We start from the raw sequence: 114,042 nt of genomic DNA, 5'->3' as shown, positions 1-114,042 counted from the left end.
CGGCTCCCACAGCCGGAACAGCAGCGGCTTGCCGCACTCGACCACCACCGGCAGCGCGATCGAAGCGCCCGCCGCGCGCAGGCGGCGCACCAGCGGAGCGGTCGGGATTTCCGAACCGATGGCGGCGAAGACCGAGACGACCTCGCCGCTTACCTCGCCCAGCCAGTCCAGCGCGTTGGCGGCTGCCATCTCTGCCGCCGCCTCGCGCGCGGCCGACGGCATCGCCGCCCGGCGTGCTAGGGCGATGGATCGGAGGCTGGCCTTGTCGGGTGCGAGGTCGGACTTGCGGGACATGATGCGATGAGTGCGGAGCCGCGATGGCCGTTGGAGGATCGATCCCGGGAACCTACAACGTAGGTGGGCGCCGTGTGTCCGGACCCACGGGTCCGGTCAGGGACAGCTCCCTTTGAGATCGATAAGGCCCCGGGGAATATGTTCTCCGGACGAACCTCACAGCCCCGCGTGACAAATCTAGGACGACCGGGTCCGAATTGCCAGAGGGGTGATGCCGAAGGTGAACAGCTTTCCGCGAGCAGGAGCGGAAGCCAGGCGATTCGGCGGAAGAATTCGGTGCTGGATTCGGGATCGACCTTCCGCCTGCGCCGTTACATGTCCGGGAGACGTCGACACCCTGTCTCCCGGACCAGCGTAGCCGAAGCCGTCGCGCGCGGAGAGCGGGACCCCGCGCGAGACGGTTGCACCGAGTCCAACTCGTCCCCCGAACTCAACGCTTCGGCCGAATCCCTCAGCCCACCTTCAGCATGATCTTGCCGATATGGGCGCTGGTTTCCATCAGCGCGTGGGCGGCGCTGGCCTGCGCGAGCGGGAAGGAGCGGTCCAGCACCGGCTTCACCGTGCCGGCCTCGATCAGCGGCCAGACCTTCTCGCGCAGCGACGCCGCGATGGCGGCCTTTTCCGCCTTGGGGCGCGAGCGCAGCGTCGAGCCCATGTGCGAGAGGCGCTTCAGCATCAGCCGCATGAAATCCATCTGCAGCTTCGAGCCTTCCATGAAGGCGATCTGCACGATGCGCCCCTGCGGCGAGGCGGCCTCGTAATTGCGCGGGATATAGGAGCCGCCGACCATGTCGAGAATGACGTTGACGCCCTTGCCCCCGGTCTTCTCCTTGATCACCGCGACGAAGTCCTCGGTCTTGTAGTCGATGGCGACATCCGCGCCGAGCGCGCGGCAGACCTCGCATTTCTCCGCGCTGCCGGCGGTGGCGAACACCCGCGCGCCGAACGCCTTGGCCAGCTGGATCGCCGTGGTGCCGATGCCGGACGTGCCGCCATGGACAAGGAAGTTCTCGCCCGCCTTCAGCCCGGCGAGGTCGAACACATTGGTCCACACGGTGAAGAAGGTCTCGGGCAGCGCCGCCGCCTCGATGAGCGAGAGCCCGGCGGGAACCGGCAGCGCCGAGGCCGCGTCGGCCAGGCAGTATTCGGCATAGCCGCCGCCCGACACCAGCGCGCACACCTTGTCGCCGAGCGTCCAGCCGGTCGCGCCCTCGCCGAGCGCCACCACCTCGCCGGCAATTTCCAGGCCGGGAATGTCCGAGGCGCCGGGCGGCGGCGGGTAGAGCCCCTTGCGCTGCATCACGTCCGGACGGTTCACGCCGGCGGCGGCGACCTTGACCAGGATTTCGCCCGGACCGGGCCGGGGCACCGGGCGCTGCTCGGGAACCAGAGCCTCCGGGCCGCCGGGGGTCGGCAGGCCGATGGCGGTCATGGTGGGCTCGGTCATGGCGGGCTCGGTCATGGCGTTTCCCATCCTTCTCGGTTGACCCCGGTGTCCTAGGTGAAGCCGCCGGCACTGGCAACCGGCCGGGCTGCGCCATAGATACTACGCGGCGGAGTGGCGAGACGGTCCACGCAGAAAATGGGGAGAAGGCACATGGCCCTGGACGATGATCCCTTCGCGGTGCCGCCGCTGAGGAAGGCCGCCGGTCTCGATGTCGGCGGTGATCTTTCGACGCTGTCGGAAACCGAAATCGAGGAGCGGATCGGCCGGCTCGAAGTGGAGATCGGACGGCTGAGGCAGACCCTCGCGACCAAGCGGGCCTCGCGCGAGGCGGCGGAGAACGTTTTCAAGCGATAGGCCCGGAACGGGCCTGTTAACCATGCGTTAAGCTTTCTGAACTATTACTGGGGTCGGTCCATTTTTGACCGTGAGTGGCCCTGTCCACTCTGTTTGACGCATCCCTGTCTATGACTTTCGAGCCGCCTCCGGGCGGCTCTTTTTTTGTTTATCCCGTCCGTCCTGCGTCGTCAGGCGCTGCCAATGGTCGGCGGCTACGCTATCTTGTAGCCGAGACCCCGGCCGGCGCGGAGCGGCGGCGGAACGGGAACGGCGCCCCGGCAAGGGGCGTATAGAGGGCAGGCGATGGCATCGGCGGGCAAGAAGGACGAGCACCAGCACGGCGTGCCGATCAACCTTGCCGAGCGCCGCATCGCCTCCCAGGCCTTCGGCGAACTGTTCCGGCAGGGCATGGAACTGGTGGACGAGGCTGCCGCCTATCTCGATGGCGACGGCCGCCGCGAGAGCCGCACCCTCGCGCGCGCCGCGCTCACCGCCTACGCGCAGCAGAGCATGCGCCTGTCGACACGGCTGATGCACCTCGCCTCCTGGCTGTTGCTGCAGCGCGCCGTGGCGGAGGGGGACCTGTCGGCCCAGACCGCCGAGCGCGAGCGCGGCCGGATCGACCTCAAGGGCCCGGCGCGGGAGACCGAGCCGGAGGCGCTGCTGCCCGAGCCGCTGCGCGATCTCATCGCCCGCAGCTACGATCTGCAGCGGCAGATCGACCAGCTCGACGCGGCGCTCCGGCCCGGCGCCGACATCGCCACCGAATCACTCCCGAACGCCGTCGCCGGCCAGATCGGCCGGCTGCGCACTGCCTTCGAGCGGCGCTGACACCCGGCCGGACCGTCCCACCACGCGCCCGTCGCGGCGGCTGGCTCGCGCGTTCTCTCGCGCGCCCGGAGGCACGTCGATGCAACGCCCCCCACCGATCGTCGGCCCGCATACCTCGCCGGACGGCAGACATGCAAAAACCCTCGCGCAGGGCGGTGAACCGCGCGCGAGGGTTTGCTGATTCGTCAGGCGATCCTCGTCCGCCGTCCCGATGCGCGGCAGCAGGCAGAACCCGCAAAACCGCTCATGCTATCGGCAGAAGGCCCACGACCGGGACAGACCCGGCCGAAACCCCGCGCGTTTCAGCATGCTGCGACGTCGGAAACCTTGGGCCGAGAAGCCTCAGGCCGAGACGCCTCAGGCCTTGAGGAAGCCCGCGAACTTCTTCTGGAAGCGGGACACGCGGCCGCCACGATCGAGCAGCTGCGTCGAACCGCCGGTCCACGCCGGGTGAACCTTGGGATCGATATCGAGCTGGAGGACATCGCCCTCCTTGCCCCAGGTCGTGCGGGTCGTGTACTCGGTGCCGTCCGTCATCACCACTTTGACGAAGTGGTAGTTGGGATGGATGTTGCTCTTCATGGGGTGCATCCTCAGTCGCCGCACGGCCGGCCCCTTGCGGGAGCCACGCGGCGATCTACAAAACGATCCTGCCGGAAATCCGAGCGGCTCTATAACCGAGACAAGAGTGTGACACAAGCCGCCCCACGCCGATCCTCCACCCGTGCCGACATCGCTTCCCCCGGCGGCCTGCCGGACGCACCGGCCCCCCGCCGCTCGCGCATCACCCCGCTGAAGGCGCTCTGGCCGCTTATCCGCCGCTATCGCGGCCGGGCGAGCGCGGCATTCGTCGCGCTCGTCGTCGCCGCGCTCGCCACGCTGGTAGTGCCGATCGCGGTGCGGCGCATGATCGATTTCGGCTTCGATGTCGAGCATGCCGGCTTCATCGACCGCTATTTCGGGGTGATGATCGGCGTGGTGGCGGTGCTGGCGGTGGCATCCGCCGCGCGCTACTTCCTTGTCATGACGCTCGGCGAGCGCATCGTGGCGGACCTGCGCGCCCAGGTCTTCGCGCATCTGCTCACCCTCGATGGCGGCTTCTACGACCAGGCCAAATCGGGTGAGCTGATCTCGCGCCTCACCGCCGACACGACGCAGATCAAGTCCGCGGTCGGCGCGTCCGCCTCCATCGCGCTGCGCAACATCGTGCTGTTCATCGGCGCGGCGGTGATGATGGTGATCACCAGCCCCTGGCTCTCGGCCACGCTGTTCGTCGCCATTCCCGTCATCGTCGCGCTGCTCATCGGCGCCGGGCGCGGTGTGCGCAAACGTTCGCGCGAGGCGCAGGACACGCTGGCGGAAGCTTCCGCCTACGCCGCCGAAGCCATCGGCGCGGTGCGCAGCCTGCAGGCCAACACGGCGGAGACCGCCGCCGCCCGGCGCTTCGACGGCGAGGTGGAGCACGCCTTCACCGCGGCGAGCGATGCGGTGCGGGCCCGCGCCCTGCTCACCGGCGTCGCCATCTTCCTCATCTTCGCCAGCGTGGTGGCGATCCTGTGGGCCGGCGCCAATGCCGTGCTCGCCGGCTCCATGACCGCCGGCACGCTCGGCCAGTTCGTGCTCTACGCCGTGCTGGCGGCCAGTGGACTGGGCCAGCTTGGCGAGGTCTGGGGTGAGATCGCGCAGGCCGCCGGCGCCACCGAGCGCATCGCCGAACTGCTGGACGAGACGCCGCGCGTCACGCGCCCGGCCACCCCGCTCGCGCTGCCGACGCCGCCGCGCGGCGAGGTGCGATTCGAGAATGTCGCCTTCGCCTACCCCACCCGCCCGGACCTGCCCGCGCTCACCGGCGTGAGCCTCACGGTGAAGCCGGGCGAGCGCGTCGCCATTGTCGGCCCCTCGGGCGCCGGCAAGAGCACGCTGTTCCAGCTGCTGCTGCGCTATTACGACCCGGTCGACGGCCGCGTCGAGGTGGACGGCGTCGACATTGCCAGGGCCGATCCGCAAGCGGTGCGCGCGTGCATCGCCCTGGTGCCGCAGGACGTGGCGATCTTCGCCACCTCGATTCGCGAGAACATCCGGCTCGGCCGGCCGGAAGCGAGCGACGCGGAAGTGGAGGAAGCCGGCCGGCTGGCACGCGCCGACGAATTCGTCACGCGGCTGCCGGATGGCTGGGAGACCCCGGTCGGCGAGCGCGGCGTGACGCTCTCGGGCGGCCAGCGCCAGCGCCTCGCCATCGCCCGCGCCATCCTGCGGCGCGCGCCGATCCTGCTGCTCGACGAGGCGACCTCCGCGCTCGACGCCGAGAGCGAGACGCTGGTGCAGCAGGCACTGGACCGCTCCATGCAGGGGCGCACGACGCTGGTCATCGCCCACCGCCTCGCCACCGTCCTCTCGGCCGACCGCATCATCGTCATGGAGCACGGCCGGGTGGTGGAGGAAGGCACCCATGCCGATCTGGTCGCGCAGGGCGGGCTCTATGCCCGGCTGGCCGCGCTGCAATTCGGCGACGCCGGGTGAACCCGCGCACGGCGCGATAACCGACGGGAGCGCGCATGCCGTCCCTGCGCAAAACCTTCGACCTGCGCACGACGTTCGACCTGCGCGACGAAAGCGGCGTGCTGCGCATCTCCATCGCCATCACCGTGTCCATCGCGGTATTCGGCATCGCCTTCGGCCTGCTGTCGGGCTCGTTCTCGATCCTGTTCGACGGCATCTACTCGCTGGTGGACGCCAGCATGAGCCTGCTGGCGCTCGCCGTCGTGCGGCTCATCCACACCTACACGCATGAGGCCTCCTCAGCCGGGCGGCGGCTGCGGGAGCGGTTCACCGTCGGCTTCTGGCATCTGGAGCCCATGGTGCTGGGCCTCAACGGCATCCTGCTGATGGGGGTCTCGGCCTATGCCTTCTTCAATGCGGTGACGCTGCTGCTGGATGGCGGGCGCGAACTCGAATTCGGCTTCGCGATCGCCTATGCCGTGGTGACGGTGATCGCCTGCGCCATCGCGGCGCTGCTGGAATGGCGTGCCAACCGGCGCATCCGCTCGGACTTCATCCGGCTGGACGTGCATTCCTGGCTGATGTCCGGCGGCATCACCACGGCGCTGCTGGTGGCGTTCTGCATCGGCTATGGTGTGGAAGGCACCCGCCACGCCTGGCTGGCGCCCTATGTCGATCCGGCAGTGCTGGCGCTGGTATGCCTCGTCATCATCCCGCTGCCGATCGGCACGGTGAAGCAGGCGCTTGCCGATATCCTGCTGGTCACGCCCGCCGGCCTGAAGGCGCATGTGGACAGCGTCGCCATCGCCGCCGTGGCGCGCCATGGCCTGCTGTCCTTTCGCGCCTATGTCGCGAAGGTCGGCCGGGCGCAGCAGATCGAGCTCTATTTCATCGTGCCGGCCGAGGCGCCGGCCCGGCGCATCGGCGAATGGGACGCCATTCGCGACGAGATCGGCCAGGCTATCGGCCCGGACAGCCCGGACCGCTGGCTCACCATCATTTTCACCGGCGATCGGGAATGGGCCGACTGAGCCCGCCTCACACGGGCGCGGCGCGCCGCTCCATCTTCAGCGTCGGCCGGCCGGAGGTCGGGTTGACGCCATGGGCGATGACGACGAAGCCCGCCTTCTCATAGAAGCGCACCGCCCGGCCGTTCTGCTCGTTCACGTCGAGCTGCAAGGGGTGGCGGGTGTGCGAGGCCGCGGCCTCGACCAGATCGCGCGCGATGCCGCCGCCCCACTGGTCGGGATGCACCACCAGTTGGTCGACATAGCCGGTGCGCGGATTGATGCAGGCAAAGCCCAGCAGCGTCGAGGGATTGCCCGCGCTCACCGCCAGCACGAACAGCGCGCCCTCGCCAATCAACTCGCCGACGCGGTGGCACAGCCAGCCGCGCCGGGTCTCGAAATCGATCTCCGGAATCGCTTCCTGCCAGGCTTCCACCCAGAGGTCCGCCATGGCCGGCATTCGGCCCCACTCGAAGCTGACGAGCTCGGCGGGCGCGGGGGGGGTCATCGCGGGCGGATCATCTCTCGGTGAGCTTGAGTTCGATGCGGCGGTTGCGGGCGCGCGCCTCGTCGGTATCGGCGGGGTCGAGCGGCTGGTACTCGCCGAATCCGGCGGCGACAAGGTGCTTGGGCGAAATTCCCTTGCTCGCCAGATATTGCACGACCGCGATGGACCGCGCGGCGGAGAGTTCCCAGTTAGAAGGGAATTGCGGCGTCTGGATCGGCCGGTTGTCGGTATGGCCGTCGACGCGCAGCACCCAGGCGATATCCGGCGGAATCTCGCGCTCGAGATCGGCCAGCGCCTTGGCGATGTCATCCAGCGCGGAAGCCGCCTCGGGCCGCATCTGCGACGAGGCGAGGTCGAAGAAGATTTCCGACTGGAACACGAAGCGGTCGCCCACCTGGCGAATGCCCGGCCGGTTGCCGAGAATGGCGCTGAGCCGGCCGAAGAATTCGGAGCGGTAGCGCGTCAGTTCCTGCACCCGCTGGGCCAGCGCCACATTGAGCCGGCGCCCGAGATCGGCAAGGCGCGACTGGCTTTCCTTGTCCTTCTGCTCGGAGATGGACAGCGCTTCCTCCAGCGCCGCGATCTGCCGGCGCAGCGCGGAAATCTGCTCGTTGAGGATGGCGATCTGCGCCGCCGCCTGCGCGACGGAGTCCTGCTCGTTGCCGAGCTTGCGGGCCAGTTCGACGGCGCGGGTCTCGGCCGCCGCGATCTCCTCGGGGGTCGCGATGGCGGCGGCGGCCTCGCGCAGCAGGTCGCGCTCCTGCTCCAGCTTGCTCAGGCTCGCCCGGAGCGCGCCAATCTCGCTATCCGTGTCGGATGTGCTGGCGCGCTCCAGTGCCAGCTGGTCGGTGAGCTGGCGGATCTGCGCCTGCAGCCGCGCCATGGCATCGTCCTTGGTGCCGATTTCCTGCGTCAGCACGAACTGTGCGAGGACGAAGACCGACAGCAGGAAGACGAAGACCAGCAGCAGGGTCGACAGCGCGTCGACGAAGCCGGGCCAGTAGTCGATGGTGCGTTCGCCGCGGCGGCTGCGTCCCAGGGCCATATCAGACGCGCTCGCGATCGCTCTTGGCCTCGGCGAGGCGTTCCAGCAGCTTCTTGATGTCCTTCTGCTGCTCGGCCTGCGCCTCCACCCAGTCGCGCACCATCTGCTGCTCGCCGCGCATGTGCTGCACCAGCCCCTGCAGGCTCTCGGCCAGATGCGCCATCGCGGTGGTCACGCGCTGCGAGCCCGCCTCGGTCATGGTGCGGTCCAGCCGCGCGATGGCCTCGGTGAGCGGAGCGAAATCGGGCGGCGGCGGCAGCGCGGCGGCGGGCCGCGCGGGCGGGGTTGCCGAGGGCACATAGGTGGTGGGCACCGGCACCACGCGCTTCAGCTGCCCTTCGAGGCTCAGATCCTCCACCGTGGTGGAAAGCCAGTCCTCAAGGTCGGTGTAGAAGCGGTTCTGCGCCTGGCCGGCCTGGAGATCGAGGAAGCCAAGCACCAGCGAGCCGGCCAGACCAAACAGCGAGGACGAGAACGCGAGGCCCATGCCGCCGAGCGGCGCGGCGAGGCCGGACTTCATCGTGTCCAGAACCGAGGCCGATTCCGGCCCGACATTCAGCGAGCTGATGACACGGGCGATCGAGCCCACCGTGTCGAGCAGGCCCCAGAAGGTGCCGAGCAGGCCGAGGAAGATCAAGAGGCCGGTGAGATAGCGCAGCAGGTCGCGCGCCTCGTCGAGGCGGGTGCCGATCGATTCCAGGATCCCGCGCATGGTGGCCTGCGAGATCGCCATGCGCCCGACCCGGTCGCCCAGCAGCGACGCCATCGGCGCCAGCAGCCGCGGCCCGCGCCGAACCTCGAGGCCAGGATCGGCCACGCGGAAGCTGTTGACCCACTCCACCTCGGGCAGGAGGCGCACCACCTGGCGGAAGGCGAATACCGTGCCGATGAACAGCACGCCGAAGATCACCCCGTTGAGGCCGGGATTGTTGAGAAAGGCGCGCCAGATCTGTTCGTGCAGAACGGATGCGAGCGCGATGCACAGCAACAGGAACACGAACATCCGCACCAGAAAGATGCGCGGCGAAGAAAGTTTATGAAAGGGATCCGTCGCGTCCATGCCCCAAGCCGTCTCTCATATCGGCGGCCGTCCCGCCCCGAGACAACCCTGTTCGGGACTATGCCACAGACGGGGGGAAATGAAATGCTGCGGATTTGCTTAATCTTACAGGATGTTTACCGGCAGAAGCTCAGACCCCGCGCAGCACGCCGAGCAGGTCGCGGCGGATGGTCTCGTTGCCGACGATGATGTCGCCCTTGGCGAGCATCTTGTCGCCATCGTCGAGATCGCTGACATAGCCGCCCGCCTCGCGCACCAGCACGATTCCGGCCGCCATGTCCCACGGCTTCAGCCCGCGTTCCCAGAAGCCGTCGAACCGCCCCGCCGCCACCCAGGCGAGGTCCAGCGCCGCTGCGCCGGTGCGGCGCAGGCCGGAAACCTTCGGGCCCAGCGCGCCATATTCGCGCCCGAACCGCGCGAAATCGCCGCGGCCCATATGCGGCAGGCCGCAGGAAATGACGCTGTCGGCGAGGTTGCGGCGCGCGGCGACGCGGATGCGCCGGTCGTTCATGAAGGCGCCCGCGCCCTTCTCGGCGATGAACAATTCGTCGGTCGCCGGATTATGGATGACGCCGGCGATCGGCACGCCGTCGCGCGCCAGCCCCAGCGAGACGGCGAAGAGCGGGATGCCGTGCAGGAAATTGGTCGTGCCGTCGAGCGGATCGATGATCCAGCGGTGGCTGGCATCGCTGCCCTCGACCTCGCCGCTCTCCTCCATGAGGAAGCCGAAGCTCGGCCGAGCCCTGGCAAGTTCGTCATGCAGGATGCGCTCGGCCTTGCGATCGGCATTGGACACGAAGTCGCCCGGCCCCTTGAGCGAGACCTGCAGGTTCTCAACCTCGCCGAAATCGCGGATGAGGGAACGACCGGCCTTGCGGACGGCCTGGACCATGACGGTCATCAAAGGGGTGCGGATCATGGCGGCGGTTCCGGCGCGGGACGGACAGGAGAAGGCTGCACCCTCTGCCGCCCGACGGCGCCAGCGTCAAGTGATAAACCATCGCCCCGGTTCGTCCCGCGTCACGACGCGCCCATCACCTTGAGCGTCACGTCGTCGAAGATCTTCACCGATGAGCCCGCCACCATGGACCTCAGTCGCTGCTCGTCGTGAAAGTCGTCCAGCGTCACGGTCGCAACGGTCGGCTGGGAATAGGACGACCTGATCTGGCTCGCGATTGCGGGCGCCTCTCGACTGACCTGCCTCACGAATTCGGCCAGTTCGTCGCGGCTTGAGAAACGTAGCAGCAATTCCACCTCCGAACGTCCGGGACGCACCCCACAACCCATGCGTGAGCAGAATATATAGGCACCATCCGCGCCTTCGCCAGCGCCAATCGCGCCCTTGCCACGCGACGCCCATCACGCGATGCGCAAATCCCACATGGCTTTGTGGACCGCGGCCTCACAGTTGATCATGCCCCGGCCGACGCAGTTTGCCCCCTCGGGCAAGGCCGTGCAAGTGTCCCGGATGGTAGCCGCGACCTGGGCCGGCGACGCCTGCGGAGCGACGGACAGCACGAGCGCCGCCAATCCGGCGACTTGAGGACACGCGCCCGAGGTTCCCCACCAAGGCATGTCCTCATAACGGTCCCCCCACGGCACGATGCCATAGGTCGGCGCGACGCAATCCGGCTTGGGATGGTGCTTCGCCCATTCGCCCGGACCACGGCTGGAATTGGCATGAGGCGTCAGGGAATCGCGGTTGCTGAGCGCCCGGTTGACCGTGCCCACGCTGACGACCATGTCGTGCGAATTCGGGCCCCAGATCGAGTTGGGGCCGCACTGGTCCGGCTCGTAGCGACACACGTCGTCGTAGTGGTTGTTGCCGGCGGCGAAGCACACGAAGACGCCTGCGGCGATGGCGGATTCGATGACGTTCATGAAGGGATGGTCCTTCGGCATGACGCCGGGCGAATCGCAGAGGTAGAGACCATAGGAATTCGTCGCCACCACCCGCCCCTGCAAATCGCCATTGTCGAGGGAGCGCAACAGATTGTCGTAGATGCGGAAGAGATCGACCGATCTGAGGTTGCTGCGCGCGGACAGCACGCGAGCTTCCGGCGCCACGCCGTCATAGGCCCCGGTAGTCGATGATCCCGCGGCAATGGCCGCGCACATCGAGCCATGCCCCACCTCATCCGCCCAGATCTGTCCGCGGAAAGCATCGCTCAGGTCGACGGCGGAACGCCGATGCATAGGCAGTTCGCGCAGATTCTGCACGATGCCCGTGTCGACGACGGCGATGGTGACACCCTGTCCGCGCGCGTTCTCCCAGGCCGAAGGCGCGCCGATCTGCGCGACCACCTCACGGAGATTGCCGGCGACCGCTCCCCCGGCCGGAAAAAGGCGACTGTCGGCGGGCCCGCTCTCGTGGGCGCCGCGCCGGCCGTCCTCCCCGCCGGAAAATCCGGGCAGCACGTCGAACTGTACGTCGCTGAAGACCTGCGCGCCGAGCATGAGCAGGCGATGACGCTCGTCATCATCGACATCCATCAGCAGCGTGTCGGATTGCGAGAAGGAGGCGACCGGCCGACGGCCCTTCAGTTCCAGAGCGGCACCCGTCAGAAGATCCAGTCTCAGGTCTTGCGACGGCACGCGAATGAAGATGCGGTCCATACCTTCCCCCGAACTACCTTTTCGGGAAACGATAGATAATACAACCTTTGCGCGCAACACTATTCTGACGTTTACTCAGCCCATGCCGACCCGGCCGGACGGGCTGGGGCCCAGCTCGCGGGCCAGGTCTTCCAGCCGCTCGGCGGCGGTGACGATGGTGCCGGCGATCTCCGCCTCGGCCTCGATCATCTGCCGCACCGCCTGGTCGCGCGCGCCGCGCTCGGCCGCGCTGTCGCGTTCCAGCGCCTGGATCCGCCGGCGCGCCTCGCTCAGTTCGTCGGCAAGGGTGATCGCCGCCATGACGCTGAGGCGCTGGTCGCCGATCTCGCCGAAAGCGATGCGCAACTGGTCGATCCGCTCGTCCACCTGCTCGCCGAGCCGGGCGAGGTGGTCCTCCTGCCCGTCGTCGCAGGCCATGCGATAGGCGCGCCCGCCAATGGTGACGGTGACATGGGCCATGGCCGACCTCTCAGCGCTGATGCGCGGCAAGCACCGCGCGGATGGTTTCCATCGCGCTGCCGAGCCGGCGCGAGACCTCCTCATTGGCCCCTTCCAGCCGCTCGGCCCGGGCCTGTGCGCCGTCCAGTTCGTCGGCCAGCCGCGAACGGTCGGCTCCGAAGACGTGCAGCTGCTGCGCCAGCGCGGCCTCCTGGCGCTCCACCTCCAGCCGGCGCTGGATCGCCACGCCGAGCGTCTCGACAGCATCGTCGAAGCGTTTGAGCGCGGCCTGGAGCGCGGTGGGCTCACCGGCGGGATCGATCGCCGACGGGCTCGCCGAAGGATGATGGTTCGCCGAAGGATTCATGGCATCGACGCTCCGGTCTGGGATCGGGCGGCCCCGGAAGAGGCCGCTTTCCCGCGATCTCGCAGGGGATTTTGGCGCTATTGAGCCTTCCATTGGGTCAGGCGTCAACCGATGCGCCATTCCGCGGCCTGGTATTCAAACGCTGTCATACGCTTGTAGCGCCCGGCGCGTTTGACAGAGACCGGCGTGGTGCTATCACTCGACCCGGCCTCCCGCACCGCGGCAGACCCAATCAGCCGGTGTCGCATCGAAGCGACCCGCGATGCACGCACGCCTAAGAGACAACGCGTTCCCCCTCGGAGACATCAGCCCTCATGTCGAACCGCGAAAAGCATGATCGCATGGCCAACGCCATCCGCGCGCTGGCCATGGATGCCGTCGAAGCCGCCAAGTCGGGCCACCCCGGCATGCCCATGGGCATGGCGGATGTCGCGACGGTGCTGTTCGGCAAGGTGCTGAAATTCGATCCGACCGACCCGCACTGGCCGGACCGTGACCGTTTCATCCTCTCCGCCGGCCACGGCTCGATGCTCATCTACGCGCTGCTGTACCTCACCGGCTATGAGGGGATGACGCTCGACGACCTCAAGAATTTCCGTCAGCTCGGCTCGCGTACGCCCGGCCACCCGGAATATGGCCACACGGTCGGCATCGAGACCACCACCGGCCCGCTCGGCCAGGGCCTCGCCAACTCGGTCGGCTTCGCGCTGGCGGAGCGCATGCTAGCGGCGCAGTTCGGCGGCGACCTCGTCGACCACCACACCTATGTCATCTGCGGCGACGGCTGTCTGATGGAAGGCCTCTCGGAGGAGGCGATCGAGATCGCCGGCCGCCAGAAGCTGAACAAGCTGATCGTCTTCTGGGACGACAACCACATCACCATCGACGGCTCGACCGCGCTCTCGGTCGCCACCGACCAGCTCGCCCGCTTCGAGGCCTCCGGCTGGGACGCCACCCGCGTCGACGGCCATGACCCGGACGCCATCCTCGCCGCCATCGAGCGCGCCAAGACCTCCGACAAGCCTTCGCTCATCGCCTGCCGCACCACCATCGGCTATGGCGCGCCCAACAAGGGCGGCACCAATGGCGTGCATGGCGCCCCGCTCGGTGCTGCGGAAATCGCCGCCGCCCGTGCCTTCCTCAACTGGGAATACGAGCCCTTCGTGATCCCCAGCGACGTTCTGGACGCCTGGCGCCTCGCCGGCCTGCGCTCGCGCCAGGCGCACAAGGCGTGGCTGGAGCGGCTCAAGGCCGCCGATCTCGAGAAGCGCGGCGAGTTCGAGCGTCGCGTGCGCGGCGACCTGCCCTCCCGCACCTCCGATGTGGTTGCCGGCGTGATCGCCAAGGCGCGCGCCGATGGCGGCGCCGTCGCCACCCGCAAGTCGTCGGAAATCGTCCTGGAGGCGCTCACCGCCGCGCTGCCGGAAATGCTCGGCGGCTCGGCCGATCTCACCCATTCCAACAACACCAAGACCAAGGCCACCTCGGTCTATGTCGAGCCGCCGAAATATGACGGCCGCTATATGAACTGGGGCATCCGCGAGCACGGCATGGCGGCGGCGATGAACGGCATCGCCCTGCATGGCGGCTTCATCCCCTATGGCGGCACCTTCCTGGTGTTCTCCGATTATTGCCGCCCCTCCATCCGCCTCGCGGCGCTGATGGGCGTGCGCGTCGTCTATGTCTTCACCCATGATTCCATCGGCGTCGGCGAGGACGGTCCCACCCACCAGCCGGTGGAGCAGATCGCCGCGCTGCGCGCCATTCCCAACCTCCTCGTCTTCCGCCCGTGCGACACGGTGGAGACGGCCGAGGCCTGGAAGCTGGCGCTGGAACACAAGACCGGCCCGAGCGTTCTGGCGCTCACCCGCCAGAACCTGCCGCTGCTGCGCACCGACGCGGGCACCGAGCGCTGTCTCACCGCGCGCGGCGCCTATGAGCTGGTGGCGGCCTCGGGCGAGGCGAAGGTCTCGCTGTTCGCCTCCGGCTCCGAGGTCTCGCTCGCCATGGCTGCGCGCGAGCAGCTGCAGGCGCAGGGCGTGCCGACCCGCGTGGTCTCCGTGCCCAGCTTCGAACTGTTCCTCAACCAGCCGGACGAGAGCCGCAAGCAGGTAGTGGGCAAGGCGCCGGTGAAGATCGCCATCGAAGCGGCGATCCGCCAGGGCTGGGATGCCATTGTCGGCTCGGATGCCGCCTTCGTCGGCATGCACGGCTTCGGCGCCTCGGGCCCGGCGCCGGAAGTCTTCGCGCATTTCGGCATCACGGTGGAAGGCGTGGTCGCGACCGCGCTGAGCCGCCTGAAGTCCTGACATCACCGGTAAAAAGGGCTGAAATTACAAGCAATGAACGCCCTAGCCATGCAGCTGACGCATAAAGGCTGCGTCAGCTGCGCACAGGGCAAGCATCAGCCCTAAGAGCGACTGGTGTCGTAACGGCGACCGCGCTATGAGGCCCATGGCGCGGCTGGTTTCGACAGATAAGCTTACTTGGGGATAGACGCATGACGCTCAAGGTTGCCATCAACGGTTTCGGACGCATCGGCCGGAACGTGCTCCGCGCCATCATCGAATCGGGCCGCACCGACATTGAGGTCGTTGCCATCAACGATCTCGGCCCGGTCGAGACCAATGCCCACCTGTTCCGCTTCGACAGCGTGCACGGCCGCTTTCCCGGCGAGGTGAAGGTCGACGGCGACACCATCGACGTGGGCCGTGGCCCGATCAAGGTGACGGCGGTGCGCAATCCCGCCGAACTGCCGCACACGGCGCTGGGCGTCGACATCGCGCTGGAATGCACCGGCATCTTCACCGCCCGCGACAAGGCCGCCCTTCATCTGGAGGCCGGCGCCAAGCGCGTGGTGGTCTCCGCCCCCGCCGACGGCGCGGATCTGACGGTGGTGTTCGGCGTGAACCACGACAAGCTGACCAAGGATCACCTGGTCATCTCCAACGCCTCCTGCACCACCAATTGCCTGGCGCCGGTGGCCAAGGTGCTGAACGACGCGTTCGGCATCGACCACGGCTTCATGACGACCATCCACTCCTATACCGGCGACCAGCCCACGCTGGACACCATGCACAAGGATCTCTACCGCGCCCGCGCCGCGGCGCTGTCGATGATCCCGACCACCACCGGCGCCGCCAAGGCGGTCGGCCTCGTGCTTCCCGAACTCGCCGGCAAGCTCGACGGCACCTCGCTGCGCGTGCCGACGCCGAACGTCTCGGTCGTCGATTTCAAGTTCGTCGCCAAGAAGAACGTGACGAAGGACGAGATCAACGCCGCGATCAAGGCCGCCGCCGATGGTCCGCTCAAGGGCATTCTCGGCTACACGACGCAGCCGAACGTGTCCTCCGACTTCAACCACGATCCCCATTCCTCGATCTTCCATTTCGACCAGACCAAGGTGCTGGAAGGCAATTTCGTCCGGGTACTGTCCTGGTACGACAATGAATGGGGCTTCTCGAACCGCATGTCGGATACGGCGGTCGCCCTCGGCAAGCTGATCTGAACGAGTTCCGGCCGGGCCCTCCGCCAAGAGGCCCGGCCGTTTCGCATCAAGATCAACAAAACCCGAGGAGGAATCCATGAGTGAGGCATCTAGTGGCGCTGCCGGCGAGGCTTCGGCCTTCCGCACGCTCGACGACGCCGATGTCGCCGGCAAACGCGTGCTCGTGCGCGTGGACCTGAACGTGCCGGTCGATGCCGGCCGCGTCACCGACGACACCCGCATCCAGGCCGTGCTGCCGACCATCCGCGAAATCGCCGACAAGGGCGGCAAGGTCATTCTGCTCGCCCATTTCGGCCGGCCCAAGGGTGAGGACCCGGCGCTGTCGCTGGCGCCCATCGCCGGCGAAGTCGCCTCCCGGCTCGGCCGGCCGGTCGCCTTCGCCCCCGCCACGATCGGCGAGGTGGCCCGGGCGGCGGTGGAAAAGCTGCAGCCCGGCGCGGTGCTGCTGCTGGAGAATACCCGCTTCGACAAGCGGGAAGAGAAGAACGACCCCGACTTCGTCGCCGCGCTGGCCGCGCTCGGCGATCTCTATGTCAACGACGCCTTCGCCACCGCGCACCGCGCCCACGCCTCCACCGAGGGACTGGCGCACAAGCTGCCGGCTTTTGCCGGACGCTGCATGCAGGTGGAAATCGAGGCGCTGGCCAAGGCGCTGGAGAAGCCGCGGCGCCCCGTGCTCGCCGTGGTCGGCGGCGCCAAGGTTTCCTCCAAGCTGGAACTGCTCGGCAATCTCGTCGCCAAGGTCGACATCCTGGTCATCGGCGGCGGCATGGCCAACACGTTCCTTGCGGCGCAGGGCAAGGATGTCGGCAAGTCGCTGTGCGAGCATGACCTCGCGCCAACGGCGCTGGAAATCGTCGACAAGGCCAAGGCGGCGGGCTGCGAGATCGTGCTGCCGGTCGACGCGCTGGCGGCTACCGCGTTCAAGGCCCATGCGCCGCACCGGGTGGCCACGGTCGACGATATCGGGCCGGACGAAATGATCCTCGATGCCGGCCCGGCCTCGATCGCGCAGGTCATCGAGAAGTTGCACGGCGCGAAGACCGTGGTGTGGAACGGCCCGTTCGGCGCCTTCGAACTGCCGCCCTTCGACACCGCGACGGTCGCGGTGGCGAAGGCGGCGGCCGAGCTGACCGATGCGGGCAAGCTGCTCTCGGTCGCCGGTGGCGGCGACACGGTGGCGGCGCTCAACCATGCGGGTGTGGCGGAACGCTTCACCTATGTATCGACGGCGGGCGGTGCCTTCCTCGAATGGCTGGAGGGCAAGGCCCTGCCGGGCGTCGAGGCGCTGCGCCGCTGAACGATCCTCCGGCCCGGTGGAGAAGCCCGCCAATCGGGACAGGTCCGGGCCGGATGCTATTGATGTAACCGGCCCGGTCGCGTGGGTTAAACATGCCGCGTGGCCGGGACTATCTGTTTCGCGCGGGAGAGAGATATGACGGCGAGCCTCGAAGAGGTTGCGTACAAGCTGGCGGCGGGCGGCAAGGGCATTCTGGCCGCCGACGAGAGCACGAGCACGATCAAGAAGCGTTTCGATGCCATCGGCGTCGAATCCACCTTCGACAACCGCCGCGATTATCGCGAGCTGCTGTTCCGGTCGACCGAGGCGATGACCGATTATATCTCGGGCGTCATCCTGTACGACGAGACCATCCGCCAGAAGGCCAAGGACGGCACGCCGCTGGTCGAGCTGATCGCCCAGGCCGGCTCGATCCCCGGCATCAAGGTCGATCTCGGCGCGAAGCCGCAGCCGGGCTGCCCCGGCGAGACCATCACCGAGGGCCTCGACGGCCTCGGCGAGCGCTTCAAGGAATATTACGACCTCGGCGCCCGCTTCGCGAAATGGCGCGCGGTGATCGATATCGGCGCCGATATCCCGAGCTACACCTCCATCCTCGCCAATGCCCAGGCGCTGGCCCGCTACGCCGCGCTGGCGCAGGCCGCCGGCATCGTGCCGATCGTCGAGCCGGAAGTGCTGATGGACGGCGACCACGACATCGACCGCTGCTACGAAGTCACGGAGTGGGTGCTGAAGGAAGTGTTCCAGCAGCTATTCTATGGCCGCGTGAAGCTCGAAGGCATGGTGCTGAAGCCGAACATGGCCATTGCCGGCAAGAAGTCGGCGAAGCAGGCCTCGGTCGCCGAGGTTGCCGAGAAGACCGTGAAGCTGCTCAAGAACTGCGTGCCGCCGGCGGTGCCGAGCGTCGCCTTCCTCTCCGGCGGCCAGTCGGATGAGGAAGCCACCGCCCATCTCGACGCGATGATCCGCGCCGGCGCCCTGCCGTGGAACCTCACCTTCTCCTATGGCCGCGCGCTGCAGGCGGCGCCGCAGAAGGCGTGGTCGGGCAAGCCGGAGAACTGGGCGGCCGGACAGGCCGCCTTCACCCACCGCGCCCGGATGAACTACCTCGCGGCGCTGGGGCAGTGGACGCCGGAAATCGAGCACAAGAGCGCTGCCTGAGAGCTGGCGCGGCCTGAGAGCTGGCGCGGCCTGAGAGCTCTCGGCCCGTTCCTGGAAGACCAGAGGCGCCGCCCCCCGGGCGGCGCCTTCATTTTGGCCGGGCGGCAGCCGCATTCGTGGCGCCGGCGCATCCGGGGTGAGGCAGGCTCGCGCCACAAAGAAAATCCCCGGGCGCAGGCCCGGGGATTTGGCATCGTCAACATATACGGACAACAGCCCAGGCCGGCGCCTCAGCGGCGGAAACCGCCGCCGAAGCCGCCGCCGAAATCGCCGCCACCGAAATGGTCGGCATTGAAATCGCCGCCGCCATAACCGCCGCCACGGGCGAAATTCTCCACGCGCTGGTCGCCGTAGCTCTGGAACTGGCGCTGCTGGTCGAGCCGGTCGGTCTGCGCCGCGTCGGTGTCGTGCTGCCAGCCGTCAATGGTCTGGTGCTGCCAGCCATTATTGGCGTCGTACTGGTGGATCGACCCGTCATGGTCGGTGTAGACGTTGCCATTGTTCCACGCCACGGCATTGCCGGTACGCGCATTGCCGGCGACGCCACGGCTGTCGACGCTGACATGGCCGTTGGTGTCGGTGACGCCGGTCTCGGAGGCATGGCCGACGCCCGTGGTGGGGTTATAGGCTTCCGACTGCCGGCCGGCGGCGAAATTGCCGGTATAGGCATTGCCGGTGACACCCGCGCGCGCCGCGCCTTCGGCACCCGTCGCCGGGTTGAAGAAGGAGCCCTCGCGCCCGCCGGCATAATTGCCGGTCCACGGGTTGAAGGCAGCGGCCGAACGGCCCTGGAACGCGGTGCCGTTGGCGGTGACGCCGCTCGCCGCGCGGCCGGCCCATTCATTGCCGGTCCAGGGGTTGTAGCCCCAGGCATGGGCATAGGCGGCATTGGCGCCCCACTGGCCGTAGATGTTGGTGGCGTTGACATTCACGCCCGCCCACGGCCCGCCCCACGGGCCAGGCCCCCAATAGGGCCCCCAGGCCGGGCCCCAGGCACCCCAGGGATAGCCCGCCGCGAAGCCGAAGGCGAAGCCGTCGGTCCAGCCGAAGGCGGCATTGGCGCCGTAGGAGGCCGGGCAGCCATACCAGTAGGCGCCGATATAGCCGACGCAGTCATAGCCGGTGCCGTAGACCACCGTGCCGCCCGGTTCGAGCATCACGCCGAGATAGCCGGGCGTGTACCCGACCGTCACCGCGTCGGCGGTCGAGGCGTAGACGCGCACATAGGTGACATAGTGCAGCGGCGAGGAACTTGGGATGGTGTAGATCGCCGACGGCACCGTGTCGGTCACGAACCACGGCCCGGTCGGCGCGTTGGCCACGAACCATGCGGCCTGCACCAGGGCATAGTAGCGCGTCGCGTCGAGCTTGATCACCGGGGTGCGGGTGTTCACCGCATAGGACAGGATCGTGCCCTTGATCGGCTCGAAACGCGGCGTGCCGCCATCATACTGGATGGTGAGCTGGGTATCGCGCTTGATGGTCGCGGTCTGCGGCACGGTCGCGGCGATGGCGGCTTCCTTCGCCTGCGGCGTGCCAGGCACGGCCACCAGCGCGTTGGCGACCGGATCGGTCGGCGAGATCTTCTTGAAATCCGCCGGCAGGCTGGCGCCCGGCACGAAGGCCCACGGCCCGCTGAGGCCGGGGCCGCGGAACCAGCGGCCGGAAATCAGCACGTAATACTGGTTGTTCGACGGGTCGAGGATGATCGCGTGGTCGGCATTGCCGACGCGCAGCAGCGAGGTGCCGCTCACCGGCACCATCTGCGCGGCGCCGTCGGTGATGACCAGTTCGGCCGGGCCGGTGGAGACCACCACGGCCGGCGGCGTCGCCGGCTTCTGGCCGTTTGCCGGCAGCAGCGAGACCGCCGCCGATTCATAGTTCGCGGTGCTGCCGGCCGCCTCGAGCGAAGGATCGGGCGCGCGCTGCAACGTCCACGGCCCCTCGATCGCCTTGGCCTGATACCAGCTGCCGGCCGCCTGCAGGTGATAGCCGCCGGAGGCATCCACGAGGATCAGCGGATGGGTGTTGACGACGCGCTGGAACCCGGTCACGCCGTCGATCGGCTTGGCCACCGGCGTGCCGGCCACCAGCACCAGGATGGTCGCCTTGTCGGCGAAGATGATCTTGGGCGGGGTGTTGTCGACCGGCTGCGTCTCCGCCTTGGTCAGTTCCTTGGAGGCGGCATAGCTGGTCAGCAGATGATCGAGGGCGACCGTGATGCCACCGGCGGGAATGTGCGACTGCAGCGCGCTCATCAGCGCCATGTCCTGCGTCGGGTCGGTCGGCACATCGACCTTGGTGATCTGGATCGGGCCGAGCTGGGCGAGCTTGGAGGGCTTGTCGACCGCGACGCGCGCGGTGAAACGGGCGATGCCATAGGTCGGCGTGCCGGTCTTGGGGCCGATGGCGATGGCGGCGCGGCCGGCCAGTTGGTCGCCGTTCCACTGCTCGATCAGCGGCTGGTAGATTTGCAGCACCTTGTCGCCGAGATCGAAGCTGCGCGGCCAGGCGAGGCCGGGCGGAATCGCGGACGGCGCGGCGCTGGTGGCCGCCGGCGCGGCGGGCGCGGCCGGCTGCTGCGCCAGGGCCGGCGCGGTGAGGAATGTCGCGGCGGCCAGCAGGGCCGCGAAGCGATAGGCGGGTCGAAGGACCATGTTTCCCCCAGGGAGCGGACAGCCGGCAGCAGGCCGGCCGATTGGCGTCAGCCAAGGTCTAGCATTCTCGTGCGACGACCGTGAAGTGAGGGAGATCGCTGAGGCGCACAGCTTGCCGACAGCCCGAAGGAAACCTTACCATGCCACCTCATCGTGGTAAGTGTCGCCGGGAGCACCGGCCGCGCCGCCTCGCAACAGGCGGAGGCGCAGATCGCCCCGGATGCGCGATACCGGACCAACCCCGGCGCCCCGCCACGATCGGCTGTTTCCAACGGGCCGGCAAATGCTCTAGACAGCAGGGAAACATCATCCCCCTGGACGCGCGGGCAATGCCGCGCTTTCGCCGCCATCCTCCGGCATGGCTTTCAGAAGTTCATCAGACATTCCCATGGCCCGCTCCGCACCCGCTCCGACCGCTCCCCGCCTCTATGTTCTCGTGCCCGCCCCGCTGGTGGCCGATGCCGCCCGGGTGGCGGATGGGCTGCGCCGCGCCGGTGGCGAGGTCGACATCGCGGCGGTGCTGCTGCGGGCCGTCCCCGGCCAGCCCGCGGCCGACGCTCTGCGCCCGCTCGTCGCCGCCAGCCAGGATATCGGCGCCGCCTGCCTGATCGAGGCGGATACCGCGCTCGGCGCGGCACTCGGGGCGGATGGCGCGCATCTCGATGGCCATGAGGCGCTCAAGGCCGCGCTTCCGGCCCTGCGCCCGGACGGCATTGCCGGCGCCGGCGGCCTGCGCAGCAAGCATGACGCGATGACCGCAGCCGAGGCCGGCGCCGATTACGTGATGTTCGGCGAGCCCGACGCCCAGGGCCGCCGGCCGGCCTTCGAGACGACGCTGGAGCGCGCCGAATGGTGGGTGCAGCTGTTCGAGCCGCCCTGCGTCGCCTATGCCCGCACGCTGGAGGAAGTTGTCGCGCTGGTCGCGATCGGCGCCGATTTCATCGCGGTGGATGCCGACCTGCTGGACGACCCGGGCGCGCCGGCGCTGGCGGGCGCGCTGGCGGCCGGGGGAGCCGGCTGATGCGCCTGCCGTCCGCTGCGGCCCTCCTGGGATGCCTCGCGGCACTGCTCGCCGCAGGCGCGGGCTCGCCCGTGGCCGCCGAGGACAAGGACACCACCCCGCCGGGGGTGACGGCGCTGCCACCCGGCACGGGCGCCACGCCGACCAAGGCGCCGGCCCGGATCCAGCTCGACGCCGGCCCGGCGCCGGCCACCCCCTCCCCGCAGGATGCCGCCTATGGCGCCTATCAGCGCGGTCAGTTCAAGACCGCGCTGGGTCTCGCGGTCGAGCGCGCCAGGGCGCAGGACGATCCCATCGCCATGGTGCTGGCGGGCGAACTCCTCTCGCAGGGCTACGGCGTGCGGCAGGACAGCACGGCCGCGCGTGAATGGTTCGAAGCCGCCGCCGCCAAGGGCAATGCCGACGCGCTGTTCACGCTGGGCTCGATGAAGCTCATATCGGGCGAGGGCGCGGAAAAGACCGAAGCGATCGACCTGCTGCGGCAGGCCGGCGAGAAGGGCAATGTCGCCGCCGCCTATAATCTCGGCCTCGTCTATCTGCAGGGCGAGCTGGCGCCGCGCGAGCCGGCCATTGCCGCCGACTGGTTCCGCCGCGCCGCCGACAAGGACCAGCCGGACGCGATCTATGCCCTCGCCACGCTCTATCGCGACGGCAACGGCGTGCCCAAGGACCCGCGCGAGGCCGCGCGCCTGCTGATGCGCGCGGACCAGCTCGGCAATGTGGTCGCCACCACCGAGCTTGCCATCATGGTGTTCAACGGCGACGGCGTGCCCAAGGACGAAGCCCGCGCCGCCACACTTTTCCACAAGGCCGCGCTGGCGGGCAACCCGATCGCGCAGAACCGCTATGCCCGCATTCTCTCCGCCGGGCGCGGCGTGCCGGTGGACAAGGTTTCCGCCGCCGCCTGGTACCTCGCGGCCAAGGCGCAGAAGCTCGATGATCTCATGCTCGGCCAGATGGTCAGCGAATTGACGCCGGAGGAGCGCGCGAGCCTGGAGACCCGCATCAAGACCTGGACGGTGCCGGAGACGCAGCCGCAGGCGCCGTAGCCGGCCGCCCGCGGGCACGGGGCTTGCGCGGCTCCAGCGGCATCGGGCCGTCGCGGGCACAGGGCCCGAAGCGGAGGCACCAGCCGCGGGACGGACCTTGCCGACGGAATGTCCGCGCATCACCACCGGCCACGCCTTGCTCCCGCCGCGCGTCGCCGCTACTCATCGCAGGGCGTCACCGAGGGAAGCGGGCAACGCAGGAACGACCACCCGGCCACGCCACCGGATGTCGTTCCGACTATCGGCATGAATTTCGGCATGAAACTCGTCTTGGCCTTCGACCGGACCCAACGCCAGAACCAGAGGTAGCCGTTTGGCCTTCTTCCGTCGTTTCCCGCTGCGTATGTCGATGCGCCGGCCAGCCCTCGGGCAGCTGGCATTCGCCGCGCTCGCGCTGGTGCTGGCCAGCGCGTTCCCCGCGTCGGTCGCCCGCGCGCTGGACGCGGTGGCGATCCGCCTTGACGCGCTGGTGGTCGATCTCGCCCCGGCGATCGAGCGGCATACGAGCGAGACCGACCGCATCCAGGTCTCGACCGTGCCGGGCGCCGACGGCATCGTCCGCCGCATCGAGGTGCGCTCGGTCGCGCCGGGGCCGGATGGCAGCAAATGGGCGGTGTTCGCCCTCGCCAACAATACCGACGAGCAGGTCGACCGGCTGATCGTGGCGCCGCACTACCGCATGGTGGGATCCGGCGTGTTCTGGCCGGACCTCGGCAACCGGCGCATCCTCAACATCACCGCCAGCCAGGGCTTCCGCCCCGAGCGGCAGAACGCGCCGGACGCCGACGTCTACCTCATCACCCTCGATCCCGGCGCGACGGTGACGCTGGTGGCGGAACTTGCCGACGGCAACCTGCCGCAGCTCTATCTCTGGGAGCCGGAGGCCTACAAGGACAAGGTCAACAGCTTCACGCTGTATAATGGCATCGTCATTGGCATTGCCGGCCTGCTGGCGCTGTTCCTCACCATCCTGTTCGTGGTGAAGGGCAGCGCGATGTTCCCCGCCGCGGCACTTCTGGCCTGGGCCGTGCTGGGCTATATCGGCCTCGATTTCGGCTTCTGGTCGAAAGTGTTCGGCATCTCGCCGCTGGCGCAGCAATTCTGGCGCGCGGCCGGCGAGGCGATCCTCGCCGCCACGCTGGTCGTGTTCCTGTTCGCCTATCTCAACCTCAACCGCTGGCACGTGCGCTATGCGCACATCACCGCCGGCTGGCTGGTCTTCCTCGCCGCGCTGGTGGGCCTCGCGCTGCTCGACCCCTCGGCGGCGGCCGGCATCGCCCGGCCCTCGCTGCTGGTGGTGTCGATCATGGGCTTCGCCGTGGTGCTGTGGCTCGCCCTGCACCGCTATGACCGCGCCGTTCTCATCATCCCGACCCTCCTGCTTCTGGTCGTATGGGTCGTCACCGCCGGCATGGCGGTGTCGGGGCGCATCGGCAACGACCTCGTCGCCCCGGCCCTGCTCGGCGGGCTGGTGCTGATCGTCATGCTGATCGGCTTCACGGTGATGCAGCACGCCTTCGCCGGCACCGGCTCGGTGGCCGGCAGCACGCAGGAACTGGAGCGCCGCGCGCTCGCCGTGGCGGGCTCGGGCGATATCGTCTGGGACTGGGACGTCGACACCGATCGCATCCATGTGAGCCCGGAAGCCGAGCACATGCTCGGCCTCAAGCACGGCACGCTGGAGACCGAGGCCGCCGGCTGGCTGGACATCATCCATCCGATGGACCGCGACCGTTTCCGCGCCACGCTGGACGGGCTGCTGGACCAGCGGCGCGGGCGCATCGACCAGGATTTCCGCCTGCGCGCGCATGACGGCCATTACATGTGGTTCAACCTGCGCGCGCGGCCGGTGGTCGGCACCGATGGCGAGGTGGTGCGCTGCATCGGCACGCTGTCCGACGTCACCGACATGCGCACCGCCGAGGAGCGGATGCTGCACGACGCGGTGCACGACAATTTGACCGGCCTGCCCAACCGCGAACTGTTTCTCGACCGCCTCGCCTCCGCCAACGGCTTCGCCCGCGCCGACGAGACGCTGAAGCCGACCATCATGCTGATCGACATCGACCGATTCCAGCAGGTCAATGCCAGCCTCGGCATGCCGGCGGGCGATTCCATCCTGCTCACCGTCGCGCGCCGGCTGATGCGCCTCACCAAGCAGCAGGACACGCTGGCGCGGCTCGGCAGCGATCATTTCGCGCTCATCCTCATGTCCGAGCGCGATCCCGAGCGCATCACCGCCTTCGCCGACACGCTGCGCCGCACGCTGCGCGCGCCCATCACCTTCGGCGACCGCGAGATCTTCATCACCGCCTCGATCGGCCTTCTGCTGGCGGACGGGCAACGGCGGACGCCGGACGAGATGATGAAGGATTCGGAGCTGGCGATGTATTTCGCCAAGCGCGTGGGCGGCGACCGCATCGAGGTGTTCCGGCCCTCGATGCGCACTCACAAGCTCGACCGGCTCACCATGGAAGCGGATCTGCGCCAGGCGCTGGAGCGCTCGGAGATCAGCATCGTCTACCAGCCGGTGGTCGATCTTTCGACCCGCGCCATTGCCGGCTTCGAGGCCATGGTGCGGTGGCAGCATCCCACACTGGGCACGTTGGCGCCGGCCGATTTTTTCGGCATTGCCGAGGATTCCGGCCTCATCGTCGATATCGGCCTGTTCATGCTCGATGGTGCCGCACGCCAGCTGGGCAGCTGGCAGCGCATCCTGCGTGGCGAGCCGATCTTCGTCTCGGTGAACATCTCCTCCCGGCAGATGCTGCGCCACGACCTGCTGCAGGACATCAAGGCGATCCTCGCCCGCAACGTGGTGGCCCCCGGCACGCTGAAGCTGGAACTGGCCGAATCGCTGGCGATGGAAAACCCGGAATATTCCGCGCAGATCCTCTTGCGCATGCGCGAGCTTGGCGCGGGCCTCTCACTGGACGATTTCGGCACGGGCTATTCCTCGCTGGCCTATCTCCAGCGCTTCCCGTTCGACACGATCAAGGTCGACCGCACCTTCATGAAGGCGCTGGGGCGCAACGGCAACAAGGCCCAGCGCCCGGTCATCCTGCGCACCATCATCAACATGGCCCATGACCTGGGCATGGACATCGTCGCCGAGGGAATCGAGAGCGAGCAGGCCGCTTCCGCGCTGGCCCGCCTCGGCTGCCGCTACGGACAGGGTCACCTGTTCGGCGAGCCCATGTCGGCGGAGGATGCACGCCGGCAGCTTCAGCCCGATTCCGCCCCGGCCTCGCTTCTGGAACGCAGCCGCCTGCTCTCACGCGGCGGCAAGCCCGCCCCGAGGCCCGCGCCGGCCAGGCCGGTGGACGGCAAGGCGCCGGACACGAAGGTTGCCGACGCCAGGGTTTCCGATGCCAGGGTTTCCGATGCCAGGGTTTCCGATGCCAGGGTTTCCGATGCCAGGGTTTCCGACGCCAGGGCGCCGGATGCCAAGGCGCCGGATGCCAGGACGCCGGATGCCCGGCCCGCGCCCTTGAGGCCCGCACCCCTGAGGCCGCCCGCGCCAAGGTCCCCTGCGGCTAATTCTGCCCCGGCGTCGGCCGCAATTGCGACCGGCAGCGCGACGGCCAGCCTGCAACAGCTGGCGAACGTGCTCGGCGGCGCCCCGGCAACCACAGCCCCGCCGAGCCCGGCACCGCGGCCCACCACCTCACCCGCCGAGGCCGGCACCCGCGGTGCCCCCGCCCCGTCCGCGGCACCGAGGCCTGCTGCGGCCAAGCCTCCGGCGGTGACCAAGCCGGCCCAGCAGGGGTAAGGCCCCGCCTCTTGCCAGGCAGGCGCGCTTTTTGCCAGGCAGGCGGGCTTTTCAGCGGCGCGCTTGCAAAACGCAGGGCTTGCAAAACGCAGGGCTTGCAAAATGCAGGGCTTGCAAAATGCAGGGTACGTCTGCGGAGCGGGCAACGCGCGGCGTTCACGCGCAAAGTCGCTGCCAAGCCGAACAGCCACTGCCAAGCTGAACAGACGAAAAGAATCGTTCGGAAAGGGCGCGACACGGCATCCGCCGCTGCCGGCATCCGCCCGCGGCTTCTCGCCCGCGCGGTCCCGCAGGCGGGCGGCCCGGCCTCAGGCGTGCCCGGCGTCGGGGGAGAGCATGCCGGGATCGATGCCGATCTTGCGCAGGGCGAGGTCGTATTTCACGCTCGCTTCGGCCTCGAACACCAGCGTCTGGTCCGCCGGGCAGTGCAGCCAGCCATTCTGCTGAATCTCGTTCTCCAGCTGTCCCGGCGCCCATCCGGCATAGCCGAGAGCGAGCAGCGCGCTCGCGGGGCCTCCACCGGCGGCAATGGCCTTCAGGATATCGAGCGTGGCGGTGAGGCAGATGCCATCATCGATCGGCAGCGTCGAATCCTCGATGAAGAAATCGGAGCTGTGCAGCACGAAGCCGCGCCCGGTCTCGACCGGCCCGCCCTTCAGTACCTTCACGCCGCCGGCGCGCTGCGGCAGGTGAATGCGATCCTCCTGCGGAATGACATCCAGCTGCACAAGGAGATCGGAAAACTTGATGTTGGGCGCGGGCTGGTTGACGATGATGCCCATCGCCCCCTCGGGTGAATGCGCGCACAGATAGATCACCGCACGGGCAAAACGCTCGTCGCGCATGCCCGGCATGGCAACCAGCATCTGTCCCTCAAGATAGGCCCCGTCAGAACCGCCGCCGGACCTGTCGCGGCTTTCTCGTCCAATCCACATGGGTAAAAGCCTAATCCTCGCGGGGTCATTTGCAAGAGCCGCGTGCGTCCCAAGATTTCGCTGCGGGAAGGGCCTCACATGAAAGTGCGCTGGCGAGACTTTCCGGCGGCGGCGCGAGAGGCTATCGCCAGAGCATGGTTTCGCGCGCACGCCTCGCCCTTGCTCCCGCCGCCCTCATGGTAGCCCTCATGACCGCGCTCCCCGGCGCCGTACCCGCTCGGGCGGACAGCGCGCCGGTGGTTGGCTCCGGGGACATAAGTTCCCCCTGGACGGCGCCGAACGGTACGGCGGTGCGGCTTCTCGCCGGCCCCCGCGACGGCGAGATCGTCACCGGCGGCGTGCAGATCCGGCTCGGTGCCGGCTGGAAAACCTACTGGCGCTATCCCGGCGACAGCGGCGTTCCGCCGCATTTTGACTGGTCGGGCTCCGACAATGTCGCGCGGGTGGATATCCTCTGGCCGGCGCCGGTCCGCTTCGACGACGGCGGCAGCTTCTCCATCGGCTACAAGAAGGACGTCACCCTGCCCTTCCGGGTGACGCCGCGCGATCCCGGCAAGCCGGTCGACCTGCGCCTCACCCTCGATTTCGCGGTATGCGCGAAGATCTGCCAGCCGGCCACCGCCGAAGTGGCCCTGGCGCTCCCGGCGGATGGCGCACCATCAACGCCGCCGGATCTGGCCGCCGCGCTTTCCACCGTGCCGCAGCTGGCCGCCTTCGGTAATGGCGGCGCCACCGCGCTGGAGACGGCCGACCTCGGCCCCGCCGCCGGCCAGCCCGGCCAGACCATCCGCGTCGTGGCCCGCGTGGCCAATCCCGATACCGCCGACCTGTTCGTCGAGGGGCCGAGCGAGGATTGGGCGCTGCCGCTGCCCGCCCGCGAGCCCGGCCCGGACGGACAGACCGTGTTCCTCCTGCCGGTCGACGGCGTGCCCAAGGGGGCGGACATCGCGGCCACGCGGCTACGCTTCACGCTGGTCGACGGCCCGCGCGCCGTCGAGGTGGACGCCCTCCTTTCCGCACGCTGAAAACGCTTCCCGATCAATGGGAAACGGTTATTCTACCGGCCGACCGGGCCGACGGGTCGCGCGCGACACAGGCGCGGCGCCGGCTGGCGGCCCGGCGACCGCCCGCATATCCAGCGCTTGAAAGGAAACACCCAATGACGATCAAGGTCGGCGACCAGCTGCCGAGCGTCACCTTCCGCGTCGCCACCGAGGACGGCCCGGTGCCGAAATCCACCGACGAGATCTTCAAGAACAAGAAGGTCGTCCTGTTCGCCGTTCCCGGCGCCTTCACGCCCACCTGCCACAAGAACCACCTGCCGAGCTTCATCGCCCGCGCCGACGATTTCTTCGCCAAGGGCGTCGACGCCATCGCGGTGACGGCGGTCAACGATCCGTTCGTGCTCGCCGCGTGGGAAAAGGCCTCCAATGCCGGCGGCAAGATCATCTTCCTGTCGGACGGCAATGGCGAGTTCGCCAAGGCGATCGGCCTTGATTTCGACGCGTCGGCCGCCGGCCTCGGCGTGCGCTCCAAGCGCTATTCCGCGGTGGTGGACGATGGCGAAGTGCTGATCCTCAATGTCGAGGACGTGCCGAGCAAGGCCGACAAGACCAATGCCGACGTGCTGCTGACGCAGTTCTGAGACGTGCCGGCCGTCCTCGCCGCTGGCAGGGGACGGCCGCCGCAATCGCCCGCCTTCCGCCGACGCCACGAAGGCTGGCCGTCTGGCCACGCCAAACCGCTCCCGTCCGAAAACGCGGCGAACGCGCGCCCCGAGGCGCGCGACGGGAGCCCTCCGCGCTCAGGCGATGATGTCAGGGCACATCTGGTCTTCGATATAGCCGATGCGATCCTTGATCAGCAGCTTGCGCTTCTTGAATCGCGCCAGCTGCAGCTGGTCGCTGCCCGGCATCTCCTGCAACGCGGCGATCGCCACGTCGAGATCGCGATGCTCCTGCCGCAGGCGCTCGAGGAGAGCCCTCTGCTCCCGTTCCTCATCCGCCGCCGTCATCTGTTCTGCCAAACACCTGATCCGCAAACTCAGTCGCCCCTCCAGCCGGGGCGTGGCGGATAGTATCACCGGCCACGGGCCCGCTCGCAACAGCTTCCGCAACCACCGGCGCAGGCCGCGAGCCCCCTCGCCATGGACCGTTGCGCGGTCCCGCATGCTGCAGCGCAGCGCATCGTGTCGTCGACAGCGCGAAACTCTCGTGACAGACTGATGACGTCCGCATCTGACGACAGGAGATAATGTCCATGTCCATGCAGGCGCATGTCACGGAACTTGAGCGGCGCCATCAGGCACTCGAGCGCGAACTGAAGGAAGAGATAAACCGCCCGGCGTCGAATGACGCCCGTGTCGCCGATCTGAAACGGCGGAAACTTCTGCTGAAGGACGAAATCACGCGGCTCAAGGGAGCAACCCTCCACTAACGGGCCCCGGCGCAACATTTCCATGCATTTCCATGCATTCGCATTAACCCGGACGGCTCCAGCGGCTTGAGGCATTCTGCCCGGCGGCGGACACATCGGGCAGACAGAGCGCCTTTCCGCTGCGCGCCATCCGCGAAGACATCCGCCGCCGGCTCCTCAGGGCCGGCGGTTCGCGTTGAAGGACCATGCGCCCACGGCGGCAGCGGCGGCGTGCCACCGCGATGGTGCGGCAGGCACCTCCGGACGCGATGACCCTGACGCGATGACCCTGGGGCACGACCAAGGTCGTAAGCATTTGAGCGTTCTTGAATTGCCGGTCATGAGCCGTGAAATTCAGTTCAAGCAAGAAAATGTCGCTCCAGGAGAACGCCCATGTCGATGCCCGTCTCGACGCCTATCTCGATGCCTGCCCCGCAGGAGAGCCGCTACCCCGCCGCCTACGCGCAGTCGATCGAACATCCGGACATGTTCTGGGGCGAGGCGGCGCGTGCCATCGACTGGTATGTCGAGCCCCGGACCATTTTCGACCCCGCCGCCGGGGTCTATGGCCGCTGGTTTGTCGATGGCGTCACCAATGTCTGTCACAACGCGGTGGACCGCCACGTCGCGGCCGGCCGCGGCGCGGTGGCGGCGATCCACTATGACAGCCCCGTCACCGGCGCCAGACGCACCATCACCTATGCCGAGTTGCTCACCGAAGTGAGCGCGCTGGCCGGCGTGCTGCGCGAACTCGGCGTCGAGAAGGGCGACCGCGTCGTCATCTACATGCCGATGATTCCCGAGGCGGTGTTCGCCATGCTGGCCTGCGCCCGCATCGGCGCGGTGCATTCGGTGGTGTTCGGCGGCTTTGCCGCGGCCGAACTCGCCAGCCGCATCGACGACGCCCAGCCGAGGCTGGTGCTCTCCGCCTCCTGCGGCATCGAGCCGAGCCGCCTCATTGCCTACAAGCCGCTGCTCGACCTCGCGCTGACCATGGCGACGCACAAGCCGGAAGCCTGCCTCGTGTTCCAGCGCCCGCAGGCGCAGGCCCAGCTCCTGCCCGGCCGCGACCATGACTGGGCGAGCCTGCGCGCCAGCGCGATGGCCGAGGGGCGCGGCGCCGAGCCGGTTCCGCTCGCCGCCACCGATCCGCTGTACATCCTCTATACCTCGGGCACGACCGGCAAGCCGAAAGGCGTCGTGCGCGACACCGGCGGCTACATGGTGGCGCTGCGCTGGTCGATGTCGGGGCTCTACGGCGTCGAGCCGGGCGAGGTGTTCTGGTCCGCCTCGGATATTGGCTGGGTGGTCGGCCATTCCTACATCATCTACGCCCCGCTGCTGGCCGGCTGCACCACGGTGCTCTACGAGGGCAAGCCGGTGGGCACGCCCGATGCCGGCGTGTTCTGGCGCGTCATCGAGGAATACCGGGTGAGCGCGCTGTTCACCGCGCCGACCGCGCTGCGGGCCATCAAGAAGGAAGACCCCGAAGGGCTGCTGATGCACCGCTATGACCGCTCGTCGCTGCGCGCCCTGTTCCTCGCCGGCGAGCGGGCCGACCCCGACACGGTGGAATGGGCGCAGGCGAAGCTCGGGGTGCCGGTGGTCGATCACTGGTGGCAGACCGAAACCGGCTGGGCCATCGCCGGCAATCCGGTGGGGCTCGGCGCGCTGCCGATCAAGATCGGCTCCACCGGCGTGCCGATGCCGGGCTACCAGGTCGACATTCTCGACGAGGGCGGGCACCCCCTCGGTGCCAACCGCATGGGCTCGATCGCCATCAGGCTGCCGCTGCCGCCGGGCTGCCTGCCCACGCTCTGGCGGCAGGATTTCCGCTTCACCGAAGGCTATCTCGCCGAGTTTCCCGGCTACTACAAGACCGCCGATGCCGGCTTCTGCGACGAGGACGGCCAGCTCTTCATCATGGGCCGCACCGACGACATCATCAACGTGGCCGGCCATCGCCTCTCCACCGGTGGCATGGAGGAAGTGCTCGCCGCCCATCCGGCCGTCGCCGAATGCGCCGTCATCGGCATCCATGACGAACTCAAGGGCGAGGTGCCGTGCGGCTTTCTCGTGCTGAAATCCGGCGTCGACCGCTCGCCGGCGCTGATCGAGGCGGAGATCGTCGCGCTGGTGCGCGAGCGCATCGGTCCGGTGGCCGCCTTCCGCATCGCCATCACGGTGAACCGCCTGCCGAAGACCCGCTCGGGCAAGATCCTGCGCGGCACGATGAAGAAGATTGCCGATGCGCAGGCGTGGAACATGCCCGCCACGATCGATGATCCGACCTCGCTGGAGGAGATTGCGCACGCGCTGCAGACGCGCGGCCTCACCAGGGTCTCCGCCGCCTGAGCCGGCTCCACTGCCTCATGAAAAAGGGGGCCGCGAGGCCCCCTTTGCATGCCGGCCGGCGGAGAAGGATCACTCCTCCTCGGCAGCGGTCTTGCGCGAGCCGCCAAGCTTGGCGAATACGGTCTCGAGGTCGATGGGCTCCTCGCGCGGCTTGCGCTGGGGCACGAAAGGCTCCTCCATGGCGCCGGGACCGGTGGTGACGTCGGCGGGGAGCAGCGTCGAGCCCTCCGCAGTGACCATTGTCGCCGGGCGATCCTTCGAGGAGCGCTGCACCTCGATGTCGAGATCGATCTGCGAGCACAGGCCGAGCGTCACCGGGTCCATCGGCGTCAGGTTCTGCGCGTTCCAGTGGGTGCGCTCCTTGATCGATTCGATGGTGTGCTTGGTGGTGCCGACAAGCCGCATGATCTGGCTGTCCTTCAGTTCCGGATGGCTGCGCAGCAGCCAGAGGATGGCGTTCGGCCGATCCTGCCGCTTCGATACCGGGGTATAGCGGGGGCCGCGCCGGCGCTTGGGCTCGGGCAGGCGCACCTTCGATTCCAGAAGCCGGAGGTGATAGGCGGCATTCTTCTCGCCCCGCTCGATCTCGTCGCGCGAGAGCTGGCCGGTCGTGACAGGATCGCTGCCCTTGATGCCCTGCGCCACTTCGCCGTCGGCGATGCCCTTCACCTCGAGCACGTGGAGCTTACAGAAATCGGCGATCTGGTCGAAGGTCAGCGCGGTATTCTCCACCAGCCATACGGCGGTGGCCTTCGGCATGAGCGGTGCGTTGGCCATGGGGCGCGTCTCCATCCAATGTGCTTCATACGGCCGCGCAAACTCTCTCACGCGCTCCACCGCCTTGTCGGGGCGAAGCCTCGGACCGTCTCGCGATGACCGGGATAAGGCGAATATAGGCCCGTGCGCGCCGTCCTGCAAATCCAAAGAAATACGGTCCTGTCACCGCGTCCGATGCGCCCTTCCGGCCCCCGCGCTTGACAGGGCGGGGATCGCCAACCATGACGATGAGAGGCCGCTGCGGCGGGCCGCGGAGGAACGCAACCGCCATGAACCGCTCGATGACGGATCCCCGATGACGAATCCTTCGATGACGGATCGCTCGATGACGGATCGGGCCGGCGGCAAACCCGCCCTGCGCGTGCTGCTCTGCGCCCCGCGCGGCTTCTGCGCCGGCGTGGTGCGGGCCATCGACGCGGTCGAGCGGGCGCTGGCGATCCACGGCGCGCCGGTCTATGTCCGCCACGAGATCGTGCACAACAAATACGTCGTCGAGGGCCTGAAGGCGAAGGGCGCGATCTTCGTCGAGGAACTCGACGAGGTGCCCGCCGGCACCCGCGCACCGGTGATCTTCTCCGCCCATGGCGTTGCCAAATCGGTGCCCGAGGACGCGGCCGCGCGCCATTTCTACGCCATCGACGCCACCTGCCCGCTTGTCACCAAGGTACATCGCGAGGCGACGGTGCATCACAAGCGCGGGCGTGAAGTGGTGCTGATCGGCCATGCCGGCCATCCCGAGGTGATCGGCACCATGGGCCAGCTGCCCGCCGGCGCCGTCTCGCTGGTCGAAACCGCCGAGCAGGCCCGCCTGTTCGTGCCGCGCGACCCGGACAATCTCGCCTTCACGACCCAGACCACCCTGTCGATCGACGACACCGCCGGCATCGTGGCGATCCTGCGCGAGCGCTTTCCCAACATGGTGGCGCCGCACAAGGAAGACATCTGCTACGCCACCACCAACCGGCAGGAAGCGGTCAAGCGCGTGGCGCCCGAGGTCGACGCGCTGATCGTGGTGGGCGCGCCCAATTCATCGAACTCGCAGCGCCTGCGCGAAGCGGCCGAGCGCGCCGGCTGCCGGGTCGCGGTGCTGGTGCAGCGGGCCAGCGAGATCGACTGGAGCCTGTTCGGCGACATTTCCTCGCTCGCGGTCACGGCCGGCGCCTCCGCCCCCGAGATCCTCGTCGAGGAAGTCATCGATGCCTTTGCCGAGCGCTTCGCGGTGAAGGTGGAAACCGTGCACACCGCGCACGAAGACGTGTTCTTCCCCCTGCCCCGGCAGCTGCGCGCCGACGCCGCGGAATAGTCCCCGCGGATCGCCCCGCGCCACACCAGCGAGTTGCCCAACCATCCCATGGCCGTCTACACCGACGTCACCCCGGAAGAGCTCGAGGCTTTTCTCTCCACCTATGAGCTTGGCCGCCTGCGCGCCTTCAAGGGCATTGCCGAGGGCGTGGAGAATTCCAACTACCTGCTGCAGACCGAGGCCGGCAGCTTCATCCTCACCCTCTACGAGAAGCGGGTGAACCCGGCCGACCTGCCCTTCTTCATCGGCCTGATGGAACATCTGGCGACGCGCGGCATCGATTGCCCGCAGCCGGTGCGCAACCGCGACGGCGTGGCGCTGGGCACCCTCGCCGGGCGCCCCGCGCTGATCGCCACCTTCCTCATCGGCACCTCGGTGCGCCGGCCGAGCGCCGCCCATTGCGCCGCGCTGGGCGCCGCGCTGGCCGGGCTGCACAAGGCGGGAGCCGACTTCACCGCGCAGGCCCGCGTCAACGCGCTCTCGGTGGCCGGCTGGCGGCCGCTATTCGATCAGGCCGGCGCGCGCGCCGACACGGTGGCGCCCGGCCTCGCCGCGCTCATCGCCGATGAACTTGCCGTGCTGGAGCCGAACTGGCCGAAGGGCCTTCCCACCGGCGTCATCCATGCGGATCTCTTCCCCGACAACGTGTTCTTTACCGATGGCCGGCTCTCGGGGCTGATCGACTTCTATTTCGCCTGCAACGACCTCCTCGCCTATGACGTCGCCATCTGCCTCAATGCCTGGTGCTTCGAGCCGGACGGCGCCTACAACCTCACCAAGGGGCGGGCCCTGCTCGCCGGCTATCAGGCCGAGCGGGCGCTGGACGAGGCGGAAATCGCCGCGCTGCCGCTGCTGGCGCGCGGGGCGGCGCTGCGCTTCCTGCTCACCCGGCTGGTCGACTGGCTCAACGTGCCGCCCGGCGCGCTGGTGCGCCCGCACGACCCGCTGGAATATCTGCGCAAGCTGCGCTTCCACCGCGCGGCGCAGAGCCCGCGCGACTACGGAGTGGGCGCATGAAAAGCGCACCGGGAACGGCCCGCGTGTTCTCCGACGATGCATCGAAGGAGGAGCCCAATCAGGCGCCCAAGGGGATCGTGGCGATCTGGACCGACGGTGCCTGTTCGGGCAATCCCGGCCCCGGCGGCTGGGGGGCGATCCTGCGCTATGCCGGCACGGCGAAGGAACTGTGCGGGGGCGAATCGCCGACCACCAATAACCGCATGGAGCTGATGGCGGCGATCTCCGCGCTGGAGGCGCTGAAGCGTCCCTGCACGGTCGATCTGCACACGGACAGCGAATATATGCGCAACGGCATCACCAAATGGATCGCCGGCTGGAAGCGCAATGGCTGGCGCACCGCCGACAAGAAGCCGGTCAAGAATGTCGACCTGTGGGAGCGGCTGGAAGCGGCCATCGCGCGCCATGAGATTCGCTGGCACTGGGTGAAGGGCCATGCGGGCGACGAGATGAACGAACGCGCCGATGAGCTCGCCCGCGCCGGCATGGCACCCTACAAGCGCTGAAAGCGCCGATCGCGGCCGGCACGGATCGGCCCCGATCGGGGAAAAACCCGCACTGCAATTGACAAGGGCCCCTGCCCTCCGCTATCAGCCGGCCTCTAATTTGACGCTCGCGGATCGGGGCGCGGCCTTGGAGCCGCCGTCTCGTGCGCAAGCACCACCGATCCGAAGGTTACGTGTCATGAAGATCCGCAATTCGCTCAAGTCGCTGCTCGGCCGCCACCGCGACAACCGCCTGGTGCGTCGCAAGGGCCGCGTCTACATCATCAACAAGACCCAGAAGCGCTTCAAGGCGCGTCAGGGCTGATCGGCCGCACGGCGGGTCCTGCACGGTTCTTCCGGTCGCGATCACGTTTTCGCGGCCTGCGGAGCGCGCGATTGACGAGGGCGCCATCGCTCCTAGACTGGGAGCCATGCGCGCCCTCTTTGCTGTTCTCCTCCTCGCCGCGACACCTGCCGTCGCCCTGACCCCGCCGAGCGATTCGACGGCGCCGGCGCCGCGCGCGCCGCTTCAGGTCGAAGTCCCCAAGCTGAAGACGGACGCCGACAGGGCGCTCGAGAAATCCCCCGACGCCGCCGGCAAGGATGGCGCCCGCCCGCTGGACACCGGCCGCGCCGAGCCCGACCCAGGCAAACGACTCGATGCCCTGTTCGCCGCGCTCAAGGTCGCGCCGACCAAGGAATCCGCCAAGAGCATCGCCGACCGCATCGACATCGCCCTCACCCAGTCGGGCAGCGATACCGCGGATCTCTTGATGGCCCGCGCCACGCAGGCGCTGCAGACCAAGGATTTCGATCTCACCATCCAGTTGCTCGACAGCGTGCTGCGCGTCGCGCCCGACCATCTCGACGCCTGGAACAAGCGCGCCACCGTCTTCTACCTGAAGGAGGATTTCGCCGACGCGCTGGTCGACCTTCGCCAGGTCGTGGCCCGCGAGCCGCGCCATTATGGCGCCTGGGCCGGCATCGCCATCATCTGCAAGGAGATCGGCGACGACAAGCACGCGCTGGAAGCGGCGCGCCAGGCGCTCGCCATCTATCCCCACCTCGAATCGGTCGAGGACATGGAGAAGACGCTGTCGCTCAGCGTCGAGGGCCGGCCGATCTGAGCGCCCCGCTCACACCCGCTCGTAATCGACATAGCTGAACGGATGTTCGTCTTTCTCGCCCTGAAAAGGGCCTTCGTGGCTTGCCTCGCGCCACTCGCCCGCGTCGAAGCGCGGGAAATGCACATCGCCTTCCGGGCGGGCATGCACCCGCGTCAGGCGTAGCCGCTGCGCCCGCGGGAAGGCGAGCGCATAGATCTGCGCGCCACCGATCACCGCCATCTCGTCGACGCCCAGCTCCCGCGCCGCCCGCGCGCCGGCCTCCAGCGCGGCATCCAGCGAGCTTTCCACCCTCACGCCCGCCGGCGGCAGAAAACCCGCGTCGCGGCTGATGACGATGCTGGTGCGCCCTGGCAGCGGCTTGCCGATCGACTCGAAGGTGCGCCGCCCCATCAGGATCGGCTTGCCCCAGGTCATGGCCCGAAAGCGCTTCAGGTCGCTGGAAATGTGCCATGGCAGATCGGCACCGCGCCCGATCACGCCATTTTCCGCTACCGCCGCGACCAGCGTCAGCACGCTCACGCCGCCCGCCCTCCGAGCCATGCGAGAGCGGCATCCGCGGCGGCGAGGCCGGTGAGATAGGCGCCATGGGCGGTCGAATAGGCATGCGGCGACACCGCTTCGCCCGCGAACCGCACGCGCTCGCCCAGCGTCTGCGCGAGGCGCGCGCGCATATGGGCGAAGCCGGGCAGCGCGCAGCTATAGGCGCCGCCGATGAACGGATCCGTCACCCAGGACGTGGTGGCGACGCCGGTGACATGGCGGGCAATCTCCGCGCCGAAGGCATCCGTGAGCGCGGCGAGGCCGAAATCCTCCATCGCCCCGGGACCCGCCTCCACCAGCCGCGCCGCGTTGTCGCCGCCGAGCTGGCCGATCGCCATCGGCGCGCCGAACGGGTTGAGCACGAAGTTGATCGGCCGCCGCGCGGGATCGCGCAGGTCGATCGTGTCGACATAGCTGGTCGCCGCGACGCCGAACACGTCGCGGTCGAAATGGAAGGCCACCTTTTCCGCCGCGCCCAGCGGCAGCGCCGCGAAGGCCTCCGCGAGATCCGCCGGCAGCAGCGGCGCGAAGGCCAGCCCGCCGCGCGCGATCACGCTGGTCGGCACCGCGACGATGACCTGGCTCGCGGTCAGCCGGCCGAGCGGCGTCTCCAGCGCGACGTCCCGGCCCGACCAGTCGATACGCGTCACCGGGCAGCCGGTGGTGACGGCAAGGGCCGGCGCCATGCGCTGCGCCACCGACTGCACCAGCGCGCCATAGCCCTTCTCGACAGGGTAATTCTCGCCCGTGTCGGCATAAGCGACATAGTCCAGCGTCGACAGCCGCTCCGGCTCGGTCGCCGACATCAGGTTGATCCAGTGGCGCGCCAGCCGCGTCCACGGCTCCGGCACCTCCAGCACCTCGCTGGCGGCAATGTCGCGCCCCGCCTCACCCGCCCGCTTGATGGCGGCAAAGGCGCTGTCGATCCCCCGCCAGGCGGCCTCGCGCTCGCTCTCATCCGCCCAGCGTTCGCCCAGATGGGTGGCGCGCGCCTGCCGCGAGCCGCGCGACAGATAGGCGAGGCCCAGATCATCGGCCGCCGCGCGCAGCGGATTGACCGAGGCCGAATGCAGCCAGTGGCAGCCGCGATCCCATGCCACGCCGAATGTCCCGGTGTCGGTGAAGGCCCGTCCGCCGATGCGGGTTGCCGCTTCCAGCACCCGCACGTCGACCCCGGCGCGATGGAGCCGCGCGCCCGCGGCAAGGCCGGCGGCGCCGGCGCCGACGACGATCACGTCATGATGATGGCTCACGAGGCACTCTTTCTTCGGGCGTGGTCCCGCCCGGCGCGAATGCCCGCCGCTGTGTTCCAGCGACAAGCCATGGCGGGGGCGATGGCTCCGGCGACGCGGCGCGCGGTGGCTTATTTCTTGCGGAAGGCGTCGAGACGCACGACCTGCGCGCCGGATCGCGGCCCATCCTTGCCATCCCCGTCCTCATCGGAGGGAAAGGTGCCGGACGGGCCGGAACCCGATTTGCCGGAACCGGACCTGACCGAGCCCGACTTCCCCGAATCGGCCTTGCCGGACTCAGACTTGCCCGCTTCTGACTTGCCGGAAGCGGATTTCCCAGGCTCCGGCTTGTCCGTTGCCGCCGCACCGGTCTCGGTCTTGGGTTTGTCGGACTTCGCCGCCGCCTCGGGCTTCGCCTTGTCCGCCCCGGCGGGCGACAGCTTGGCGGGGAAAGGTTTGGCACCGGCCGTCTCGGGTCGCGACTCGGAATTCGTCTCCGACTTGATCTCGGATCTGGCCTCCCCGCGCCCGGCCTTGCCGCCCGACACATCGGCGACAGCGGGACGCGTCGAGGGAACGGAGGTGCCCGGAACCGACAGGCTGGGAACGGATGTGGGGCGCAACGCCGTCGGGGCGGACGGCTCCTGCTCGTCCTCGGCCGCCGCTGTGGTCGGCTCGAATTGCAGGCCGAACTTCACGGAAGGATCGAAGAAGCCCTTCAGGGCCGCGAAGGGCACGTGCAGCCGCTCGGGGATGCCGTTGAACGACAGGCCCACCTCGAGAAAAATATCCGTCACCACCAGATCCCAGAACTGATGCTGGAGGATGATGGTCATCTCCTCGGGATACCGCTCCTTGAGCCGCGGCGACAGGCGAACGCCCGGCGCCTTGGTATCGAAGGAGATGAAGAGGTGATGGTCGCCGGGCAGGCCTTCACGGGCGACATCGGTGAGGACGCGGCGCACCACGGCGCGCAGCGCGTCCTGAACTAGCAGGTCATATCGGATAAGGTCGACGCTCATGGCGGCAATGAACCCGATTCCGGCCGCGACCGCCAGCCGGTCGAAGGAAGTAAGTGCAGGCTTCTGTTGCCAGGTGCCTGCGAACCCCGCCTTACGGTGCTACCCGCTTGGACTTATTTCCCAGAGATCAAACCGCTCACGCGGCCTGAGCAACCGGAGCATAGTTGTCGTTGGCAACTATATGTTTGGTCCGATGACGGCGGTACCATGCCGGGCGAAAGAAGACCCTTTACGCTCTCGTCGATCCTGTTTCGCCCCCGCCGCAGCCCGCCCCGGACGGGCTCTGGTGGAGGCGCCGGGTACTGCCCCCGGGTCCGAAGAGTTTATTCCGATTTCCGTTTATCGCCATATCCGGCTTGCGCCGGCAAATCGAATATAGGGCCTCATACGTCCGGTTGGAAGGGGGCGCGCGGCCCCCTCCCGCACAAGCTTGCCTCACGCCTCGGTCTGGTCGCCATATTGCAGGCGCTCGATCGGCAGATTGCCGCCTCCCGTGCCGGCCAGCTTCTCGGAAAGCTCGGCGAGGCGGGAGCGCAGCGTTTCCAGGAAAACCTGCCGCATCAGCTCATAATCGAGCCGGACATCGGAATGCGCGCTGCGCAGCGCCTGCCCGGCGCGCAGCACCAGATTCGGCGTGGTGTGGGCGCCCTCGACCGCGAAATCGAGCGGATGGGTCGCATCTTTCTCCAGCAGGTTCAGGTGCATGGCGAGGCGGTGATGCTCCATCGCCAGCGCCCGCGTGCTGTCGGTGACGCGACCGGCGATCCGGTCCGCGATGTGATCGGCCATGTGGTCCGCAGCCTGTTCGGTCATGAGCGCTCCCTCCTCTTCGCATGGTTCCGCGACAAGACAATCCCGGCGGCGCCCTTCAGGTTCCCAGGATACCGGCGTGAGGCGCCGCTGCTTTTTCCTCACGCACGGCGGATGGAAGGACGGCGGAAAAACTGTCGATGACCGGCTCGGACGAGGCACTGGCGCTGCACCGGCGCCAACCCTGCGCTATATAGGGAGGGTTCGGCGCCGACAGCCGCCGAAACGGATGAGGCGACGGGCATGCGGCAATATCACGAGCTTCTGGAGAGGGTCCTGCGCGAGGGCACGCGCAAGGATGACCGCACCGGCACGGGCACGCTCTCGCTGTTCGGCCACCAGATGCGGTTCGATCTCGCGCAGGGCTTTCCGCTCGTCACCACGAAGCGGCTGCATCTGAAATCCATCGTCCACGAGCTTCTGTGGTTTCTCGCCGGCGACACCAACATCGCCTATCTCAAGGCGAACGGCGTTTCGATCTGGGATGCGTGGGCCGATGAGCGGGGCGATCTCGGCCCGGTCTATGGCCATCAATGGCGCTCCTGGCCGGATGGGCGCGGCGGGGTGATCGACCAGATCGCGCAGGTGGTGGCCGACATCCGGCGCAATCCCGATTCGCGCCGGCTGATCGTCTCCGCGTGGAATCCGGCCGACGTGCCGGACATGGCGCTGCCGCCCTGCCACTGCCTGTTCCAGTTCTATGTGCTGGATGGCAAGCTTTCCTGCCAGCTCTACCAGCGCTCGGCCGACATCTTCCTCGGCGTGCCCTTCAACATCGCCTCCTATGCGCTGCTGACCCACATGGTGGCGCAGGTGACGGGGCTGCGGCCGGGCGATTTCATCCACACCTTCGGCGACGCGCATATCTATGTGAACCACCTTGAGCAGGTGCACGAGCAATTGTCGCGCGCGCCGCGCGCCCTGCCCTCGCTCAAGCTCAACCCGGCGGTGGACGACCTCTTCGCCTTCCGCTTCGAGGACATCGCCATCGAGGGTTACGAGCCCCATCCCGCCATCCGGGCGCCGGTGGCGGTGTAAGGGGCAGCCTGAAATGAGCCTCCTCATCCGCGAAGCCCGGCCCGACGAGGCCGGGCTTATCGTCGACTTCATCTGCGAACTCGCCGAATACGAGAAGATGCGCCACGAAGTGGTGGCCTCCATCGGCGATATCGAGCGCGACCTGTTCGGGCCCAATCCACGCGTGTTCTGCGACATCGCCGAATGGCACGGCGCGCCGGCAGGCCTCGCGCTGTGGTTCTACAATTACTCGACCTTTCGCGGCCGGCACGGAATCTACCTCGAAGACCTCTATGTCCGCCCTGCCTTTCGCGGACAGGGCATCGCCAAGGCGCTGATGGCCCGGCTCGCCCGGCGCTGCGTGGACGAGGGGCTCGGGCGCTTCGAGTGGTGGGTGCTGAACTGGAACGAACCGGCGATCCGCTTCTATCGCTCCATCGGCGCGGTGCCGATGGAGGAGTGGACCGTGCAGCGCGTCACCGGCGCGGCGCTGGAGGCGCTCGCCGAGAGTTGAGCCCGAGGGCGAGGAATCCGTGGTGCCGCCGCCGGCATGTGGCCGGCGGCGGGGCTGTCGTTCAAGATGCCAGGGTTGGCAGGATGCCTGGCCCGCAGGACGCCAGACTCGCAGGACGCCTCACTCGCAGGATGCCGGGCCTTACAGGATGTGAGGGCCCGGCGCCCGGCTCAGAGCGGCTCGGCGCCGGCGGCGGGCGGCGGCAGGCCCGGCCCGCCGGCAGGCCCGCCCGCCGGGCCACCATGACGCGGATCACCATGACGCGGATCACCATGGGGGTGCATCATGCCGAAGCGCTGGCCGTGATGCCCCTCGCGCGGTCCGCCCTTGTGGTGCGGCCCGCCGAACGCCTCGAACCGGGCCTGACGGAACAGCACGTTGAATCGGTGGCGCTGGCCCGGATCAAGCGTCGCGTAGAGCGGCTTGGCGGCATCGGCGAGCTGCTTCAGCGCCGTGCCCTGCTCGATCATGCGCGAAGCCCGCTGCTCGACCTGCGCCACGACATCGCGCTCGGGTCCACCCGGCCGACCGGGGGCCGCATCCGCCTCGGGCGCCGGACCCGCATCCGGGCCGGGACCCGCCGCAGGCCCGCCCGCCGCAACGCCGGGACCCGCGCCCGGCGCGCCCGGGCCGCGCGGCCCGCGCATGGCCTCACGCTGCTCGCGGCGCTGCTCACGCCAGTCGAACTGCTCCTTGGAAAAATCCTGCAGCGCGGTTTCCAGTGCCGGCCACAGCTTGTCCTGATCGCTGGTCAGCCGCAGGCCGGCCTTGAGCGCGGCAATGCGCGCATCGGCCATGGCGCTGGCATTTTCCGCCCGCTGCTGCTGCGTGGGCGGCTGCCAGCCTGCCGCCTTCGTGCCGGGCTGGGCAATGGCAAAGGTTGCACTGGCGAGCAGAGCGGCGGCGGTAACGGCGAGGATGGTGCGTTTCATCGGCCTCAACTCCTGTTTGGTTGAGGCGATGGTGCCGCGCAATGGCCAAGTCTTCAAATGAAACTTCGGTAATGTTCTACGAAGACTTACCGATACTCGCATGAACAACCGTTCAGCTGGCGGCTGAACGGTTGTTCATCTTCATTAATGTTCGTTAAGCCGGAGAAATCATCTTCTCCGGACGAACGACCGCATCGAATTCTTCGTTGGTCACATAGCCACCGCCAACCGCTTCCTCGCGCAGCGTGGTGCCGTTCTTGTGCGCGGTCTTGGCGATCTTGGCGGCGTTGTCATAGCCGATCTTGGGCGCCAGCGCCGTGACCAGCATCAAGGAACGCTCCAGCGCCGCCTTGATATTGTCCTCCCGCGCCTCGATGCCGACCACGCAGTTATCGGTGAAACTTACCGCAGCGTCGGACAGCAGGCGGACAGACTGCAGGAAGTTATATGCCATGACCGGATTGTAGACATTGAGCTCGAAATGACCCTGGCTGCCGGCGAAGCTGAGCGCGGCATTGTTGCCGAACACCTGCACGCACACCTGCGTCAGTGCCTCGCACTGCGTCGGGTTCACCTTGCCCGGCATGATCGAGGAGCCGGGCTCGTTCTCGGGCAGCGACAACTCGCCCAGGCCAGAGCGCGGGCCCGAACCCAGCAGGCGGATATCGTTGGCGATCTTGAACAGCGACACGGCGACGGTGTTGATGGCCCCGTGCGAGAACACCATGGCGTCATGGGCGGCCAGCGCCTCGAACTTGTTGGGCGCGCTGGTGAAGGGCAGCCCGGTAATGGCGGCGATGCGGGCCGCCACCGTCTCGGCAAAGCCGACGGGCGCATTGAGCCCGGTGCCCACCGCCGTGCCGCCCTGGGCCAGTTCCATCAATGCCGGCAGCGTCTGCTCGATGCGGGTGATCCCGTTGGCGACCTGCTGCGTATATCCGGAGAATTCCTGGCCAAGCGTGAGCGGCGTGGCGTCCTGCGTATGGGTGCGGCCGATCTTGATGATGTCCTTCCATGCCTCCGACTTCGCCGCCAGCGCGTCACGCAGCTTGGCCAGCGCCGGCAGCAGCCGATGCACGATCTCTTCGGCCGCGGCGACATGCATCGCCGTCGGATAAGTGTCGTTCGACGACTGGCTCATGTTCACGTGGTCATTGGGATGCACGGGCTTCTTGGAACCAAGGACACCGCCGAGAATTTCGATCGCGCGGTTCGAAATGACCTCGTTGGCATTCATGTTCGACTGGGTGCCAGAGCCCGTCTGCCAGACCGCCAGAGGGAAATGCGCATCGAGCTTGCCGTCGATCACTTCCTGCGCCGCCTCGACGATCACCGCGCCCAGCCCGGGATCGAGATGGCCGAGTTCCACATTCGTCTCCGCCGCCGCCCGCTTGATGACGCCGAGCGCGCGGACGACCGGCAGCGGCTGCTTCTCCCAGCCGATCTTGAAATTGCCGAGCGAACGCTGCGCTTGCGCGCCCCAATACTTGTCGCTCTCAACCTCGATGGGGCCGAACGTGTCGGTTTCGATGCGGGTCGTGCTCATGGGTCGGGATCTCTCGGATCGGCATCCACAAAAGGGGCGCAATGGAACGTGAAACTCGCAGGCGCGGTCCGTTTAGCACGCGCCCCTGCGCGGGCAAATGCGACCTCGGGCGGTACTGCCGGCGGGCGCGATCACCGAGGAGGCCGGGAGATCCTCACGAGTTCGTGATCGATCCCGGCCCATCTGCGTAGACTGGTACCTTTTTGGGCACTCCGCGCAATTTATTACCGCTACGAAGGCGTCTAAACAAACATAATGTCGAATTCAAAATAATACTGAATGATTATACCTACCGAAATACCGTTTTGCGCTTTGCATCGGCCACGATGCTGCCCCAGTGAACATATTATACATAAGATAGTATGACTTTTTAATTTCAAGTGTTTACGGCGCCCATTGACGGACCGGAGCGAGGGCGTCACACCATGAACTCCGAGGCGAACATCTATGAACGAGATCGTTAATCTTCACCGGCATCGCAAACGCCTTGCCCGTGACACGGCGGAACAAACAGCGGCTGCGCGACGTTTGGAGTTTGGCCGCACGAAGGTGCAGCGCCAGGCCGAAGCGGCCGAGGAACGCAAAAGGCAGACCTCGCTGGACGGACATCGGCGAGTAAGAGAGGGCGAGTCATGAAGAGTCCCGTGGTTAAGCGGTCCATCGTCATCGCGGGTCACAAGACCAGCGTGAGCCTTGAAGACCAGTTCTGGGACGCTCTCAAGGAAATCGCCGCGAACCGGCGCACCACCTTGTCCGAAATCGTCGCGTCCATCGATGCGGGTCGCAACCAGGGCAACCTGTCATCAGCGATCCGTCTCTATGTACTCGCCCATTTCCGCAATCCGACGGGCGGGCGCGACGTGCCGGAACATGCCGGTCATGGCGTTTCGATGCGATCTACCGTTGCGTAAAGGCAGGAGCCTGCCCATATCTCGGGCTGCGCGGGTGCGTTGTAACCGGGTGACGCGTCACCTATAACCGCCTCGTCGTGTCTCTCGCCCGGGAGGCAACGGGTTTCTTGCTGCACGGTGATGTCTGGCGGTTCCGCATCTGCGAGCCCGGACGGATCGGGCTCGTAAACGGAGTGGCCGCGGAATGTCGTGGAAGAACCAGAGCGGTGGACCATGGGGTGGTGGTCCGCGCGGTCCCTGGGGTAATGGCCCGCAATCGTCGGGACCCAATTCTCCTGATCTCGAAGACCTCATTCGCCGCGGCCAGGAAAAGCTGCGCACGGCGCTGCCCGGCGGCTTCGGCAGCGGCAAGGGCGTCATCGCGGTTCTCGCCATCGCCATCGTTGCGTGGCTGGTGTCCGGCTTCTACCGCGTCGAGCCGGACGAGCAGGGCGTGGTGCTGCGCTTCGGCAAGTTCGTCGCCACCACCAATCCGGGCCTGAACTACCACCTTCCCTACCCCATCGAGACGGTGCTCACCCCCCAGGTGACGCGTGTCAACCGCATCGACATCGGCATCCGCACGGGTGACGACCCGCGCCGCGGCGCCAACGCGCGCGACGTTGCCGAAGAGAGCCTGATGCTCACCGGCGACGAGAATATCGTCGATGTCGACTTCGCGGTGTTCTGGATGGTCAAGCCCGCTGCCGCCGGCTCGGTCGAGGATATCGGCGCGGCCAACTTCCTGTTCAACGTCCAGAACCCGGAAGGCACCATCAAGGCGGTCGCCGAGAGTGCGATGCGCGAAGTGGTCGGGCGCACCAACATCCAGCCGATCCTTACCGGCGCCCGCCAGAACATGGAAACGGCGGTGCAGGAACTGATGCAGCGCACGCTCGATTCCTATCGTGCCGGCGTGCTCGTCACCCAGGTGCAATTGCAGAAGGTCGACCCGCCGCAGCAGGTCATCGATTCGTTCCGCGACGTGCAGGCGGCCCGCGCCGATGCCGAGCGCCTGCAGAATGAAGCGCAGGCCTATGCCAACCGCGTGGTGCCCGAGGCGCGCGGTGAATCCGCCCGCATCACCCAGGGAGCCGAAGGTTACAAGGAGCGCGCCATCATCGAGGCCCGCGGCCAGGCCTCGCGCTTCCTGAGCGTGCTCACCGAATACCAGAAGGCGCCCGACATCACCCGTCAGCGCCTCTATCTGGAAACCATGGAGCGTGTCTTCGGCGGCATGGACAAGGTCCTCATCGACCAGTCCGCCGGCACCGGCGGACAGGGCGTGGTGCCTTATCTGCCGCTCAGCGCGCTTGACCGGCGCACGCCCGCGACGACCCCCGCCCAGGGAGCCACGAAGTGAAGAACAATCTTGGGATCGTCCTCGCGGTTCTCGCCGCCATCGTCGCCATCATCGTCTACTCCTCGCTGTTCACCGTCTACCAGACCCAGCAGGCGCTGGTTCTGCGCTTCGGCGAGCCGGTGCGGGTGATCGAGCAGCCTGGCCTCAACGCCAAGATCCCGCTGGTGGACAGCGTGATCCTGGTCGACAAGCGCATTCTCGACCTCGAGAACCCCTCGCAGGAAGTGATCGCCTCCGACCAGAAGCGCCTCGTGGTGGACGCCTTCGCGCGCTACCGCATCACCAATCCGCTGCGCTTCTACCAGTCGGTGGGAACGGTGGAGGGCGCCAATTCCCGTCTCGCCACCGTTCTGAACTCGTCCCTCCGCCGGGTGCTGGGCGAATCGACCTTCATCCAGGTGGTGCGCGACGAACGCGAGAATCTGATGGCGCGCATCCGCGATCAGGTGAACCGCGAGGCTGCCGGCTTCGGCATCAGCGTCATCGATGTGCGCATCCGTCGCGCCGATCTGCCGGAGGCCAATAGCCAGGCGGTGTTCCAGCGCATGCAGACCGAACGCCAGCGCGAGGCTTCGGAAATCCGTGCACAGGGTGCCGAGCAGGGGCAGACCATCCGCGCCCGCGCCGACCGCGACAGCACCATCATCGTCGCCGAGGCCAACGCCGCGGCCGACAAGCTGCGCGGCGAGGGCGAAGGCCAGCGCAACGAGATCTTCGCTCAGGCCTACGGTCAGAACCCGTCCTTCTTCGAGTTCTACCGCAGCATGCAGGCTTATGAAGCCTCGCTGAAGAGCGGCGATACGCGGATGCTGCTGTCTCCCGACAGCAACTTCTTCCGCTTCTTCAACAATCCCGACGTGGCCGTGATGCCGCCGGCAGGTCCGGCGGCCATCGCCCCGGTCTCGCCGGTGCCCGCCGCCCCCGCGCCGGCAAACTGATCCGGCGCGGCGATGTCCGATCTCGTCGTCGCGCTGGGACTCCTGCTGGTGATCGAAGGACTGATGATGGCAGCAGCTCCCGGCGCGGTGCGCCGGGCGTTGGAAGCCATAGACCAGTTGCCGGACGCGCCGATGCGCATCAGCGGCCTGGTTGGCGCCATCATCGGCATCCTCCTCATCTGGGTGATCCGCGGCTGAAGCCGCGTGCATGGCGCGCGGGCTTCCACGCTCGCGCGCTTTTGCCTTGCATCGGTCCTCATCCGCGATAGCGTCGATCACGATGGATCGCGCGCCCCTGCCGGCGCGTGTCGTCTTGTTCCGCGTCGTGAAGGAGGCACCATGATTCAGGCGGTTATCGCGGCTGCGGGCCGAAGCAACGAGCCGACCGGCAACGCCGTGCATGAGCGTGCCGCGTACGCCCTCGCCCCGCGCTCGGGCCGCTCGCTCGCCAGCCTCGCCCGGCGCCTGCTGGTCGCGGGTGTGCTGGCCGCGAGCGCTCTCGCGGGGGCGGGCCTGCCAGCCCATGCCGCCGCCACCAAGGGTCCCGACACCGTCGCCGACACCGCTGAGAAGATCATGGACGCGGTGGTCAACATCTCGACCTCGCAGACCGTGGCGCCGTCGCGCAGCGTGCCGACCCCGGACCTGCCGCCCGGCTCGCCCTTCGAGGAATTCTTCGAAGAATTCTTCAAGCGCCGTCAGCAGCAGGGTGAGGATAATGGCCCGCGCCGCGTCTCCTCGCTGGGTTCCGGCTTCGTCATCGACGAGACCGGGCTGATCGTGACCAATAACCACGTCATCGCCGACGCCGACGAGATCTACGCCAATTTCGCCGATGGCTCCAAGCTGAAGGCCGAACTGGTCGGGCGCGACACCAAGGTCGATATCGCGCTGCTGCGGGTGAAGCCGGAGGACGGCAAGCCGCTCAAGGCGGTGAAGTTCGGCAATTCCGACGCGTTGCGCGTCGGCGACTGGGTGATGGCGATCGGCAACCCGTTCGGGCTCGGCGGCACCCTCACCGTGGGCGTCATCTCCGCCCGCAACCGCGACATCAATTCGGGCCCCTACGACAATTTCCTGCAGACCGACGCCGCCATCAACCGCGGCAATTCCGGCGGCCCGCTCTTCGACATGGACGGCGAGGTGATCGGCATCAACACCGCCATCATCTCGCCCTCGGGCGGCTCGATCGGCATCGGCTTCGCCGTGCCCTCCAATACCGCCGTCCCGGTGATCGCCCAGCTCAAGGAATTCGGCGAGACCCGGCGCGGCTGGATCGGCGTGCGCATCCAGCAGGTGACGCCGGAAATCGCCGAGAGCCTCTCGCTCGGCAAGCCCCGCGGCGCGCTGATCGGCTCCGTCGCCGATGACGGCCCAGCCGCCAAGGGCGGGCTGAAAGCGGGCGACGTCGTCGTCACCTTCGACGGCAAGGACGTGAAGGACATGCGCACCCTGCCGATCATCGTCGCCGACACGCCGGTCGACAAGGAGGTCGAGGTCGTCGTCATCCGCAAGGGCAAGGAGGAGAAGCTCAAGCTGGTCGTGGGCCGGCTGAACGAGAGCGAAACCGCTGAGGCCGCCCCCGAGGAGAGCGCGCCCAAGACGGAGGCGCCGAAGCTGGAGACCAGCAAGCTGCTCGGCCTCGAACTCGCCCCGCTCACACCGGAGTTGCGCACCCGCTTCAAGATCAAGGACGAGCTCAAGGGCGTGGTCGTGGTGTCGGTGGACAAGGGCACCCCCGCCGCCGAACGCGGCATCGCCGAAGGTAATCTTGTCGTCGAGGTGAACCAGGAGCCGGCGGCAACGCCAGCCGACATCGAGAAGCGGCTCGCCGCGCTGAAAAAGGACGGCCGCCGCTCCGCTCTTTTGATGATGAGCGACCCGCAGGGGCAGATCCGCTTCACCGCGCTGCCGATCGACTGAGGCGCACCGGCCGCCTCATCGCGGGCGGACCAATTCGGCCAATGAAGACAGATCCCGGAATGGCCCGCGTGCCGTTGCCGGGATTTTTTCATGCGGATGCGAGAGACAAACCTCGGCCCACCGGCAGGCTCAGGTGTCGACGCGCACCCGCATCCGGCACGGACTTGGCATCGCGCCGTGCCGATCGACTTTTGCCCGCCGATCCGGCAAGCCTTGCTGCGTCAGGATCTTGCTGCATCAGGATTGCGCCGCGTCGATCCGGCGCGCCCGTCCGGCCGACCTGCCCTCAGGGCTTCTTCTGCGGCGGGGGATGGGCGACGGCGCCGCGCTGGGCCGCCGTCTTCTGCGCCGGCTCGGTGAGTTGCACCGTCCAGCTTTTCTGTTCCTGGGTATCCACCTCGAAGAAGCCGGTGCGGTCATAGCCGCGCGCCAGGCAATCCTCGATGCCGCGAATGGTGAACTCCTTGTCGCGGGTGCACATGAAGGCCTTGCCCGACCATTCGCCGCCGAGATCATAGTCAATCGCGTAGACATAATAGAACCGGGCGACGAGATCGCCGCGCAGCAGCGTCTCGCAGCTATTGGGACCGATATTCCACCAGCCTTCCGTCGACCACGTATTGCCGTCCTTGTAGCCGAGCGCGATGCCGACGCGGCTGGGGGAACGGTTGCACATGCGGAAATCGGCCGCCGCCGGCCGCGGCAGAAGAGCCGCCAGCACAAGCGCCAGCGACGCAGCGAGAAGCAGGCCGCGCCCGGCCTTCATGCCGCGCCGGCCCGCCGCCGCAATACCCTCAGTTCTCGACGAAAACGGCGCGGAAATCATTGACGTTGGTGCAGGTGGGTCCCGGCGTCAGCAGATCGCCCAAAGCCTCGAAGAAACCAGTGGAATCGTTATTGGCGAGAAAGGCGGCAGGATCGAGACCGGCCGCCGCGGCCCGCGCCAGCGTGTCGGGCGTCACATAGGCGCCGGCCGGATCGCTGGCATCGCCGCCGCCGCCATCCGTGCCATCCGTATCGCCCGCCACCGCGTGGATGCCCAAAGCCCCGTCGAGCGCGACGGCCAGCGCCAGCGCGAATTCCTGGTTCGGCCCGCCGCGCCCCTGCCCCCGCATGGTGACGGTAAGTTCGCCGCCGGAGAGCAGAACCGCGCTCCGGCCATCCGCCTTCAGCGCCCGTGCCAGCGCCGCCTGCTCGGCCGCCACCTCGCGCGCCTCGCCTTCCAGATTGTCGCCGATCAGGATGGGCTCCAGCCCCGCCTCGCGCACCAGCTGCTCGGCCGCAACGAAGCTGTCGGCCGGGCGGGCGATCAGGTGATATTCGGCATTGGCGAAGGCGGCATCGCCGGGCTTGGGCGATTCATTGGCACTGTCGCGCAGCGCCACCGCGACCGAAGGCGGCGGGTCGATGCGATAGCGCGCCAGCACGTCGCGCGCCTCGGCGAGCGAGGACGGATCGGGCACGGTGGGGCCGGAGCCGATCACCGCGGGGTCATCGCCCGGCACGTCGGAAATGGCGAGCGTCACCACGCGGGCGGGCTGCGCCAGCACGGCGAGGCGTCCGCCCTTGATGCGGGAGAGATGCTTTCGCACCGTGTTGATCTCGGTGATATTGGCGCCCGAGCGCAGCAGCGCGCGGGTGAGCGCGCGCTTGTCATCCAGCTCCACGCCCATGGCGGGGGCGATCCAGTTGGCCGAGGCGCCGCCCGATAGCAGCACCAGCACGAGATCGTCGGCGGTGGCCGAGGCCGCGAGGTCGATGGATTTCTGCGCGCCGGCAAGCCCGGCGGCATCCGGCACGGGATGACCGGCCTCGACCATTTCCAGCCGCCGGGTCGGCCGGCCATAGCCGTGGCGGGCCACGCCGATGCCCGCCAGCCGGGCGGGATCGAAGCCCAGCGTATCGAGGTAATGGCGCTCGGCAACCTCGAGCATGGAGCCGGCAGCCTTGCCGGCCGCGAGCAGGATCAGCCGACCCTGCGCCGGCGGAGGCGGCAGGGCGGGGGGAAGGCAGGTCTCGGGGTGGGCGGCCGCGACGGCGGCGGTGAAGAGCTTGTCGAGAAAGGCACGCGCCGCAGCATCGGTCATAACTGTCCCTACCCCGCCCCTTGCGGGGCCTTGCGCGGCGTTTTTTCCCGCCGCACCAACATTGTTGCACACACCCCGAATCCGGCCGGGACGCGCGACGCCAAACGGGCGTATTCCTATGGCACACAAAACGCCACGTCACTATCCTCTACACACTTAGTCGCACGACACGGGGAAATATGCGCCGCCTTCCGACGCAGGACACAGCCGGGACCGGCATTGCCGATGCCCCTTCCGCCCCGGGGCCGGACGATTTTCCGCCCTTCGAGCGCATCGCTGGCGATGCCCGGCCCGGGCTCCTCCTCATCTGCGACCACGCGTCCAACGCCATCCCGCCGGCCTATGGCTCGCTCGGCCTGCCGCCTGCCGAACTGGAACGGCATATCGGCTATGATATCGGCGCCGCCGGCGTGACGCGGGGGCTCGCGGCAAGGCTGGGGAGCCCGGCCGTGCTGTCCTGTTTCTCCCGCCTGCTGATCGATCCCAATCGCGGCGAGGACGACCCAACCCTCGTGATGCGCTTGTCCGATGGCGCGGTCGTGCCGGGCAACCGCCATGCCGACGCGGCCGAGGTGGAGCAGCGCCTCGCCCGTTTCCACCGGCCCTATCACCGCGCCATCGAGGCCGAGATCGCCGGCGCGCGGACGGCCGGCATCGTCCCGGCGATCTTCTCGGTGCACAGTTTCACGCCGGTGTGGCGCGGTGTTCCCCGGCCCTGGCACGTCGCCCTGCTGTGGGACAACGACCCGCGCTTCGCCCGGCCGCTGATCGAGGCGCTGGAGGCGCCGGGCGACCTCATCGTCGGCGACAACGAGCCCTATGACGGCGCCCTGCGCAATGACTGCCTGTTCCGCCACGGCACCGCGCGCGGCCTGCCGCATGCGCTGATCGAGATCCGCCAGGACCTGATCGCCGATGCGCGGGGACAGGCGGAATGGGCGGAGCGCCTCGCCGACCTGCTCCCCGCCGTGCTGGCACGGCCCGAACTGCACGACATCACCTGGTTCGGCTCGCGCACCGGGCCCGTCGCACCTATCTGACGGTGAACGATCGAACAGCGAAAACCGCGCCCGCGTGGCGCGTGTCCCGGAGGCACTCATGTCCGACCTGCCCGAACTCGACGACAAGGCCCGCACCGAACTGGAAGCCGCCGCCTTCCGCCGGCTCATCGCCCATCTGCGGGCGCGCACCGATGTACAGAATATCGACCTGATGAATCTCGCCGGCTTCTGCCGCAACTGCCTCGCCAACTGGTATCTCGACGCGGCGCGCGAGCGCGACCTGCCGGTGAGCAAGGATGAGAGCCGCCTCGTGGTCTACGGCATGCCCTACGAGGAGTGGAAGGCGACCCACCAGAGCGAGGCTACCCCCGCGCAGAAGGCGGCCTTCACCGGCCCGGGCCACTAAGGCTATCCGCCACGGAAGGCGCGCGGCGCGCGACACACGGTCGGTGGATTGCGGGTGTAGCGCGCCCGGGCGAGGGCCATCGGGCCCGTCGCGCTTGACGCGCGCGGGCGCTTGCGTTCCTCATCCCCGGCCATTCACGTCAACGACGCCGGGCCTCTGCCCGAGCCCCCGGAGAGACCATGTCCGACATTCCCAACGACCAGCCGCTGTCCGATGCCGCCGCCGGTTTCGCCAAGGAGCAGCTGAAATCCTTCATCGAGCGCATCGAGCGGCTTGAGGAAGAGAAGAAGACCATTGCCGACGATATCAAGGACGTCTTCGCCGAGGCGAAGGGCACCGGCTTCGATGTCAAGGCGCTGCGCGAGATTCTCAAGATCCGCAAGCAGGATGCCGACCAGCGGGCCGAGCACGAGGCGATCGTCGACCTCTATCTGCAGGCGCTGGGCATGGTCTCGCCGAACTGAGGCGGAAGCCGCGCCTTCCCAACCTCCCGGTCGGCCGCGCGCCGATCCGGGATCGGTGGGTATCGGACGCGCGCTCGGGGCGCTGCCCCGCCTGCGGAGCAGCGCTCCGGTGCGGCGGAAATTCGACGGATCCGATCGGGATCCGATCGGGATCAGAGCTTGATCAGAGCTTTCTGGCGAGCGGCGCCGGGCCGCTTATCATCGCCACGACGGGCACCGCGACCACTGCCGCGCCGGTGAAATGCGTGGTCGACAGGCCGTTCGAGCCGTCCTTGCCGAAGCCGCCGGCCACCACCTGGCGCGGCGGCGCCACGAAGGCGGCGAAGCGGCGAAGTTCCGGCGTGCGCAGTTCCGCCGTCCGGGCGACCGTGGGGCCGTTGAACAGGCGGCGAATATCCGCCTGCATGTCCCGCGTGTAGCTCGCGCCCGCCGCGCGCGGCGGCGCCGTGGCGTGGGCGCCGGCGGCGGGTGCCGGCGCCCGGCCGGGCTGGGCATGGGTCGCGGGGAAAATGTCGCCGGCTGTGGCCGAGGCATAGGCCAGTGCCGGGCCACCTCCCTCGGTGCCGCGCACGATCAGTTCGGGCAGGCCATTGATCTCGCCGGGCCGGGCCGGCGGGCGCGGCGCGGCGGTACCGGCGCTGGCCACGACGGCGAGCGGCGCGGCAGCCGCCGGAAGCGCGGCGATGGCCTCGGCCGCGTCGGCGGGCGGCGCGGAGCGCACCGGGGGACGCGGCACGGCGGCGGCGAGCGCCGCCAGCGCCTGGCGGTCGGCCAGCGGAGCCGCCGGCGGCAGCGGAACCGCCGCCGCGGCCTGCGCGGGAGCCGACACAACGGCGGCGGGCTCGACGGGAGCGGGCGCCACCGCCGCCTGCGCCATGGCGAGGCGGCCGAGCGGATTGGGGGTCGGGCGCGGCACCGCGCGGGCAGTCGTCGTCGGCGTGCTCGCGCCGGTATCGGCCTCGGGTGCGGCGGTGTCGGAGGCGGCGGTGTCGGGGATTTCGTCCGCCGTGGCGACCACGGCCGGCGCGGGCCGGGCGGCAGCGGGCGCATTGCGGGCCGGCGCGGGCGCGCTGTCCTCGTCATCCTCTTCCTTGCCGAACAGGCTGGCGAAGAGATTCTTGCGCGGCTTGGGATTGTTGCCGCCGGAAAGTCCGGCAAAGGCGGCACCGGCGCCGCCGGGCTCGGAGCCGCGCGCCTCGACATCGGCCAGCGCCAGCGCGTAGCCCGGCATCGGCTTGCCGTCGGCGGGGATATGCACGGTCCGCCCATCGGGGAACACGCGGGCCAGTTCGGTGCGGGTCATGCGCGGCCAGTGGCGGATGCCGCCAGTGTCGAGATGCACGAAGGGCGAGCCGGAGGTAGGATAGAAACCGACGCCGCCGCGCTGGAGCCGCAGCCCCGCCTCGCGGATCTTCGCCAGCGACACGCCGGGAATGTAGAAATCCATCGCCTTGCCCTGCATGTGCAGGCTGGTCTGGGCGACGCCGCGCGAACGGGCCCGCAGCATGGAATTGGTCTCGGGCGAACGATAGCCGCCGATCACCTGGATCGGGTCGGTGGCGCCGGTGTCGCGATAGACCTCCCACACGATGTCGAACAGCCGCGGGTCCATGTTGGTCGGCTCCTTGCGGCGCCAATCCTGCAACAGGACGTTGAGCTGCTTCAGCGCGGCCGGGTCGTAGCGGCCGTTCTTCTTGAAGGTGATGGTGGCGCTTTCGCCGGAATGGACGTGGTGCAGGCTGATCGTGCGGGTGTCGCCATTGGCCACGGCATCCTGCAGCAGGTCCGTGCTGCACAGCATCACCGCTGCGGCGAGCAGGGCGGCCTTGAGGACGGGACGATAGCCGAGGGCGAGATGAATGCGCACGTAGCTGAAACCCGAAGATGAACGTTTCCGTGAGACGACACGATCGCATGATCGCGCCGGACATGGTGAACATAGTCTTGTCGGGTTTGGTTAAGACGACGTTACGCCCCAACCCCCACTCTTATTGCCTTGCTGGCTAGGAGGTGACTGTGGCGAAAGAGTGCCAGTCTGTCAAATTTGTAATGTTCAGCCGAAATGACCTGCATTTTTCAGTTCATTGCGTCAAAAACGACACACTCCCGCACCGCAGCGAATCAGGCCGGCCTTTTGCGCCGCCAGCCGGATTGGATCAGCTTCAGCGCGCCGGCGCGAGCCCGCCCCGGTCCGCGAAGCGGCGCTGCCCGTCGAGGCCGAGTGCCGCCTTGGTCGCCGCGTCGATCCCGTAAAGGTCCTCGCGGCTGACGAGCTTGCCGCCGGCATCGACATAGGTGGTGAAGTAGACCAGATGCACCGGGAAGCGCTGCTTCAGGGTCAGGTACTTCTCATTGCCGCCGATCAGCTTGGCGATGCGCTGCTGTGGCCAGTTGTCGCCGGGCAGGCCGAGATCGAACAGCACCTCGGCGAATTTCAGCGGCTCGAACACGCGCACACAACCATGACTGAAGGCGCGGTAGTCGCGGGAGAAAAGCGAGCGGCTCGGCGTGTCGTGCAGATAGACCGAGTGCTTGTTGGGGAACATGAACTTCATCTGCCCCAGCGCGTTGCGCTCGCCCGGCGCCTGCCGGAACGAATAGCCCTGCGAGCCGCGGCGCCAGTCCACCGAGCCGGGATCGATGATGCGCCCGTTGCGCACAACATCAATGCCCTGCCGGTCCAGCGCATAGGGGTCGGCCTGCAGCTTGGGCAGCATCTCGTTCTTGATGATGCCCGGCGGCACGTTCCAGGCGGGGTTGAACACCGCATATTGCAGATCTTCCGACATGATCGGCGTCTGGTTCTCCGGCTTGCCGACCACGACGCGGGTCTCGTGCACGGTCTGCTCGTTGACCACCACCCGCACCATGAATTCGGGAATGTTCACCATCACATAGACCGGAGCCACCTTGTGCGGCAGCCAGCGCCAGCGCTCCATGTTGGCGATGATGTCCGCGACCCGGTCGCCCTGCCCCGCATTGAGCGCGGCGAGCGTGCCGCGGCCGACAATACCATCGGCCTTCTGGCCGGAGCCCGCCTGGAACTGGCGCACCGCCTCGACCAGCGCGGGATCGTACAGGCTCTCCTCCGCCGTCCGCGCCAGACCGAGCCGCGACCGCAGCAGCGGCACGCGGGCATCCCGGTCGCCCGGCCGCACCGAGGGACCGGGCGGAATGGCCGCGTGAACGGCGCGCGCCTGCGCCTGCGACTGCAGGTGGGCGAGCTGCGCCTTCAGCAGCCGGTACTCATCATATTGCGGCGCGAAGGACGCGAAGGCCACGGCCGGGTTGGGCGACGTCGCGAGGAGGGACAGCGTCTCCAGCGGATCGGGGGGCGTCAGGGTCGGGTCGACATCCTTGGAGATGCGCGCCGGGTCGAACCGGCCGGTCTGGGCATGGCGGGCATAGAGCAGCGCCGTCGCCGCGATGCGCAGTTCGTAATCGGCCAGATCGGCATCCGAGGGATGCGCCGCCAGCGGGGGAATGGCGTAGTCGGCCGGGTTCAGCCCCTCGGCGGCCGCGCCGGCAAAGGCGGCCAGCGCCGCGATGCCGATCGGGGACACGCCGGTTCCGGCGGTGAACAGCGGCTGGTTGGCGCGCGCGCCATAGAAGCTGGCCAGCGCCTGCTGCTCGCCCGCCCGGGCCGCGAAACGCACGGCATGATTGGCCAGCAGATCGGCGATGGCGACGGAGACGCCGGGAGCGGGAGCGGGGGTGCCGGCGACAGCCGGGGCGCTCTCGGGCGTGCCCGAGCCGAGCGCCGGCGCCGGCGGCGTCGACAGAGATGGGGTGCTGGTGGCGGGAGTGCTGGTGGCGGGGGTGCTGGCGCCCGTCCCCGGCGCGCCCTGGCCGACCGACGGCGCGGCGTCGAGCGCGGGCGCAGCGGGCGCCGCCGACGCCGGCCCGACATGGGTTTCGGCAACCGGCGCCTGCATGGCCAGCGCCGCGCTGGCGGCGGGGTTGGGCCGGCGCGTGCGGGTCTGGTTGATGTCGAACGGCTCGGGCACGTTGCCCGGGCCGACAAGCGGCGCCGCCCCCTGCCCCGCATGGGCGAGGCCGGCACGGGCGGGATCGAATGCCGGTCCGGCATCGCCCGTGCCGTTGCCCGCGCGATCGGTGGCGATCGGGGCGCCGGAAAACTCCTGCGCGGAGGCAGCGGGCATGAAGGGGGGCATGAAGGCGGCCGTCGCCAGCGCACCCATCAGCAGCGTGCAGGCCGTGCCCGCGAGATGGCGCCGCCTGTGTCCGCCCAAATCCGCACCTGAACCCGACATGACGCTCTCCACTTGCTCTCGCCGCTCCAAAGACTTCGAGCGCGAGACCATCTCTTTTCTGCCCCGAGCACTCTCGGGTTCAACTCACGAACGCGATAATGGTCGCATCCGCCGCGCGCCGTAGCGGCGACGCCACAGACCCGGAACCGGCGGAGGGTGAACCCGCGGGGTACAGTGGGGTCATGAAGTAAAGGTCGTGTTAAGCATGATCGCCCGCCCGGAAGAATGCCGCCGCTCTCCACCGACCCGCGACACGGCGAAATGAAAGGGCGCGCCGGGCCATCCAGCCCTTGCCGCGGGGGCCGCGATTCCTATAATCCGCGCCTTCTTTTCACAGATACCTTCTTTTCGGAGGCACCTTCTTGCGGGGAACGGGGCGAGCATGAGCGGGGAGACGGCCGGGCAGTCCCGGAACAGGCAGAACGATGCGCCCGCAGGCGAACAGCCGGTCGCCATCATCATGGGCAGCCAGTCGGACTGGGAGACCATGCGCCATGCCGCCGAGACGCTGGAGGCGCTCGGCATCGGGCATGATTGCCGGATCGTCTCCGCCCATCGCACGCCCGAGCGCATGTTCGATTTCGCCAGGGGTGCCAAGGCCGCGGGCTACAAGGTGATCATCGCCGGCGCGGGCGGTGCGGCGCACCTGCCGGGCATGGTTGCCTCGCTCACCACGCTTCCCGTGTTCGGCGTGCCGGTGGAATCGAAGGCGATGTCCGGCATCGACAGCCTCTATTCCATCGTGCAGATGCCGGCCGGCATCCCGGTCGGCACGCTGGCCATCGGCAAGGCCGGCGCGACCAATGCCGGCCTCATCGCCGCCGCCGTGCTCGCCCTGTCCGACGCGGCGCTGGCCGAGCGGCTCGCCGCCTGGCGGGCGGCGCGGACCGCCGCCGTGGCGGAGCGGCCGGAATGAGCGCCCCCCGCATTCTCAAGCCCGGCGACACGATCGGCATTCTCGGCGGCGGCCAGCTCGCCCGCATGATCGCGCTTGCCGCCGCCCCGCTGGGGCTCAAGACGCATATCTACGCGCCCGAGGCCGGCAGCCCGGCCTTCGACGTGGCAAGCGCCCATACGCAGGCGGCCTATGACGATCTCGACGCGCTGAGCGCCTTCGCGACGTCGGTCGACGTCGTCACCTATGAATTCGAGAATGTGCCGGTCGACACCGCCACCTTCCTCGGCGCCATCGTGCCCGTGCATCCGGGCGCGCGCGCGCTCGGCATCACCCAGGACCGGCTGGACGAGAAGACCTTCGTCTCCCGCCTCGGCATCGAGACCGCGCCCTTCGCGGAGGTGAACGACGAGGCCGGGCTCGACGCCGCGCTGGCCGAGATCGGCCGCCCGGCGGTGCTCAAGACGCGCCGCTTCGGCTATGACGGCAAGGGACAGGTCATCATCCGCGAGGGCGACGATGCCGCCGCCGCATTCAACGCCATCGGGCGTCACCCGGCAATCCTGGAAGGCTTCGTGCCGTTCGAGCGCGAGGTCTCCGTGGTCGCCGCGCGCAGCGAGGATGGCCGGTTCAAGGCCTATGAGGTGACGGAGAACGAGCACCGCCACCACATTCTCCACCGCTCCACCGTGCCCGCGGATGTGACGCCGGCGGTCGAGGCGGTGTCGGCCGAGATCGCCCGGCGCATCGGCGAGGCGCTCGGCTATGTCGGCGTGTTCGCGGTGGAAATGTTCCTTGTGGTCGAGGACGGCGCGCAGGGCGTCATCGTCAACGAGATCGCCCCGCGCGTGCACAATTCCGGCCATTGGACGCTGGACGGCGCGGTGACGAGCCAGTTCGAGCAGCATGTGCGGGCCATTGCCGGCTGGCCGCTCGGCGCGGTGGAGCGGCTCGGGCGGGTGGAGATGACCAATCTCATCGGCGACGAAGCCGATAGCTGGCACGAGATTCTGGCCGAGCCGGGCGCGCATCTGCACCTCTATGGCAAGGCCGAGGCCCGCCCCGGCCGCAAGATGGGCCATGTGACGCGTATCTTCGAGCCATGAACCCGGCCATCCCCCGTCATCGCCCGGCACGGCCCGGCGATGACGGGGGCCGCGCCCCTCCACCTTGTCGCCTTTGCACGGCCTCACGCCAATGTGCGGGCGGGCGTTGAAATATCGCCGCGCGTGCGGCCGTATAGACCGGTGACATCCCTCCAATGGATTGCCCCGGTCCGCCATGCCCCTGCTGCGAGAAAATTCCGGCAAGCTCAGTGTCGAGAAGATCGGCGCGCTTCTCGTCGTCCTGCTGCCCCTCGTCCTGCTGCTCGTCCGGGCGCTGAGCGGCGGCTTCACGCCGCCGAGCCCGTTCGGCGGCGCCCCGGGTCTGGGCGCCCCGGGCTTGGATTCGCCCGGGCTGGGCGGCGAGCCGGCGCTGGGCGCGCGTCCGCTGGTCGAGGTCATCCGCTTCATCGGCGACTGGTCGATCCGCCTGCTGCTGATCTCGCTGGCGGTGAGCCCGGCGCGGCGCCTGTTCAACTGGCCCAAGCTGCTGGCCGCCCGGCGCACGCTGGGGCTTGGCGCCGCCCTGCTCATCGGCATCCACTTCACGTTCTATCTCATCGATACCGGAAATCTCGGCACGGCGGCGCGCGAGATCGCGCTGCGCATCTACCTCACCATCGGCTTCGTCGCGCTCCTCGCCTTCGCGGCGCTGGCTGCGACCTCGTGGGACGGGGCGCTAAAGCGTCTCGGCGCCGAGCGCTGGAACCGGCTGCACAGGCTGGTCTATCCCGCCACCGCGCTCGGCCTGCTGCATTTCTTCATGCAGCAGAAGCTCGACGTCACCGAGCCGACGCTGATGGCCGGCCTGTTCGTCTGGCTGATGGGCTGGCGGATCCTGCAGCATTATCAGCGCGGCACCGGCCTTCTCAATCTCCTCGCGCTGGCGGCGCTCTCGGGGGTGATCACGGCGCTGATGGAGGCGGGCTGGTATGCCACCGCCACCGGCATCGATCCGGCGCGGGTGCTGGCCGCCAATCTCGCCTTCGACTATGCGATCAGCCCCGCCTGGTGGGTCTTCGGGGCGGGCGTTGTCGTAACACTGGCAAGCGCGTTTGCCCTAAGATGGCGCCCCCTGCCGGTACGGCGCCCGGCACGGGCTTGAAAGCGAAGCGCCACATTCCGGAGACGTGCCATGGCCGAATCCCGCCCGCCTTTCCCCCCCTTCACCCAGGAAACCGCAATCCAGAAGGTGCGCGGCGCCGAGGATGGCTGGAACTCCTGCAATCCCGAGCGTGTCTCGCTCGCCTACACGCCCGACAGCCAGTGGCGCAACCGGGCGGAATTCGTCAACGGGCGCGAGGCGATCGTCGCCTTTCTCGCCCGCAAATGGGCGAAAGAACTCGATTACAGGCTGATCAAGGAACTCTGGGCCTTCACGGATAACCGCATCGGCGTGCGCTTTGCCTATGAGTGGCACGACGATTCCGGCAACTGGTTCCGCTCCTATGGCAATGAGAACTGGGAATTCGCCGCGAATGGCCTGATGCAGCGCCGCTATGCCTGCATCAATGACCTGCCGATCCAGCCCGCCGATCGCAAGTTCCACTGGGATCGGGCCGGCGCGCGGCCGGCGGACCATCCGGGCCTGTCGGATCTCGGCCTGTGAGGGGTCAGCCGGCGGGGATCCCGGCCAGCAGGATCGCCGCCTCCGCCACCGGCAGTGTCATCCAGCCCTCCAGCTGATGGCGGAACCAGGTGTCCTGCCGCTTCGCGTAATGGCGGGTGTCGGCGATACCACCCGCGATCGCCGCCTCCAGCGGGATCTCGCCCGCGAAATGGCGCGCGAACCATGGCATGCCGTGGGCCTTGAGAAGGGTGCGGTCGGCCGGCAGGCCCCGCGCCAGCAGGGCCCTCGCCTCCTCCAGCGCGCCCATCTCCATCATCGCGTGGAAACGCGCGGCGATGCGCGCGCGCAGGGCCGCGCGGTCGGTGGCGAGGAAGATCCGCACGGCCGCCGCGCCCGGCAGCACCGGCGGGCCGGCCGGTTCGGCCTGCCAGTGCGCGAGCGGACGGCCGGTCGCCTCGAACACTTCGATCGCGCGCATCAGCCGCTGCGTGTCGGAAGGGCGCAGCCGGGCGGCCGTCTCCGGGTCGATCACGCTGAGCCGCGCGTGCAATTCCGGCGCGGTCTCGTCCAGCGCGCGCACCCGGGCGCGCACCTCCGGCGGGATGGTGGGCATGGGCGAGAGACCCTGCGTCAGCGCCTTGAAATACAGCCCGGTGCCGCCGATGACGATGGGCAGGCGCCCCTCCGCCTCGGTCGCGGCAAGCACCGCCGCCGCATCCTCCAGCCAGTGCGCGGCGGAATAGTCCTGCGCCCCGTCGACATGGCCGTAGAGACGATGGGGCGCCCGCGCCTCTTCCTCGGCGCTCGGCCGGGCGGTGAGCACGCGCAGGTCGCGATAGACCTGCATCGAATCGGCATTGATCACGACGCCGCCCGTGCGCTCGGCCAGCGCCAGGGCGAGCGCCGACTTGCCGCTGGCGGTCGGCCCTGCGATAAGCACCGCGCGCGGGCGCGAGGGTCTGCTCGTCAACTCCGCTCTCCGCGTCGCCGGATCGCCCGGTCGCCTGATGGTCCGTTCGCCCTTTTTGCCCGCCACCGCGGCGACGGCAAGGATTTCCGCCCCGTTTCCGCCCCGCGCCCCCCGCCATTGCCCCGAGACGCTGCTGAACGATGCCCGACGCTCCCTCGCATGTCGCCGTCCTGATCGCCAATCCGCTCGCCCCCGCCATCGATGACGCGCTCATCGCGAGGGCCCGCGCGGTGCTGCCCCAGCCCGAAGCGGTGCGCCGGCTCAATCCCGGCATTGCCGCCGAGATCGGCTTTTCCGGCACCGGCGACATCGAGGCATTGCGCGCGGCGCTGGCCGGCGCGCCGGTGGATGTCGCCCTGCTGCCGGCGGCCGGGCGGCGCAAGAGGCTGTTCCTCGCCGACATGGATTCCACCATGATCGGCCAGGAATGTATCGACGAACTGGCCGATTTCGCCGGCATGAAGGCGCATGTCTCGGCCATTACCGAGCGCGCCATGCGCGGCGAGATCGCCTTCGAACCGGCGCTGCGCGAGCGCGTGGCCCTGCTCAGGGGGCTGCCGCTCGGCGTGGTGGACGAGGTGATCGCCCAGCGCATCCGCCTCACCCCGGGCGGGCGCGAACTGGTGGGTACCATGCGTGCCAATGGCGCGCGCACATGGCTCGTCTCCGGCGGCTTCACCCTGTTCACCGAGCGCGTCGCGGCCATGGTCGGCTTCCATGCGCACCGGGCGAATGTGCTGGTGGCGGACGGCGAGCATTTCGCCGGGCGGGTGGAGGAACCCATTCTCGGCCGCGAGGCCAAGCTGGCCACGCTGATCGAGGCGCGCACTGCGCTCGGCCTCGCGCAGGAGGACACGCTGGCGGTCGGCGACGGCGCCAATGATCTCGCCATGCTCGGCGAGGCCGGGCTTGGCGTCGCCTATCACGCCAAGCCGGCCGTCGCCGCCAGCGCGCAGGTGCGCATCGACCATGGCGACCTGACCGCCCTGCTCTACCTGCAAGGCTATATGGCGAGCGACTTCGTCACCGCCTGAGGAGCCTCAGGCGGCCGGCGCCCTCACGGCGCCAGCGGCGGAACGGCCACCGGATTGCGCAGCGGATCGGGCGGAATGTCGATCGGCGGCGCGAGAGGTGGCGCCGGCGGGGGAACGGCCGGCGGGGCGTCCCCGCCCGGCGGCATCGCGAAGGGTGGCGAAGAAGCGGCGGGGGGCGCCGGCCGGATCGCCGCCGGGCGCTGCTGCGGCGGCGCGGCAAAAGCCTTCGGCGGTTGCACCGCCGGGCGAGCCGGCAATTGCTGCGGCTGCGGTGCGGCGGAGGGCGCTGGCTCCTCGTCCGTGGGGTGGCCGGCATCGGTCAGCGGCGTACGGCCATATTCCGATTCCAGCCGCTTGGTTTCGCGCTCCAGTGCCCGCATGTTGATGGCGGCGATGAGCGGGGTGATATCGAAGCGGCGCTCGGGCGCGGCAATCGGCCCGCGCCACTGCACGCCGGCCGACGGCGGCGCCCCCGTGGCCGCGCCGGGCGCCGCGCCCTGCCCGGCCGCCGCGGCATCCTCGATTTCCAGCGTGGTCTCGAAGGAAAGCGCGGGAATGTCGAGCGAACCGGTAAAGGTGAAGCGCTGCGCGCCGACGCTGGCCCGCGCCGTGGCTGTGCGGGCGACGCCACCCACCACGCTGAGCGCGCTTTCCAGCCGATCGAGCTTGAGCGGGCCGCGCGACAGCCCCTCATTGAGCAGTTGCACCGTGCGCGCCTGGTCGGGCGGCAGGCCGCGCTCGGTGGCCAGCATCACATATTGCAGCGCGCGCGGATCGGCATAGGCGATTTCCAGCCCGTCGACGACAAGGCTGCCCTGCCCCTGCAGGGCGGCGGCAATGGCGCGGGGCGAACGTCCGCTGCCGGTAAGGTCGAGCGCCAGCGTCACCCGGCCGCGGACGGCGGGGCGCGTCACGCCGGCCGCTTCCAGCAGCCGCGCGCTGTCGGCATCCGACAGCGCGAGATGGCCATCGACCTGCAGCGCGTCGCCGCCGCGCCGGGCAAGGTCGAAGCGCCCCGAAAAGCGCCCGCCCGCCAGCGCGCCGGTGAGTTCCTCCACCGCAATGCCGGTGCCGGTGAGCCGCGCCTGCAGGCGCGCGCCATCCAGCGCAAGGCCCGCCGGCAGTTCGAACCGGCGCAGGTTCAGCTTCACCCGCGCGGCCAGCCCGCCAAGCTCCGGTGTGCCGAACCGACCATCCGGCCAGCCAGACCCGCCGCCCGCCACAGGCCCGACCACAAGGCCGAGCGCGTCCGGCAGGCTCCACGTGTCGAGCGCGAGATCGGCCTCCACGGGCAGCGTCTCGCCCGGCAGATAGGTGACGCGGCCCTCGACCGTATGGCCGGCGACCGAACCGGCCAGCCCGGCCAGCTGCCAGCCATTGCCCTCGCGGGTCAGCGTGCCGGACAGGCTCGCCGGCAGCGCGGCGACGACGCTGGCCGGGAAGGTGGAAAACAGGCGGGCGAGATCGGCATCGGCGAGCACCAGCGCGAGATTGGGGCGCGCGCGCCCGTCCGCCTCCCAGTCCAGCCGGCCGCGCGCCTTGAGCGTGGCGCCGGCGATATTCAGCGTGCCGTCAAGCTCGGAGCCGAGGGCAAGCGTCGCGCGGGCCGGGCCAAGCCCGGCGCGGAGCCCCGGCACGCCGAGGGTGGACAGCACGGCGGTGCCATCGGTCATGTCCAGCGCCAGCGTGCCCTCCACCGGCCGTCCGGCGCCGAAGCCCAGCTTCGCCGTGCCGCTGAGCACGCCGAGCCGCCCCTTCGCATCGAGCGCCGTGCGCCCCGCCTGCGAGGTGAGGTCGAGCGCGACATCGAGCGGGGCGAGGCTGGCCCCCATGGAACTCGCGAAGGCCTCGACCGGCGCGAAGCCGAGCGCCCGCGCCAGCGCCGGCAGCCCATCCGCCCGCCCGCCGGTCAGCCGCGCCTGAAAGCGTCCGTCAGCCGAGGCACTCGCGCCCGCCGCGGCAAGCCGGCCGGAACCGTTGAGGTCGAGCCCGCCGAAATTGGCGATGGCGAGGCGTTCGACCGCGTAGCCGCCCGCGTCGCTCCTGAGAATAATGTCCGCCCCCGCCGCGTCGATTCCGGCCAGCCGCACGCCGGTGCCGCTGAAGCTCAGCCGCACGTCGAACCGATCGCCGCCATAGCCGAGCAACTTGCGCGCGGGCGGCAGCAGGGCATCGATATCCACCTTGGCGGTGGACAGCACCGCGTCGATGCGCCCGCGCCCGCCCGGCGGGGCGAAGGCATAGGCGGCGGTGCCGGCAAGGCTGGTGTCGCCCAGCCGCAGGCTCATGCGATCCAGCGCGATGCGATCGGCCGCGAGCGCCACCGTGCCCTTGAGCTCGGCCGCGCCCGTCGGCAGGCCGGCGATAAGGCTGGTGGCATCGGGCGCCGCCCAGCCGATGAAGGCCGGCAGGTCTTCGGCCGAGAGCACCATGTCGCCGGCGAACAGCGCGTCGTTGGACGGCGTGCCCGCCGCCTGCGGCAGGCGCCCGGACAGCTTGACGCTGGCCCGCCCCGGCAGCCGCGCCTCGACATTGCGCGCGCGCCAGCCGGCGGGCGACCAGTCGAGCCCCGCCTTCACCTCGCGCATGGCGGCGCCGCCCAGCAACACGGTGTCGCTGGCCAGATCCAGCGTGCCGCTGGTGGCAAGGCCGGTGAGCGGGGCGATGGTCTGGGCGAACCGGTCGATCACGCCGATCGGCGAGGCCCCGCCGGTCGCCGCGTTGAGGTCGATCTGCCGCGTCGCGAGCGTCAGTTCCAACCGGGAGGCCGGCTGGTCCGGCGTGCCCACCGCCGCCAGCCGCCCGCGCCCGGAGAGTTCCACCGGCCGCTCGCCGCTGCCCAGCGACAGGCTGAGATTGGTGGCGTCCACCGCCTGCGGCGTCGCGTTCACCGTCCCCGCGAGACTCCAGCCGGCCAGCGGGTCCTGCGCGGGGGGAGGCGCCGCCGCACCGGGCGCCGCCTCCATCGCGCGCATCGAGATGGACGCACGGCCCTGGAAGGCGGGCCGGCCGCCCGGAAAAGCGAGCGTTCCGTCGGCATCGACGGTGAAGGGCGAACCGATGCTCTGCACCCCGAGGCGCAGCTTCGTCGTTCCGTCGGGCTGGACCTGCGCCAGCGAGAGGCGCAGCTTGCGCCGCACTCCCGCGCTGGCCACCTCGCCCTCCAGCCGCAGCGGGCCGAGCACGCCGCCGAGTTCACCGGCGAGATCGATGTCGTCGAGCCGCAGCGAGCGGCCACCGGCGCGATCGAGCAGATCGAGCGTGCCATTCTCGATGGCGAGGTCGGCGATGGTCAGCCCGGCCGGGCGCCCCGCGCCGGTGGGCAGGGTGAGCGTGCCCGTCGCGTCGACCACGAGGCGGATGCGCGGGCTGACCAGCGTGAGCCCATCGGCGACGAATTCACCGCGCATCAGCGCGCCGAGCGACAGCCGGCCGCTCAGCGCCGCCGCGGAGAGCCCGGTGCCGGCGCTGTCCACGCCCACGCTGACATCGTGCAGCATGAATGTCGGCGTCGGCAGAATCTGCGCCTCGATCGGGCCGCGAATGATCACCGGCGCGCCCACCGCGCGGGCGGCCTGCGCCTCGAACGTGGCGCGCCACTGCGTCCAGTCCACGACGAAGGGCGCCGCAAACGCGGCCGCCACCGCCAGAATGATGGCGCTCGCGATGGTGAGCAGCAGGTTCTGCACGCATCTCCTCCGGATCGAACCGCGCCCGCGCCGGCCTCAAGGGCTGGGCCAACGTGCCCTCAGTCGCGTTTTACCGCTAGACTGTTGATATTTTTCGCATTCTTCACGCCTCTGCGCAAAGCCGGAATTCGCCGCAGGCTTAACGGCGCGAACCAGGCGCCCGTCCCGCACGATCCGCGTGAAGCGGACGAGGCCGCGCGCACGGCGTCACGGCAGGATCTTGCCCGGGTTCATGATGTTGAGCGGGTCGAGTGCGGCCTTGATGGCGCGCATGGCGTCGAGCGTCGCCGCACCGTGCTCGGCCTCCATGTATTTGCGCTTGCCCTGGCCGACGCCGTGCTCGCCGGTAGCGGTGCCGCCCATCGCCAGAGAGCGCTTGACCATGCGCGAGATGAAATCCCTGGCCTTCGCCACATCCTGCGGGTCGTCCATGTCGACCAGCGTCACGGTGTGGAAATTGCCGTCGCCGACATGGCCGACGATCGGGGCGATCATGCCCATTTCCTCGATGTCGCGCTTGGTCTCGTCCACGCAATCGGCGAGGCGCGAGAGCGGCACGCAGACATCGGTGGCCAGCGCCTTGGCGCCGGGCTTCAGCGGCAGGCAGGCCCAATAGGCATCGTGCCGCGCCTGCCACAATTTCGTGCGGTCCTCCGGGCGGGTCTCCCAGATGAACGGACCGCCGCCGAAATCCGTGGCGATCTCGCCGAAGCGTTCGGCTTGCTCATGCACGCTGGCCTGCGTGCCATGGAACTCGACGAACAGCGTCGGCTTCTCCGCGAGGTCGAGCTTGGAATAAGCGTTGCAGGCCCGCACCTGCACCTCGTCGAGCAGTTCGATGCGCGCCACCGGCAGGCCGGACTGGATGGTGAGGATCACCGCGTCGCAGGCCGCGCGAATGGTGGGAAAGGCGCACACGCCCGCCGAAATCGCCTCGGGAATGCCGGAGAGTTTCAGCGTCAGGCTGGTGATGATGCCGAGCGTGCCCTCAGCGCCGACGAACAGCCGTGTCAGGTCGTAGCCGGCCGCCGATTTCCGCGCGCGCCGGGCGGTGGTGATGATCTCGCCATTGGCCAGCACGGCGGTCAGCGCCACCACATTGTCCTTCATCGTGCCGTAGCGCACCGCATTGGTGCCGGAGGCGCGGGTGGAGGCCATGCCGCCAAGCGAGGCGTCCGCGCCGGGGTCGATGGGGAAGAACAGGCCGGCATCGCGCAGATGCTCGTTGAGCTGCTTGCGGGTGACGCCCGGCTCCACCACGCAGTCGAGATCCTCGGGGTGCACGGACAGCACGCGGTTCATGCGCGACATGTCGAGGCTGATGCCGCCATTGGGGGCATTGATCTGCCCTTCCAGCGAGGAGCCGGTGCCGAAGGCAATGACGGGAACGCCATGACGCGCGCAGGTGCGCACGACAAATTGAACATCCTCCACGCTCTCGGCGAAGACCACCGCGTCGGGAGCCTCGTTGTCGAGCCAGGTGATCGTGTTGGCGTGTTGCTCGCGCAGCGCGCGGCCGGTCGACAGCCTCTCGCCGAAGTGACTGGAAAGACTGGCGATTACCTCCCGCACGGCCGCATCGGCCACCGCCTCGCGCGCGTGTTCGCCCATCAGTTCCGCCATCTCGTCCTCCCCTTGCCGCGCCGGACGGCCAGCCGGCACGGATGACGGCATATACCTTATCGCAGCAGGCGGCGAGCCCGGCCGCGGCGGGCGCGGCAGGCGAGCCGACACAAATCTGCCGATTCGCGAGAATTATACTCGTGCCTGCTCACCGAGGCAGGTGACGACTGCACGGAAAGTCGGCACAATGCTTGTCAATAAGGCAGCGCGGGCTACCGCGCTCAGAACGGTCGGGATGGTGTCATGCTGGACGGGATCGATTTCGAACCCGTGTTCTTCGCACCCTTCGTTTCGTCCGTCTTGACGGTCGAGCCGAACTGGGTGGATCACAACGGGCACGTGCGTTCGGCTTTTTACAGCCTTCTGTTCGACCGCGCGGTCGACGAGGCGATCTTTCTTGTAGGCCTCGGCCCGATCGCGGCCGAGCATGCCGGTGCGTCCTTCTTCGCGGTGGAAGCCCATCATCGCATCCATCGCGAATTGCGCGCGGGCCATCAGGTGCGGGTAACGTTGCGCCTCGTCAATTATGACGACAAGCGCATGCATCTGTTCCAGGAACTGCACCATGCCCGCGAGGGCTGGATCGCCGCCACCTGCGAGCAGATCGCCCAGCATGTGGAGCCCGGCAGCCGGCGGATCGTGCCCTTCCCGGACGAGGTGCTGGAACGCCTCGCCCTGATGAAGGCGGCCCATGGCGCGCTGCCGCGGCCCGATGGGCTCGGCCGCCCGGTCAACATGCCGATCCGGTTGCTGTAACCGGCGCGATCGACAGGAGCTTACCGCCGGTGCGGACGCCCCGCATCCGCGGCAAGCTCCAGCGTTACCCAGCCTTCAATGGTCCGCCGCCGCACGAGGTAAAGCCCCTGCGCGCGATAGGCGGCGAGCGCCGCATTGGCGTGCGAGGGCAATAGCCCGGACAGCACCACCGTGCCGCCGGTGGCGACGAGGCGCGCCAGCGGCCGGGCGATGAGCTTGAGCGGGGCGAGCAGGATGTTGGCCAGCACGAGGTCATAGGGCCCGCGCCGGCGGAACTCGCCATTGCCGAGCCCCGGCGCGTGCAGGAAATGGATGGGCGCGGCGGCATGGTTGGCCTGCGCGTTGACCCGGGCGGTCGCCACCGCCACACGGTCGATGTCGCTCGCCACCACCGGCTCGTGGAACAGCCGCGCCGCCGCCATGGCCAGCACGCCGGTGCCGGTGCCGATGTCCAGCGTATGGGCCGGCCGGCGCTTCTTGCCGAAGGCGACGATGGCGGCAAGGCAGCCCTTGGTGGTGCCGTGATGGCCGGTGCCGAAGGCCAGCGCCGCCTCGATCTCGATGCCGATGCGATTGGGGCCGACCGCGCCGCGATCATGCGAGCCATGCACGATGAAGGTGCCGACCGCGACCGGCGCCAGCCCTTCCAGTGAGGCGGCGACCCAGTCCTTGCGGTCGAGCGTGGAGAACACCGCGGCCGCCGCGGCGGCGGGCGAGACGATCGACACCAGCTCGCGCACCATGTCCTCGTCCGGCTCTTCGCCGAAATAGACCTCGACCGCCCAGCCGGAGCCTTCCGCGCGGTTCTCGATCTCGAAGGCGGAGGTGGCGACCTCGGCCGGATCGAAGCTCTCGCCGAGGAATTCGGCAATCGCCCGCGCCTCGCCCTCGGGCGCATCCACGCGCATCACATGCGATGCGCCATTGGGCGGCAAACCTTCGAGCATGGCATTCCTCGCGTCACGGCTGAGACGCGAGGGTGTGTAAGCGAGAGCGCGGATAAATGCCAGCGGTGCCACCGCATGGCGCTCACGGCGCCTGGACGAAGCTGTCCACCACCTTCTTCTCGCCGGCCTTGTCGAACTGCACGGTGAGCTTGTTGCCCTCCACCGCGACGACGTCGCCATAGCCGAACTTCTGGTGGAACACCCGGTCGCCGCGGCCGAAGCGCGAGGGCGGCCCGCCCGACTTGGCAATCAGTTCGCCCTCGATCACCCGCCCGCGCGCCGCATCGCTCGCGCCATAGCGCGAACCGCGCTCGGCGAACCCACCCGAGGATTTGCCCCCGGACGCCGCCGCACTCGACCGCGTGGCGTTCTGCGCGCGCTGCCAGCCGGGCGTGGAATACGATGAGCCGAAGGTCTGCGCCTCGTCGAAGCGGCTCGGTCCATAGCCGTAGCGGCCGGCATAGCCGCCGCCCTGCCCGCCGCCCCAGCCGGAGCCGCCGCGCGATTCCGTCACCTCGACGTCCCTCTCCGACAATTCGTCGAGAAAGCGGCTCGGTACGGCGGACTGCCACAGCCCATGGATGCGCCGGTTGGAGGCGAAGAACACCTTGGCCCGTCGCCGCGCACGGGTGATGCCGACATAGGCGAGGCGGCGCTCCTCCTCCAGCCCGGCGCGACCCTGCTCGTCCAGCGCGCGCTGGTTGGGGAAAACCCCCTCCTCCCAGCCTGGCAGGAACACGGTGTCGAATTCCAGCCCCTTGGAGGAATGCAGCGTCATGATGTTGACGGCGTCCTGGCCGGCGGCGCCCTCGGCATCCATCACCAGCGAGATATGCTCGAGGAAGCCGATGAGGTTCTCGAACGGCTCCATCGAGCGCACGAGTTCCTTCAGGTTGTCCAGCCGCCCGGCAGCCTCGGCCGAGCGGTCCTTCTGCCACATCTCGGTGTAACCGCTCTCATCCAGCACGATTTCGGCCAGTTCATGCTGTGGCAGCCGCGCCATCTGCTCGCGCCAGCGATCGAAATTGCCGACGAGATCGCGCAGCGTGAGCCGCACCTTGGGCTTCAGTTCCTCACTGGCGACCAGTTCACGCGCCGCCTCGACCAGCGGCAGGCCCGCAGTTCGCGCATGGTCGTGGATCTGCCGCAGCGCCGCGTCGCCCAGGCCCCGCTTGGGCACATTGACGATGCGCTCGAAGGCGAGATCGTCGGAGGGCGAGGCGATGACGCGCAAGTAAGCCAGCGCATCGCGGATTTCCGCCCGCTCATAGAAGCGCGGCCCGCCAATGACGCGGTAATTGAGCCCCAGCGTGACGAAACGGTCCTCGAACTCGCGCATCTGGAAGGAGGCGCGGACCAGGATCGCCACCTGCGACAGGCCGTGGCCCTCGCGCTGCAGCGCCTCGATCTCCTCGCCGATGGCGCGGGCCTCCTCCTGGCTGTCCCAGGCGCCCGTCACCGTCACCTTCTCGCCGCTCTCGCCTTCCGAGAACAGCGTCTTGCCGAGCCGGCCCTCATTATGGGTGATGAGATGGGCGGCCGCGCCGAGAATATGGCCGGTGGAGCGGTAATTGCGCTCCAGCCGGACCACCAGCGCGCCGGGAAAATCGCTCTCGAAGCGCAGGATGTTGTCCACCTCGGCGCCGCGCCAGCCATAGATCGACTGGTCGTCATCGCCGACGCAGCAGACATTGCGCGAGCCCTGCGCCAGCAGCCGCAGCCAGAGATATTGCGCGACATTGGTATCCTGATACTCGTCGACCAGAATATAGCGGAAGCGCTTGTGATATTCGGCCAGAACATCCGGATTCTCGCGCAGCAGGCGGATGCTCTCCAGCAGCAGGTCGCCGAAATCCACCGCGTTGAGCGCCTTCAGCCGGGCCTGATAATCGCGGTAGAGCTTGCCGCCCTTGCCATGCGCGAAGGTGGCCCCCTCGCCGGCCGGCACCTGCTCCGGCGACAGGCCGCGATTCTTCCAGCCGTCGATCGTGTTGGCCAGAAGCCGCGCCGGCCAACGCTTCTCGTCGATCTGCTCGGCCTGGAGCAGTTGCTTGAGCAACCGGATCTGGTCGTCGGTGTCGAGAATGGTGAAGCCCGATTTCAGCCCCACCAGTTCCGCGTGCCGGCGCAGCATGCGCACGCCGATGGAGTGGAAGGTGCCGAGCCACGGCATGCCTTCCACCTCCGGACCGACAATGGAGCCGATGCGCTCCTTCATCTCGCGCGCGGCCTTGTTGGTGAAGGTCACGGCGAGAATCTGCGAGGGCCAGGCAAGGCCGAGCGAGAGGATATGCGCGATGCGCGTGGTGAGCACGCGCGTCTTGCCGGTGCCCGCGCCCGCCAGCACCAGCACGGGCCCTTCCGTCGCCTCCACCGCCGCGCGCTGCTCGGGGTTCAGCCCCTCGATATAGGCGCCAGCGCCCGCCGGGCGGCCGGGATTGGCCAGCGCCTGCGCGCGCGCGGCAATGCCGCCCGGGCGAATGCCGGGGTTCGAGATATCGGTCGAGGGCGCGCCCGGCATTCCGTCCGGCAGGTCGAACGGAATGTCGAACGCGTCGTCGCGTGGCGGTTTCCGGGGATCGGACAAGGGCCCGCTCGCACTCATGGCAGCACTGTGACTTTCGATTCTTGTTCGACTCTTGGAAGAACAAAATGGCATCGGCATGCCCATTTGGCGAGGCCGGCCTGAAAACGACGCCCGAAGCAGGCGGATCGGACACGATCGCGTGCCTCCCGAAGCGGCGGCGCGCATCGGCAGACACGGGCTGGGCCAGCGCTTTACGGGCGCGGCAGTTCCGTCGTCACCGGCGAACCCGGCGGCGGGGCGCTGCCGAACCAGCGCTGGTGGATGGCCGCGAGCGTGCCATTGCGCTTCAGGGTCGCGAGCGCGGCATCGACGCGCGGCGTCAGGGCGGAGCCGTGCGCCAGCGCAACGGCATAGCGGTCATCGGTCGGCAGGCTCACCGCCACGGCAAGGTCGGGCCGGGTCAGCAGGCTGTAGAGCAGCGCCGGCAGGTCGCCGAAATAGGCATCCGCCCCGCCGGTCTGCAGCAGCGAAAGCCCCTCGTCGAGACCGCCGACCATCACCGCCGGCCCGAATCGGTAACGCGTGCGGTTGTCGAGCAGCCATTGCTCGTTGGTCGTGCCGGCGGCGGCCGTCACCGTCTTGCCGGCCAGATCGGCAAGGGAGCGGATGCGCGCTTTCTTGAGCACCACGACGGCCTGCGACGTCTCGTAATAAGGCTGGGTGAAATCGATCCGCCCGCGGCGCTCCGCCGTCACGGAAATCGAACAGACGACGATATCGACATCCCCGATCCCGAGCGCGGGCAGCAGTTCCTTGAACGGCATGACGGCGAAGTCGGGACGCCGGCCAAGCTCGGCCGCCAGCGCTCGAACCAGATCCACCTCGAACCCCACGAGATGGCCCTGCGCGTCGCGGAACACCCAGGGTCGGTTGTCGGCAAAGGTTCCCACGCGCAGCACCGGAGGCGCGCCCACGCTTTGGCGGCCAGCGGTCGCATTTCCCGGCGCTGGACCCGCCTGTGCCTGGGCACGGGCTGGCGCGAGGGCAAGGACGGCGACAAGGACTGCGGCAAGCACCGCCGCGTGAGCTGCCGAAAGGGCAACCCCTCCTGCCATGCGCGCCCACGCCGCCGCCAGCCGGCCGCGCCGTCTCTGCCATGCGCCGTTCAAGGCATTCCCCCACCTTGGCAGCGATTGACGCCGTGTCTGTTGGCGCCGATGCTGGTGCATATTCGTGATCACGTCCAGCCGGGTCCCATACATGTCCTACGGCCTTTATGTCATGACCGCCCTTGCCGGGGCGCTCTATGTTCTATCGCCCGGCCCCGCCTTTCTCGCGCTGTTCTCGCTGGCCGCCACCCAGGGCCGGCCGGCCGGAGCGCGCTTTGTCGGCGGGCACCTGATCGGCGACCTGTTCTGGACCGCGCTGGCCTTTGCCGCCATCATCGGCGTCAATCAGCTGGGCCCGACCTTGTTCGACCTGCTCGGCCTCGGCTGCGGGCTCTATCTGGTCTATCTCGGCATCAAGGCCCTGCGCTCGCGCGAGGGTGCGGCGGCGCCGGTGGGGGCCAGCCGTCCACTGATGACGGGCGTGCTGTTCGGCCTCACCAATCCCAAGGCCTATCCGGTTTCGGTCGCCATGTTCACGGCCCTCACCGCGAGCTATGCCTCCGGCCTGTCCTGGGACGCCGCACCCTGGCTGCTCGCCTCGGCGCTGGTCGGCTTCATCATCGCCGACATCTTCCTCGTCTGGGCGGCCGGCCTGGCGCCGGTGCGGCGGTTCTTCCTGCGCCACGGCCTCGTCATCACCCGCCTGGTCGGGCTGATGTTCGTCGCCTTCGGGGCCAAGTCGCTGGTCGACGCCGGCCGCGGCTTCGCCTCCCGCACCTGAGAGATCAGCTGTTGTGCGCGTGCCATTGCGGCACGCTATTGTACCTGTGCGCGCCATCGCGGGCGCGCTGCGCGAGTGCCGACATGTCCGAAACCACCATGTCCGAAACCACGTTCGAAGCGAAGTTCCAGTCCTTCGCCGATCCCGCTGCTCCCACCCTCGGCACGGAGCGGCTGGCCCGCCTGCGCGCCGAAATGGAGCGGCGCGGGCTGGACGGGTTCATCATTCCCCGCGCGGACGCGCACCAGAATGAATATGTGCCGCCCTGCGACGAGCGGCTCGCCTGGCTGACCGGCTTCACCGGCTCGGCCGGCGTCGCCCTCGTGCTGCGCGAGAAGGCCGCCATCGTGGTGGACGGACGTTACACGCTGCAGGCCGCCGATCAGGTCGACACGGCGTCGTTCAACGTCGTGCCGCTCGCGCGGACCACGCCGGAGCGCTGGCTGGAGCAAAACCTCCCGGCCGGCTCGCATTTCGGCTACGACCCCTGGCTCGTGACCGTCGACGGGCTGGAAAAGCTGCGCCGCGCCGTTGCCACGGTGGACGGGGCGCTGGTGGCGGTGGACGGCAATCCGGTCGATGCCATCTGGAGCGACCGCCCCCCGGTGCCGGTGGCGCCCGTCACGCTGCGCGATCCCGCGCTGGCCGGCGAAGGCGTGGACGAGAAGCTCGCCCGCGTCAGCGTCGCGCTGGCCGAGCAGAAGCTCGACGCGCTGGTGCTCTCCGATCCGCACGCCGTGGCCTGGACCTTCAACATACGCGGCGGCGATGTCCGCTTCACCCCGCTGCCGCTCTCCTGGGCGATCCTGCGCCGCGACGAGCGGCCGATGCTGTTCGTCGACGGGCGCAAGCTCTCCAATGCCACGCGCGACGCGCTGGCCCGCCATGCCGAGATTCTCGAACCGGTGCTGCTGGAGCGGGCGGTCGAGCGTCTCGCCACGGGCGGCACGGCAATCCGCCTCGATCAGGCGACGGCGCCCGCGCTGCTGGCCGCGCGGATCGAGGCCGCCGGCGGACGTGTCTCCAGCGGGCAGAGCCCGGTGGCGCTGATGCAGGCCGCCAAGAATGCGGCGGAACTCGCCGGCATGCGCGCCGCGCATCTGCGCGACGGCGCCGTGCTCGCCCGCTTCCTCGCCTGGTTCGACGCCGAGGCGCCCAAGGGCCAGCTCACCGAGATCGATGCCGTCTGCGCGCTGGAGACCTTCCGCCGCGACACCGGCGCGATGAAGGACGTTGCCTTCCCCACCATCGCCGGCGCCGGGCCGAATGCCGCCCTGCCGCATTACCGCGTGAGCACGGCAACCAACCGGCGCATCGGGCTCGACGAACTGTTCCTCATCGATTCCGGCGCGCAGTATGTCGACGGCACCACCGATGTGACGCGCACCATTGCCGTCGGCACGCCGAGCGCGGAAATGCGCGATCGGTTCACCCGGGTGCTGAAGGGCCACATGGCCATTGCCCGCGCCATCTTCCCGGCCGGCACCTCGGGCGCGCAGCTCGATCCCTTCGCGCGGCAGTTCCTGTGGCAGGCGGGGCTCGATTTCGATCACGGCACCGGCCATGGCGTCGGCGCCTATCTCTCGGTCCATGAGGGGCCCGCGCGCATCTCCAAGGTCGGCACCGTGCCGCTGGTGCGCGGCATGGTGCTCTCCAACGAACCCGGCTTCTACAAGACCGGCTCGTTCGGCGTCCGGCTGGAAAATCTGGAGGTCGTCGTCGAGGGCCCCGAGCCCGACGGCGCGGAGAAGCCGCTGCTGGCCTTCGAGACGCTCACCTTCGCCCCGTTCGACCGCCGTGCCATCGAACCCGCCTTGCTGACGGGCGACGAGCGCGACTGGCTGGACGCCTACCATGCCGACGTCTTCGCCAAGATCGCCCCGCGCGTGGACGAGGCGACCCGCGCCTGGCTGGCCGCCGCCACCGCCCCGCTCTGAGGCCCGCGCGCGCCCTCGCGGCGCCCTCCTTCGCCCGGAGCGGACCGTTCCCGTGCGGGACGGTTGCCGGCTGGACCGCCGGCGACGCCCGCCCGCAGGGCGCGAGGCGATGGTTCCATGGAACCTTTTCCGCGCGCGCCGCGTTACTGCCTCGATCAGGCTCGATGAGCAGTTGGAGACGCGGTCATGATGACAATTCTACTTATCATTCTCATTCTGATACTTGTTGGCGCGCTGCCGAACTGGGGCTACAGCCGCAGCTGGGGCTATGGCCCGAGCGGTATCGTCACCATTCTTCTGGTCGTGCTGATCGTCATGATGCTGACGGGGCGCATCTGACCGCGACCACCCGCTTGCCCTCCCGCTTGCCCCTCCCGGCATCGACGCGGTGTTGCTTCTGGCGCGGGCGCCTCTCTCCGGCGATCCGCGCGCAACCCGATGATCGTCCGGTTTCGCGATTCGCCGGAGTGACGAAGAAAGGCCCTTTCGCGGACATGGATCGCGACAGGGCCTTTCGCTTTTCTCAGCCACGCCGGAGCGCTGCGACGCCCGCCTCGGGTCATGCCGGCGGCATGATGGCCTTTTCCGGCGAATCGCCGCGCGTCAGGCGGACCAGTCCGACGCCACCTGCGTGGCCGGGACGATGTCGGCTCCGGCAAAGGCCAGCGCCGCCAGCATCGTGGTTTGCACCTGTGCCGCCGGAACAGCCGCGCCGGCGAAGGACAGGTCGCGCGTCGCCGTCGCGTCCTGCACCACGGTCGCGCCATAGCCGAGATCGAGCGCGGCACGGGTCGCCGCATCGACGCACATGTGGCTCATCGCCCCGACAATCACCAGGTCGCTCACGCCCTCGCGCTTCAGCACGTCATCCAGATCGGTGTTGAGGAAGGAATTGACCTTCTGCTTCACGATGACCGTCTCGCCCTCGCGGGGCGCGACCCGCGGATGGATCCGCGCGCCCTCCGTCCCATTGCCGAAGAAGCCGGCATCCGCCTCCGGCGCCTCGTGGCGCACATGCACGACGGCAAGTCCCTTGTCGCGGGCGATGGCGAGAAGACGCGCCGCCTGAGCCGCCGCCGCCTCGATGCCGGCGAGCGGAAACTTGCCCTCCGGGAAATAGTCGTTCTGGATGTCGATGAGGAGAAGAGCGATCTTGGCCACGGTCAGCTCCGGGATATGGGGGGATCGCATCGATGGATGGGCATGGCGGGCACCTTCAGGCCTCTCCCGCCAGCGCCAGCCACTCGTCTTCGGTCAGCACCGCCACGCCGAGGTCGCGCGCCTTGGCCAGCTTGGAGCCGGCATCGGCGCCGGCCACGACGTAGTCGGTCTTCTTCGAGACCGAGCCGGCGACCTTGGCGCCGAGGCGTTCAGCCATTGCCTTGGCCCCGTCACGGGTCATTTTCTCCAGCGCGCCGGTGAACACAACCGTCTTGCCGGCCACCGCCCCGCCCGAAGCGACGGCCGGCTGGTCGGCCGGCGCCACCGTCACCTCGGCGAGAAGTTCGTCGAGCAGCGTGCGATTATGCGCCTCGACATAGAATTCGCACAGCGAGGTCGCCGCCACCTCGCCGACATCGGGCACCTCGGCAAGGGCGACAAACGCCGCGCCCGGCATCTGCCGGCGGGCGGTGTCGAGCGCGGCCAGCGCCTCGCCTTCCCAGCCATAGGCCGCGCGCACCGCCACGCGCTGGCGTGCATCGAGCTTGGCGCGGGCGAACAGGTCGCGCAGGGCAACCTCCGGCTCCGCTGCCGGATCGATCTCGTCCGTGGCGCGCGCGAGCGCCTCCGCCCTTACCTGGCCGACCGACGGCACGGCGAGCAGCCGCGTCCACGCCTCGCCCGGCCGCCCCGGCAGGGCCGCTTCCAGCGCCGCGCGCACCGCCTCGATCGTGCGATAGGTGCGGGCGAGCGCCTTGGCCGTGACCTCGCCGACATGGCGGATGCCGAGCGCATAGATGAAGCGGGCCAGCGCCACCTCACGCCGCAGGTCGATGGAGGCGAACAGCTTGTCGACGCCGAGGAACTGGCGCTCCTCTTCCGTCAGCACCTTCTTGCGCGCCTGCCCGGTCTCCAGTTCGCGCTGGCGGGCACGCTCCTCGCGCTGGGCGAGGAAGGCCTTGCGCACCTCCTCGCCGCGCCGGTGCAGGCGGAAGATGTCGGCCGGCGTGCGCAGCAGCCCGGCCTCGAACAGCGTCTGCACGTTCTCGTCGCCCAGCCCCTCGATGTCGAAGGCGTCGCGCGCGACGAAATGACGGATGCGCTCCACCGCCTGCGCCGGGCAGATGAGGCCGCCGGTGCAGCGGCGCACCGATTCCCCCTCCTCGCGCACCGCATGCGAGCCGCAGGCGGGGCAGAGGGTGGGGAAGACATAGGGCACGGCATCGGGCGGGCGGCGCTCCAGCACCACGTCCACCACCTGCGGGATGACGTCGCCGGCGCGCTGGATCGTCACCCAGTCGCCCTCGCGAATATCGATCGGCTTGTCGTCGAGGATTCCGCGGACCGGCGCGCCATCGCCGCCGACGCCGCGAATGTAATCCTCATTGTGCAGTGACGCATTGGAGACCACCACGCCACCCACGGTGATCGGGGTAAGCTTGGCGACCGGGGTCAGCGCGCCGGTGCGCCCGACCTGGATCTCGATGCGCTCCAGCCGGGTAATGGCCCGCTCGGCCGGGAACTTGTGCGCGATGGCCCAGCGCGGCGAGCGGGCGATGAAGCCGAGTTCGCCCTGCAAGGCGAGGCTGTTCACCTTGTAGACCACGCCGTCAATATCGTAGCCGAGCCCGGCGCGGCCATCGCCGATGCGGTGGTAATGCGTCAGCATCTGCGCGGGGGACCAGCACAGCACGGTGAGCGGGTTGGTCGGCAAGCCCCAGCGCGCGAAGGCCTCGATCACGCCGAACTGCGTATCCGCCGGCAGTCCCGCGCCCTCCCTGCCCCCCTCGCTCACCGCGCCCCAGGCATAGGCGAAGAAGCGCAGCGGCCGGCTCGCGGTGATGCGGGAATCGAGCTGGCGCAGGCTGCCGGCAGCCGCGTTGCGCGGATTGGCGAAGAGCGGCCGGCCGGCCTCGCGCTGGCGTTCATTGAGCGCGGCGAAATCGGCATGTCCCATATAGACTTCGCCGCGCACCTCGAAGATGTCGGGCACATCCTCGCCACTTAGCCGGCTCGGTATTTCGGAAATCGTGCGCACATTGGCGGTCACGTCCTCGCCCTCGAAGCCGTCGCCGCGCGTCGCCGCCTGCACCAGCTGCCCGCGCTCATAGCGCAGCGAGCAGGACAGGCCGTCAATCTTCGGCTCGGCGGTGAAGACGAGTTCCGCCGACGCGTCGAGCCCGAGGAAGCGGCGCACGCGGGCGACGAACTCCTCCACCTCCTCGTCGGCGAAGGCGTTGCCGAGCGAGAGCATCGGCACCGCATGAGCGACCTTGGCGAATTTCGCCGCGGGCGCGGCGCCGACCGTCTCCGACAGGCTGTCGCTTCCCCGCAATTCGGGAAACGCGGCCTCGATCGCCTCGTAGCGTCGGCGCAGCGCGTCATATTCGCCATCCGAGAGCGTCGGCGCGTCGTCCTGGTAATAGCGCCGGTCCGCGGCCGCGATCGCCTCGCCAAGACGGGCATGCTCGCGTGAAGCCTCCTCGGCGGTCAGCTTGTTGACGTCGATCGCGGCGTCGGGGGTCATGATGCGCGGCCCTGGTTGCGCGGAACTAGGGGGTGGACTTGACGGATTCGGCGCCCTTCAGCAACCGGTCGGCGGCGGCGCGCGCCTCGGCGGTGATCTCCGCGCCGGACAGCATGCGGGCGATCTCCTCGCGGCGGTGCGCGGCGGCGAGCGGGGCGACGCGCGTCGCCACCCGGTCATGCTCGGCCACCATCTCCTTGGCGATGCGGAAATGATTGCCCGCCCGCGCCGCCACCTGCGGCGCGTGCGTCACCGCCACCACCTGCACCCGCCCGCCGAGCCGGGCGAGGCGCGCGCCGATGGCATCCGCCACCGCGCCGCCGACGCCGGTGTCAATCTCATCGAATACCAGGGTCGGCGCCGAGCCCTTGTCGGCCAGCACCACTTTGAGCGCCAGCAGGAAGCGCGCGAGTTCGCCCCCGGACGCCACCTTCATCATCGGGCCGGCGCGCGTGCCGGGATTGGTGCGCACCCAGAACTCGATGCGGTCGAAGCCATCCGCCTGCGTCTCCGCCTCGTCGGACTGCACATCGGTGATGAAACGGGCGCGCTCCAGCTTCAGCGGCGGCAGTTCCTCATTCACCGCGGCATCGAGCGCCGCCGCCGCCGCGTGGCGCCGCTCGGAAAGGTCGCGGGCCGCACGGCGATAGGCTGCCTCGGCCTCCAGCGCCCGCGTCTCCAGCGCCCGCAGCGTTTCCGCGCCATGGTCGAGCGCCTCGAGCTTGCCGGCGAAACGCGCCGCGATGGCCGGCAGGTTGTCGACCGTGCAGGCATATTTGCGGCCGGCGGCGCGCAGGCCGAACAGCCGCTCCTCGATGCGCTCCAATTCGCGCGGGTCGAAATCCGCCGCGCGCAGGGCCTCGTCGAGATAACCCCGCGCCAGTTCCAGCGCGTTCAGCGCGGCGTCGATCGCCTCCACCGCCGGACGCACCAGCGCCTCCACCTCGCCGGCCCGGCGCTCCAGCCGGCGAACGGCGGCGGCAAGGCCGGGAACCGGTGAGTGATTGCCGCCCACGGCATCCTGCGCGTCCGCGAGATCGGTGGCGATCTTCTCGAAGCGCATCATCTCGGTGCGGCGGGTCGCCAGCCGCTCCTCCTCGCCCGGCTCGGCGCCGAGCTTGGTCAATTCGTCCACGGCGTGGCGGATGAAGTCGGCTTCCTTTGCCGCCTCATCGAGCCGCGCCTTTTCCGCGAGCGCCTCGGAGCGCGTCGCGCGCCAGCGGCGCCACAGCGCGCCGACCTCCTCGGCAAGCCCCGCCAGCCCGCCATAGGCGTCCAGCAGCGCCCGATGCGAGGCGGGATCGACCAGCGCGCGGTCATCATGCTGCCCGTGGATCTCGACGAGGCGCCGGCCCAGCGTGCGCAGCATCTGCGCGCTCACCGACTGATCGTTGACGAAGGCGCGGGTGCGCCCATCCGCATGCTGCACGCGGCGCAGCACCAGCGCGCCATCATCATCAATGCCGGCCTCGGCCAGCAGGGCGCGCACGCCATGATCCGGCGGCAGGTCGAATTCGGCCGTCACCTGCCCCTGCGCCATGCCCTGACGCACCAGCGAACCATCACCGCGCCCGCCGAGCGCGAGGGTGAAGGCATCGAGCAGGATCGACTTGCCGGCACCGGTCTCGCCGGTCAGCACGGTGAGGCCGGGCAGGAAGGAAAGATCGAGCCGCTCGATGAGGACGATATCCCTGATCGACAGGGCGGCCAGCATGCGTGACGCTCCAGAACGTATCCGCGCAGGACGCGAGACAGGCGAGAGACAAGACGGGTGCGAAGGGTGATCCGGCCAGCGCGAATCACATGGCGATTCCGCTCGGGCGGTCCCCTTTGCCTTCTACAGCCCCCTCAGTGATATCCGGTTCACCGAACGGACTCCAGTAACGTGGTTTCACGCATTTTCTTCACGCGAGCCGGTTCCGCCACGCTCGAAAAGGCTCCAGACGACCAGCGATGGCCATTCGCGCCTCCGCCGGATACGGCAAGCCGCGAGCGACACGCCCCGTGGAGACGACAACATTCTAGCAGGCCGGGAAGCGATGCGCACCAATGTTCTTATTCTGTTCGCCTGAATCGGTGAGCCGCCGGGAACCCGCCTTTCAGCCGAGTCCCAGGCCCTTGAACGCCTTGGCGATCCACGACTGCTCGTTGAGCTTGGGGCTCACGCCGCGCGATTCGACCAGCTTGAACGCGTCCTTGTACCAGGAACTGTCAGGGAAATTGTAGCCGAGCACGGCGGCCGAGGTCTGCGCCTCGCTCATGATGCCCAGCGCCATATAGGCCTCGGTGAGCCGATAGAGCGCCTCTTCCACATGCCGCGTCGTCTGGTAGCGGGTCACCACCACCTTGAAGCGGTTGATGGCGCCGGCATAATTGCGCTGCTCGAGATAATAGCGCCCGATCATCATTTCCTTGCCGGCCAGCTGGTCCCGGGCGACCTCGAGCTTCCGCTTGGCGCTGACGGCATATTCCGTGTCGGGGTATTTGCGCACCACCTCTTCCAGCGAATCCATGGCGCGCTGCGTGCGCTGCTGGTCGCGCGAGATGTCGGGGATCTGGTCGAAATAGGAGGAGGCGATCAGATATTGCGCATAGGCGGCGTCCGCCGAGCCGGGATGCAGGGTGAGGTAGCGGCGGGCGGCCCCGATGCTCTCTTCGTAACGCCCCTGATTGTAATTGATATAGGCGATCATGAGCATCGACTTGCGCGCCCAGTCGGAATAAGGGTGCTGCCGGTCGACATCCTCGAAGCGCGTGATCGCCTCGGCATAATCTTCCTTCTGCATGAGGGTCAGCCCCTCATTGTAGCGCTGCTCCGCCGGAACGTCCGGGTAGATCTTCTCTTCCTTGTCGGTGTCGAAGAGATTGGCGCAGCCGCCCAGCGAGGCGCCGAGCATCACCAGCAGGGCCAGCCGCAGGGGAAGGGAGGTCGATGCCGTTGCGCGCGATCGACGAAGCGGAGCCTCGACGAGCTGGCCGGAACGGACTTGATTGAGAAGACGCGTCACGTACTCGATCCCGATCTGGTCGCTCACCGGCCCAAGGCCACCCCTGCTGCGCTAAAGCGGCTTTCCGACCGGATTATGGCGAGGGGACGGTTGAGGGACGATCTGCGCTGTGAAAACAGGCCCGGCGTGCCCGCGCCGCCCAAAGGGACGGCTCGTGTTCAGAATTCCGGCGCGTAGGCCGGAACCGCCACCGTGACGATGCCGGCATTGCTGCGCACGCTGCGGCGTGCCGGCACCTTGGCTTCGACGAACTCGAAGGCCGAACGATCGGAAAGCAGGGCATCGACCACGGCGAAGTTGAGCTTGTGGCCGCCCTTGTAGGAACGGTAACGCGCCATCATCGGCAGACCGCCGATCGCGAGATCGCCCACTGCGTCCAGCGCCTTGTGACGCACGAATTCGTCGGCGAAGCGAAGGCCGGTCGTGTTCACGATGCCATCGTCGCCAAGGCAGATCGTGTTGTCGAGCGAGGCGCCAAGCGCATAGCCTGCCTGCCAGAGGCGCTCCACATCGGCCACGAAGCCGAAGGTGCGGGCCGGGGCCAGTTCCTTGCGGAAGACATCGGGCGACAGCGTCGCGGCATAGCGCTGACGGCCGATCGCGGCATGGGCGAAATCAATCTCGACCTCAAGCCGGAAGCCGGCATCGTAAGGCGACAACTCGCCGAAACCGTGCTCGGTCTCGACACGCACGGTCTTGAGCACGCGCAGGTAACGGCGGGGCGCGGCCGTCTCGACAATGCCCGCCTCGTCGACCGCCGCCACAAAAAGGTCGGCACTTCCGTCGAGAATCGGCACCTCAGGCCCGTCGATCTCGACATGGGCATTGTCGATGCCAAGGCCGGCGAAGCAGGCCAGAAGGTGCTCGACGGTGGAAACCGCCGGGCCGGCATCGTCGCGCAGCACGGTGGCAAGGTCGCTGCCGCGCACGGCGCGGCGGCTGACACGAACGGACTGGGCGGAGTCGGAGCGATGGAAGACGATGCCGCTGTCAGCCTGGGCGGGAGCAATGCTCAACCGCGCCTGCTTGCCGGAATGGACGCCGACGCCCTGAAGCGTCACCACGTCGCCGATGGTCGTCTGCCTTACAGCATTCATCCCAGACCCAGCGAGCGGACCAAGATACGCCATCCGCTCTCCCCATTCCCGAAACCAAGACACATGGCCGCCCGTTACTGGTAGCAGGGACGAATCTCTGCCGACGGCCTTTCGTTGCCTGGCAACATATCGACGCGCGGGGTCGGAACCAAATCACGCGTGATTACCATCTGTTACCGTGGCATCGCAGTCACAGCAGATCAGATATTCCTTTATTTTCAATGAACTACGCCCGGGTCACATGACCCGGGCGCTGCACTGCATCATCGGTTCTGTAACAGAGGCGGCACGCCGCCTCCGCCCCTTGTCCCGCTCAGCCCTGACGGCGCAGGAAGGCGGGAATATCGAGGTGGTCATCCTCGGACGGGCGGGCCGCGGCGGGGCGCCCATGGGGGTCCATCGGACGCGCCGCCGGGCGCTTGGCGAACTCCGACGCCTCGGCGCGACGCTCGGCGAGCGGGCGCGCTTCCGGCTGGGCGGAGCGACGCACCACGGGGCGCGCCTCCGCCGGCGGATCGACCGCATCGTCCTCGTCCTGGTGCCGGCCGAGGCCGACATTGGCGAGGCGCTGCAGCAGCGTCATGCGCTTCTTTTCGGCGTGATGGTGCTCGGTCGGCTCGCCGCGCGCGGCGCGGATCTGGTTCTGCGCCGGCATGGGAAGCTCCTCCACGCGCGGCATGCGCGGGGCGGCCCGCTCGGCCTGCGGCGGGATGAACGGCTCGTGCGTGTCGTCCTCGTAGTGCGATTCGTGCACCGGCGCGGGCTCCGGCTCGGCATAGTGCGCCTGCTTCGGCGGCATCGCGCGGATGGTCACGTCGTCAATGGCGGCCGGGGCCTGCTGGCGGGCATAGGCCTGCTCGCTGGCATAGCTGTGCTCGGCCGGCGCCTGGGCGGCGTAGCTCTGGTCATAGGCGGCCTGCTCGGCGCTGTAGCTCGGCGCATCGTCGGTGAGCGCGGAGGCGACCGAACGCAGCGCGGCGTCGCGGCGCGCTTCCACGGCGGCGCGGCCGGCATTGGAGACGCGGCGCCCGCCAATGTCGGCGAGACCCGACAGGCTGTGCGGGATCTGCTCGGGAACCACCGCCGGATCGATGCCGGTGGCCACCACGGAGACGCGGATGATGCCTTCCAGCGTGTCGTCGAACGTGGCGCCGAGGATGATGTTGGCGTCCGGATCGACTTCCTCGCGGATGCGGGTCGCCGCCTCGTCCACCTCGAACAGGGTCAGGTCCTTGCCGCCGGTGATCGAGATCAGCAGGCCGCGGGCGCCGCGCATCGACACTTCGTCGAGCAGCGGGTTGGCGATCGCCGCCTCGGCCGCGTGCAGCGCGCGCTTGTCGCCGGACGCCTCGCCGGTGCCCATCATCGCCTTGCCCATCTCGCGCATCACGGCGCGGACGTCGGCGAAGTCAAGGTTGATAAGACCTTCCTTCACCATCAGGTCGGTGATGCAGGCCACGCCGGAATAGAGCACCTGGTCCGCCATGGCGAAGGCGTCGGCGAAGGTGGTGCGCTCGTTCGCCACCCGGAACAGGTTCTGGTTCGGGATGATGATGAGCGTGTCGACGCTCTTCTGCAGCTCGTTGATGCCCATCTCGCCGATGCGCATGCGACGCTGGCCCTCGAAATGGAAGGGCTTGGTCACGACGCCGACGGTGAGGATGCCGAGCTCGCGCGCGGCGCGGGCGATGACCGGAGCGGCGCCGGTGCCGGTGCCGCCGCCCATGCCGGCGGTGATGAACGCCATGTGCGCGCCGGCGAGGTGATCGCGAATCTCGTCGAGCGCCTCTTCGGCGGCCGCGCGGCCGACTTCCGGCTGCGAGCCCGCGCCCAGACCCTCGGTCACGGCCACGCCCATCTGCACGATGCGCTCGGCCTTGGAGAGGGTCAGCGCCTGCGCATCCGTGTTGGCGACGACGAAGTCGACGCCCGTCAGGCCAGCGGTGATCATGTTGTTGACGGCATTGCCGCCCGCCCCACCGACGCCGAAGACGGTGATCCGGGGACGCAGTTCACGGATATCAGGTACCTGGAGGTTAATCGTCATGGCTGGTGTCCCCAAACGCCGGAGGGCTCGAATCGCGGTGATTCTCAAAGATGCCGGTTCTACCGGCGTTAATTTGTTCGGTCACGTCAGAAGGCCTCCCTCAGCCAATGTCCGACGCGCGTGAAGTATCCGCCGGCTCCCGCGTGGGAGATGCGGCGGCGGCGTGCCTCGAAATGTTCCAGGCCCGCGACCTGCGGATAGACCAGCAGTCCCGTGGCGACGGCGAACGGCGCGCCGCGCGCCGCCTCCGGCAGCCTTGAAATGCCGAGGGGACGACCGATGCGCACCTGCCCCCCCAGAACCTGGCCGACCAGCTCGGAATGGCCGGTCAGCTGCGCTGCCCCGCCGGTCAGCACGATGCGCCGCGAGGCCCCGCCGGTATGGCCCGAGGCAACGAGACGGTCGCGTACCAGCTCGACGATCTCCTCCACCCGGGGGCGGATGATCTTGAGCAGGTGCGATTTCGGAATGGCGCGCGGCAGATCGTGATGGTCATCGGCGATCGGCGGCACGGTCAGCATCTCGCGCTCGTCGGCGCCCACCGACATCACCCGCCCGTGCAGGCTCTTCAGCCGCTCGGCATCGGCAAGGCGGGTCGACAGGCCGCGGGCGACATCGTTGGTCACGTGCTGGCCGCCGATCGCGATGCTGTCGACATGCACGCAATGGCCATGCACCACCACGGCGACGGTCGTCGTGCCGGCGCCGAAATCGATCAGCGTCACGCCAAGCTCGGCCTCGTCATCGGCCAGCGTCGCCAGCGCGGCGGCATAGGGCGCCGCCACCATGGCCTCGACGCCGAGATGGCAGCGCTCGATGCACAGCAGCAGGTTGCGCACCGCGGCCGCCTCGGCGGTGACGACGTGCAGGTCGACGCCGAGCCGGCGCCCCAGCATGCCGCGCGGCTCGCCGATGCCCGCCGCTCCGTCCAGCGCATAGCCGACCGGCAGGGCGTGGAGAATGGTGCGCCCCTCGGCGACGGCGAAGGTCGAGGCGGCATCGAGCACGCGGCGGATGTCGCCCTCCGCCACCGCCGGCTCGGGCAGGTCGACCTCGGCCACGAAATGCTCCGAGCCGAGCCGGCCGCCCGCCATGGAAACCACGACCGAGGCGATCTGCGCGCCGGCCATGCGCTCGGCGGCATCCACCGCCCGGCGAATGGCATGCTCGGCGCGATCCATGTCGATCACCGTGCCGCCCTTGATGCCGTGGGCGCTGGTATGGCCGATGCCGAGCACGTCCACCGAATGGGTGCGGCGGCGCAGGCTGTTCGACGCGTCGCGCGGCTTGAGCCGGGCGATCATGCAGACGATCTTGGAGGTGCCCACCTCCAGCACGCCCACCACGCCGCTGCGGCGCGGGGCAAGGGGGCGCATCTTCGGCGCGACCTCGAAGGGAATGCGGGCGCTCATGTGTTGCCCTCCTTCTTGGCGGACTTGGCCTTGGCCTTCAGCTCGATCTGGCGCGCCTCGTAGGCGGCATCCGACAGGCGCACCGACACCCGGTCGGGCAGGCGCAGGTCGATGATGGTGATGTCGCGCGTCAGCAGCTGCTTGTCGCGGTCGAGCACGGCGAGTTCCTGCAGCGCGTCGCCGATGTCGCGCTCGGGAAGCCGAACGTCGATGCCGTTGCGCATCTTCAGCGTCCAGCGCCGGTCGGCGACGCGAATCGCGGCGCGAACCTGGTCGCGCACGCCCGGCACCAGGCTGAGCGCTTCGACGATGTCGCCGACATGCTTCTGCGCGCCTTCGCCGACGACGATGGGCAGGCGGATGTAGCGCGGATCGTCGGAATACGGGGCGATGATGGTCCCATCGCGGGCGATGACGTTGATTTTTCCGTCCTTCTGCCAGAGCGCGTAGCCCTCGCGTTCGACAATCTGGATGTCGAGGCGATCGGGGTAGAGCTTCTGCACCGTGGCGCGCTTGATCCACGCCAGCTGCTCAAGCCGCTCGCGCGCCGCTTCGGCGTCGAGGAAGACCAGGGTGGAGTTGGGCTTCACGCCGGCGGTCGCGAGGATCTCGCCGGGGGTGACGTGATTCTGGCCGGAGAGATTCACATTGGCGATCCGGAACCCGGCGAAATTGGCGACCGAATCAGCGGCGTCGCGCACCGTCTCGATGGCGACCGGCATGTGCCCGCCGCGCTCCAGCCCATAGACGCCGGTGGCGGCGAAGAAGGCCGCGACCAGCCAGGTGCCGGCGCCACAGGTGATGACCCGCGAGGCGGAGATTCCGACGAAGAAGCGGCGCGCGCCGATCACGGCGCGGTCGAGGACGCGGAAGCGTCCCTCATGGCGGGTCGAGGCCGGGGCCGGGCGCGCATTCATGCGCTCCGGTTGACCGCGATCCGTCTTTGCCGTTGCCACGCCAGCGCGCGTGCCCCGAGGCGTCTGCCTCTGGGTCAGCGGTCGAGCGAAGCGTCCTCCACCATCCATCGTACAAGCTCACCGAACGAATGGCCCGCATGGGCAGCCAGTTCGGGCACAAGCGACGTCTCGGTCATTCCGGGCTGCGTGTTGACCTCCAGACAGAACAGGCCGGATTCGTCCCCGGTCCGATCGTCATAGCGGAAGTCCGACCTGCTGATGCCCCGACAGCCGAGCGCGTCATGCGCCCTGACTGCTAACATCCGTACCTTTTGGTAAATTTTCGGTAAAACTCTGGCCGGAAGAATGTGAACAGATCCGCCCGGGGCGTATTTTGCCTCGTAATCATAGAACCTTACGGCGGATTGAATTTCGATGACGTCGAGCGCTTTCCCGCCCATCACGGCGCAGGTGAGTTCCAATCCGGGGATGTAGCGCTCGGCGAGAAGCAAATCACCGTGCGACCAGTCGGGCCGGTGCAGCTCCTGCGGCGGGTGCTCCTGGTCCTCGCGCACGATGAACACGCCGACCGAGGAGCCTTCCGACACCGGCTTGAGCACATAGGGCCGCGGCAGGACATGCGCGCGCGCCGCCTCCGCCCGCGTCACCACGCGCCCCTCGGGCACGGGGATGCCGTGCGCGGCCAGGATGATCTTGGCCTGCGCCTTGTCCATGGCCAGCGCCGAGGCCAGCACGCCCGAATGGGTGTAGGGGATACGCAGAATCTCCAGAATGCCCTGGACGGTGCCGTCCTCGCCCGGCCGGCCATGCAGCGCGTTGAGCGCCACGTCGGGGGCCAGCGCCTCCAGCACCGCCGCGATATCGGGGCCCACATCGATGCGGCTCACCCGATAGCCGACGCTCTCGGCCGCCCGCGCGCAGGCCTCGCCCGAGCGCAGCGACACCTCGCGCTCGGCCGACCAGCCGCCCATCAGGACGGCGACGTGCTTCGACATGCTCTTCTCCCCGCGCCCACCGGCTGTCTCGGCCGGGCGCCCTGCTCAGGCAGGGACGCCGATTCGCTTGATCTCCCACTCCAGCTCGACGCCGGACTGGGCCTTCACCCGGCGGCGCACCTCCTCGCCCAGCCCCTCGATATCGGCCGCGCGCGCCCCGCCGGTATTGATGAGGAAGTTGCAGTGCATGTCCGAGACCTGAGCCGCGCCGAGCCGCAGCCCCCGGCAGCCGGCGGCATCGACCAGCTGCCACGCCTTGTGGCCGGGCGGGTTCTTGAAGGTCGAGCCCCCGGTGCGTTCGCGAATCGGCTGGGAGGCCTCGCGCGCCCGCGTGATCGCCTCCATCTCGGCGAGGATGGCGGCGGGATCCCCCGGCCGGCCCTGATAGAGCGCGCTGGTGAAGACGAAATCCGCCGGCGCGCCGGAATGGCGGTAGGAGAAGCCGAAATCGGCATTGGCGAGGACGTGGATCCGGCCCGCGCGGTCGACCGCGCGCGCTTCCACCAGGGCGTCGCGCGTCTCCCCGCCATGGGCGCCGGCATTCATGCGCAGCGCGCCGCCAATGCCGCCGGGAATGCCGCGATAGAAGGCCAGCCCGGCAATGCCGGCATCGGCCGCGGCACGGGCGAGCTTCACGTCCGGCACGGCCGCGCCGACGCGCAGGCGATGATCGCCCTCCACCGTGATCTCGCCGAAGCCGCGCCCGAGCCGGATGACCACGCCCGGCACACCGCCATCGCGCACGATGAGGTTCGAGCCCAGCCCGATCACCGTCACCGGAATCTCCGGCGGCAGCGCGCCCAGAAAGGCCGCGAGGTCCGCTTCATCGGCCGGGGTGAACAGCAGCTGCGCCGGCCCGCCCGCGCGGAACCAGATGAGGTCGGCCAGCGGGGCATTGGCGATCAGCCGCCCGCGCAAATCCGGCAGGCGGGCAGCGAGGTCCGGCACGAGGTCGGGGAAGCTCACGCAGCCGCCCCCGCCGCCAGTTGCTCGGGCAGGGCATAGGCCCATTGGGTGATGTTGCCGGCGCCCAGGCACACGACATAGTCGCCCGGCTTCATCAGCCCCTTCACGATGCCGGCCAGCGCGTCCGGGCCGGGTAGCGGCTGCACCGAGCGGTGACCGCGCGCGCGCAGCGCCTCCACCAGATGATCGCGATCGATGCCGGGGATCGCCGCCTCGCCGGCGGCATAGACGTCCGCCACGATGACATGGTCGGCATCGTTGAAACAGGTGGCGAACTGGTCGAACAGCGATTGCAGCCGCGTGTAGCGGTGCGGCTGCACGATGGCGATCACCTGTCCCTCCGTGGAAGCGCGGGCCGCCCGCAGCACGGCGGCGATTTCCACGGGGTGGTGGCCGTAATCGTCGAAGATGGTGACGCCATTCACCTCGCCCGTGCGGGTGAAGCGCCGCTTGACGCCGCCGAAGCCGGCCAGCGCGGCGCGGATCTGCTCGTCGCTGGCACCCAGTTCATGCGCCACGGCGATGGCGGCGGTGGCGTTCAGCGCGTTGTGCTTGCCCGGCATGGGCAGCACGAGGTCGCGCAGTTCGTGCACCTGCGAGCCGTCGCGCTGGCGCAGCAGCACGGAGAAGCGCGAGCGCCCCCCGCGCAGGTCGAGATCGACGAGGCGGGCATCGGCCTGCGGGTTCTCGCCATAGGTGATGACCCGGCGGTCCTCCACATGGCCGACGAGATCGTGCACGACCGGATGGTCGGTGCACATCACCGCGAAGCCGTAGAAGGGCAGGTTGTCGATGAAGCTGCGGAAGGCCGCCTGCACCGCCTCGAAGGTCTTGAAGTGGTCGAGATGCTCGGGGTCGATATTGGTGACGATGGCCACCTCGGCCGGCAGCTTCAGGAAGGTGCCGTCGCTCTCATCGGCCTCCACCACCATCCAGTCGCCGGCGCCCAGGCGCGCATTGGTGCCATAGGCGTTGATGATGCCGCCATTGATCACCGTCGGGTCGAAGCCGCCGGCGTCCAGCAGCGTGGCGACCATCGAGGTGGTGGTGGTCTTGCCATGGGTGCCGGCAATGGCGACGCAGCTTTTGAGCCGCATCAGTTCGGCCAGCATCTCCGCGCGCCGCACCACCGGCAGGCGCCGGGCGCGGGCCGCCACCAGCTCGGGATTGTCGCGCCGGATGGCGGAGGAGACGACCAGCACCTCGGCGCCGTCGATATTCTCCCCCGCATGGCCGATGAGCACCTTGATGCCCTTCTCCGCGAGACGCTTCACATTGGCGCTCTCGGCGACATCGGAGCCCTGCACCGTGTAGCCGAGATTATGCAGCACCTCGGCAATGCCGCTCATGCCGATGCCGCCGATGCCGACGAAATGGATGGGGCCGAGTGAGAGCGGGAGTTTCATCTGTTCTTCCTTCGGCCTGCGCGCGAGCCGGGCGCAGGCGCAACGTCCGGACGCGCAGGAATAGTCGAGGCGACGCACCGCGTCATCCCTCGCCTGTTCGCAACTATCGGCCCCGGTCTACCCATTTCTAGTCGTACGCTAACTCGTGGAACGCGGTATTCTGGCAATCTCCAGGACCAGCGCGGCCAGCCGCTCGGCGGCATCCGCCCGGCCCATGCGCTGCGCCGCCGCCGCCATGGCCGCGAGTTCCTCGGGCGCGGCGGCATGGCGGGCGAGGATACCGGCGAGGCTTTCCGGCGTGAAATGGCTCTGCGGCAGCAGCGCGGCGCCCCCGCCGGTGGCGAGCGCGGTGGCGTTGGCGAGTTGGTCCTGGTCGATGGCGCCGGGCAGCGGCACCAGCAGCGCGGGCCGGCCGATCACGCTCAGCTCCGCCACGGTGGAGGCCCCCGAGCGGGCGATGACGAGATGCGCCTTCGCCATGCGCGCGGGCAGGTCGGTGAAGAAGGGCGCGAGTTCCGCCTCCACGCCGAGCCGCGCATAGGTCGCGCGCGCCGCCTCGATATCCTCGGGCCGCGCCTGCTGGACGATGGACAGCCGCGACCGCAGCGAGGGATCCAGCGTCTCGACCAGATGCGCGATCCCCGGCGGGACGATCTCGCTCATCACCCGCGCGCCCTGGCTGCCGCCGAACACCAGGAGGTTGAACCGCCCCTCGCGCTCCGGCGGCACATAGGGGCTCGCCGCCGCGATCACCGCCGGGCGCACCGGATTGCCGGTGTGATGCGCCTTGGCGGCGAGCGCGGGGGCATCCCGGAAGATGTCGGGATAGCCGATGGCGATGGCGGTGACGCGGGCGCCCAGCATCGCATTGGCGCGGCCCATGACGGCGTTCGATTCATGAATCAGGGTGGGCACGCCGGCGAGGCGCGCGGCAAGGATCGGCGGCACGGTCGGGTAGCCGCCGAAGCCGACCACGATGGAAGGACGCAGGCGCCGCATCAGCCGATAGCCCTGCCAGAGTCCGGAGCCGAGCGCGAGGGCGGTCTTCGCCAGCGCCAGCGGCGAGCGTCCGCGCACCGTATCGGCCGGCAGCACGTGCAGCTTGCGGGCGGGGAAGTGGCCGGCATAGCGCGCCGCCCGGCGGTCGGTGGCGAGGTCCACCGCGATGCCGTGCCGGGTGAGCACATCGGCCAGCGCCTCGGCGGGAAACAGGTGGCCGCCGGTGCCCCCGGCGGCGAGCAGGACCAGCGGCGTATCGCGTGCCGCGCTGTTCTCACCAGCCATGGCGCGCCTCAGCTCGGGCGCGGCGCGGGCGCGCCGAGCCGTGTGCCGAGCCGCTCCAGCTCGGCCAGCGTCGCGGTGCGCGGGCGCCGCCGGGTCAGCGCCAGCAGCATGCCCATGCCGTAGGCGAGCGAGAGCAGCGAGGAGCCGCCATAGGAGACGAAGGGCAGCGTCATGCCCTTGGCCGGCATCATGTGCAGGTTCACCATCATGTTGATGCAGGACTGCAGCCCGAACAGGATGGTGAGGCCGGCGACGGCGAAGCGCACGAAGGGCTCCTCGTCATTCATCGCCCGGTTGAGCGAGCGCAGCACGATGAAGGCGAACAGCGCCGCGATCATCATGCACAGCACCGCGCCGAATTCCTCGCCCGCCACCGCGAAAATGAAGTCGGTATGCCCGTCCGGCAGTACCCGCTTGTAGGTGCCCTCCCCCGGCCCCTGGCCGAACCAGCCGCCATTGAGGAAGGAATCGATCGCGAGGTCGATCTGGTAGGTGTCGCCCGAATCGGGATCGAGGAAGCGGTCGATGCGCTTGGTGACGTGCGGCACCAGCATGTAGGCGATGAACAGGCCGCCCGCGCCGATGCCGCCGAGGCCGAAGACCCAGATCATCCTGAGCCCCGCCAGGAAGAACAGGCTGCCCCATACCAGCGAGACCAGCATGGTCTGGCCGAAATCCGGCTGCATCACCAGCGGCGTTACCACCAGGCCGAGCAGGCCGATGGCGAGGAACTGCCCGGGCATTTCCGGCCGGCGCACGCTTTCGGAAAACAGCCACGCCGCGATGATCACGAAGCTTGGCTTGAGAAACTCGGAGGGCTGCACCGTGATGCCGGCCACCGTGAGCCAGCGCCGCGCGCCCTTCACCTCCGCACCCGCCACCAGCGTCGCGAAGACGAGGCCGAGGAAGACGATGAACAGCACCAGCGCCAGCCGGCGGATATTGCGCGGGGAGAGCAGCGAGGTCGCGATCAGCACCAGCACCGCCGGCACCAGGAACATCACCTGCCGGTTCACGAAATGAAACGGATCGGCAATGCCGAGCCGCGCCGCCACCGGCGGGCTCGCGGCAAGCGCGAGCACGATGCCGATGATCATCAGGGCAGCAAGGGCACCGAGCAGCAGGCGATCGATGGTCCACCACCATTCGCCCACCAGGGTCCGTTCGGCACGCGAAATCATGAAGCGCCACTCCGGGAAGACATTCGCCGGAGTATCGGACGGTTAAGGTTGACGCCCGCTTAATGCCGCGGGCGTCTTGCCGGTGCGCATCGGCTCCCTCTCCCCGGCGGGGAGAGGGAGCCGAGGAATGTCGCATGTCGTCAGTGCGACTTGTATTCCGTCGTGCCCTTGGAAAGCGCGAACTCCTCCTCGGGCGAGAGCACCAGCTTGTGACGTCCGATCAGCGCGAAATAGACGATGCCGAGGGCGAACCAGATGGCGACGCCGATCACGCCCGCGCGGTAGACCGGGTCGGAAAGCTGGAAGAACAGCGTCACGACCGCGATGATGACGGTGAGCGCCGCCCCCACCACGCCGAACGGGCTGCGATAGGGCCGCTCGATATGCGGCGCGTTCCTGCGCAGCAGGATGAAGGACAGCGCCTGCATCACATAGGACAGCATGGCCCCGAACACCGCCATGTTGAGCAGCGTGCCGCCGATCACCGAGGCGCCCTGCTCCGCCCCGACGCTGAACCAGATCACCAGCATGAGCGCCAGCGCCACCACCGCGCCGACCAGCATGGCGAGGTGCGGGGTCTTGCGGGTGCCGTGGGTGATCGACATCCAGCGCGGGAAATAGCCCGCGCGCGAGAGCGAATAGATCTGCCGGCCCTGCGCATAGATGATGGTGTGGAACGAGGCGATCAGGCCGACCACCGCCACCAGCGCCAGCACCTTGGCGAGGCCGTCGCCATAGATGGCGCGGAACCCGTCAAGCAGCGGCTCGCCCGACTTGCCGAGCGCGAAGGCGCCGTTGGCGACCGAGGAATTGAGCCACAGGATCATGAAGGCGGAAACGATCAGCGTCGCGATGCCCAGGATGATGCCGCGCGGCAGGTCGCGCTTGGGATCGATCGATTCCTCCGCCGCCAGCGGCAATTGCTCGATGGCGAGGAACAGCCACACCGCGAAGGGCAGCGAGGCCAGCACGCCATACACGCCGAAGGGCAGGAACGGCCCGCCGCCCTCCGGCAGTTCGGTGCCGTCGGCGGCCACGTTCAGCGCCCAGCGGCTGAAATCGATATTGGGGATCGCGCTCACCCAGAAGGCGACGAGACAGGCCAGCGCGGCGAGGGTGACGATGAGCGTTACCTTGAAGGACAGTTCGACGCCGACCACGTTGAGCCCGACGAAGACGATGTAGCCGAACACCCAGTAGACCGGCTGGAACTCCGGTGGCGTGCCGAAGATCGAGCCGAGATAGGAGCCGATGAAGAACACCACCACGGCCGGCGTCACGACATATTCGACATTCTCGCACAGGCCGGTGATGAAGCCGCCCCACGGCCCCATGGCGGTGCGGGCGAAGGAATAGGCCGCCCCCGTGTGCGGCAGCGCCGAACTCATTTCGGCGATGGACAGCGTGAGGCCGAGATACATGATGGCGATGATGATGGCGGCAATGAACATGCCGCCCCAGCCGCCCGTGGCGAGGCCGAGATTCCAGCCGGAGAAATGGCCGGAAATGACCGCGCCGACGCCCAGCGCCCAGAGCGAGGCGACGCCGGCATAGCGCTTGAGGCCACGGGCCTCGAAATAGCTGATATCGACAGTGGTGTAGCTCACGCCGCCGCTGCCCGCGGAGGGCGCGCCGTCGGTCGATGGAATGCTCATGACGCTGATCCCCTGAAAATGGGGCCTGCGTCGACCGTTACCCCCGCCCCGGCCGATGCCGCCGCCCTTGCTGATGGCTTCCGTACGAATATGCCGCACGGTTAGGCGTGCATGTTTTCAGTGCATCACGCGATCGTCAACGGAAATGATGCAGCGCAGCAAGCTCATGCACGGCGGCCTGCTCATGACGCAAGGGAAGACACCAGCGCCCGGAAGGCATCGCCGCGCAGTTCGAAATTGCGGAACTGGTCGAAGCTGGCGCAGGCGGGGGAGAGCAGCACCACGGGATGGGCGAGGCCGGAGGCCGCCGCATCGCGCGCCGCGCTGGCCACCGCCACATCGAGCGTGCCGCACATCTCGAAGGGCACCTCCGCGCCGAGCGTGGCGGCGAATTCCTCGGCGGCCACGCCGATGAGATAGGCCTTCTTCACGCCCGGGAAATACGGCCGGAGAGGCTCGATGCCGCCCGCCTTGGGCTTGCCGCCGGCGATCCAGAAAATATCCTCGAAGGAAACCAGCGCCCGCTCGGCGGCATCCGCGTTGGTCGCCTTGGAATCATTGACGAACAGCACATTGCCGATCGTGCGCACCTGCTCCATGCGATGGGCGAGGCCGGGGAAGCTGCGGATCCCGGTCGCGATCACCTCCGGCGCGAGGCCGAGCGCGCGCGCGGCCGCGAAGGCGGCTGCGGCGTTCTGCGCATTATGGGCGCCGCGCAGCGAGCCGATGCCGGCCAGCGGCAGGGTGAACACCCGCACGCCGCCTGCCGCGACGACGAGATCCGTGCCGTCGAGAAAGATGCCGTCCGCCAGTTCTTCCAGCACGGAGAGGCGCACCACCTGACGGCCCGCCCTCTCCATTCGGTCGGCGATCGCCCGGCACCATGCGTCGTCGACGCCGATCACCGCGGTGCCGCCAGCCTCCACGCCGGCCACGAGGCGCTCCTTCACCTGCGCGTAGTGCTCCATCGAGCCATGGCGGTCGAGATGGTCGGGCGAGAGGTTGAGCAGGATGCCGACCGCCGGATCGAGGCTGGGCGCGAGGTCGATCTGGTAGGAGGAGCATTCGATCACGTAGACGCGGCCGGTCTTCGGCGGTTCGAGACCAAGGATGGCGGGGCCGAAATTGCCGCCGATCTGCGCGTCGCGCCCGCCCACCCGCAGGAGATGGGCGAGCAGCGCCGTGGTGGTCGACTTGCCATTGGTGCCGGTGATCGCGGCCAGCGCCGGCCGGCGCACCGCGAGCCGCCGCTCGCGGCAGAACAATTCGATATCGCCGATCACCTCCACGCCCGCGGCCCGCGCCAGCCTCACGCTCCAATGCGGCTCGGGATGGGTCAGCGGCACGCCCGGCGCCAGCACCAGCGCCCCGATGCCGCTCCAGTCGAGCCGGGCGAGATCGCCGGTCGGAATGCCCTCGCTCGCCGCCGCCTCGACCGATGCGGGCGAATCGTCCCACGCCATCACCTTCGCCCCGCCGGCGATCAACGCGCGCGCGGTGGCAAGGCCGGAGCCACCGAGGCCGAAGAGAGCCACGGTGCGGTCATGAAAGCTGCTGACGGGGATCATGATGCGCGTGACCTGACGAGAAGGGGCGGCCGGAGGGGATCCCCTGGGAGAGCCCCTTGGCTAGCGCATTTCCCGGGCCGATGAAATGATCGCGCATCGTCCCCGTGGCTTCCCCTCCCGTCCTTCCATGAGTGTGCCCATGAACGCGCCTTCCCTGCTCCCGCTCGGCTCGACCCTGCAGGTGCTGCGGCCCCACCCCAACATTCTCGCCTTCTATGATGGCCGCATTCCCGGCGCGCGCGCCCATTCCGCCGCGCCGAACTGGCTCGATGACGGCGCCTATGCGCTGGGCGTGTGCGTCTATGCCGTCATCGCGGGGGAGGAGGCGATCCTCTACGACACGCACATCTCCATCCCCCACGCCCGGCTGGTGCGCCGCACGCTGGAAGAGGCGGGGGTGAAGACGATCCGCGTGGTACTCAGCCACTGGCATGATGACCACGTGGCCGGCAACGAGGTATTCGCCGATTGCGAGATCCTCGCCCTCGACCTGACCGGGCAGGCGCTCGCCATTCACCGGCTGGCGCTGGAGAACGGCGACCCGCCGATCTACCCGCTGGTGCTGCCCAGCCGCACGATCACCGGCCCGGCGGAGCTGTTCGTCGGCGACATCCGGGTGGAATTGCTGCCGGCCGAGATCCACAGCCATGACGGGCTGATCCTCGCTTTGCCGGACCTCGGCATCCTGCTGGCCGGCGACACGCTGGAAGAGCCGATCACCTATGTCGCCGAGCCCGAGCGGCTCGCCGTCCATGTCGAGGAGTTGAAGCGCGTGAAGGGCTGGAACTATGCCCGCATCCTGCCCAATCACGGCGCGGCGGAGATCATCGCAGCGGGGGGCTACGGGCCGGGGCTGATCGAGGCGACGATCCGCTATGTCGAGAAGCTGATGCGGCTGAAGGACGAGCCGGCGCTGGCCGACGAGGATCTCAGGACCTTCGCGGGCGCGGATTTCGCGTCCGGCACCCTCACCTATTTCGCGCCCTATGAGGAGGTGCACGCCAACAATGTGAAGAAGGTGCTGGCGCTGCCCTGATCCCCTCTCCCGTATCGTCCCGGAACGGCGGCCCGCCGGTTCCGGGACGCCCCGCAGACCGGGCCATGGCGGGGCGCCCCGCTCTGCGTGCCGGCGCCGCGAGGGCGTCCGCTCAGCGCAGCTTCAGCGTGGACAGACCGATCAGCGCCAGCACGACGGCGATGATCCAGAAGCGGATCACGATCTGCGGCTCGGTCCAGCCGAGCTGTTCGAAATGATGGTGGATCGGCGCCATCTTGAACACGCGCTTGCCGGTGAGCTTGAACGAGATGACCTGAACGATCACCGACACCGCCTCCAGCACGAACAGGCCGCCGATGATGGCGAGGACGATTTCATGCTTGGTCGCCACCGCGATGGTGCCGAGCAGCCCGCCCAGCGCCAGCGAGCCGGTATCGCCCATGAAGATCTGCGCCGGCGGCGCGTTGAACCACAGGAAGCCGATGCCCGCCCCGATGATGGCGCCGCAGATCACCGCCAGTTCGCCCACGCCCGCCACATAGTGGATCTGCAGATAATCGGCGAACAGCACGTTGCCCGAGAGATAGGCGATCAACCCGAAGCTGCCGGCCGCCACCATGACCGGCACGATCGCAAGGCCGTCCAGCCCATCGGTCAGGTTCACCGCATTGCCGGCCGCCACGATCACCAGCGCGGCGAAGGCGATGAAGAACCAGCCGAGATCGATCAACAGATCCTTGAACAGCGGAAAGGCCAGCGAGGAGGATAGCGGCTCGCGCCCGATATGCATGATGACGACCGCCGCGACGCCGCCGATCAGTGCCTCGATGGCCAGCCGCGTCTTGCCGGAAAGCCCGGCATGGGTCTGCTTCGTCACCTTGAGATAATCGTCATAAAAGCCGATCAGCCCGAAGCCGATGGTGACGAACAGCACCACCCAGACATAGACATTGGACAGATTGGCCCAGAGCAGCGTCGCCACCATCAGCCCCGAGAAGATCATCAGCCCGCCCATGGTGGGCGTGCCCTTCTTGGTGATGAGGTGCGATTGCGGCCCGTCGGTGCGGATCGGCTGCCCCTTGCCCTGCTTCAGGCGCAACAGGGCGATGATGCTCGGGCCGAACATGAAGACGAACAGCAGCGCGGTGATGATGGCGCCGCCGGTGCGGAACGTGATGTAGCGGAAAACATTGAGCGCCGGCACGCTCCCCTGGAATTCGGCAAGCCATTGCAACATCGGATCAACCTTCCGCCACGATAAAAAACGCGGCCCGCACGCGCGTTGTCGCGGGTGCGGGCAGGAACACGGCCCGGTCGGGCCGGAAAACCCTCGAACGGGTCGCCCGTCTCATTCGAACGCGTCCACGCCAAGTGCCTCGGCGGGCGCGCGAAAGCGCTCGATCAGAGCACGCGCCAGCACGCCCATGCGGCTACCATTCGACCCCTTGACCATGATCACGTCGCCCCCCCGCAGGCGCTCGGCCACCAGCGGCTGGAGAGCGGCCGCATCCGGCGCCCAGGCGCCGCGCCGCGTGGCGGGCAGCGCCTCCCACAGCGCGCGCATCAGCGGCCCCGCGCAGAACACGAGATCGGCGGCAGTTGCCGCCATGGCGAGGTCGCGGTGCATCGCCGCGCCCTCCGGGCCCAGTTCCAGCATGTCCCCCAGCACGGCGAGCCGGCGCCCGCGCCCGGTCAGCGGCGTTCCCCCGAGCACGGCGAGCGCGGCGCGCATCGAGGCCGGGTTGGCGTTGTAGCTCTCGTCGATCAGCGTGGCGATGCCGCCCTTGACGGCGAGCGGCGTGCGCACGCCCCGCCCGGGCGGGGGGCCCATCGAGGCGAGCGCCAGCGCCGCCAGGCACAGATCCGCCCCCACCAGCTTGGCGCTGGCCAGCACCGCCAGCATGTTCTGCACGATGTGGCGGCCGGGCAGCCCCACCTTGAAGCTCACCGTCTCGCCCATGATGTCGGCGATGGCGGTGGAACTCTGCGCCTGCAGGGCGACGCTGACGAGGCGCGCGTCGGACCCCGCCGCCTCGCCGAAGCCGATGATCGTGGCGACACCCGCCGCCCGCGCCGCGCCGGCCAGCCGCTCGAAATGGGGATTGTCGCGGTTGATCACCGCCGCCCCGCCCGGCACCAGACCGCTGAAGATCTCCGCCTTGGCGTCGGCAATCGCCTCGACGCTGGCGAACTGGGCGATATGCACCGGCTCGATGGTGGTGACGATCGCCACATGCGGGCGCACCATGTCCACCAGCGGGGTGATCTCGCCGGCATGGTTCATGCCCAGTTCGAACACGCCATAGGCGCTCGCGCCCGGCATGCGCGCCAGCGAGAGCGGCACACCCCAGTGATTATTGTAGGAAGCCGCCGAGGCGTGCGTCGGCCCGTCGGCCCGCAACCCCAGCGCCAGCGCCTCCTTGGTCGTGGTCTTGCCGACCGAGCCGGTGACGCCGATGATCTTCGCCGGCGTACGCGCCCGCGCCGCGCGGCCCACCGCTTCCAGCGCCCCGAGCACATGGTCGACGGCGAGAAGCGGCGTGCCGGCCGGCATCGCGCTCACCCGGCCGCGCTCCACCACGCTCAGCGCGGCCCCGCGTTCGCTCGCCCGGCCGACATAGGCATGGCCGTCGCTGTTCTCGCCGCGAATGGCGAAGAAGGCCTCGCCCGGCGCCAGCGTGCGGGTATCGATCGACACGCCGGTCACGGCCGGCGCCGGCGTGCCGAGCAGGGTGCCGCCGGTGGCCGCGGCCAGGGCCCCCGGCGTCCAGAGCAACTCGGTATTGATGCCCATCGCGGTCATCCTTTCGCGTTCGCGGCCGCCAGCGTCTCGATCGCCGCATCGCGATCGGAGAAGGGCAGCGTCCGGTCGCCGATGATTTGGCCGGTTTCGTGACCCTTGCCGGCGATCAGCACGACATCCCCCGCCTTCGCCATGGCGATGGCGGCCTGGATCGCCTCGGCCCGGTCGCCGATCTCGATGGCGCCCGGCGCGCTGGCCAGGATCGCCGCGCGGATCGCGGCGGGATCCTCGCTGCGCGGGTTGTCGTCGGTGACGATCGCGACATCCGCCTTCTCGGCGGCGATGGCGCCCATGATCGGGCGCTTGCCCCTGTCACGGTCGCCGCCGCAGCCGAACACCACGATCAGCCGGCCCCGCGCATAGGGCCTGAGCGCGTCCAGCGCGTTGGCGAGGGCGTCGGGCTTGTGCGCATAGTCCACGAACACACCGGCGCCATCCGCCGCGCCGGAGCCCTTGGTGCCGACCAGTTCCAGCCGGCCCGGCACGCCCTCCAGCGTCTCCAGCGCGGCCAGAGCGGCGCGGGCGCCGGCGCCCGTCAGCATGGCGAGGCCGGCGGCGAGGAGGGCGTTGGAGGCCTGGAAGGCGCCGACCAGCGGCAGCTTGAGCCGATGGCGCGCGCCCTCCACTTCCACGTCGAGGCGCTGGCCGAGGCCCTCATTCACCCGGCTCAGGAGAGAAATTCCGGCCCCGGCGGCGCCGATGCCGATGAGGTGCAACTCATGATCGGCCGCCACCTGCGCCGCCCTTCCGCCCTCGGGAGTGTCCACCCACACCGCCGCCCCGCCACCGCGCGGGACGAGGTCGCGGAACAGCCGCAGCTTGGCCTCGAGATAGGCTTCCATCGAGGGATGATAATCGAGATGATCGCGCGAGAGATTGGTGAAGGCTCCCGCCTGCAGCCGCACGCCGTCCAGACGGTGCTGGTCCAGCCCGTGCGAGGAGGCCTCCAGGCACAGATGCGTCACGCCCTCGCGGGCCAGCCCGTCCAATGTGCGGTGCAGTTCGATGGGGTCGGGCGTGGTCAGCGCGCCATAGACCGCGCCGGACGGCGCCACCACGCCCAGCGTGCCGAGACTCGCGCTGGCATGGCCAAGGCCCGCCCAGATCTGCCGGGTGAAGGCGGCCACCGAGGTCTTGCCCGAGGTGCCGGTGACGGCGGCGATGGTCGGCGGCTGGCGGGGAAAGGCCTGCGCGGCGGCCAGCGCCACGGCGCGGCGGGCATTGCCGACCCGCACATAGGAAATGCCGGGCTCGATGCCCTCCGGCAATTCCGCCTCGGCCACCACGGCGACGGCGCCGCGGGCAATGGCGTCGCGCGCGAAGGCCATGCCATCCGCCTTGGCGCCGGCCAGCGCGAAAAACACGTCGCCCGCGCGCGCCCGGCGGCTATCAAGCACCGGCTCCGCGACCGCGAGCGAGGGGTTGGCGGCGGCATAGTCGGCATCCTCGCCCACCAGCTCACGCAAGGTGAGCGAGCGCGCGCAATCGACCGTGGGATGGATCGGCTCAGACATGACGCGCACCTTCGGATCGTCCTGCATGCCCTGGCGGGCGGGCCGCGCGGCCAGAATCCGCGTTGCCCGTCCTTGTTCCGGCATAGCCGATTCCACAGGATTTCCGCATCGGAAAACGGCCGCCCCGAGCTTACGGCGCCTGCGCCAGCGTGTAGTTGGTGAGCAGGCTCTCCACCGGAGGACCCTTGCGCGGCATGATGCCAAGGAGCGGCGCGATGCGGGAAATGATCTTGCCCGTGGCCGGACCCGCGTTCCAGCCCGCGGTGGCGAAGCCATAGGTGCCCGGCACCGCCTGCGGCTCGTCGAGCATGACCAGCACGAGATAGTGCGGGTCGTCCATGGGGAAAACGCCGGTGAAGGTGGTCAGCAGCTTGGTCTTGGAATAGCGCCCGTTCACCACCTTCTCGGCCGTGCCGGTCTTGCCCCCGGCATAATAGCCGGCCGCCTGCTCGTTCATCTTCGAGGCCGAACCCTTCTCGGCATTGAGCCGCAGCAGGTAGCGCATCTTCGCGCTGGTATCCGGCTTGATGATGCGGGTGGCCAGCGCGCGCGCCTCCTCCGGCGTACGCTTGAGGAAGGTGGGGGGAATGAGATAGCCCCCGTTCATCAGCGCATTGACGGCCATGACCGCCTGCAGCGGCGCCACCGCCAGTCCATGGCCGAAGGCGATGGTGGCGGTGTTGAGCTCGCCCCAGTTCCGGGGCACCAGCGGCATGGCGCTCTCGGGCAGTTCGGTGCGCAGGCGGGTGAGCTGGCCGGCCTTGGCGAGGAAGGCCTTGTGCGCCTCGACGCCGAGTGTCAGCGCCATCTTGGCGGTGCCGATATTGGACGAGACGAGGAACACCTCGGGCACGGTCAGCACCCGGTTTTCCGCGTGATAGTCGTGAATGCGGAACTTGCCGAACTGCAGCGGCGCGCGCGCGTCCAGCATGGAGTTGATGTTGAAGCGCCCGCTGTCGAGCGCCATGGCGAAGGTGAGCGCCTTGAAGGTCGACCCCATCTCGAACACGCCGGTGGTCAGGCGGTTGAGGGTCTTGGGATCCAGCGACTTCGCCTGATCATTGGCGTCGAAATCGGGCAGCGAGGCCATGGCGACGATCTCGCCGGTGCGCACGTCGACCACGGTGCCGGCGGCGGCGATCGCCTTGAACTTCTCCTTCGCGGTCGCCAGTTCGTCGCGCAGCACGTGCTGCACGCGCAGGTCCATGGCGAGTTCGACCGGCTCCTGCTGGCGGTCGGTGGCGAAGCCCGCCAGATGCAGTTCCGCGAGGCCGCGCGTATCGATCCACTTCTCGATGCCGGCAATGCCCTGATTGTCGGTATTGGTCGAGCCCAGCACATGCGCGCCCAGCGTGCCACCGGGATAGACGCGGCGGTTCTCGGTCATGAAGCCGATGCCGGGCAGGCCGAGATTGTAGATCTCGCGCTGCTGCTGCGGGGTGATCTCGCGCTTCAGCCAGACGAAGCCGCGATTGCTGCCGAGGCGCTGGCGCAGTTCGTCGACATTGAGGTCGGGCATGACCGCGGTCAGCGCTTCCACCGCCTCGTCCGTGTCGATGATGCGCTTGGGCTCGCCGAACAGCGAGGACGACTTCACGTCGGTCGCCAGCACGAGCCCATTGCGGTCGAGAATATCGGGACGCGCCGAGGCGACGGCGTCCGAGGCGACGCTGCGCCGGGCGAGCGACCCCTCGGGCGCCGAGGCGTAGAGGGCGAGCCGGCCGGCAATGGCGAGATAGACGCCGCAGAAGACGATCATGCACAGCAGGATGCGCGCGCGCGCCACGGCATGCGGCTCCGGCCGGCCACGCCCCGCCGCCATTTTCACCACGGCAATGAGCGCCCGCAGGAGACGCAGCGGCAGGCTCGCCAGCCCGCGCCCGATGGCGCCGAACAGCGACCGCAGGCGGGAACCAAGTGTGGAGAGGAACGCAGCCATCGGACAACCTCCTGGGACTAGCGGCCGTCGCCGCGGCGCGGGGCGTAGGGATCGGCGGCGACCGGATCGAGATCGCCGACCGTGCCCTGCGGTCCGGTGAAGCGGGAACGGGCCGGCGCCATGTTGCCGGCCGCCGGAATGGCCGAGAGCGGCGGCGTCTCGGCCGCTGCCGTGGGATCGGGAGGAAGGCCATCGCCCGGCAGGCGCGCGGCGGCAACGGTCTTCGCATTGGGCTTGGGCGTCGCCGGCTTGGCGGCGCCCGGCGCGGGCGCATGCGCGGCCGGGTTGCTGCTGGGTCCGTCGACAAGCGCCTCGATCATGCCGGCCAGCGGGTCGCCATTGGCATCCGCCTTGGCCGGCAGGCTGGCCAGCGTGTCCATGCGGTTGATATCGAGCGGCTGCATGTCGAGATGGTTCTCGGCGAGTTCCTGAATGCGGCCCGGCGCCGTGCGCCGCGCCCATTCGGCATTGAGCAGGGCGATGCGGTCTTTTTCGCTGCGGATCTCGTCGCGCAGCTTGGCGATCTTCTGCGCCTCGAAGGCCGCGGAATATTTCACCTGGTAGACCACGCCCGCCGCGAGCAGCAGCGCGATGACCGAGACGGCATTAAGTACGCGGAACATGTCTCGACCTCAGCGGCGGCGGCTGGCATCCAGGGAAGGAAGAGGCGGCAGGAAGGACGAAAGATCGCCGCCCGCATGGGCGGGAGCCTCGGTGCGCTCGGCGGCGCGCAGCTTGGCGGAGCGCGCACGCGGATTGGCCGCCAGCTCCGCCTCGCCCGCCTCGACCGCGCCGCGCGCCACGAGGCGGAAGCTGGTCGGGGCCACGTCGACGCTCGGGAGATGGCGCGAGCCGCCCGCTGCCTTGGCGCGGTTGGCGAGGAAGTTCTTCACGATGCGGTCTTCCAGCGAATGGAAGGTGACGACGACCAGCCGCCCGCCGGGCTTCAGCACCCGCTCGGCGGCTTCCAGCGCGCGGGCGAGTTCGCCCAGCTCGTCATTGACCGCGATGCGCAGCGCCTGGAAGGTGCGCGTCGAGGGATGCGGCTCGTGCGGCTTGGCCCAGATCACCTTGGCGACGATGTCGGCGAGTTGCAGCGTGCGCTCGATCGGCACGCTCGCCCGTGCCTCGACGATCGCGCGCGCCACGGCACGAGACCGCCGCTCCTCGCCGAAGCGGTAGAGGAGGTTGGCAAGGTCGGTTTCCGAAAGCTTGGCCACGAGATCGGCCGCCGAAGGACCCTCGCTCGACATGCGCATGTCGAGCGGCCCGTCGCGGCGAAAGGAAAAGCCACGCTCGCCTTCATCGATCTGCATGGAAGAGACGCCGATGTCGAGCACGACGCCGTCGACACGCTCCAGCCCCTGCGCGGCAACCACGGCATCCAGCGCGCTGAAGCGCTCATGCACCAGCGTCAACCGGCCGCCGCTTTCCGCCACCAGCGCCTGCCCGTCGGCAATGGCGTTGGGATCGCGGTCGATGGCGATGACGCGCGCATCCGCCGCCGCGAGGATCGCCCGCGTATAGCCGCCGGCCCCGAAGGTGCCGTCGACATAGACGCCGCCGTCGCGCGGGGCGAGATGATCGATCACCTCGTCGAGCAGGACAGGCAGATGGCGGGCCGGTCCGCCGGCAACGTCCGTCTCCGAACCGCCGCGACCCGCCATCATGCCCCATCGGCGCGGGAATCCCGCGTCGCCCCCTGAGAGCCGAACTGCTGCTTCAAGATGCGCACCTTCGCCTTGGCCTCTGCGAGATGCGCCCGGAAGCGGATCGGCTCCCAGATCCGAAAGGAATCGCCGACGCCGACCAGCGTCGCCTCGTCCCTGATCTGCGCGTGCGTCTTCAGCCCCTCGCTCAGCATCACCCGGCCCTCCGGATCGAGACGCAGCGTCTCGATCGATCCATAGAGCGCCGCGGCCAGCTCCTCGCGGGCCTCCGAATAGGGCGGATAGCGCTCGATCAGACTGTCGATCCCCGCCATCAGCCGCGCGCCGCCCGCCTGAAGCACCGGCAGGTCGAGCGCGGGATGGCAATAGACATGCTCCAGCCCGTCGCGCGCGATCAGCGCCCGGAACGGCGCGGGTATCGACATGCGTCCCTTGGAGTCGAGCCGCATCGCATAGGTCGATACGAATCGCTCCATCCGCCCGATAAGCCCCCGACATTCCACGCAAGACGACACGCATCCCGGCAGACGCACGCAGCGCCGCGTTCGGTGCCGTGGAGGCACCGCCGACCTTGCTGACTTGGAACTGCAACGGGATGATGTGGGATACCATGGGTATTTATGGGCGTCAATGAAAAGGCCGGACGGACCCACAGGCCGAGGCGAAGCCCGGCGCACTGATTCCGCCACGACGGGCGAGAGCCGATTAACGCGTCATGAACCTTAAGAATCAGTTGAATCGGATGCGGACCGCGGTTAGCTGGCCATCATGACCGACGCTTTCGCCCCTGCTCCGCCCTTCCCCGCCGACTCGGCTCTCGTCGCGCAGGTGCTGCCCTCGCCGAACCATGGCGAGCGCGCGGGTGTTCGCGCCCCGGACATTCTGCTGCTGCACTATACCGGCATGGAATCGACCCCCGAGGCGGTGGAATGGCTGCGCGCGCCGGAGCGGCAGGTCTCGGCTCACTATGTCGTGTTCGAGGACGGGCGGATCGCCCAGCTGGTGCCGGAAGCCCGCCGCGCCTGGCACGCCGGCGCGGCCTGCTGGGGCGGGGCGGGCGACATCAACTCACGCTCGATCGGCATCGAGATCGCCAATCCCGGCCATGATTTCGGCTATCCGCCCTTCCCCGCCATCCAGATCGAGGCGGTGACGGCGCTGGCCGAGGACATTCTCTCCCGCCATCCCATTCCGCCGGACCGCGTGCTCGCCCATTCCGACGTCGCGCCCACGCGCAAGGCCGATCCGGGGGAGAAATTTCCCTGGGAGGCGCTGCACCGCTTCGGCGTCGGCCATCTCGTCGAGGAGACGCCGCCCAGCGACGGGCGCTTCTTCATGCGCGGCGAGCATGGCCAGCCGATCGAGGCGCTGCAGGCCATGCTCGCGCTGTACGGCTATGACGTGCCGGTCTCGGGCACCTATTGCGCGCAGACGGAAGCGGTGGTGCGTGCCTTCCAGCGCCATTTCCGCCGCGCCCGCGTCGACGGCATCGCCGATGTCTCGACCCTTCAGACCCTGTATCGCCTGTCCGCCGCCCGCCCGGCGACCGAGGACTGACGCCGGCGGCCCTTCCGTTCAAGGTCCTGGATACAACCTGCGCACGGGGACACCACCCGGGGGATAAACGTTGCGGTTGCGCCACACTGTTGCGCATCGGCCGCGCGACAATCATGCGCAGGATGCGTATTACCACGCAACCGCACAAATCAAGCCTCATTCGGAACAGATTTGGCAGCGCTTTTCGCGCCACCGCAATCAGCCCGAAAAGGCTCTCGTCTGTAATGGTTCATTTCCGCGTACTCTGTGCTTCACTCGTATTCTCGCTCACTGCGATTTCCGGCATAGGTATTGCCAGCGCAAAGCCCAACATCGCCCGGACAGCGCAAGTCGATGCCAGTCCCGCCGATGATCAACTCGGAAACTCAGGCAATCTCGGCACACTCGTGGATCGCGAGGCACGCGCCAATGGCGTTCCCGTCGCGCTGGCCCGCGCGGTGGTGCGCATCGAGAGCAACTGGAAACCCCACATGACCGGCCGCGCCGGCGAGGTCGGGCTCATGCAGATCAAGCATCAGACCGCCCGCGGCGTCGGCTATGGCGGCTCGCGCGCCGCGCTTTACGAGCCCGCCACCAATATCCGCTACGGCATGCGCTATCTCGCCGGGGCCTATCGTCTGGCCGGCGGCGACACTTGCGGCACCGTCATGCGCTACCAGGGCGGCCACGGCGCCACCCGCATGTCCTCCGCCGCCCGCGCCTATTGCAGCAAGGCGCGCGTCATCATGGCCTCCAACTGAGCGAGCTTCGCGCGCGAGGACGGGGGCGCCCGGGTTTCGCATACGCCCCCGCCCTCGCGCGCGATCCCAACGTCGCATCGCCCCCGCCCCGTCGTCATCGGCAGCATCCGCGCTTGACGCGGGCCTCCGCCTCGCCCATTGCTCCCCACGCCAGCCGGCCGGACGGCCGCGTCATCGCAAGATGCCGAGGAAAGTCCGGGCTCCACAGAGACACGGTGCCGGATAACGTCCGGCGGGGGCGACCCCAGGGAAAGTGCCACAGAAATCAGACCGCCACGGGTTCGCCCGCGGCAAGGGTGAAACGGTGCGGTAAGAGCGCACCGCGCGTCCGGCAACGGAGGCGGCAGGGCAAACCCCACCGGGAGCAAAGTCGTATAGGGGTGGCGCGAAGCGCAAGCTTCAGGTCCTGTCTTTGGACAGCCGCCCGGGTTGACTGCTCGAGGCGCCGGGCAACCGGCGTCCCAGAGGAATGGCCGTCACGTGGGAGAAATCCCGCCATACAAAACCCGGCTTACAGGCCGGCTGGCACCCTTTCATCGCCCCCTGCCCGCGCAGGGCCACCCGTCCCCGCGGCGGGACGGGGCGGATTGCGGAGGCGGTTGCCGCGGCATCGCGGCGCGTGCCATGGCTGGCGCTCCACGCCCCCGGGACAGGAGCCCCTCATGCCCATCCGCATCATCCTCGCCGGCGCCACCGGCTGGGTCGGCCGCGCGCTGGTTCCCGCGATCACCCAGGCGGGCGACCTCGAACTCGTCGCCGGCATCTCGCGCAATCACGCGGGAACCGATCTCGGCATGGTGCTGGACGGCCGGCCCTCCGGGGTGCCGGTCGTCGCCCGAATCGAGGAGGCGCTGGGGGCGCCGGCGGACGTGCTGATCGACTACACCAGGCCGGGCGTGGTGAAGGCCAATGCCATCGCCGCGCTCGCAGCGGGACTCAACGTGGTCATCGGCACGTCCGGCCTCGGCGCGGCCGATTATGCCGAACTCGACGGGCTGGCGCGCGAGGCCGGCGCGGGCGTGCTCGCCGCCGGCAATTTCTCCATCACCGCGACCCTGCTGAAGCGCTTCACGCTGGAAGCGGCGAAATATGTCGCCGATGTCGAGATCATCGACTACGCGTCGGCGACCTAGCCGGACGCCCCCTCCGGCACCGGGCGCGAGATCGCCGAGGCGCTCGCCGGCATCCGCCGGCCCGCCACGAGCCTCCCCCTCGCCGAGGTGGTCGGCGTGCCGCAGACGCGCGGCGGCACCCTTGGCGAGGGCGAACGCGAGGTGCGCGTGCACGCGGTGCGGCTCCCCTCCTTCGTGCTGGCGGTGGAAAGCGTGTTCGGCGCGCCCGACGAGCGGCTCACCATTCGCCACGATGCCGGCGCCTCGGCCGCGCCCTATGTCGCCGGCACCTTGCTGGCGACGCGCCAGGTGAGCGGCTGGATCGGCGTCCGGCGCGGGCTGGATACGCTGCTGGACTGAGCGGGAGCGCTTTCGCGCGTACCCGCGCGCGTGGGAAGCACGGCGCGACAGGTGCCAGGACGTCGGCGAACCGCCATTCACGGAAAAGGCCCGGCCTCAGTCCTCGCCATCCCTGGCCAGCGGCGCGGGAATCGGGCTGGCGAATTGCCGCTCGCCCGCGAAGGCCCGCACATTTCCGGTCGAGCCGGTCGGGGTCGGATCGAGCCCCAGCCATTTGGCCAGCGGGATCCCGGCCGGCGGCAGCGGTACGCCGGGCGGACGCGTGGGGGTCGCAGCGGGAGCCCGCGAGGGATAGGCGGACGCGGGATAGGCCGGGGCCGCCGCCGGCTGCGCCGGGTAGCCCTGTGCCGGATAGGTCGGCGCCGGATAGCCCTGCCCGGGATAGCCCCCCGTGGGATAGCCGCCGGCGGGATAGCCTTGCGGCGGGGCCGAGGGTGCGGGATAGGCCGGTGCCGCCGCACGGTAGCTCGGATCGACGCCATGGCCGGAGACCGGCGCGGTGGACGCCGCGGGATAGGGGGTCAGCGGCATCGGCTCGCCCACCGCCCCGGCCGGCGCGGGATAGCCGGAAGCCGGATAGGCCGGCGCGGGATAGGGGGGCGGATTGGCGGGCGGATAGGCGGGCATGGCCGCGCGCGCCGGAGACGACCCGGCACGGACCGGCACCGCCACCGACGCGGCGGAAACCGGCACGGCGCGCGCCGCATCCGGCGCAAAGCCTTCATCCACCTGCCGCTCCGGCTCGCCTTCCGCGCCCGGCGGCACGCCATAGGACGCGCCCGCCATCGGCGTACCCATGGAGGGCGGCGCCTTGAACACCGGCAGGTTCGGCGGGGCGGGTGGCGTCACGTTGGGATTGCACGAGATACGGCCGGAACGGCGCATCAGGTCCACGTGGATATGGTCGTAATGATAGATGTTGTAGCCCGGCCCCAGCGTGGTGGTGAAGCGCGTGCAACCGCTCGCCTGCACGGTGCGCAGGAAGCCCTGCTCGTCCGGGCGGCCCTTCCAGCCGGTCTTCACCAGCACCTCGCGCCCGTCGGCCAGCACGAAGCCGCCAATGTCGAGCGCGTTGCCGAAAGCATGTTCGGAAATCTTGCCCTGTGGCCCGCCATTCATGTTGCGGCAGGAATAGGAGGACATCTGCTTCACCTTCGCCACCGGCTGGCCGAACCAGGCCATGGCGGCGGGCTGGATGTCCTCGACCATCCAGCGGTCGACCGAGGCGATCATCGGGCAGGCGAGCGTCGCCTTGGGCGACACCTCAATCGTGCCCTGCTCGAAGGCCAGCACGCGGAACGGGTGATCCATTCCGCAACTGCCGGCACCGTCGATCTCGCGCTCGGGGATGGTGTAGGCGGAGGGCTTGACCAATCCCTCCGCCAGGCACCGTTCTTCAGCCTCCGTGCGCCAGGGTTCGCGCTGTTGCAGCCCGAACTTGCAGCCGGAGAGCCCCAAAAGGACGAGCGGGGCTACGAAAAACCAGGATACGCCGCGCGTCATGGCGGCAAGCTAAGGCGGAGTTGGTTGACAGCGGGTTAAGCCGAGCCGCCGCAAAAAACAAAACGGCCGAAGGAACCCTCCGGCCGTTCATGGCGATCACGCGCCCGGATCAATGCCCGAGGTTTTTGACGATGTCCTCGACCATTTTCTTGGCGTCGGCGAAGAGCATCATGGTGTTGTCGCGGAAGAACAGTTCGTTCTCCACCCCGGCATAGCCCGCCGCCATGCCGCGCTTGATGAACAGCACCGTCTTCGCCTTCTCCACGTCCAGGATCGGCATGCCGTAGATCGCCGAGGTCGGGTCGGTCTTCGCCGCCGGGTTGGTCACGTCATTGGCGCCGATCACGAAGGCCACGTCCGCCTGCGCGAACTCGGAGTTGATGTCCTCCAGCTCGAACACCTCGTCATAGGGAACATTGGCCTCGGCCAGCAGCACGTTCATGTGCCCGGGCATGCGCCCCGCCACCGGGTGGATGGCGTATTTCACCTCGACGCCTTCGTCCTTCAGCTTGTCCGCCATCTCCCGCAGCGCGTGCTGCGCCTGCGCCACCGCCATGCCGTAGCCCGGCACGATGATCACCTTGGACGCGTTCTTCATGATGAACGCCGCGTCCTCCGCCGAACCCTGCTTCACCGGGCGGCTCTCCACCGCCCCGGCCGGGCCCGCCGCGGCGTCGCCGCCGAACCCGCCCAGGATCACCGACACGAAGGACCGGTTCATCCCCTTGCACATGATGTAGGAGAGGATCGCGCCGCTGGAGCCCACCAGCGCGCCGGTGATGATCAGCGCCGTGTTGCCCAGCGTGAAGCCGATGCCCGCCGCCGCCCAGCCCGAATAGGAGTTCAGCATCGACACCACCACCGGCATGTCGGCGCCGCCGATCGGGATGATCAGGAGGCCGCCAAACACCAGGCTGGCGATCACGATCAGCCAGAACACCGTGTGGCTCTCGGTCACCGTCAGCACCACGATCAGCGCCACGATCAGCAGCGCCAGACCGGCATTGATCACATGCCGCCCCGGCAGCAGGATCGGCTTGCCCGACATGTTGCCGTTCAGCTTGGCGAAGGCGATCACCGAGCCGGTAAAGGTGATGGCGCCGATCGCCACGCCAAGGCTCATCTCCACCAGCGCCTGCGCATGGATATGGCCGGGATCGCCGATGCCGAACGCGCTCGGGGCGTAGAGCGCCGCCGCCGCCACCATGACCGCGGCAAGGCCCACGAGGCTGTGAAACGCCGCCACAAGCTGCGGCATCTGCGTCATCGCGATCTTCTTGGCGATCACCGCGCCCGCGCCGCCGCCAAGGGCCAGCCCGCCGATCAGCAGCGCCCAGCCGCCGAACCCGTGCGGGGGCGACGCCGCCAGCGTCGTCAGGATGGCGATGGTCAT

The 114,042-nt window shown here is 68.8% G+C and carries 98 protein-coding genes, 3 other RNA genes and 2 pseudogenes (1 of these 103 only partly in view); 46 read left to right on the top strand and 57 right to left on the bottom strand.

The genetic code is table 11. The features are described from left to right. From QOZ99_RS05980 to QOZ99_RS05970, 3 genes are all read right to left on the bottom strand, one after another. Positions 1-294, bottom strand: partial view of a 5-formyltetrahydrofolate cyclo-ligase gene (locus QOZ99_RS05980; protein WP_306889074.1) — the 5' end (the start) only. 312 nt of this gene lie to the left of the window's left edge; only the first 294 of its 606 coding nucleotides appear in the window; its start codon is at positions 292-294; its stop codon lies beyond the left edge, outside the window. 11 nt (positions 295-305) lie between these two features. Beyond that, positions 306-462, bottom strand: a non-coding RNA gene (gene ssrS, locus QOZ99_RS05975) — 6S RNA. Between the two features lie 283 nt (positions 463-745). Further along, on the bottom strand, positions 746-1,741 hold the full coding sequence (locus tag QOZ99_RS05970; RefSeq protein ID WP_306889326.1) for an NAD(P)H-quinone oxidoreductase: 996 nt from the start codon (positions 1,739-1,741) through the stop codon (positions 746-748). 150 nt (positions 1,742-1,891) lie between these two features. Here QOZ99_RS05970 and QOZ99_RS05965 point away from each other — a divergent pair, with 150 nt between their 5' ends. Both QOZ99_RS05965 and QOZ99_RS05960 read left to right on the top strand, forming a co-directional pair. Continuing rightward, a complete protein-coding gene (locus QOZ99_RS05965; protein ID WP_306889073.1) occupies positions 1,892-2,095 on the top strand; it encodes a DUF1192 domain-containing protein in 204 nt (67 codons plus the stop codon). Positions 2,096-2,380: 285 nt separating this feature from the next. Further along, positions 2,381-2,908, top strand: a complete 528-nt coding sequence (locus QOZ99_RS05960; RefSeq protein WP_306889072.1) for a DUF1465 family protein — start codon at positions 2,381-2,383, stop codon at positions 2,906-2,908. Between the two features lie 357 nt (positions 2,909-3,265). On the opposite strand, the gene rpmE is transcribed toward QOZ99_RS05960, so the two are convergent. Beyond that, complete coding sequence (rpmE, locus tag QOZ99_RS05955; RefSeq protein WP_183190571.1) at positions 3,266-3,490, bottom strand: 50S ribosomal protein L31; 225 nt, start codon at positions 3,488-3,490, stop codon at positions 3,266-3,268. 108 nt (positions 3,491-3,598) lie between these two features. Between rpmE and QOZ99_RS05950 the strand changes: the two genes are divergently transcribed. Both QOZ99_RS05950 and QOZ99_RS05945 read left to right on the top strand, forming a co-directional pair. Continuing rightward, complete coding sequence (locus QOZ99_RS05950; RefSeq protein ID WP_370876803.1) at positions 3,599-5,428, top strand: ABC transporter transmembrane domain-containing protein; 1,830 nt, start codon at positions 3,599-3,601, stop codon at positions 5,426-5,428. Between the two features lie 35 nt (positions 5,429-5,463). Continuing rightward, positions 5,464-6,438, top strand: coding sequence for a cation diffusion facilitator family transporter (locus tag QOZ99_RS05945; protein ID WP_370876802.1), 975 nt, complete (start codon positions 5,464-5,466; stop codon positions 6,436-6,438). Positions 6,439-6,445: 7 nt separating this feature from the next. Here the strand turns inward: QOZ99_RS05945 and QOZ99_RS05940 are convergent, their stop codons facing one another. From QOZ99_RS05940 to QOZ99_RS05905, 8 genes are all read right to left on the bottom strand, one after another. Further along, positions 6,446-6,922, bottom strand: coding sequence for a GNAT family N-acetyltransferase (locus QOZ99_RS05940; protein WP_306889071.1), 477 nt, complete (start codon positions 6,920-6,922; stop codon positions 6,446-6,448). Between the two features lie 10 nt (positions 6,923-6,932). After that, positions 6,933-7,967: a peptidoglycan -binding protein gene (locus QOZ99_RS05935; RefSeq protein ID WP_306889070.1), complete on the bottom strand. Its 1,035-nt coding sequence runs from the start codon at positions 7,965-7,967 to the stop codon at positions 6,933-6,935. Between the two features lies 1 nt (position 7,968). Next, positions 7,969-9,027 carry a flagellar motor protein MotA gene (locus QOZ99_RS05930; protein ID WP_306889069.1) on the bottom strand — a complete coding sequence of 353 codons (1,059 nt, stop codon included), beginning with the start codon at positions 9,025-9,027 and terminating at the stop codon, positions 7,969-7,971. Between the two features lie 130 nt (positions 9,028-9,157). Beyond that, a complete protein-coding gene (locus tag QOZ99_RS05925) occupies positions 9,158-9,946 on the bottom strand; it encodes an inositol monophosphatase family protein (protein ID WP_306889068.1) in 789 nt (262 codons plus the stop codon). A gap of 101 nt (positions 9,947-10,047) precedes the next feature. Continuing rightward, entirely contained in the window at positions 10,048-10,275 is a 228-nt protein-coding gene (locus tag QOZ99_RS05920) for a hypothetical protein (protein WP_306889067.1), read from the bottom strand. A gap of 111 nt (positions 10,276-10,386) precedes the next feature. After that, positions 10,387-11,643, bottom strand: a complete 1,257-nt coding sequence (locus tag QOZ99_RS05915; RefSeq protein ID WP_306889066.1) for a S8 family peptidase — start codon at positions 11,641-11,643, stop codon at positions 10,387-10,389. A 75-nt stretch (positions 11,644-11,718) separates the two neighbouring features. Continuing rightward, positions 11,719-12,102 carry a cell division protein ZapA gene (locus tag QOZ99_RS05910; protein WP_183190580.1) on the bottom strand — a complete coding sequence of 128 codons (384 nt, stop codon included), beginning with the start codon at positions 12,100-12,102 and terminating at the stop codon, positions 11,719-11,721. A gap of 10 nt (positions 12,103-12,112) precedes the next feature. Further along, entirely contained in the window at positions 12,113-12,448 is a 336-nt protein-coding gene (locus tag QOZ99_RS05905) for a DUF4164 domain-containing protein (protein ID WP_306889065.1), read from the bottom strand. Positions 12,449-12,762: 314 nt separating this feature from the next. On the opposite strand from QOZ99_RS05905, the gene tkt reads away from it, so the two are divergent. The 4 genes from tkt to QOZ99_RS05885 all read left to right on the top strand — a co-directional run bounded on the left by tkt (position 12,763) and on the right by QOZ99_RS05885 (position 18,417). Continuing rightward, a complete protein-coding gene (tkt, locus tag QOZ99_RS05900) occupies positions 12,763-14,757 on the top strand; it encodes a transketolase (RefSeq protein ID WP_306889064.1) in 1,995 nt (664 codons plus the stop codon). Positions 14,758-14,948: 191 nt separating this feature from the next. After that, positions 14,949-15,956 carry a type I glyceraldehyde-3-phosphate dehydrogenase gene (gap, locus tag QOZ99_RS05895; RefSeq protein ID WP_306889063.1) on the top strand — a complete coding sequence of 336 codons (1,008 nt, stop codon included), beginning with the start codon at positions 14,949-14,951 and terminating at the stop codon, positions 15,954-15,956. 76 nt (positions 15,957-16,032) lie between these two features. Then, on the top strand, positions 16,033-17,256 hold the full coding sequence (locus QOZ99_RS05890) for a phosphoglycerate kinase (RefSeq protein ID WP_306889062.1): 1,224 nt from the start codon (positions 16,033-16,035) through the stop codon (positions 17,254-17,256). 135 nt (positions 17,257-17,391) lie between these two features. Next, complete coding sequence (locus tag QOZ99_RS05885) at positions 17,392-18,417, top strand: class I fructose-bisphosphate aldolase (RefSeq protein ID WP_306889061.1); 1,026 nt, start codon at positions 17,392-17,394, stop codon at positions 18,415-18,417. Between the two features lie 230 nt (positions 18,418-18,647). On the opposite strand, the gene QOZ99_RS05880 is transcribed toward QOZ99_RS05885, so the two are convergent. Continuing rightward, on the bottom strand, positions 18,648-21,074 hold the full coding sequence (locus tag QOZ99_RS05880; RefSeq protein WP_306889060.1) for a carbohydrate-binding family V/XII: 2,427 nt from the start codon (positions 21,072-21,074) through the stop codon (positions 18,648-18,650). A gap of 388 nt (positions 21,075-21,462) precedes the next feature. Here QOZ99_RS05880 and QOZ99_RS05875 point away from each other — a divergent pair, with 388 nt between their 5' ends. The 3 genes from QOZ99_RS05875 to QOZ99_RS05865 all read left to right on the top strand — a co-directional run bounded on the left by QOZ99_RS05875 (position 21,463) and on the right by QOZ99_RS05865 (position 26,916). Next, complete coding sequence (locus QOZ99_RS05875; protein ID WP_306889059.1) at positions 21,463-22,095, top strand: thiamine phosphate synthase; 633 nt, start codon at positions 21,463-21,465, stop codon at positions 22,093-22,095. Beyond that, positions 22,095-23,144, top strand: a complete 1,050-nt coding sequence (locus QOZ99_RS05870) for a tetratricopeptide repeat protein (RefSeq protein ID WP_306889058.1) — start codon at positions 22,095-22,097, stop codon at positions 23,142-23,144. The genes QOZ99_RS05875 and QOZ99_RS05870 overlap by 1 nt, the downstream gene beginning before the upstream one ends. 349 nt (positions 23,145-23,493) lie before the next feature. Continuing rightward, positions 23,494-26,916 (top strand): putative bifunctional diguanylate cyclase/phosphodiesterase, encoded by a 3,423-nt coding sequence (locus QOZ99_RS05865; RefSeq protein WP_370876801.1) that lies wholly within the window; start codon positions 23,494-23,496, stop codon positions 26,914-26,916. 308 nt (positions 26,917-27,224) lie between these two features. Here the strand turns inward: QOZ99_RS05865 and QOZ99_RS05860 are convergent, their stop codons facing one another. Further along, positions 27,225-27,851, bottom strand: coding sequence for a YqgE/AlgH family protein (locus QOZ99_RS05860; RefSeq protein WP_306889057.1), 627 nt, complete (start codon positions 27,849-27,851; stop codon positions 27,225-27,227). A gap of 188 nt (positions 27,852-28,039) precedes the next feature. Between QOZ99_RS05860 and QOZ99_RS05855 the strand changes: the two genes are divergently transcribed. Next, positions 28,040-28,876 (top strand): protein-disulfide reductase DsbD domain-containing protein, encoded by an 837-nt coding sequence (locus QOZ99_RS05855; RefSeq protein ID WP_306889056.1) that lies wholly within the window; start codon positions 28,040-28,042, stop codon positions 28,874-28,876. Positions 28,877-29,010: 134 nt separating this feature from the next. Then, positions 29,011-29,496, top strand: a complete 486-nt coding sequence (locus QOZ99_RS05850) for a peroxiredoxin (protein ID WP_306889055.1) — start codon at positions 29,011-29,013, stop codon at positions 29,494-29,496. Between the two features lie 159 nt (positions 29,497-29,655). Here the strand turns inward: QOZ99_RS05850 and QOZ99_RS05845 are convergent, their stop codons facing one another. Then, complete coding sequence (locus QOZ99_RS05845) at positions 29,656-29,865, bottom strand: YdcH family protein (protein WP_183190677.1); 210 nt, start codon at positions 29,863-29,865, stop codon at positions 29,656-29,658. A gap of 245 nt (positions 29,866-30,110) precedes the next feature. Here QOZ99_RS05845 and QOZ99_RS05840 point away from each other — a divergent pair, with 245 nt between their 5' ends. Continuing rightward, complete coding sequence (locus QOZ99_RS05840) at positions 30,111-30,287, top strand: YdcH family protein (protein WP_306889054.1); 177 nt, start codon at positions 30,111-30,113, stop codon at positions 30,285-30,287. Between the two features lie 402 nt (positions 30,288-30,689). Beyond that, positions 30,690-32,621: a propionyl-CoA synthetase gene (locus QOZ99_RS05835; protein ID WP_306889322.1), complete on the top strand. Its 1,932-nt coding sequence runs from the start codon at positions 30,690-30,692 to the stop codon at positions 32,619-32,621. A gap of 69 nt (positions 32,622-32,690) precedes the next feature. Here the strand turns inward: QOZ99_RS05835 and QOZ99_RS05830 are convergent, their stop codons facing one another. Next, complete coding sequence (locus tag QOZ99_RS05830; protein ID WP_306889053.1) at positions 32,691-33,398, bottom strand: DUF1013 domain-containing protein; 708 nt, start codon at positions 33,396-33,398, stop codon at positions 32,691-32,693. 325 nt (positions 33,399-33,723) lie between these two features. Between QOZ99_RS05830 and ispH the strand changes: the two genes are divergently transcribed. The 5 genes from ispH (at position 33,724) to QOZ99_RS05805 (ending at position 37,330) form a co-directional block, all read left to right on the top strand. Continuing rightward, entirely contained in the window at positions 33,724-34,701 is a 978-nt protein-coding gene (gene ispH, locus QOZ99_RS05825; protein WP_306889321.1) for a 4-hydroxy-3-methylbut-2-enyl diphosphate reductase, read from the top strand. 48 nt (positions 34,702-34,749) lie between these two features. Continuing rightward, positions 34,750-35,718, top strand: a complete 969-nt coding sequence (locus QOZ99_RS05820; protein ID WP_306889052.1) for a homoserine kinase — start codon at positions 34,750-34,752, stop codon at positions 35,716-35,718. Continuing rightward, positions 35,715-36,224 (top strand): ribonuclease HI, encoded by a 510-nt coding sequence (gene rnhA / locus QOZ99_RS05815; protein ID WP_306889051.1) that lies wholly within the window; start codon positions 35,715-35,717, stop codon positions 36,222-36,224. The genes QOZ99_RS05820 and rnhA overlap by 4 nt, the downstream gene beginning before the upstream one ends. Before the next feature lie 178 nt (positions 36,225-36,402). Beyond that, complete coding sequence (gene ykgO, locus QOZ99_RS05810) at positions 36,403-36,528, top strand: type B 50S ribosomal protein L36 (RefSeq protein WP_013167868.1); 126 nt, start codon at positions 36,403-36,405, stop codon at positions 36,526-36,528. A gap of 106 nt (positions 36,529-36,634) precedes the next feature. Continuing rightward, on the top strand, positions 36,635-37,330 hold the full coding sequence (locus QOZ99_RS05805) for a tetratricopeptide repeat protein (protein ID WP_306889050.1): 696 nt from the start codon (positions 36,635-36,637) through the stop codon (positions 37,328-37,330). A 9-nt stretch (positions 37,331-37,339) separates the two neighbouring features. On the opposite strand, the gene QOZ99_RS05800 is transcribed toward QOZ99_RS05805, so the two are convergent. The 5 genes and pseudogenes from QOZ99_RS05800 to QOZ99_RS05780 all read right to left on the bottom strand — a co-directional run bounded on the left by QOZ99_RS05800 (position 37,340) and on the right by QOZ99_RS05780 (position 40,937). Continuing rightward, positions 37,340-37,849, bottom strand: coding sequence for a dihydrofolate reductase (locus QOZ99_RS05800; protein ID WP_306889049.1), 510 nt, complete (start codon positions 37,847-37,849; stop codon positions 37,340-37,342). After that, positions 37,846-39,123, bottom strand: a complete 1,278-nt coding sequence (locus QOZ99_RS05795) for a flavin monoamine oxidase family protein (RefSeq protein ID WP_306889048.1) — start codon at positions 39,121-39,123, stop codon at positions 37,846-37,848. The genes QOZ99_RS05800 and QOZ99_RS05795 overlap by 4 nt, the downstream gene beginning before the upstream one ends. Positions 39,124-39,608: 485 nt before the next feature. Further along, a pseudogene (locus QOZ99_RS22305) lies at positions 39,609-40,124 on the bottom strand (SspB family protein); the annotation flags it as partial. A 52-nt stretch (positions 40,125-40,176) separates the two neighbouring features. Continuing rightward, positions 40,177-40,529, bottom strand: a transfer-messenger RNA (tmRNA) gene (gene ssrA, locus QOZ99_RS05785). A gap of 30 nt (positions 40,530-40,559) precedes the next feature. Then, the gene (locus tag QOZ99_RS05780) at positions 40,560-40,937 is read right to left on the bottom strand and encodes a hypothetical protein (protein ID WP_306889046.1); all 378 of its coding nucleotides are present in this window, start codon (positions 40,935-40,937) and stop codon (positions 40,560-40,562) included. Between the two features lie 240 nt (positions 40,938-41,177). Here QOZ99_RS05780 and QOZ99_RS05775 point away from each other — a divergent pair, with 240 nt between their 5' ends. Both QOZ99_RS05775 and QOZ99_RS05770 read left to right on the top strand, forming a co-directional pair. Next, positions 41,178-41,972, top strand: a complete 795-nt coding sequence (locus QOZ99_RS05775) for a thymidylate synthase (RefSeq protein ID WP_306889045.1) — start codon at positions 41,178-41,180, stop codon at positions 41,970-41,972. Positions 41,973-41,985: 13 nt separating this feature from the next. After that, positions 41,986-42,465, top strand: a complete 480-nt coding sequence (locus tag QOZ99_RS05770) for a GNAT family N-acetyltransferase (RefSeq protein ID WP_306889044.1) — start codon at positions 41,986-41,988, stop codon at positions 42,463-42,465. Between the two features lie 170 nt (positions 42,466-42,635). On the opposite strand, the gene QOZ99_RS05765 is transcribed toward QOZ99_RS05770, so the two are convergent. Then, positions 42,636-43,397, bottom strand: a complete 762-nt coding sequence (locus QOZ99_RS05765; protein ID WP_306889043.1) for a Spy/CpxP family protein refolding chaperone — start codon at positions 43,395-43,397, stop codon at positions 42,636-42,638. A gap of 154 nt (positions 43,398-43,551) precedes the next feature. Further along, positions 43,552-44,943 carry a class II fumarate hydratase gene (fumC, locus tag QOZ99_RS05760; protein WP_306889042.1) on the bottom strand — a complete coding sequence of 464 codons (1,392 nt, stop codon included), beginning with the start codon at positions 44,941-44,943 and terminating at the stop codon, positions 43,552-43,554. A gap of 447 nt (positions 44,944-45,390) precedes the next feature. Here fumC and QOZ99_RS05755 point away from each other — a divergent pair, with 447 nt between their 5' ends. The 6 genes from QOZ99_RS05755 to QOZ99_RS05730 all read left to right on the top strand — a co-directional run bounded on the left by QOZ99_RS05755 (position 45,391) and on the right by QOZ99_RS05730 (position 50,057). Further along, positions 45,391-45,579 (top strand): DUF4169 family protein, encoded by a 189-nt coding sequence (locus QOZ99_RS05755; RefSeq protein WP_306889041.1) that lies wholly within the window; start codon positions 45,391-45,393, stop codon positions 45,577-45,579. Then, the gene (locus tag QOZ99_RS05750) at positions 45,576-45,854 is read left to right on the top strand and encodes a ribbon-helix-helix domain-containing protein (protein WP_306889040.1); all 279 of its coding nucleotides are present in this window, start codon (positions 45,576-45,578) and stop codon (positions 45,852-45,854) included. The genes QOZ99_RS05755 and QOZ99_RS05750 overlap by 4 nt, the downstream gene beginning before the upstream one ends. Positions 45,855-46,038: 184 nt before the next feature. Next, a complete protein-coding gene (gene hflK / locus QOZ99_RS05745) occupies positions 46,039-47,196 on the top strand; it encodes an FtsH protease activity modulator HflK (protein ID WP_306889039.1) in 1,158 nt (385 codons plus the stop codon). After that, complete coding sequence (gene hflC / locus QOZ99_RS05740; protein ID WP_306889038.1) at positions 47,193-48,134, top strand: protease modulator HflC; 942 nt, start codon at positions 47,193-47,195, stop codon at positions 48,132-48,134. The genes hflK and hflC overlap by 4 nt, the downstream gene beginning before the upstream one ends. 12 nt (positions 48,135-48,146) lie before the next feature. Continuing rightward, the gene (locus tag QOZ99_RS05735; protein WP_183190606.1) at positions 48,147-48,332 is read left to right on the top strand and encodes a DUF2065 domain-containing protein; all 186 of its coding nucleotides are present in this window, start codon (positions 48,147-48,149) and stop codon (positions 48,330-48,332) included. 141 nt (positions 48,333-48,473) lie between these two features. Further along, entirely contained in the window at positions 48,474-50,057 is a 1,584-nt protein-coding gene (locus tag QOZ99_RS05730) for a DegQ family serine endoprotease (RefSeq protein ID WP_306889037.1), read from the top strand. Positions 50,058-50,343: 286 nt separating this feature from the next. Here QOZ99_RS05730 and QOZ99_RS05725 read toward each other — a convergent pair whose 3' ends face one another. Both QOZ99_RS05725 and QOZ99_RS05720 read right to left on the bottom strand, forming a co-directional pair. Beyond that, positions 50,344-50,823, bottom strand: a complete 480-nt coding sequence (locus QOZ99_RS05725; RefSeq protein WP_306889036.1) for a DUF1036 domain-containing protein — start codon at positions 50,821-50,823, stop codon at positions 50,344-50,346. A gap of 28 nt (positions 50,824-50,851) precedes the next feature. Then, positions 50,852-52,144: a glycerate kinase type-2 family protein gene (locus tag QOZ99_RS05720; RefSeq protein WP_306889035.1), complete on the bottom strand. Its 1,293-nt coding sequence runs from the start codon at positions 52,142-52,144 to the stop codon at positions 50,852-50,854. 179 nt (positions 52,145-52,323) lie between these two features. On the opposite strand from QOZ99_RS05720, the gene QOZ99_RS05715 reads away from it, so the two are divergent. From QOZ99_RS05715 to QOZ99_RS05705, 3 genes are all read left to right on the top strand, one after another. Beyond that, a complete protein-coding gene (locus QOZ99_RS05715) occupies positions 52,324-53,184 on the top strand; it encodes an N-formylglutamate amidohydrolase (RefSeq protein ID WP_306889034.1) in 861 nt (286 codons plus the stop codon). A gap of 58 nt (positions 53,185-53,242) precedes the next feature. Continuing rightward, a complete protein-coding gene (locus QOZ99_RS05710; protein WP_370876800.1) occupies positions 53,243-53,551 on the top strand; it encodes a DUF1244 domain-containing protein in 309 nt (102 codons plus the stop codon). Positions 53,552-53,730: 179 nt separating this feature from the next. Further along, positions 53,731-54,015: a DUF2312 domain-containing protein gene (locus QOZ99_RS05705; RefSeq protein WP_306889033.1), complete on the top strand. Its 285-nt coding sequence runs from the start codon at positions 53,731-53,733 to the stop codon at positions 54,013-54,015. A 163-nt stretch (positions 54,016-54,178) separates the two neighbouring features. Here QOZ99_RS05705 and mepK read toward each other — a convergent pair whose 3' ends face one another. Further along, positions 54,179-55,882, bottom strand: coding sequence for a peptidoglycan L,D-endopeptidase MepK (gene mepK, locus QOZ99_RS05700; protein WP_306889032.1), 1,704 nt, complete (start codon positions 55,880-55,882; stop codon positions 54,179-54,181). Between the two features lie 295 nt (positions 55,883-56,177). After that, entirely contained in the window at positions 56,178-58,289 is a 2,112-nt protein-coding gene (locus tag QOZ99_RS05695) for a L,D-transpeptidase family protein (protein ID WP_306889031.1), read from the bottom strand. 460 nt (positions 58,290-58,749) lie between these two features. On the opposite strand from QOZ99_RS05695, the gene purE reads away from it, so the two are divergent. The 4 genes from purE (at position 58,750) to QOZ99_RS05675 (ending at position 61,896) form a co-directional block, all read left to right on the top strand. After that, positions 58,750-59,205, top strand: coding sequence for a 5-(carboxyamino)imidazole ribonucleotide mutase (gene purE, locus QOZ99_RS05690; protein WP_306889319.1), 456 nt, complete (start codon positions 58,750-58,752; stop codon positions 59,203-59,205). Beyond that, positions 59,202-60,290: a 5-(carboxyamino)imidazole ribonucleotide synthase gene (locus QOZ99_RS05685; RefSeq protein ID WP_306889030.1), complete on the top strand. Its 1,089-nt coding sequence runs from the start codon at positions 59,202-59,204 to the stop codon at positions 60,288-60,290. The genes purE and QOZ99_RS05685 overlap by 4 nt, the downstream gene beginning before the upstream one ends. A 175-nt stretch (positions 60,291-60,465) precedes the next feature. After that, positions 60,466-61,392 (top strand): protein-methionine-sulfoxide reductase heme-binding subunit MsrQ, encoded by a 927-nt coding sequence (locus tag QOZ99_RS05680; protein ID WP_306889029.1) that lies wholly within the window; start codon positions 60,466-60,468, stop codon positions 61,390-61,392. Positions 61,393-61,422: 30 nt separating this feature from the next. Continuing rightward, positions 61,423-61,896 carry a nuclear transport factor 2 family protein gene (locus QOZ99_RS05675; RefSeq protein WP_306889028.1) on the top strand — a complete coding sequence of 158 codons (474 nt, stop codon included), beginning with the start codon at positions 61,423-61,425 and terminating at the stop codon, positions 61,894-61,896. 4 nt (positions 61,897-61,900) lie between these two features. Here the strand turns inward: QOZ99_RS05675 and miaA are convergent, their stop codons facing one another. Beyond that, the gene (gene miaA / locus QOZ99_RS05670) at positions 61,901-62,827 is read right to left on the bottom strand and encodes a tRNA (adenosine(37)-N6)-dimethylallyltransferase MiaA (protein WP_306889027.1); all 927 of its coding nucleotides are present in this window, start codon (positions 62,825-62,827) and stop codon (positions 61,901-61,903) included. Positions 62,828-62,967: 140 nt separating this feature from the next. Here miaA and serB point away from each other — a divergent pair, with 140 nt between their 5' ends. Beyond that, positions 62,968-63,861 carry a phosphoserine phosphatase SerB gene (serB, locus tag QOZ99_RS05665; RefSeq protein ID WP_306889026.1) on the top strand — a complete coding sequence of 298 codons (894 nt, stop codon included), beginning with the start codon at positions 62,968-62,970 and terminating at the stop codon, positions 63,859-63,861. A 23-nt stretch (positions 63,862-63,884) separates the two neighbouring features. Here serB and QOZ99_RS05660 read toward each other — a convergent pair whose 3' ends face one another. After that, positions 63,885-67,550 carry an AsmA family protein gene (locus QOZ99_RS05660; RefSeq protein ID WP_306889025.1) on the bottom strand — a complete coding sequence of 1,222 codons (3,666 nt, stop codon included), beginning with the start codon at positions 67,548-67,550 and terminating at the stop codon, positions 63,885-63,887. A gap of 207 nt (positions 67,551-67,757) precedes the next feature. Next, entirely contained in the window at positions 67,758-69,173 is a 1,416-nt protein-coding gene (locus tag QOZ99_RS05655; protein WP_306889024.1) for an FAD-binding oxidoreductase, read from the bottom strand. Positions 69,174-69,416: 243 nt separating this feature from the next. Between QOZ99_RS05655 and QOZ99_RS05650 the strand changes: the two genes are divergently transcribed. Beyond that, complete coding sequence (locus QOZ99_RS05650) at positions 69,417-69,929, top strand: thioesterase family protein (RefSeq protein ID WP_183190621.1); 513 nt, start codon at positions 69,417-69,419, stop codon at positions 69,927-69,929. Positions 69,930-69,949: 20 nt separating this feature from the next. Here the strand turns inward: QOZ99_RS05650 and QOZ99_RS05645 are convergent, their stop codons facing one another. The 3 genes from QOZ99_RS05645 to QOZ99_RS05635 form a co-directional block, all read right to left on the bottom strand. Further along, on the bottom strand, positions 69,950-70,876 hold the full coding sequence (locus QOZ99_RS05645) for a 50S ribosomal protein L11 methyltransferase (RefSeq protein WP_306889023.1): 927 nt from the start codon (positions 70,874-70,876) through the stop codon (positions 69,950-69,952). A gap of 82 nt (positions 70,877-70,958) precedes the next feature. Further along, complete coding sequence (locus QOZ99_RS05640; RefSeq protein ID WP_503128547.1) at positions 70,959-73,463, bottom strand: ATP-dependent helicase; 2,505 nt, start codon at positions 73,461-73,463, stop codon at positions 70,959-70,961. 191 nt (positions 73,464-73,654) lie between these two features. After that, on the bottom strand, positions 73,655-74,353 hold the full coding sequence (locus tag QOZ99_RS05635) for an ABC transporter substrate-binding protein (protein ID WP_306889022.1): 699 nt from the start codon (positions 74,351-74,353) through the stop codon (positions 73,655-73,657). 310 nt (positions 74,354-74,663) lie between these two features. Between QOZ99_RS05635 and QOZ99_RS05630 the strand changes: the two genes are divergently transcribed. The 3 genes from QOZ99_RS05630 (at position 74,664) to QOZ99_RS05620 (ending at position 77,569) form a co-directional block, all read left to right on the top strand. Continuing rightward, complete coding sequence (locus QOZ99_RS05630; RefSeq protein ID WP_306889021.1) at positions 74,664-75,293, top strand: LysE family translocator; 630 nt, start codon at positions 74,664-74,666, stop codon at positions 75,291-75,293. An 83-nt stretch (positions 75,294-75,376) separates the two neighbouring features. Next, positions 75,377-77,230, top strand: coding sequence for an aminopeptidase P family protein (locus QOZ99_RS05625; RefSeq protein WP_306889020.1), 1,854 nt, complete (start codon positions 75,377-75,379; stop codon positions 77,228-77,230). Positions 77,231-77,416: 186 nt separating this feature from the next. After that, positions 77,417-77,569, top strand: coding sequence for a DUF3309 domain-containing protein (locus QOZ99_RS05620; RefSeq protein WP_183190627.1), 153 nt, complete (start codon positions 77,417-77,419; stop codon positions 77,567-77,569). Between the two features lie 264 nt (positions 77,570-77,833). Here QOZ99_RS05620 and QOZ99_RS05615 read toward each other — a convergent pair whose 3' ends face one another. From QOZ99_RS05615 to murD, 15 genes are all read right to left on the bottom strand, one after another. Beyond that, entirely contained in the window at positions 77,834-78,391 is a 558-nt protein-coding gene (locus QOZ99_RS05615) for a cysteine hydrolase family protein (protein WP_306889019.1), read from the bottom strand. 55 nt (positions 78,392-78,446) lie between these two features. Further along, positions 78,447-80,918 carry an NAD-dependent DNA ligase LigA gene (gene ligA, locus QOZ99_RS05610; protein WP_306889018.1) on the bottom strand — a complete coding sequence of 824 codons (2,472 nt, stop codon included), beginning with the start codon at positions 80,916-80,918 and terminating at the stop codon, positions 78,447-78,449. Positions 80,919-80,943: 25 nt separating this feature from the next. Then, complete coding sequence (gene recN / locus QOZ99_RS05605; RefSeq protein ID WP_306889017.1) at positions 80,944-82,632, bottom strand: DNA repair protein RecN; 1,689 nt, start codon at positions 82,630-82,632, stop codon at positions 80,944-80,946. A 385-nt stretch (positions 82,633-83,017) separates the two neighbouring features. Continuing rightward, positions 83,018-83,836 (bottom strand): outer membrane protein assembly factor BamD, encoded by an 819-nt coding sequence (locus QOZ99_RS05600; protein WP_370876809.1) that lies wholly within the window; start codon positions 83,834-83,836, stop codon positions 83,018-83,020. Positions 83,837-84,084: 248 nt separating this feature from the next. Next, positions 84,085-85,023, bottom strand: coding sequence for a UDP-3-O-acyl-N-acetylglucosamine deacetylase (gene lpxC / locus QOZ99_RS05595; protein ID WP_306889016.1), 939 nt, complete (start codon positions 85,021-85,023; stop codon positions 84,085-84,087). A gap of 313 nt (positions 85,024-85,336) precedes the next feature. Next, positions 85,337-87,070 (bottom strand): cell division protein FtsZ, encoded by a 1,734-nt coding sequence (ftsZ, locus tag QOZ99_RS05590; protein ID WP_306889015.1) that lies wholly within the window; start codon positions 87,068-87,070, stop codon positions 85,337-85,339. An 86-nt stretch (positions 87,071-87,156) separates the two neighbouring features. Beyond that, entirely contained in the window at positions 87,157-88,482 is a 1,326-nt protein-coding gene (ftsA, locus tag QOZ99_RS05585) for a cell division protein FtsA (protein ID WP_246340171.1), read from the bottom strand. Next, a complete protein-coding gene (locus tag QOZ99_RS05580) occupies positions 88,479-89,399 on the bottom strand; it encodes a cell division protein FtsQ/DivIB (RefSeq protein WP_306889014.1) in 921 nt (306 codons plus the stop codon). Before QOZ99_RS05580 ends, ftsA begins: the two co-directional genes overlap by 4 nt. Positions 89,400-89,473: 74 nt before the next feature. Then, positions 89,474-90,394: a D-alanine--D-alanine ligase gene (locus tag QOZ99_RS05575; protein ID WP_306889013.1), complete on the bottom strand. Its 921-nt coding sequence runs from the start codon at positions 90,392-90,394 to the stop codon at positions 89,474-89,476. Positions 90,395-90,439: 45 nt separating this feature from the next. Next, a complete protein-coding gene (murB, locus tag QOZ99_RS05570) occupies positions 90,440-91,360 on the bottom strand; it encodes a UDP-N-acetylmuramate dehydrogenase (protein ID WP_306889012.1) in 921 nt (306 codons plus the stop codon). Then, positions 91,357-92,766 (bottom strand): UDP-N-acetylmuramate--L-alanine ligase, encoded by a 1,410-nt coding sequence (gene murC, locus QOZ99_RS05565; protein WP_306889011.1) that lies wholly within the window; start codon positions 92,764-92,766, stop codon positions 91,357-91,359. Before murC ends, murB begins: the two co-directional genes overlap by 4 nt. Positions 92,767-92,904: 138 nt before the next feature. Further along, positions 92,905-94,050: an undecaprenyldiphospho-muramoylpentapeptide beta-N-acetylglucosaminyltransferase gene (gene murG, locus QOZ99_RS05560; RefSeq protein WP_306889010.1), complete on the bottom strand. Its 1,146-nt coding sequence runs from the start codon at positions 94,048-94,050 to the stop codon at positions 92,905-92,907. An 8-nt stretch (positions 94,051-94,058) separates the two neighbouring features. After that, positions 94,059-95,231 (bottom strand): putative lipid II flippase FtsW, encoded by a 1,173-nt coding sequence (gene ftsW, locus QOZ99_RS05555; protein ID WP_306889009.1) that lies wholly within the window; start codon positions 95,229-95,231, stop codon positions 94,059-94,061. 140 nt (positions 95,232-95,371) lie between these two features. Next, entirely contained in the window at positions 95,372-96,886 is a 1,515-nt protein-coding gene (locus QOZ99_RS05550) for an amino acid permease (RefSeq protein WP_306889008.1), read from the bottom strand. Positions 96,887-97,068: 182 nt separating this feature from the next. Beyond that, positions 97,069-98,454, bottom strand: coding sequence for a UDP-N-acetylmuramoyl-L-alanine--D-glutamate ligase (murD, locus tag QOZ99_RS05545; protein WP_306889007.1), 1,386 nt, complete (start codon positions 98,452-98,454; stop codon positions 97,069-97,071). Positions 98,455-98,593: 139 nt separating this feature from the next. Between murD and QOZ99_RS05540 the strand changes: the two genes are divergently transcribed. Further along, positions 98,594-99,490, top strand: coding sequence for an MBL fold metallo-hydrolase (locus QOZ99_RS05540; RefSeq protein ID WP_306889006.1), 897 nt, complete (start codon positions 98,594-98,596; stop codon positions 99,488-99,490). Between the two features lie 112 nt (positions 99,491-99,602). Here the strand turns inward: QOZ99_RS05540 and mraY are convergent, their stop codons facing one another. The 7 genes from mraY to QOZ99_RS05505 form a co-directional block, all read right to left on the bottom strand. Continuing rightward, positions 99,603-100,688, bottom strand: a complete 1,086-nt coding sequence (gene mraY, locus QOZ99_RS05535; RefSeq protein ID WP_183190643.1) for a phospho-N-acetylmuramoyl-pentapeptide-transferase — start codon at positions 100,686-100,688, stop codon at positions 99,603-99,605. A 111-nt stretch (positions 100,689-100,799) separates the two neighbouring features. Beyond that, complete coding sequence (locus QOZ99_RS05530) at positions 100,800-102,254, bottom strand: UDP-N-acetylmuramoylalanyl-D-glutamyl-2,6-diaminopimelate--D-alanyl-D-alanine ligase (RefSeq protein ID WP_306889005.1); 1,455 nt, start codon at positions 102,252-102,254, stop codon at positions 100,800-100,802. Then, entirely contained in the window at positions 102,251-103,768 is a 1,518-nt protein-coding gene (locus tag QOZ99_RS05525) for a UDP-N-acetylmuramoyl-L-alanyl-D-glutamate--2,6-diaminopimelate ligase (protein WP_306889004.1), read from the bottom strand. Before QOZ99_RS05525 ends, QOZ99_RS05530 begins: the two co-directional genes overlap by 4 nt. Before the next feature lie 130 nt (positions 103,769-103,898). Then, entirely contained in the window at positions 103,899-105,590 is a 1,692-nt protein-coding gene (locus tag QOZ99_RS05520; protein ID WP_306889316.1) for a peptidoglycan D,D-transpeptidase FtsI family protein, read from the bottom strand. A gap of 134 nt (positions 105,591-105,724) precedes the next feature. Beyond that, positions 105,725-106,330, bottom strand: a complete 606-nt coding sequence (gene ftsL, locus QOZ99_RS05515; protein ID WP_306889003.1) for a cell division protein FtsL — start codon at positions 106,328-106,330, stop codon at positions 105,725-105,727. 9 nt (positions 106,331-106,339) lie between these two features. Beyond that, the gene (gene rsmH / locus QOZ99_RS05510) at positions 106,340-107,377 is read right to left on the bottom strand and encodes a 16S rRNA (cytosine(1402)-N(4))-methyltransferase RsmH (protein WP_306889002.1); all 1,038 of its coding nucleotides are present in this window, start codon (positions 107,375-107,377) and stop codon (positions 106,340-106,342) included. Then, positions 107,374-107,853, bottom strand: a complete 480-nt coding sequence (locus QOZ99_RS05505) for a division/cell wall cluster transcriptional repressor MraZ (RefSeq protein ID WP_306889001.1) — start codon at positions 107,851-107,853, stop codon at positions 107,374-107,376. The genes rsmH and QOZ99_RS05505 overlap by 4 nt, the downstream gene beginning before the upstream one ends. Positions 107,854-108,145: 292 nt before the next feature. Here QOZ99_RS05505 and QOZ99_RS05500 point away from each other — a divergent pair, with 292 nt between their 5' ends. The 5 genes and pseudogenes from QOZ99_RS05500 to QOZ99_RS05480 form a co-directional block, all read left to right on the top strand. Then, the gene (locus QOZ99_RS05500) at positions 108,146-108,934 is read left to right on the top strand and encodes an N-acetylmuramoyl-L-alanine amidase (protein ID WP_306889000.1); all 789 of its coding nucleotides are present in this window, start codon (positions 108,146-108,148) and stop codon (positions 108,932-108,934) included. 386 nt (positions 108,935-109,320) lie between these two features. Continuing rightward, positions 109,321-109,674 (top strand): lytic transglycosylase domain-containing protein, encoded by a 354-nt coding sequence (locus QOZ99_RS05495; protein ID WP_306888999.1) that lies wholly within the window; start codon positions 109,321-109,323, stop codon positions 109,672-109,674. Positions 109,675-109,824: 150 nt separating this feature from the next. Continuing rightward, an RNA gene (gene rnpB, locus QOZ99_RS05490) (RNase P RNA component class A) lies at positions 109,825-110,204 on the top strand. A gap of 132 nt (positions 110,205-110,336) precedes the next feature. Continuing rightward, positions 110,337-110,807: a DUF1611 domain-containing protein gene (locus tag QOZ99_RS05485; protein WP_306888998.1), complete on the top strand. Its 471-nt coding sequence runs from the start codon at positions 110,337-110,339 to the stop codon at positions 110,805-110,807. Positions 110,808-110,822: 15 nt separating this feature from the next. Beyond that, a pseudogene (locus QOZ99_RS05480) lies at positions 110,823-111,146 on the top strand (dihydrodipicolinate reductase C-terminal domain-containing protein); the annotation flags it as partial. A gap of 96 nt (positions 111,147-111,242) precedes the next feature. Here QOZ99_RS05480 and QOZ99_RS05475 read toward each other — a convergent pair. Together QOZ99_RS05475 and QOZ99_RS05470 are read right to left on the bottom strand one after the other, a co-directional pair. Beyond that, positions 111,243-112,649 (bottom strand): extensin family protein, encoded by a 1,407-nt coding sequence (locus QOZ99_RS05475; RefSeq protein WP_306888997.1) that lies wholly within the window; start codon positions 112,647-112,649, stop codon positions 111,243-111,245. Positions 112,650-112,758: 109 nt separating this feature from the next. Then, the coding region (locus QOZ99_RS05470; RefSeq protein WP_306888996.1) for an NAD(P)(+) transhydrogenase (Re/Si-specific) subunit beta at positions 112,759-114,042 on the bottom strand (1,284 nt) is incomplete at its 5' end.

It is taken from the genome of Ancylobacter amanitiformis (assembly GCF_030814815.1).
GTDB classification, from domain to species: Bacteria; Pseudomonadota; Alphaproteobacteria; order Rhizobiales; family Xanthobacteraceae; genus Ancylobacter; species Ancylobacter amanitiformis.
The sequence above is the reverse complement of the archived record's forward strand: the minus strand, read 5'-3'. Positions and strand labels throughout refer to the sequence as shown.

Bases quoted from the DNA above. Each gene is read 5' to 3' on its own strand.
- rnhA (WP_306889051.1), top strand. From the start codon at position 35,715: ATGAAAAGCGCACCGGGAACGGCCCGCGTGTTCTCCGACGATGCATCG.
- QOZ99_RS05965 (WP_306889073.1), top strand. From the start codon at position 1,892: ATGGCCCTGGACGATGATCCCTTCGCGGTGCCGCCGCTGAGGAAGGCC.
- QOZ99_RS05685 (WP_306889030.1), top strand. From the start codon at position 59,202: ATGAGCGCCCCCCGCATTCTCAAGCCCGGCGACACGATCGGCATTCTC.
- QOZ99_RS05705 (WP_306889033.1), top strand. From the start codon at position 53,731: ATGTCCGACATTCCCAACGACCAGCCGCTGTCCGATGCCGCCGCCGGT.
- ftsW (WP_306889009.1), bottom strand. From the start codon at position 95,231: ATGATTTCGCGTGCCGAACGGACCCTGGTGGGCGAATGGTGGTGGACC.
- QOZ99_RS05710 (WP_370876800.1), top strand. From the start codon at position 53,243: ATGTCCGACCTGCCCGAACTCGACGACAAGGCCCGCACCGAACTGGAA.
- QOZ99_RS05925 (WP_306889068.1), bottom strand. From the start codon at position 9,946: ATGATCCGCACCCCTTTGATGACCGTCATGGTCCAGGCCGTCCGCAAG.
- QOZ99_RS05765 (WP_306889043.1), bottom strand. From the start codon at position 43,397: ATGAAACGCACCATCCTCGCCGTTACCGCCGCCGCTCTGCTCGCCAGT.
- QOZ99_RS05650 (WP_183190621.1), top strand. From the start codon at position 69,417: ATGCTGGACGGGATCGATTTCGAACCCGTGTTCTTCGCACCCTTCGTT.
- QOZ99_RS05675 (WP_306889028.1), top strand. From the start codon at position 61,423: ATGGCCGAATCCCGCCCGCCTTTCCCCCCCTTCACCCAGGAAACCGCA.
- QOZ99_RS05890 (WP_306889062.1), top strand. From the start codon at position 16,033: ATGAGTGAGGCATCTAGTGGCGCTGCCGGCGAGGCTTCGGCCTTCCGC.
- QOZ99_RS05620 (WP_183190627.1), top strand. From the start codon at position 77,417: ATGATGACAATTCTACTTATCATTCTCATTCTGATACTTGTTGGCGCG.
- QOZ99_RS05820 (WP_306889052.1), top strand. From the start codon at position 34,750: ATGGCCGTCTACACCGACGTCACCCCGGAAGAGCTCGAGGCTTTTCTC.
- QOZ99_RS05840 (WP_306889054.1), top strand. From the start codon at position 30,111: ATGTCCATGCAGGCGCATGTCACGGAACTTGAGCGGCGCCATCAGGCA.
- ftsA (WP_246340171.1), bottom strand. From the start codon at position 88,482: ATGAGCGCCCGCATTCCCTTCGAGGTCGCGCCGAAGATGCGCCCCCTT.
- QOZ99_RS05550 (WP_306889008.1), bottom strand. From the start codon at position 96,886: ATGAGCATTCCATCGACCGACGGCGCGCCCTCCGCGGGCAGCGGCGGC.
- QOZ99_RS05775 (WP_306889045.1), top strand. From the start codon at position 41,178: ATGCGGCAATATCACGAGCTTCTGGAGAGGGTCCTGCGCGAGGGCACG.
- QOZ99_RS05500 (WP_306889000.1), top strand. From the start codon at position 108,146: ATGACCGACGCTTTCGCCCCTGCTCCGCCCTTCCCCGCCGACTCGGCT.
- ispH (WP_306889321.1), top strand. From the start codon at position 33,724: ATGACGGATCGGGCCGGCGGCAAACCCGCCCTGCGCGTGCTGCTCTGC.
- QOZ99_RS05580 (WP_306889014.1), bottom strand. From the start codon at position 89,399: ATGAATGCGCGCCCGGCCCCGGCCTCGACCCGCCATGAGGGACGCTTC.
- hflK (WP_306889039.1), top strand. From the start codon at position 46,039: ATGTCGTGGAAGAACCAGAGCGGTGGACCATGGGGTGGTGGTCCGCGC.
- murG (WP_306889010.1), bottom strand. From the start codon at position 94,050: ATGGCTGGTGAGAACAGCGCGGCACGCGATACGCCGCTGGTCCTGCTC.
- QOZ99_RS05715 (WP_306889034.1), top strand. From the start codon at position 52,324: ATGCGCCGCCTTCCGACGCAGGACACAGCCGGGACCGGCATTGCCGAT.
- QOZ99_RS05530 (WP_306889005.1), bottom strand. From the start codon at position 102,254: ATGACCGCGATGGGCATCAATACCGAGTTGCTCTGGACGCCGGGGGCC.
- QOZ99_RS05755 (WP_306889041.1), top strand. From the start codon at position 45,391: ATGAACGAGATCGTTAATCTTCACCGGCATCGCAAACGCCTTGCCCGT.
- QOZ99_RS05910 (WP_183190580.1), bottom strand. From the start codon at position 12,102: ATGGCCCATGTCACCGTCACCATTGGCGGGCGCGCCTATCGCATGGCC.
- QOZ99_RS05960 (WP_306889072.1), top strand. From the start codon at position 2,381: ATGGCATCGGCGGGCAAGAAGGACGAGCACCAGCACGGCGTGCCGATC.
- QOZ99_RS05940 (WP_306889071.1), bottom strand. From the start codon at position 6,922: ATGACCCCCCCCGCGCCCGCCGAGCTCGTCAGCTTCGAGTGGGGCCGA.
- murC (WP_306889011.1), bottom strand. From the start codon at position 92,766: ATGAAACTCCCGCTCTCACTCGGCCCCATCCATTTCGTCGGCATCGGC.
- QOZ99_RS05645 (WP_306889023.1), bottom strand. From the start codon at position 70,876: ATGCTCGAAGGTTTGCCGCCCAATGGCGCATCGCATGTGATGCGCGTG.
- ftsZ (WP_306889015.1), bottom strand. From the start codon at position 87,070: ATGACGATTAACCTCCAGGTACCTGATATCCGTGAACTGCGTCCCCGG.
- gap (WP_306889063.1), top strand. From the start codon at position 14,949: ATGACGCTCAAGGTTGCCATCAACGGTTTCGGACGCATCGGCCGGAAC.
- QOZ99_RS05970 (WP_306889326.1), bottom strand. From the start codon at position 1,741: ATGACCGAGCCCACCATGACCGCCATCGGCCTGCCGACCCCCGGCGGC.
- QOZ99_RS05865 (WP_370876801.1), top strand. From the start codon at position 23,494: ATGCGCCGGCCAGCCCTCGGGCAGCTGGCATTCGCCGCGCTCGCGCTG.
- QOZ99_RS05525 (WP_306889004.1), bottom strand. From the start codon at position 103,768: ATGTCTGAGCCGATCCATCCCACGGTCGATTGCGCGCGCTCGCTCACC.
- QOZ99_RS05870 (WP_306889058.1), top strand. From the start codon at position 22,095: ATGCGCCTGCCGTCCGCTGCGGCCCTCCTGGGATGCCTCGCGGCACTG.
- QOZ99_RS05630 (WP_306889021.1), top strand. From the start codon at position 74,664: ATGTCCTACGGCCTTTATGTCATGACCGCCCTTGCCGGGGCGCTCTAT.
- QOZ99_RS05930 (WP_306889069.1), bottom strand. From the start codon at position 9,027: ATGGACGCGACGGATCCCTTTCATAAACTTTCTTCGCCGCGCATCTTT.
- QOZ99_RS05850 (WP_306889055.1), top strand. From the start codon at position 29,011: ATGACGATCAAGGTCGGCGACCAGCTGCCGAGCGTCACCTTCCGCGTC.
- QOZ99_RS05875 (WP_306889059.1), top strand. From the start codon at position 21,463: ATGGCCCGCTCCGCACCCGCTCCGACCGCTCCCCGCCTCTATGTTCTC.
- ykgO (WP_013167868.1), top strand. From the start codon at position 36,403: ATGAAGATCCGCAATTCGCTCAAGTCGCTGCTCGGCCGCCACCGCGAC.
- QOZ99_RS05750 (WP_306889040.1), top strand. From the start codon at position 45,576: ATGAAGAGTCCCGTGGTTAAGCGGTCCATCGTCATCGCGGGTCACAAG.
- QOZ99_RS05680 (WP_306889029.1), top strand. From the start codon at position 60,466: ATGCCCCTGCTGCGAGAAAATTCCGGCAAGCTCAGTGTCGAGAAGATC.
- QOZ99_RS05505 (WP_306889001.1), bottom strand. From the start codon at position 107,853: ATGGAGCGATTCGTATCGACCTATGCGATGCGGCTCGACTCCAAGGGA.
- lpxC (WP_306889016.1), bottom strand. From the start codon at position 85,023: ATGAATGCTGTAAGGCAGACGACCATCGGCGACGTGGTGACGCTTCAG.
- QOZ99_RS05485 (WP_306888998.1), top strand. From the start codon at position 110,337: ATGCCCATCCGCATCATCCTCGCCGGCGCCACCGGCTGGGTCGGCCGC.
- QOZ99_RS05540 (WP_306889006.1), top strand. From the start codon at position 98,594: ATGAACGCGCCTTCCCTGCTCCCGCTCGGCTCGACCCTGCAGGTGCTG.
- QOZ99_RS05770 (WP_306889044.1), top strand. From the start codon at position 41,986: ATGAGCCTCCTCATCCGCGAAGCCCGGCCCGACGAGGCCGGGCTTATC.
- purE (WP_306889319.1), top strand. From the start codon at position 58,750: ATGGGCAGCCAGTCGGACTGGGAGACCATGCGCCATGCCGCCGAGACG.
- QOZ99_RS05905 (WP_306889065.1), bottom strand. From the start codon at position 12,448: ATGAATCCTTCGGCGAACCATCATCCTTCGGCGAGCCCGTCGGCGATC.
- mraY (WP_183190643.1), bottom strand. From the start codon at position 100,688: ATGTTGCAATGGCTTGCCGAATTCCAGGGGAGCGTGCCGGCGCTCAAT.
- QOZ99_RS05860 (WP_306889057.1), bottom strand. From the start codon at position 27,851: ATGTGGATTGGACGAGAAAGCCGCGACAGGTCCGGCGGCGGTTCTGAC.
- QOZ99_RS05845 (WP_183190677.1), bottom strand. From the start codon at position 29,865: ATGACGGCGGCGGATGAGGAACGGGAGCAGAGGGCTCTCCTCGAGCGC.
- QOZ99_RS05935 (WP_306889070.1), bottom strand. From the start codon at position 7,967: ATGGCCCTGGGACGCAGCCGCCGCGGCGAACGCACCATCGACTACTGG.
- QOZ99_RS05735 (WP_183190606.1), top strand. From the start codon at position 48,147: ATGTCCGATCTCGTCGTCGCGCTGGGACTCCTGCTGGTGATCGAAGGA.
- QOZ99_RS05780 (WP_306889046.1), bottom strand. From the start codon at position 40,937: ATGACCGAACAGGCTGCGGACCACATGGCCGATCACATCGCGGACCGG.
- QOZ99_RS05720 (WP_306889035.1), bottom strand. From the start codon at position 52,144: ATGACCGATGCTGCGGCGCGTGCCTTTCTCGACAAGCTCTTCACCGCC.
- ligA (WP_306889018.1), bottom strand. From the start codon at position 80,918: ATGACCCCCGACGCCGCGATCGACGTCAACAAGCTGACCGCCGAGGAG.
- QOZ99_RS05915 (WP_306889066.1), bottom strand. From the start codon at position 11,643: ATGGACCGCATCTTCATTCGCGTGCCGTCGCAAGACCTGAGACTGGAT.
- QOZ99_RS05725 (WP_306889036.1), bottom strand. From the start codon at position 50,823: ATGAAGGCCGGGCGCGGCCTGCTTCTCGCTGCGTCGCTGGCGCTTGTG.
- QOZ99_RS05945 (WP_370876802.1), top strand. From the start codon at position 5,464: ATGCCGTCCCTGCGCAAAACCTTCGACCTGCGCACGACGTTCGACCTG.
- QOZ99_RS05835 (WP_306889322.1), top strand. From the start codon at position 30,690: ATGCCTGCCCCGCAGGAGAGCCGCTACCCCGCCGCCTACGCGCAGTCG.
- QOZ99_RS05655 (WP_306889024.1), bottom strand. From the start codon at position 69,173: ATGGCGGAACTGATGGGCGAACACGCGCGCGAGGCGGTGGCCGATGCG.
- QOZ99_RS05625 (WP_306889020.1), top strand. From the start codon at position 75,377: ATGTCCGAAACCACCATGTCCGAAACCACGTTCGAAGCGAAGTTCCAG.
- tkt (WP_306889064.1), top strand. From the start codon at position 12,763: ATGTCGAACCGCGAAAAGCATGATCGCATGGCCAACGCCATCCGCGCG.
- murD (WP_306889007.1), bottom strand. From the start codon at position 98,454: ATGATCCCCGTCAGCAGCTTTCATGACCGCACCGTGGCTCTCTTCGGC.
- QOZ99_RS05855 (WP_306889056.1), top strand. From the start codon at position 28,040: ATGACCGCGCTCCCCGGCGCCGTACCCGCTCGGGCGGACAGCGCGCCG.
- rsmH (WP_306889002.1), bottom strand. From the start codon at position 107,377: ATGATGGCGGGTCGCGGCGGTTCGGAGACGGACGTTGCCGGCGGACCG.
- QOZ99_RS05475 (WP_306888997.1), bottom strand. From the start codon at position 112,649: ATGACGCGCGGCGTATCCTGGTTTTTCGTAGCCCCGCTCGTCCTTTTG.
- QOZ99_RS05730 (WP_306889037.1), top strand. From the start codon at position 48,474: ATGATTCAGGCGGTTATCGCGGCTGCGGGCCGAAGCAACGAGCCGACC.
- QOZ99_RS05885 (WP_306889061.1), top strand. From the start codon at position 17,392: ATGACGGCGAGCCTCGAAGAGGTTGCGTACAAGCTGGCGGCGGGCGGC.
- ftsL (WP_306889003.1), bottom strand. From the start codon at position 106,330: ATGTTCCGCGTACTTAATGCCGTCTCGGTCATCGCGCTGCTGCTCGCG.
- recN (WP_306889017.1), bottom strand. From the start codon at position 82,632: ATGCTGGCCGCCCTGTCGATCAGGGATATCGTCCTCATCGAGCGGCTC.
- fumC (WP_306889042.1), bottom strand. From the start codon at position 44,943: ATGAGCACGACCCGCATCGAAACCGACACGTTCGGCCCCATCGAGGTT.
- QOZ99_RS05575 (WP_306889013.1), bottom strand. From the start codon at position 90,394: ATGTCGAAGCACGTCGCCGTCCTGATGGGCGGCTGGTCGGCCGAGCGC.
- rpmE (WP_183190571.1), bottom strand. From the start codon at position 3,490: ATGAAGAGCAACATCCATCCCAACTACCACTTCGTCAAAGTGGTGATG.
- serB (WP_306889026.1), top strand. From the start codon at position 62,968: ATGCCCGACGCTCCCTCGCATGTCGCCGTCCTGATCGCCAATCCGCTC.
- QOZ99_RS05830 (WP_306889053.1), bottom strand. From the start codon at position 33,398: ATGGCCAACGCACCGCTCATGCCGAAGGCCACCGCCGTATGGCTGGTG.
- QOZ99_RS05880 (WP_306889060.1), bottom strand. From the start codon at position 21,074: ATGGTCCTTCGACCCGCCTATCGCTTCGCGGCCCTGCTGGCCGCCGCG.
- QOZ99_RS05695 (WP_306889031.1), bottom strand. From the start codon at position 58,289: ATGTCGGGTTCAGGTGCGGATTTGGGCGGACACAGGCGGCGCCATCTC.
- QOZ99_RS05805 (WP_306889050.1), top strand. From the start codon at position 36,635: ATGCGCGCCCTCTTTGCTGTTCTCCTCCTCGCCGCGACACCTGCCGTC.
- QOZ99_RS05520 (WP_306889316.1), bottom strand. From the start codon at position 105,590: ATGGCGGCGGGGCGTGGCCGGCCGGAGCCGCATGCCGTGGCGCGCGCG.